Source organism: Methanoregula sp. UBA64, assembly GCF_002502735.1.
Taxonomy (GTDB): domain Archaea; phylum Halobacteriota; class Methanomicrobia; order Methanomicrobiales; family Methanospirillaceae; genus Methanoregula.
On the sequence record NZ_DAQC01000005.1, the window covers coordinates 1 to 115343 of the forward strand.

A 115343-nucleotide genomic window follows, 5' to 3' on the forward strand; every position below is an offset into this window, starting at 1 on the left:
ATCATCCGCACATTGTAGCCCACCTGGTCGAAAGGCATGTGCCCCGGGCCCTCGATCATCCGCTGGACGCCGGCGGCCTGTGCCCGGCGGGCAAGCGTCCCGAGCGTCACGTACTCCACCGACTTTGCGAGTTTTTCCGCATCCTGCTGGCAGCCGGGCCGCATCCCGTCGCCAAGGCTCACCGTGACATCGTATTCCGCGAGAATTTCGAGAAGGTAATCGAACTCCGCGTACAGCGGGTTCTCCTCATCGCGGAGCATCATCATCGCGCAGTGGAACGTCCCGCCCCGGCTCACGACCCCCATCAGGCGCGGGTCGAGTTTCAGCGCGTCAAGCACCTGCCGGTTCACCCCGCAGTGGAGCGTTAAGAAATCCACGCCCTGTTTGCAGTGCTCGCGGATGACCGTAAAGAGCAGGTCGGCGTCCACGTCCGCAGCGTTTCCCGCCCGGCGCACCGCCTCGTACACCGGCACGGTCCCGACCGTAGTATCGAGGGCAAGCATCTTCTTCCTTATCGCAACCAGATCCCCGCCGGTCGAGAGGTCCATGATCGCGTCGGCGCCGCTCTTTAGCGCCGCCTTTGCCTTCTTCTCTTCGAGTTTGTAATCGCACCGGCTCCCCGAGGTCCCGACATTCACGTTCACCTTGACCGTGCACCCTTCGCCGATCGCACATGCGCGGTGCTTCCGGTTCGGGTTATGCGGGATAACGATCCGGCCGTCGGCAATGGCCCGGGCCATGGCCACGGGGTCCATGCCCTCTGCCCGGGCAGCGGCCTTTACGGCAGCGGGGACCGACCGCGAGCAGCTGCGGATGAGCAAATCCATAAAAAACATCTGTCGGGATGCCTTATTAGTGTGCATGCAGGTCAGGTGGATCCCCGAACAGGGAGCTCTTGCGAATTCCTATATCTACGGGGCGGTCCTCGTGGACGCCGGCGTTTTCCCGATGGCAATCGAGCCGTACAAGGACGAGATCGACACGATTGTCCTTTCCCACTGCCACTTCGACCACACCTGGCACGTAAAGGAGATCGCCCGCATGTGCCAGGCGAAGATCGCGATCCACCGCGATGACGCGGGGGGCCTCATCGACGATGCAAAGAGCCTCTCGATGCAGTTTGGCTCCCGCTCGCCCGGGATCGTGCCGGACATCGTGCTCTCGGACGGCGACACCATCGGCGGGCTTACGGTTCTCCATACCCCCGGCCATACCCCGGGCTGTATCTGCCTCTGGTCGGAGAAGGATAAGGTGCTCATCAGCGGCGACACCGTTTTTACGGACGGCGCATTCGGGCGGTACGATTTCCCGGGAGGGAGCAGGCAGGCGCTTGAGAAATCCCTTGAACGACTCGCACCGCTCGATGTGGAAGGACTCTATCCCGGCCACGGCGAACCCGTTGACTGCGGGGGCAAACGCCACATCGCGGCAGCAAACCAGCTCATGAAGGGCGGCTATGGATAAGGGCATCTACTGTCTTGTCCTGAAAAACTTCGCCTGCACCGCGAAGGTGGGGGCGCTCGGGAACATCCCGTTCTCTGCCGGCTGGCACTGCTACATCGGGTCGGCTCTCGGGCCCGGCGGCCTTGTCAGGCTCGAACGCCACCTGAAGCTTGCGGCAAACAAGGACAAGAGGCCGAAATGGCATATCGACTACCTGCTCACCAGCCCCCAGTTCGCGGTCGCGTACGCGGTCTCTGCGCCGACAACCGATCCGCTCGAATGCCGGCTCGCAGAAATTCTCGCGGGCGGCGGTGCCGGCGTTCCACGGTTCGGGTGCAGCGACTGCACCTGCCCCTCGCACCTCCTGTACCGGCCCCGGGAGCCAAAAGAGGAGATCGTTGCGGCATTTACCCGGCTCGGCCTTTCCCCCCGGATCCAAACTATGATTAGACCCTAACGACAGGGTAAGAGTATGAAAGTCCTCGGGTTATCGGGCAGCATGCGGAAAGACGGGAACACCGCACTGCTCGTAAAAGAGATCCTCAAACCGGGCGAGGCGGCGGGGATCGAGACGGAGTTTGTCTCGCTTGCAGGCAAAAAGATCCTCCCCTGCCTTGGCTGCGGAAAGTGCAAGGAGAAGAAGTGGTGCGTGATCGAAGGCGACGACTGGGGAGCGATCGCGCAGAAGATGATCGACTGCGAGGTGCTCGTGATCGGGTCGCCCGTGTATTACTACGATGTCTGCGGCCAGCTCAAGAACTTCATTGACCGGACCTACTCGCTCTACCATGACCGGAAACTTGCCGGCCGAAGAGGGATCGCGGTTGCCGTGAACGCCTCGGCCGGCGCGGACCGGGCGGTCAAGACCATCGAGGGGTTCCTCAACTCGCACGAGTTAGCATCGCTCGGTGCGGTCACCGGGAAGGGCTTTACTGAGGGCGAGGTCATGGACGATGACAATGCCATGGCCCATGCAAAAGTGGTCGGAGACAAGATCGTCCGGCTGCTCCGGCCCCGCCACGATTAATTTTATTCCACGATACGGTACAGCGTTGTCCGGCGCTTCAGCGGCCGACCGATGTCTTCTGCCACCCGCTGCATCTCGGCCGGGTCAAGGTAATCTGTATTTACTGCCCCGGCACCCTTGGAGATGCTCTCTTCGTACATCGTGCCCCCGAGGTCGTTTGCCCCGGCAAGAAGCCCGAGCTGCGCCATCTTGATCCCCTCTTTTACCCACGAGACCTGGATGTTTACAAAGTTGTCCAGAAAGAGCCGGGCCACCGCTACCATCAGGCCGTCTTCTCTCCCCGTTGCACCGGCCCGGGCAAGCCCCGCCCGGTAGATCGGCGTGTTCATGTGGACAAACGAGAGGGGGACGAATTCGGTAAACCCGTGCGTCTCGTCCTGGATCTCCCGGAGGATTGCCAGGTGCCGGGCCCGGTCCGCATCGCTCTCGCAGTGGCCGTACATGATCGTTGCCGTGGTCGGGATACCGAGATTGTGGGCCTCTTTGATGATCCGGATCCATTCTGCGGTCGGGATCTTCCGGGGGCAGATCTTCTCCCGCACGGAATCGACGAGGATCTCTGCTGCCGTCCCGCACATCGAGGCAAGGCCCGCGGCCTTCATCGCGGAGAGCACCTCCTTTGTGGATATCCCGCTCCTCCGCGCTGCGTACGCAACCTCCATTGGGTTGCTGGCATGGAGGTGGACGCCCGGCGCGGACTCACAGATCCAGCGGTACACATCGATATAACTCTGTGCGGTAAAGGCCGGGTGGAGGCCGCTTACCGTGCAGATCTCGGTGACGTTCCGGGACTTTGCAAGCGCAGCCTTCTCCCGGATCACGGTCTCGTCGTGGAAGTAGACCCCTTCATCCCCGGGTTTTTTGCAGAACCCGCAGAACCCGCAGGCGTTGACGCAGAGGTTGGTCACGTTGATATTCTGGTTGCGGACATAGGTGACCGCGTCCCCCGCGATAATTTCGCGTTTCTCATCGGCAGCCGCCACGACCTTCCAGAGGTCGCGGCCGCGTATCCCAAAAAGCATCCGGGCGTCTTCTTCGCTGATCCGGTGCCCGGCAACGGCGTCGGAGAGCAGTGCAGCAAGCGTTTCCATCCTGGCACATCCCTGTCCTGTGTGTCACACTGTGTCATGCAGGACAATAAAACCTGTCTGATGGGGGCAAATCCCGTCATAATTATTACACCGTGGCACCAATCTGCATCATACGAGGGTTTTATGCAAAGGGTCACGGTTCATCTCTCAAAGAAGGTTGCCGACGGGTATGTCATCCCGCTCGGGCCGGCAAACCTGGTCGCGATCATCACGGATACGGGCCTGGTCGGGTGCGGCGCATTCGATGTCGCAGCGCTCGATTCGTTCAGCTATCCGGCGGCAAAGGTCCGCCCGGTCCACGGGCCGTCTATCGTCAACACCGACGATATCCTGACCGGCATTGTCAAGGAGACCAACCGGAGCGCCATGAGCCGGGGGATCAAAAACGGCATGACCGGGCGTCAGGCGCTGGAACTCCTGTAAGGGACCGTATTTCCTTTTTTTGCCCCGGAGACGGGACAGTTTTGCCTGACAGCAACTCTTTATTTTCGTCCGGTCCATTCCCGTGTAGGAAAAGGGAGCACGACGGGAATGACCGTACAGAGCGCGATTGCCAGAGCCGCCGGGTTTGCAACCGAACCGGTCGCTATTGTCTGGACCGACACAAAACCCGAAGGGGCACTTGAATTCAGACCCGGGGTCTGGGGCTGCGTGATGTGGATGTACGCCCGGGTTGCAAAGGACAAAAAGACCGCGGTCTTTACCCGGGAAACGATCGGCTGCATCGGTGCAGCGCTGGGCCTCGGGTTTGGCCGGCCGTTCGAACGGCACTCTGCAAAATCAGAAGAGGGCTTCTGTAGTTTTCTCTCGAACGGGATCGAGGGCGCACAGGACAGGGCGGCGTATACAGCCGTTGTGGAGAGCGGCCGGGACGAAAGGAACAAAAAAGTCCTTGCACGCGGCGAGCGGCTCTTAAAAAACCCGGAGGTTGCAAAGGCGTTCCTTGCGGCACTGCCTGAATACGACATCAAAGAGCAGTATATCGTGATGATGCCCCTTTCGCAGGTCGGCGACGGTGAGGAGGTAAAGAGCGTGGTCTTCCTTGCCGATGCCGACCAGATCTCGGCCCTCTCGATCCTGGCAAACTACGGGACCGGGACCATCACGGAACGGGTCACGGTAGCGGCCGGGGCCTCCGGGTGCCAGGCGATCGGCGCCTGCGTGTACGCGGAGGGCGAGGGCGAGCGTCCCCGGGCAGTGATCGGCCTCACTGACATCACCGCACGGAGAAACGTGCGAAAGATGCTCGGGAAGGACAAGCTCACCTTCGCGGTTCCGTACAGCATGTTCCTCGAAATGGAAACGTACGTGCCCGGCAGTTTCCTCGAATCCGACGAGTGGAAGGAACTGATAGCGTCAGAGTAAAATAAAACAATAAAAAAAAAAAAGTCACGCGGGACTTTTGTCCCTGAGTCACACCAGCTCGTAGAGCGTTGTCCGCTGCCGGAGCGTGCGCCCGATATCCTGCGTGATGCGCTCCATGGTCTCGGGGGGGAGGTAACTTGCATCGCCCTCTCCTGCCCCGGCATCGACCGTGACCTCATCGGTAAACATTGTCCCCGCAAGGTCGTCCCCGCCGCAGAGGAGCGCGAGCTGCGTCATCTTGATGCCGAGCTTGCCCCACGAGACCTGCACATGGTCGAAGTTGTCGAGGTACAGGCGCGAGACCGCGATCATCAGCAGGTCTTCCCTGCCGGTTGCCCCGGGCCGCCCAATCCCCTGCGTGAAGAGCGGCGTGTTGGGGTGGATGTACGACATGGGGATGAACTCGGTAAATCCATGCGTCTCATCCTGGATCTGCCGGATGATCCCCAGGTGGTCCACCTGGTCTTTTGCCGACTCGTACGAGCCGTACATGATCGTGGCCGAGGTCCGGATGCCCATGTTGTGCGCCTCTTTGATGATCCGGGCCCACTCGGCGCCGGGGACTTTTTTCGGGCAGATAACGTCCCGGACCGGCTGGATCAAAATCTCCGCCGCGGTCCCCTGGAGCGAGCCGAGACCCCCCTCTTTGAATGCGGTAAGCACCTCGGCGGTCGTGCATTTGCTCCTTTTCGCCGCATGGGCCACCTCGTCCGGGCTGAAGGCATGGACGTGGATATCGGGCGCAACCTCGTGCACCGCAGCGATGAGGTCGAGGTAACTATCGAGATTGAAGGCGGGGTTGACGCCCGAGAGGAAACAGACCTCGGTGACCCTGCGTTCCTTTGCCTGCCGGACCCCTTTCTGGAGCGTGGCGCGGTCCAGGCAGTAGGCCCCGGGATCGGTTGCTTTTTTCCCGAATCCGCAGAACCCGCAGAGGTTCTTGCAGATGTTTGTTACGTGCAGGTTCTGGTTCCTGACGTAGGTGACGATGTTTCCCACTTTTTGTTCGCGCACTTCGTCGGCAGCGGCCGTGATCGAGAAGATGTCCCGGCCGGTCGTCTTCATTAAAACCGTGCCCTCTTCCGGGGTGAGCCGGTGGCCGGCCTTCACATCAGAAAGGAGCTTTGCAAGAGTTGGGGTCATGGTGACTGCACCGTCGCGTACCGCTTATTTTTTCTTCTTTGCCTTCCGCGATTTCTTAGTGGCGTCCTCTTCTTTTTTCCCGGCGTACCATTCCCAGCCGAGCATCGCGAGGATGATGACGATGGCGACCTCCCAGATGTGGAGCGGGAGCAGGCCCACGTACGGGATGGTAAAGAGGGCTTTCCCCACAACCCATTCCTTTTTGACCGGCTCTATTGTCCCGACATCGCCAACCGAGAGGTAGCCCTCGTCGCTGACCGGGTTGTTGTCGCCCTTGGTGATGTACCCGCCGTGGGTCGTGGCATTCCCGTATATGATGTACCCGGAGCCGTTCACCACGAACTGTGCGGGCATGAAGTAGGCCTCTCCCGTCGATGACCGGAAGCCCATGCCCTGTGCGTTCTGGGAAATGTTCTGCGGCAGGGTGGCGTTTGCCGGGTACAGGATATAATACCCGTATGCGGTGGACGCACTGGTCTGGAGCGGGATGTATCCCGACGGCGTCACCGAGCCCCGGTACGGGTTGAGATAGGTAGGCTCGGGCTCGCCCGCTTCTGTCCAGGTCATGGCCCGGTGGATGATCGGGTGCTGTTTTGCAAACGGCAAAAGCCCGACCTGCGTCCAGAAATCAGTCTCGCCGTTCGGCCGGTAGATGACCACGTCGCCGTAGTCGCCGAACTTCTGGTACCCGGTGGCATGGGCGGTATCCCATGTCTGCAAGGGACCGAATCGGTCGGCCTGAACAACCACGACGAGGTCGCCGATGTTCATGTGGGGCTCCATGCTCCCCGATTCCACGGTCACGACCGCAGGCCACGTCCCGCAGATCAAAAAGAGGGCAAAAGCAACGGCCACTACGACCCCGACCACCCAGAGGATATCGCGGGCAAGGGATACGGCCCAGTGCTCGCTTGTCCTGAAACGCTGGATCATCGTGCGGGGATCCTGCGACGGTTCTTTTATCGGTTCCTGTTCTGCCATTCCTTAGGGCTCCGGTATTGGCGTTGCGGGTTAATATAGCGTACCGCTGGCTACGGGATGATGACCCGGGCAAGGTAGTATGCGCCGAAGAGGACCAGGAAACAGCCGCAGGCCGCCATGATCCCGCGGTAGGTCCGGTCCGAGAGAAGCGTTTTTCCTTTTGCTATCCCGGTCGAGACTACGGTGTACCACCCGAGGTCCGCACACCAGTGGCCGGCCATGAACACGCAGGCAAGGATGAGGCCGCCGGCAAGGCCCGCGATCACCATCGCGCTCCCGACCGAGAGCCACCAGATCCAGAAGTAGGGGTTCGCTACGCTCGTCACAAAACCGGCAAGGTACGGGTTTGCAAATGCCTTCCCCGTGCCTGCCCCGGCCCCGGCGAGCGTGGCCGTCCGGCTGCCGGCAACGGTGAGGACCCCGAAGGCCACGAGCGCAAGGCCGCCGATAACCCCGATCGCGGTCGTGTACTGCAGGGCAACCGTGGCAAGCCCGGCAACGATCACAAGCAGGATGACCAGTTCGGTGAGCATGTGCCCGAGCGTTACCTTCGGGCCGGCCGTCCAGCCACCCGCAACCGAGGCATTGATGGTGGCGACAAGGGTCGGCCCCGGGGCAAGGGCGCCGGTCAGCCCGATGGCAAAGGCAAGGAGGAAGAACTGGAGCGTGTCGAACATACCGGTGATCCTGATAGGTCGGACAAGGTTGGGTACCGGATATTATGAAAGCATCCCTGCCATGCCGGATCAATGGCTCTTATTTCCTGTTGCTGCAATATACTCTGGTATGATCGATGCGGCAGCGATCGCCTCCCGGTTCCTCGATACCGGGCTCCAGGTCCATCCCGATGTGGTGCGTTACATCCAGGAGCAGGACAACCCGGAGCTGATCGACCGCATCATCGCCGGCGTGCCCACGGACACGATCGTGGTCTCGGCAAAACACATCCCCGGGATGACAACCACCCGCGACGGGATGCGGTTTTTGACCGACCCGACCGTGGAGATCGTCTCGGGAAGCCCGGGGACCTCGGGAAGCATCAACGGCACCGAGGACTACCTCCACTATTTCCGGGACCGGTTCTCCCGGCTCGGCACGATGATCCGGAACCGGTGCACCACGATGCCCATTGAAGGGCTCGTCCGCTCGCCGCGGTACCGGCAGGAGGAGTGTTCCGTGATCGGCATGGTCAGCGAGGTCAAGACCACCACAAATGGCCACCGGATCGCCGAAATCGAGGATACGACCGCGAACCTCTCGGTGCTCTTCCGGAAAGACCGCCCGGTCTTTTCCGATGCCGAGCGCCTGATCATGGACGAGGTCATCGGCGTCAGGGGCAAGCTCTCGCAGGACGGGAAGCTTTTCTTTGCCGAACAGATGTTCCGGCCCGACATCCGGATCGACAACAAACCGTTCCTGAGCGAGACGCCGGGAAAAGCAGTCCTCATCTCCGATGTGCACGTGGGAAGCGACACGTTTTTGGAAGATGCCTGGAACCGGTTCGTGGAATGGATCCCGGACTCGGGCGCATCCTACCTTTTGATCGCCGGCGACCTTGTGGACGGGATCGGCGTCTACCCGGGCCAGGATCAGGAGCTCACGATCAAAAACATCTACGAGCAGTACGATGCGTTCGGCGAACTCCTCTCGGGCATCCCAAAGAGGATCAAGATCATTGTTGCGCCGGGCAACCACGACGTGGTCCGGGGCGCCGAGCCCCAGCCGGTGATCCCGGCGCAGTTCACCAAAAAGTTCCCCGAGAACTGCATGCTCGTCGAGAACCCGGCGCTCGTGAACCTCCAGGGGGTCCGGGTGCTGATGTACCACGGCCGCTCGATCGATGACATGATCGGGCTTATCCCCGGTGCATCCTACGATCAGAGCGGGAAGATGATGGAGGAGATGCTCCAGCGCCGGCACCTAGCCCCGGCGTACGGCAGGCGCACCCCGATTGCGGCCGGAAAGTCCGACCGCTTGATCATCGACCCGCTGCCGGAGATCCTCCACACGGGCCACGTGCATATCCGGGGGATCACCCAGTACCGGGGCGTGCTCGGCATCAATGCCGGCACCTGGCAGTCCCAGACAGCGTTCCAGAAACAGATGAACGTGAACCCGACCCCGGCGCAGGCCGTCATGGTCGATCTCCAGACGCTCGTGCCCGAGACCTATACGTTTTTGTGAGCTAACCGGCGGGGACGGGAAATACCGCCCCTGTTTTAGTGTGTCGCAGGAGCAGGGCCGGCCGTCCGCCAGGCATCTTCCGGCACGGCCAGCTCGAATTGTGCGCCCGCGCCCGGCCCCCCGGTCTCCTTTATCGTGATCCCGGTGATATCGAGGATCTCCCGGGAGAGGGCAAGACCAAAGCCGGTGTTTTTGCCAAACCCCCGCGCGAAGATCCGTTCCTTCTCGTCCGGGGCAATGCCGTCGCCATCGTCTGCGCAGACAATGACCCGGCCCGTACCGCGTCCGGAGAGGAAAAACCGGATGGTCCGGATCCGGCCCCCGTGCCGCACGGCATTGTCGATCAGGTTGAAAAAGACCTTGACCACCAGCGGGTCGGCAAAGATCTCTGCATCGGCAGGGAGATCGTTTTCGAGGGTAATGTTCCCGAGCGTTATCCCATTTGCCGCGCTCGCGACCAGGGCGGGAAGGTTCTGCCAGACCGCGGAGCTGATCCCGACATCCTCGTATTCCTGCGTGAACCGGATCATGGAGGTGATCCTGCTGGTAGCATCGTGGATCCGGGAGAAATATGCCCGGTACTCCGGCAAGAGATCGGTTGTCCGGATCAGTTCGGTATAATTGTCGAGCACCTGGAGCTGGTTGCTGATATCGTGCCGGGTGATACGGGAGAGCAGGGTGAGTTTCTTGTTCGCATGCAGCACGGCCTGCTCCATCTGCTTGCGGCCGGTGATGTCCTTTACCGAGAGGATCAGGACGGGCACGTCCCGGTAGACCCACCGTTTGCCGACAACCTCGATCCAGATCGGCCGACCGGTGGCGGTAACTGCCAGGTACTCCCGGGGGTCCTCTCCGTCGCTTTCGGCGCTCCGGCAAAAGTTCTGCCGGGCCCGGTCGCGGTGGGCCGGGTGGAGGAAGTCCAGGGCATTTTTCGAGCCGGGTTCGTACTCCCCCCGTTCGATATCGAAGATCTGCGCATTGGCCTGGTTGCTGTACAGGACGTCGCCATTCAGGGCAGCAACCACGATGCCATCGAGCGTATTCTCGATCACCATCCGGAATTTCTCTTCGTTCTTGCGAAGTTCCATCTCCACGGCGCGATTCTTCTCCCGTTCGGCGAGCAGCCGTTCGCTCTGGCGGTAATACGCATTTAAGGGAAAGTAGGCGATGATCACGGCAAGTCCGCTCGTAAAGAAGCTGGTGACGAGGTTCGAACGCCAGTCGGGAGGGTACGGGTAGAGGTACTGGGCCGCAAACTCAAAAGTCGTCATACCGGCAAAGGTCACCATGAAGATCAAAAAGAGCCGCTGGTCGAACGGCGTCTGTCGGGCCTCTGCATCCATGGCTAGAGGATTATAGAACCTTTGTGGATAAAGTCATCGATATGAGCCGGAATTGCCGGTGATTTTTCCACCTGACAACGCAAGGGATCCGGATCCCTGATCCCTGCCGGGGAGAACGCTTATCCGGAGAATGCGGGTACTCCGGACACCCGATCCGACACCTCATTTTAACATGTCAGGGGGAAGAGTTATGATTTGGTATGCGATGCCACAGCGGCAGGAGACCCTGATTAGGCCTATGGATAGTTCAGACACGAGACAAGCGGAAGAACGGGTTGCGGCACTGGAGAGGAAGACCGGGGAGATGGAGGCGCTGCTCAAAGGACTGATGAATGAGATGCTCGATTTCAAGGCGATCGCCATGAATCTTGCCCGGCAGAGCGCGGAGCTGCCCCGGCAGGAATCCGTGCGGGAAACGGTATCCCCGGAGCCGGAGAGCAGGGAGGAACCTGCGCCTGCTGCCGCTGCACCGGAAAACCGCACGGTTATCCACGTAAAGAGCGTCCCAAAACCGGAAGCTGCCCCGGCACCGGCGGAGCCCGAGATGGTCCGGATCATGCAGTCCGACGGCACCATGAAAATGGAAGTCCGGCGCGGCGACAAGGGCCTGCACCGGTAACAAAGAGCCCGGGAAAAACGGCGGGAGAAGGTTCCCCGGCTTCTTTTTTTTAGCAGGGTGTCCTTTTTTTGTCCCTCACGGATTTCCGAACCGGTACGCTCCTTTTGGCACGTTCAGTTCGAACCGCGCCCCTTTCCCCGGTTCCCCGTTCTCCATGATCGTAATCCCGGTGATCGAGAGGATCTCCTGGGACAAAAAGAGCCCGAGGCCGGTATGCTTCCCGAACCCCTGCTCGAAGAGGTGCGCTCTGTCCGCCCCTAAAATCCCGGCGCCATCGTCCTCGCAGGTAAGGACGAGCCCCTCCTTTGTCTCGCGCGAAGAGACCGCGATCCTTGAAAGCGAATCCCCGCCATGCCGCAGGGCATTGTCGATCAGGTTATAGAAGACCTTCTCGAACAGGGGATCGGCATAGACCTCCACGTCCGGCCGGTCAACCTCTACCACAACGTCCCGCACGGGCAGGGCACCGGCCGCCCGGTGCACGCTCTCCCTGACATTCTGCCATGAGGGCGCGGTTGTCCCCATATCCTCGTACACCTTGGTGAAATCGATCTGGTGCCCCATTATTTCGGCAATCGCCATCTCCTTTGTGAGAAACCCTGATGCTACGGGATTGGTGCCGAGCTCTTCTTGTAAGAGCCCGATATAGGCCTGGAGGGCCGTGAGCTGGTTCTTGATATCGTGCCGGGTGATCGACGAGAGGATGGTGAGTTTCTTGTTTGCCCGGAACAGTGCATCCTCGCTGTGTTTAAGCTCCGCCTGGGTCCGGGCCATATTGAGGAGCAGGAAGAAGACCGTGGCTACGATATCCATGAGGATCGTGACGATGAAAAAGAGCGGGTTCTGGGGGTCCGGGCCCGAGAGCGAGTGGTCCCCGGGCGTGAGCAGCGCTACTGCGATGATTATGGTCCAGAGGAGTGCCATGACAAGGAGCGCCGCGGCAAAGCCGTACCGGAGCGGGCGGGTCCCGGGCTCCCGGGACCGTATCGCGATAACAGCAGCAGCAACAAAACAGGGGACGATAAAAAGCCCCATGATCAGCCCGCGGACAACCACCACATCGGCCATGATCGCAAACCAGAAGAGCAAAAACCCGGCAGGCAGCAGGCTGGCGTACAGGATCCGGGGAAGTGCCTGCGACCGGAAATACCTTCCGGTACCGTCAAGCCGGATCATGACGGCAAGCGCGATTACAAGGTTTGCCAGGGACGAGTAGATCCAGACGGGTACGGATTCTCCGGACAGGTACAGGAAATACCCGCAGACCGTGACCAGCAGGGAGAGCATCCAGGTCTCAAAGCCGTCGTAGGTCTTCTGGGTCTTCCAGAAGGTAAAGAGGACCAGCGTGAGGACGACGTTGATGAGGAAGAGAATCAGAAAAAGGGTACGGGTATCAGGTATCCACATGGTCTCACGCGCTGCCCGGGGTTACCCCACCAAGCATCCAGCCAATTTTTAGCGGCGAATATGATGAATATTCGCATGTGCGTACAATGAGACCTGCGGTGCGCAGGAACGATCACTTCCGTTCCAGAATCTTTTGTATCCTGTCCCATAACGAGACCCTCTGCTCCCGGCAGAACGGCACCTTCCCCCGTGCTGCCCGGAACGGCTCGCATTCATGGCAGAGCGTGTGGCGGCGGCATGCGGTGTTCGGGCAGGGGCAGTCGTCCCTGATGACGGGTGGCACGGGCATCTGTTCAACCCTGTACTATCAGGGGGCTTAATGGTTGGGGTTTTTTTGGCCCCCGCTAAAAAAAGGGCACCCCCGGGAAGGGAGAAAGATTATAGGATCATGATATAACCGGTGAACTATGAGAATACGCACGCTTTTTTCCCTTGCAATCCTTGCCATCACCGTTCTCCTTGCTGCGGGATGCACGGGTTCGTCCGGCCCGTCAGGTGCCTCCACGACTGTGCCCACAACATCTGCGCCCGCGGTCTCTGCACCGGTGACCACACCGGCTATGACCAACCCCGAAACAACCGTAACGGCAAGTTACACCCGGCTGATCACGACCACGGCAACCCCGGCACCCGATCCGATCCTCCACCGGTGGGTACGGGAGTATCCCACGTTTACCACGGACATGCCGTGGGCAGCGTACGATTTCGTCTTCCTCTCGGGAGGGAGCGTGACCTATACGTTTGGGGTACCGATAAAATCCGGATCGAACATCAGGATCGTCTCCCAGCAGAAGATGTCCGGCACCTGGGAGAAGATCGGGAATAACACCTACCGGGTTGTCATTCCGGCCACCTCTACGAGCTCCCAGATCTACCGGGTGTATACCCGGGTTCCCGCAACTGTTGAAGCAAAGACCGGGGTAGTGACCGTAAACGAGCATCTCGAGAGCTCGTATGAGACCGGGTCCCTGCCAACGGGGCGCGACAAGCAGGCCAATGAGATGTATTACCCCGAGCGGGCGGACAGTTAATCCTTTTTTTTCGTGATTGCTACCGGACCCTGTGGCGGAGCGCAGGTACCGGGGCAGGGTTCTTTTTTTAGGGGAGATTTTCCCGTAGGCAGATACGGGATCCCGATACCTATTTGGGAACGGTATCGAAACGGTACCCGGAGTATAAAAAAGAGGCGAATCACGGAATTCAATAAAACCGATCTCCTGATGCTCTGCATTGTGGCTTTCTTTTCCATGGCCGGCGGGGCGCTCCTTGCACCGGTACTGCCGGAGATGGTAGGTCCCCTGCACACGACAGCGCAGAACGTGGCGCTCTTAATGTCGGTGTTTACGATCTCGACCGCGGTTTTCACCCTGGTGATCGGGCATTTCACCGACCGGGTAAACCGGAAACGGATCCTGATCCCCTGCCTTGTGATCTACGGTATTACCGGGCTGGTGAGTTTTTTTGTCGCTGATTTCGCATCGCTTCTTGTCTTACGGTTCCTGCAGGGGATCGGCGTTGCGGGGATGACAACGCTTGCCATGCTCGTTATCGGGGATGTGTACTCCGGCCTTGACCGGGTGGCAGCGATGAGCAAGATCAGCATCACGTTTGCCCTTGGCTCGGTATTTGCCCCGGTGATCGGGGGAGGGCTTGCCATCTTTGGATGGAACTATGCCTTCCTCTTCTTTGCACTCTCCCTGCCGTTTGCGGTGCTTGTGATCCTGTATCTTCCCGAGACCCGGAACCAGGCCGCAGTCGTCCACCACGAGGGGATGGGCGGGGCGCTCAAATGCCTCAAAGACCTGCCGATCCTTGCAACGGTCTTCATGGGCTTTTCGATCTTTTTTTTGCTGTTTGCGATGATGATCTACGTGCCCTTCATGCTCAAGGGATCGTTCGGGTACGCGTCGGGGGCATCGGGCCTGATGCTTGCGGTCCCGGGGATCACCTGCATCCTCTGTGCACCGCAGGTACGGCCGCTGACCGGTAAGTATTCCCTGCCCCTTGTGATTGTTGCGGGTTTTATCTGCGTCGGGCTGTCGATGCTGTTTTTGGCATGTGCGCAGTCGGTTGCATCGGTTGTCCTGCTGCTGCTGCTCTTCGGCGTGGGGCTCATCTTTGCCCAGACGGCAATCGACGTGCAGCTCATCCAGCTCTCTCCCCCGGCAACCCGGGGCGGGGTGATCGCAATTCACAGCTGCATGAAATACGTGGGACAGAGCGCTGCCCCCATCGTCCTTGGGATCATCCTTGTGTTTTTCGGCCTCTCCGCGGTCTTTGTGGTCGCAGGTATCCTCGGGGTACTCGTTGCCCTGGTGACGTTTGCGATGAAGAGGCGGTTTTCTGGCCCGGCCGGGCAGCCGGCCTGATATACAAAAATCCCGGTTCTTTTTTTAGGATTCACGGGATCTTTTTTGAGATTCTGCCGGGCGATTATGGGAGTCTGAACCGTACGTGGTGCGACCATGTACCGGGGCTTGCCGCGCGAGAAAAATCCGCGATCTTCACGGTTCTCTGTTCACTAAGAGCTCCAAAAAACCCGGGCTTTCCGGATCTGCAGTAGCACTTCTTTTCAGGTGCTCTTACGCGGCTTTTTTACCGGTACTATCTCCTGCACGAATTTCCGGGACAGGTAGCCGGCGTACATATCGGGGCAGATGAAAATGCCCGTCACCCTGCCGCTTTCTTCCAGGATCGAGAGAGATTCGGTCCGGTCGGCCATCAGTACCAGTTTCACCGACAGCCCGCCTGCATCCTCCCCTTTCGGGTAAAAGAGTGCCGACCTGATATCGTTTCCACCCGTATAGCATTTGACCGGCGCAGACTCTGCGAGCTCCTCGTTTCCGATAACAAGGTACAAGGGGACCCGTTTTGCCGCACGTGCAATCTCGCTGCGGTATTTCCTGAGGAATCCTTCATCATTGCAGAGAAGGATGATCTCCGATTTTGCCCGGTGCAGCATCATCCGGATCTGGTTGTCCCGGGTCCATTCCGTGCAGAGTTTATACCCCTGCATATGCGGTTCGGGGGTCTCGGTCTCAAGGGCCTTGAGGCTCTGGTACAATCCGTCAAGGGAGTTCACCGATTCGCGTTTCAGCCGCTCGAACGTCTGGGTCACATCGACCGGCGAGTACCGCACCGGCGACTTCCCCGAAGAGACGATAAACCCGTTTTTTGCAAGAGCCGCAAGCGTCTCGTAGATCCTGCCCCGGGGGATTTGGGTCTGCTCGTGGACCTCCCGGGCGCTTGCCACCCGCAGGGCGGACAAAATCGCGTATACCTTCGCCTCGTACTCGCTCATCCCGATCCCTTTAAGCTGCGAGAGCAACGCGTCGTCGATCATACTTTAGCTACTATATTCAGGAGCACTTTCTTAATATTCTCTCTTTCGCGATGTAGTAGGTCATGAATCCAGCAGAATTCACACCATCGAAATGGACATTCCTTTTTCTCATGCTTGCCGCCATGATGATTCTCATGGGGGGAGCAGCGGTCGCACCGGCGCTGCCCCTGATCAGCGCAGCATTTCCCGATGCCTCGGAGACGAGCATCTCCTTAATTGTCACGCTCCCGGCGCTCGCCATTGCCATCACGGGCCTGTTCCTCGGGATGCTTTCCGATAAGATCGGTAAAATCCGGGTCCTTGCGATCTCCGTTGCGGTCTTTACCCTTGCAGGAAGCTCGGGATATTACCTCAACTCCATTCCCGCAATCCTCGCGGGCAGGTTCATCCTCGGGGTAGGCATTGCCGGCATCATCTGCACGACATCCGCCCTGATCGTCTGTTATTATGACGGCCTGACCCGGGCAAGGGTCCTCGGGTACCAGGCTGCGGCAATGGGTGTCGGGGTCCTCATCCTTGAGACCAGCGGGGGATTACTCGCCGGTATTTCCTGGCGTGCGGCGTTCCTCATCTACCTTCTGGGGATTGTCATTCTCGCAGGCGTTCTCTTAACGATGAGAGAGCCCGTCCGCAAATACGAAGAGATCCGGGCAGCACCCGGCACTACTGTGCCAGCGCCCGGTGAAAAATTCCCGGTCACTCCCCTGCTCCTCGCCTATATCACCCTGTTCATGGGGAACCTGTTGTTCTTTTTGATGCCGACAAAGTTCCCCTTCCTGATCGCCCACATGGATGCAGCACGGATCATGGGCGAAAACACTGCGCTCACTGCCGGGATATTCCTTGGGATCGGGGGCTGTGCCTCGGCAATCCTCGGAATCTTTTACGGGCGGATTGCCGAACGGTTCCACCGGTACACGATCCTCACGGTTACCCTTCTTGCCTTTGGCCTGGGCCTGTGCATTCTCGGGTTTGCCACGTCGCTTCTCCTGGTCGGGGTCGCTGTGGTCCTGGTCGGCATTGGCGAGGGGCTCCTGATGCCGACGATCTTAACCTGGATTGCCGCCGTCACGCCGCGTCAGTTTCTCGGGAGGGCGATGGGCGGGTTCTCGGTGTCCTTGAACATCGGGCAGTTCGCCTCCGCCCTTGCGGTCGTGCCCGTGATTGCAATTGCCGTAACCTACAACAACATGTTCCTTGCATTCGGCGGCATAGCGCTCGTGCTCGCGGTGCCGTATGCCCTTGCGATCATAAAAGAGAAGTATTACCCGGCAGTCCGGACCTCTGCTCCCCTGCCGTTTGCCACCCGGAAATAAGAGGATATTTCCGGGGCATTTTTTCTTTTTCACGCCGGCAGAGTTATTTATTAATAGGGTCTTTGGCCCCATTTTTAGCATATGAAAGAGCGCGATCCTCACTTGTTAAAGATCGAAAACATCGTGGTTTCGGGCTCTGTTGCAGATTCCTTTGACCTGAAATCCCTTTCCGGTACGGTACCCGGCTGCACCCTCGACCCGAAGAAATTTCCGGGTGCGGTGCTGCATATGCAGGATCCCAGGTCCGTTGCCCTCATCTTTGCATCGGGCAGGGTCGTTATCACCGGCCTTTTGACACCGGAAGATGTCCCGGTGGCGGTCAGGAACCTCGTTGCTGCACTCACCTGTGCAGATATCCCCTGCCACAATGAGCCGCAGGTGGGCATCAAAAATATGGTCTGTTCCTATAATCTCGGGAGCCCGTGCAACCTGACGCGGATCATGATCGCCTTAATGGACACCGAGAATATCGAGTACGAACCCGAAGTCTTTCCCGGCCTTGTCTGCCGGATCACGGACCCGAAGGTGGTATTTTTGCTCTTTTCCTCGGGAAAGACCATTATTACCGGGGGAAGGTGCCGGGAGGATGCCGTACGGGGCGTGGAGATCTTAAAGAAGAAACTCAGTATTGTTGACATAAAAGAGTGAACAGTTTTTAAAAATCCCGCCTTTTTCCCGGGCATTATCAGCCGGCCCGCACGGTTTTAAAAAAAAGTATGGGGGGGAGGGGGGATCACCCCCCTCCCCTCTTGTCCGCTTAAGCGGGGGGCACCCCCCCACCCTTGTGTCCGGGCAGGTGGGGGGTACCCCCTCCCCCCCTTTGGCCCGGTCCGGCCAGCGACCACGAACAAAAAACGACCGCAGGCAAAACCCTTTCGTCGGAGACTCCACACGAACAAACCTGCATTTCCTGTGCAAAAATGGCAGGCATCCAACATCCGGTGGTGGGGGGGTGGCCCCCACCCCCCTCCCCCTTTGTCCGCACACATGGGGGTACCCCCCCTCCCATGTGGCTGAGCGGGTGGGGGGTAGGGGGGTGTCTGATTTTTTTGGAGGAGGGGGTGACCTCTCTACCCTCGGGCTGTTCAAGAGAAAGATAGAGTGTGCTTATCTAAACGGTTCACAAAGGAACAAAACCCCTTAAAGAGACCAAATGATCTTATAATATAGATATATTAATTAGTTTACAATAGCCATCCATTTTATTATCCCCAGAAAAATTTGGTGAAAAAATGGAGACATCCAAGACAAGGGTTAACAGAATCTATGGTTATGATATCCTAATCAATAATTTTGAAACCATATTACGACAATTCATCGTGGAAAAAATTTTTCTGGTAAATTTTGGAGATAAATGGAAAGAGAATATTCCAAATGGAGTATGGCTTGATCTAAATGAGATCAAACAAGAGGATATTGAAGGTATTCAATCAATTAGTGATTTTTTTGAGGAATTAAATTTTCTTCATTTAAAGGATATTTTAGTTTATTCTAATAATTATAAATTAGCAAGGTCCTTTTTTGGAGAATTAAGCAAAGAAAAATTTACTGAAACAATGGATGAAGTAAACATTATTCGAAGAAAAATTGCTCATGCAAAATCTACTTTTAGTGATTATGATTTGATGAATTTAATTGAATATATAAAATTATTATCACAAGGTAATGATGCTAATGAGGTCACGGTGTATTTAAAAAATGAAGCATACAAAAATGCAACCGAGATTCCATTAGATTTTTTTGAAGAATTTGTGTGTCAAAATAATCTCCCCCCTGAAAATTATGATTTAGATGGCGGATTTGTAGGAAGGGAAAAAGAGATAAAAACGATTCGTAAGTTCATTAATTCTGAACAAGACCGCATTGTCACGATTACAGGTGCTGGAGGGGTAGGAAAAACTGCAATTGCATTAAAAATTGCATATACATATTTGGCAGATCCAGATAATCAATTTGAAGCAATAATTTGGTTTAGCGCAAAAACAGACAAACTTACTGAGCAAGGAATAATTCCTTTAACCTCTGAAATAAGGAGTGATGAACAGTTAATTTATGACATTTTAAAAATTGTTGATCCTCTAACACTTCAACAATTTAATGACGCAAAAGTTAACCTTGATGCATATAAAAATCATTTAAATAACATTTTTTCGTCTCAAAAATGTTTATTGATTATAGACAATTTGGAGACCATTTTAAAAAATGATGAAATTATTTCATTTATTAAAGAAATTAATAGACCATCACAGGTATTAATTACAAGCAGAAAAGGATTAGGTGAAATTGAAAGACGTTTTCCTATTACAGATATGCCTGTAAAAGAGGCAATAAAATTATTCAGATTGATTTCCAAGGAACGGAATCGCTTGGATTTAGTAAGACTATCTGATGAGTATATCTCGACATTAGTGACTAGAGTGAAATGTTACCCATTACTTATTAAATGGTCAATTGGACAGGTTTGTTTAGGAAAAGATCCGGAAAGCGCATTTGCGCAAATATTTGATGGTAGTAGTGAGATAGCAATATTTAGCTTTAATGACGTTTTCAAATTATTATCTTCTGATTCAAAAACCATGTTATTTAGCATGATAGTCTATGGAGATAAACCGATTTCTAAATATGTAGCTATGCATCTTTCGAATTTTGATGATGATCAGTTTGAAGATGCTGTGAAAGAATTGATACTTACTTCCTTCTTAATACCAGAAATCAAAGAGGCTGATACCGGCAGTGTTACTGAATTTTCAATGTTGGGATTAACTCGGGGATTTATAGAGAAAAAATTAGATGAGGATGAAAAGACTAGAGGGATTCTATCCACAAGATATTATCATTTATCGCAGGAATTACAGGAATTTGAAAAATCTCAATCAAGTTATTCTCAATCACTATTCTCATTGGGTATTAAAACACCTGAAGAAAAAGTTGCATTTAATTATGTAAAAACTGCTAAAAATTTTTTTAGACAAAATGATTTTGACAATGCGGAAAAATATTTCGAACAAGCCACTAAAGTAGCTCCACTATTCTCATATGTATTCTCTGAATTCTCAAAATTTGAATTTAAGAGAGGTCACTTTGAACGAGGTCTTGAACTCGCAAAGAAAGCTGTTGAGATCTCCCCAGAAAATTACCATGCATGGTTTAGCTATGGGATATTCCTTAGAAAAAATCAACAGTTAGAAGAATCTGTAAAAAGTTTAATTAAAGCAAAAGAATTAAACCCAAACCATTTGCCGATTTATAACGAGCTGGGGCGAGCATATACTTTTTTAGGAGAGTATGAAAAAGCAGAAAATGAGTTTGTCGCGGCGCTCAAAGAAGAAAAATATCCGAATTATCGTCATATAATAATGACCTTACAATTTAAAGCGGATAATTATCGAAGATGGTCTGAATCTTTTAGAGAACGAAAAGACCTAAAAAGAGAGATAGAATGTCTCGAAAAAGCATTTTCTACAGTTCTTAAAGCATTAGATGTCGATAAAAAAGACATTTACATATGGAATTTATATCGTGATATTTGTAAAAATTTGGGTATAGCCTTATGGAAAGACAAAAATTTTACAACTGGACGACCTTACTTAGAAAAATGCTTGCAAGTAATGCATATTGAAAATACCGATATTCATCCATCAAAGAAGATGATAAGCGAAGCTTGCTATTTCTTAGCAGCACTTAGTATTCATGATGATCAGCACGATCCAGAACAAGTTAAAAAATGGATTGAAATGGGATTAAAAAATTGTCTAATTGGATCGATGCAATATGAAAAACTTAAAGGATTGGAAAATCAGTTAATCGGAGAGAGAGCCCGAAATGAAACAAAAATACGGCAAATCGGAATTATACGATTTATCGATTTGAATCGAAAATTCGGAGTAATTGATTGCGAAGGAAACACATATATCTTTTTTAAATCGGGTTTTAGAAATAAAGAGATGAGTGATGATCCATTCTATTTTAAAGGGAAAGAGGTTTCATTCAAATTGCGAGAAAATGTAGAGACAACAGGGAAACCCATAGCGGTGGATATTATTTTTTTATGAAATAGCCAATTTTTTCAAAAAAATTATTCCTTCTTCTCTGCCGGCTTTGCCGCTCCCTCAACAGCAGCCACCGGTTCCTTCTTCTTCGGTCCTGCCACCGTCACCTTGTAAAGCCCGCCCCGGGCCGTTGTCGACTCCGGGTACTGCGGGTCCATTGCAAGGCACTTGGTCGGGCAGGCCTCGATGCAGGACGCACAGATAACGCAGCGGAACCGGTCGATCTCCCAGGTCTTCTCCTTGACGTCCACCACAATCGCCTGCGCCGGGCACTTGCGCTGGCAGGACCGGCAGGCAATGCACTTTGCGGGGTCAATCGTCACGTGGCCCCGGGAGAGGGCCATCTTCTTTGCCGGTTTTGCCGGGTACATCAGGGTTGAGGGCCGGGAGAACAGGCTTTTGAGGACGGTTTTTGCATTCTGGAAATAGGTCATCCCACAATCACCTCTCCGCACAACCCACGCAGGGGTCGATTGACAGAACAATGATCGGAACATCCGCAAGCTGGCAGCCTTTGAGGAGCGTCACCAGCGGCGGGATGTTCGTGAACGTCGGGGTCCGGACCCGGTGCCGCACCAGGTTCCGCTTCCCGTTCCCCTTGATGTAGTGGACAACCTCGCCCCGGGGCTGCTCGGCCCGGGCAAAGTACTCGCCATCCGGTGCGCCGGTGACTTTTACGTCCACCGGGCCATCGGGGATCTTTTTGATGCACTGCTCTATGATGTCGATCGAGGTATAGAGCTCCTTTGCCCGGACCGCACACCGGGCATAGCTGTCCCCCGAAGACTCCACCACGGGCGTAAAGTTGATCTTCCCGTACGCATTGTAGCCGGTCTGGCGGATATCGATCGGAACGCCGCTTGCCCGGGCCGTGGGCCCGACTGCGCCGAGATAGTACGCGTCCTCTGTTTTGAGCACGCCGGCGCCGCGGAGACGGTGGACGACCGAGGCGTCGTTCAAGAACACATCGGTGAGGTCGTGGAGCTCGCGTTCCATCCCCCTGAGCCCTTTGAGCATCTCGTCGAGCTTCTCGGGCGCGATATCCCTGCGAACCCCGCCGACCTTGCAGACGCCCTGGATCACCCGGCCGCCCGTGGTCGCTTCCATATCGTCGAGGATGTGCTCGCGGAGCCGCCATGCATTCATGAACACGCTCTCAAAGCCCATCCCGTCCGCAAAGAGCCCGAGCCAGAGCAGGTGCGAGTGCAGACGGGAGTACTCCGACCAGATGGTCCGGAGGTATTTCGCCCGTTCCGGCACCTCGATGTGCATGATCTCCTCGATGCACTCCGCGTAGGTGTTGCTGTGGATGTAGCTGCAGATCCCGCAGATCCGTTCCGCCACGTAGATGTACTCGGGATACTCGCGTTTCTCCACGAGTTTCTCAAGACCTCTGTGGACGTAGCCGATGGAAGGGATCGCGTCAACGACCGTCTCGTCTTCCAGGACGAGGTCGAGGTGGATCGGCTCCGGGAGCACCGGGTGCTGTGGCCCGAACGGGACTGTCACCTGTTTTCCCATGATCAGCTCCCCTCCTTCGTGACCGTGACCGAGAACGGCGATTTGATCGTTGTCCGGTAGAAGTGGCCGCCGAAATCGATGTTCATGCCCTCGACCGTGATCCCGTACAGGTCGTGGATCTCGTTCTCGTATACGAATGCGCCAAAGTACACGCTGCTCACGCTCGGGACAACCGTATTCTGTTTTACCGTGATGCGGAGGTTGGTGAGCGCGAACTCCTTGTCGAACACGTAGTTGATCTCAAAGTCGTCGCCGATCTTCGTGCATCCGATCTGGACAAGGCGGCAGCCGTTCTCCTTCATCTGCCCGACCCGTCCCAGGAGCTCCCCGAAGGGAATCGGGATCGTGATCTGTTCCTCGCGTCCCATGGTATTACACACCTCCCGCGGGCTTTTCCGTGGCAGCAGCAGGCACCGGCTGTTCCCGGGAAACCCCCATCACCGCGGCGGTCCTCTTCTCTTCGAGGATCCCGAGCGCCTTTACGATCCCGTCGATGATCGATTCCGGCCGGGCAGCGCACCCGGGCACGTACACGTCGACCGGGATTACCATGTCCACGCCGCCCGAAACATTGTAGCACTCGCGGAAGACCCCGCCCGAGGTGGCGCAGACGCCAATCGCGACAACGACTTTGGGGTCCGGCATCTGGTCGTAGATGTTTTTGATCACGTACTTGTTCTGTTCGTTCACCGAGCCGGTCACGACAAAGATATCGGCGTGCTTGGGGTTGCCGGTATTGATGATCCCAAACCGCTCCACGTCATACATCGGCGTTAAGCACGCAAGGATCTCGATATCGCAGCCATTGCAGCTCGATGCATCGTAATGGATGATCCACGGGGATTTCTGTAAGTATGCCATTTTAGACCACCACCACATAGGCAAGGACAACGAGGTTTACGATCGCAACCACGAGCGTGATCGCCCACGTGCTCTTCACCGCGAGCTGCCACTTCACCCTCGCGTTCGTGTTATCGATAAAGAGTTCGAGCAGGAAGACGATAATGACCGCGATGATACCAAGGATCCAGTTCGCCGCAAAGAACAGGAAGACAAAGCCGAGTAAAAAGACGAGCTCGTACCAGTGCGTGACCTCGATCAGGCCCAGGTTCGGGCCCGAGAACTCGGTAGTGACGCCTTTTACTATCTCCTGGTGGGCATGGTGCGAGGTCGAGATATCGAAGGGCGATTTGCGCAGCTTGATGGTGAGCGCGTAGAGGAAGCCAAGGAAGATCCCCGGTAAGAGGACCACAAGAAGCATCGGGTACTTCAGGATCTCGCTGACCGCAAAGGAGCCGGTGACCATGTAGATGCCGACCGCCGAGAGGATCATGATCGGCTCGTAGGCCATCACCTGGAGCAGCTCGCGTTCCGCGCCCACGTGGCTGTACGGGGAGTAGGCCGCATAGGCCCCGAGCACCAGGAAGACCTCGGCGAGCGTGAGGGCAAAGACCACCAAAAGGAGGTCGCCGCCGGCAAAGAAGAGCGCTCCCGTGAAAACAGCAAAGATGAAGTAGCTGATCACGTAGAAGCGCTGCGTCCCGTTGACCTCCGCGTTCTCTTTTTCAAAGAGCTTGCCCACATCGTAGAAGGGCTGGAAGATTGAGGGGCCGACCCGGCCCTGCATGTGGGCCGTGACCTTGCGGTCGATTCCCGAGAGGAGCCCGCCGATGAGCGGTGCGAGCAGGACGAAGATGAGGGCGGGGAAGAACGAGATCATAATGCCATCCCCCCAAAGAGCGCCGTTACCAGCATGGCCGCGATGAACACCCCGCAGACATAGACACCGGCCATCTTGAGTTTTGCTTCGCCGAACCACCCGTCAAGGTAGTAGTTCCCGAGCGTGACGCTGGTCCTTCCCCCCAGGGCGTTTGTGAAGTGCATGTCGGAGCTGGTCACGACACCCCCCATATAGGGAGGCAGCTGCCGGTTCCTGCGGTGCGGCAGGAGGATCGAGAGCGGCAGGATGACGATCAAGAAGAGCATCATCATCATGATCAGGATATTGTCCTGCGAGAGCCGGGCAATGCTGCCATAGTAGGTGGATAAGAACGGCTCGATGAGGATCTTCGAGATCACCGGGTAGATGAAACAGGTGACCGTGGTAAGCCCGGCAAGGCAGACGAGCGCAATCCACTCGTTCCGGTCAACCGGTCCCTCGACGTTCTTGGTGTCCGGCGTAACCGTGATCAGTTTTCCCATCCATTTGGCCCAGAAGAAGACCGTGAACGCACTCCCGAAGGCAAGGATGATCACGAGCACGAAGCCGAGCGGTGCGCTGATGAACGCCTGGATCGCCGCCCACTTGGAGATCAGCATACCAAACGGCGCCAAAAACATGCCGGCAATGCCTATTACCATCATGGCGGCAAGCCGCGGGGTCCGGGTGATGAGGCCGTTCATGTCCTCGATCTCCCGGCTCCGGATCCGGTGCTCGACCGTTCCCACCGAGAGGAACAGGAGCGACTTCGCAATCGCGTGGAAGATGATCAGGAGTACTGCTGCCCAGATCGCCTCGTAGGTGCCGATACCCGCACAGGCCACGACAAGGCCGAGGTTCGAGATGGTGGAATAGGCAAGCACCCGTTTTGCATTGGTCTGGGAAATGGCAAGCGCCGAGGCCACGAGGAATGTGATGGCGCCGACAAGGGAGAGGGCAAAGCCGGTGGTGGTAAACGCGTACACCGGGGCGAGCCGGACCAGGATATAGACACCGGCTTTTACCATCGTGCTTGAATGGAGCAGGGCGGAGACCGGGGTCGGGGCGACCATGGCACCAAGGAGCCACGACGAGAACGGCATCTGGGCGGCTTTGGTGAGGCCCGCAAACCCGATTAACGCCGCCGGGATCAGGACGAGCGCCTTTCCTGCGGTCAGCACCTGGTCGAGTCCGAGCATCGGCACGGGCTGGGCTGCAAGCCAGATGAGGGCAGCGATAAATGCGATCCCGCCCAGCACGTTCATCCAGAGTGCGGTAAACGCGTTATTGGTGGCCTCTTCGGTCTTCGTAAACCCGATCAACAGGAACGAACAGAGCGTGGTCACTTCCCAGAAGAAGTATACCCAGATGAGGCTGTTGGAGAACACGAGCCCGAACATCGCGGAGATGAAGACAAAGATGATCAAAAAAAACGTATTGGTCCGGTTGGGGATCTCCACGTGGTGCTCGTAGAAATGCCGCATGTACCCGAGCGAGTACACGCAGATCAGGCTCCCGATGATCCCGATGATAAGCGCCATGATAAGCGAGAACGGATCGCAGAAGAGCGGGTTTGCAATATCTGATGCACGGGAACAGGTAAGCTCGAACCAGACAATGAGCGCGGTCTGGACAAGCACCAGGCAGAGGGCAAGGGACTTGCGGTATTTTACCGCATACCAGAGCAGGAGCGCTGCCATGGCCATTTCAAGAATAAACATCAGGAGGTTAACCGGCGCTGCATCGAACCCGAAATAGACGACGCCTTTGTCATACAGGGTTACCAGGGCAAGGGCGGTTACCACGCCTATTGCCAGTGCCGATAGTTTTACGATCCAGCCCCGCTCCGTATCGCGGCGCACTGCGAGCATGAAGAGCGCCGTAATGAGCGGGAACAGGATGAGAAAGAGAAGATACTGCACGCTAACATCCACCCTGCTGAACTGTTCGCATTTTTCATTATTAATCATATTGAACTGAGCCCGTATCCCGTCCCGCCACGCGGGTTTTTCTGCGAATTTTCCCTGACTTCCGGCCATTTTTTTTTAAATCGTGCAGGTTTTCGTATAAATCCGGCAAAGACCGGTGATTTGCAGCGCGAAAGCTGCCGGAAGAAGGCGGGATTTCGCGCCGGTTTGGTGCAGATCTCCCCGAAAACCGAGATGATAAAAGATTAATGTAACAAAAATGCAGTAATACTGTTCCTGAGGACTGGCGGGCGGCGGGGGGACTATCCGGTCCCTTTTTGTCACGCCGGCGGTCCTTTGGGGTGGATCAGTAACGGGCAGGCATACCTGCCCCGAATTTCAGTAATCCTGATGTGACGGGGATCTCGGGTACTACCGGCTGTTCTGTCATGTGCGTTTTTCACGTCATGATGTGCATGGCTCCTGTACGCGGGACGAGACCCGGTATCCTCAGGGAGGTCATGGAATGATCGAAACAGCATTAGTCGTTGTCATTGTGATTTGTCTTATCGCACTGGCCCTTGCTGCAATCTTAGCGCGTAATCTCCTCTCGCAGGACGAGGGGACGCCCAAGATGCGCGAGGTCTCCGATGCGATCAAGGTGGGTGCGGAAGCATTCATCAAGCGCCAGTACTCGACCATCGCCATCATCGCGATAATCCTCGCCGTGGTGATCTTTGTTGTCTATTACTTTACCGGACAGCAGTCGCTTGCCGTGGACACGGCATTCTCCTACATCATCGGTGCCACGTGCAGTGCGGTCGCCGGTGTAGTGGCCATGTCCATCGCAGTCCGGACCAACATCCGCACGGCAGCGGCAGCCCAGCACAGCGATGGGAAGGCACTTGACTTCTCGTTCCGCGGCGGGGCAATCTCGGGCCTGATCATCACCTCGATGTCCCTCCTCGGCGTCTCCCTGACGTATATCGCGCTCGGGGCAAACCCGCAGACCACGCCCTTTGTCATCATCGGCTTTGGCTTTGGTGCCTCGTTTGTCGCACTCTTCGCCCAGCTCGGCGGCGGTATCTACACCAAAGCCGCCGATGTCGGTGCAGACCTTGTCGGTAAGGTCGAAAAGGGTATTCCCGAAGACGATGTCCGGAACCCGGCCACCATCGCTGACCTTGTCGGCGACAATGTCGGGGACTGTGCCGGCCGTGGTGCCGACCTCTTCGAGTCCACCGCTGCCGAGAACATCGGTGCGATGATTCTCGGTGTCGCGCTCTTCCCGATCTTCGGTGTCAACGGTATCCTCTTCCCCATCGTCATGTGCGCCCTTGGTCTCTTCGCGAGCATGATCGGTATTCTCACCGTCAAGGGTAAGGACGGCGCAGACCCGATGGACGCCATGAACCGCGGGTACTACATCACCGCAATCATCTCCGCAGTCTTCCTCTTCTTCGGGGTCCAGTGGCTCCTCGGGTCGACCGCGGGCTGGATGTACTTCTTCTACGCGGGCCTCGTGGGTATCGTCCTCTCGGTCTGTTTCCTCCGGGTCACCCTCTACTACACCGACCACCACTACCGGCCGGTCAAGGAGATCGCCGACGCCTCTGAGACCGGAGCCGCGACCAACATCATCACCGGGTTCTCGGTCGGTCTCGAGACCACCGCAGTCCCCGCCCTCCTCATCGGCGCCTCCCTCATACTCTCCTACTGGTTCGGTTCCATGACCGGTATCCCGAACGGCGGCCTCTACGGCACTGCCGTTGCAACCGTGGGTATGCTCATGGTCTGCGCCTACGTCCTTGCCATGGACACCTTCGGGCCCATTGCCGACAATGCCGGAGGTATCGTCGAGATGAGCGGCGCACCCGAAGAGGTCAGGAAGCGCATGGACTCTCTCGATGCAGCCGGGAACACCACCAAAGCACTCACCAAGGGCTATGCCATTGGCAGTGCCTCCCTCGCGGTATTCCTGCTCTTCAACGCCTACATGGCAGACATAGCGAAGCTCACCGGCAAGGCATTCGATGTCGTCAACCTTGCAAGCGTCCCGGTCTTTGTCGGGGCACTGCTCGGGGCAATGCTCGTCTTCCTCTTTGCGAGCCTCGCCATCCGCGCAGTCTCCAAGACCGCACAGTCGGTTATCGAAGCAGTCCGCATCCAGTTCAAGAACCCGGCCATCATGGCAGGGACCCAGAAGCCTGACTATGCAGCCGTCATCGATATCACGACCCAGGGTGCCCTCAGAAACATGGTCCTCCCCGGTATCCTGGTGATCGGGTTCCCGATCTTCATCGGCGTTACCATGCGGCACGAGGCCCTCGCCGGCTTCCTCATGGTAGCAACCATCACCGGCATTCTCCTTGCCCTGATCCTCAACAACAGCGGCGGGGCATGGGACAATGCCAAGAAATTCGTGGAAAGCGGTGCCCACGGCGGCAAGGGCAGCGAGGCCCACAAGGCAGCAGTCATCGGCGACACGCTCGGCGATCCGTTCAAGGACACGGCCGGCCCGTCGCTCCACGTGCTCATCAAGCTCCTTGCTACCTTAACGCTCGTGCTTGCTCCGCTCTTTATCTAAATACCATCCTTTTTTTACCGCCGTTTCCGTTACGGGAGCGCCAGCTGTCCTCTTATTAAAAAAACCGTCCCGGGACCGCAAGGTAAGGATTTACAAAACAGGGATGAAAAACCGTTGCCGCACTGCCGGAAAAGACCGGGCGGCCGGCAGGCGTTTATGGATTAAACAGGCTCTTTACGGACCATACCGACCGGCACCTGGATCGTAAACCGGGCACCCGCACCGGGCTCCCCGTCTTCCCGGATGGAGATGGTCGTGATCGAGAGGATCTCCCGGACCAGGTACAGGCCAAGGCCGGTATGCGTACCATAGCCTTTCTGGAAGATCTTCTCTTTCTCCTGCAGCGGGACGCCCCGCCCGGTATCGGAGACAACGATCTCGGCGCCGTTCTCCGTCATTGTCCCGCTCACCCGGACCTTCACGTCGCGGCCCGCGTGCATCCAGGAGTTCTCGAACAGGTTGTAGAAGATCAGTTTTAGGAGCGGATCGGCATAGATCTCGATGCCTTTGAGGGCCGGATCCACAGTCACCAGCCGGAATCCGCCGTCCCGGCTCACGCCCGCGGCGGTCTCGTACACGTTCTGCCATACCGGCATCTGGGTGCCGATGCTCTCGTACTGCCGGGTAAACGAGATCTGGTCGTGGATGATCTCTCCCGTGTGGAGCGCCTGTTTGGCAAGGCCCTTTACGGCAGGATCGGCGGCCGTTGTCTGGATGAGCCCGAGATATCCCTGCAATGCCGTGAGCTGGTTGAGGATATCGTGCCGGGTGATGCCCGAGAGCAGGGTGAGCTTCCGGTTCGCCTCGGAGAGCGCCTGTTCCGTGCACTTGCGGTCGGTGATATCCCGGCCCACCGACTGATATTCCGCCACCTTCCCGTCCGGGCCAAAGATTGCCCGGTCCGACCACTGCTGCCACCGCACCTCGCCGTTTGGCATCAGGATCCGGTGCTCGACCGTGTGAACCGGGTTCTCCGGGGTGACTGCGGCAAAATGGGCGGCAAGGAGCGTGCGGTCGTCTTTGGGAATATCCGGCACGAACCGGTGGCCGACGATCTCCTCCCGGGTCTTCCCGAAATACCGGCAGTACGCCTCGTTCACGAAGAGGTGCGTGCCGTCGGGCCGGAACCGGCTGATGAACTCCGTCTGGTCCTCCACGATGTTCCGGTACCGCTCCTGGCTCTCCCGGAGATCCCGCTGGCTCTTTGCCAGCTCATCGTAGTTCTGGCGCAGCTCCTCCTCGGTTGCCGCCAGCTGCTCGTAGGCCGCGGAGAGCTCCGTGTTGGTCCTCGTGAGCTGCTCGATCATCCCGTGCTGATCGGTCGTGTCCCGGCCTACCGACTGGTACTCGACGATCCTGCCCTCCTTGTCAAAGACCGCACGGTCGCTCCACCGCTGCCACCGCACCTTCCCGTCCGGCATCACGATCCGGTGCTCGATGGTATGCACCGGGCTCTCCGGGGTGAACTCCGCCAGGTGCGCCTTCATGGTTTTCTGGTCTTCTGCCGGGATCTTCACCGGGTGGGGCTTTCCGATACATGCGGCAGGATCGAGGCCGAAATACCGGCAGTACGCCCCGTTCACGAACGTAAGCAGGCCGGCGGGGGAGAACCGGCAGATGAACTCCGTCTGGTCCTCTACGATGTTCCGGTACCGCTCCTGGCTTTCGTGGAGATCGTGCTGGCTCTTGGAGAGCTCGTCGTAGTTCTGGCGCAGTTCCTCCTCGGTCGCCGCCAGCTGCTCGTAAGCCGCGGAGAGCTCCGTGTTGGTCCTCGTGAGCTTGTCGAACGCCTCGTGCTGATCGCTCGTGTCCCGGCCCACCGACTGGTACTCGACGATCCTGCCATTCTCGTCAAAGACCGCACGGTCGCTCCACCGCTGCCACCGCACCTTCCCGTCCGGCATCACGATCCGGTGCTCGATCGCCGCAACGGGCTGCTCCCGGGAGAATGCTGCAAAGTGCTCTTCCATGCACGTCTTGTCCTCTTTTGGGATCCTGACCGGGTGCAGCTTCCCGATGCATTTTGCGGGATCGAGGCCGAAATACCGGCAGTACGCCCCGTTCACGAACGTGAGCAGGCCGGCAGGAGAGAACCGGCAGATGAGCTCGGTCTGGTCCTCGACAATGTTCCGGTACCGCTCCTCGCTTTTGTGGATCTTCTCCTCGCTTTTTGCCAGTTCATTATAATTCTGGCGCAGCTCCTCTTCGGTTGCCGCCAGCTGCTCGTAGGCTGCGTTGAGCTCCACATGCGTCTTCTGGAGGTTCTTTTCGGCCTCCATCCTTTTTGAGACGTCCCGGATGGACTCGATCGCCCCGATGGCGTTTCCCCCGGCATCGTACAGGGGCGAGGCGATCAGCCAGAGGTAGGCACCCTTCCCGCCGTACGCGCCCGGGCTGTAAAACTCCGAGATGATGGCATTCCCGTCCCGGATCAGCTGGATCCCCGGGACATCCCGGCCGGGATCGAGGACGATATCGATCAGCGGGATGCGCTGCTCGTTGAACCGGGCAAGCGCTTCGCGGTAGGTGGCCCTGCCCATAATATCCCCGGCAGAAATCCCGGTGATCTTCTCCATCATCCGGTTCCACGAGATCACGACGTTCTCCCGGTTGATGGCAAAGGTCGCGTCCGGGAGAAAATCGATGAGGTTTGCCATCAGCTGCCGGGATTCCCGCAGCTCTTCCTGCGCTTTCCTGCGTTCTATTGCATGTAAAAGATTGTATTCCAGCTCGGCAAACTGGGGCTTGGGGTTGCCGCCTTTCTGGAGGTAGAAATCGGCACCGGAATTGAGCGCCTCGATCGCGATCTCTTCCCGGCTCCGGCCCGTAAACAGGACGACCGGCAGGTCGCGGTAGTGCTCGCGGATATACCGGAGGAACGCAATGCCGTTGATGTGGGGCATCTCGTAATCGGTGATAACGCCATCATAGTCCCGGCGCTTGATCTCTTCGAGTGCCTCGCTCACGGAACTGACGGTGTGGATCTGTATCCTGCCCGAAAGCTCAAGAAACGTCTTCCCGATATCGAGAAGGGCAGGATCGTCATCGACGTACAGAACCAGAACCATGCGAAAGGCCACACCGAAAATGTACTAGGTGTTGGCCGGAATACGTTTAAATGACAACTGATCTGTTGCGTAAATAATTATTGTTTAATATATCCCTGAAAATGATGCCGGGAACCTGCCGGTCAGCTGCACCCGGACCAGCCGCAGTGCTTGCAGATCCCCTGGTTGCAGCCCTCGCCGAAATCGAGGGGCTCGTGGCACTCGGGGCAGAGCCGCTGCTCCCCGGTCTTTTTGATGCTCCAGTCGTTTAAGGTTGCAATGCTCTGGTTTTTCGCCGAAAGCTCGATGCAGCGCCCGACCACGTCCGCACAGGAGTGACCTTCGGAGGTGGGGTTCTTGATCGCCGAGATACAGTTTACCTTCGCGAACTGCTTGACGAACTTCCCGTAGGGAACCCCGTTCTGGAGGCCGGTGCTGATCGCCCTGCCAAGGGCGCTGCTGTTTGCATCGCAGCCGCCGCTCCCCACGGTCCGGATAAATACCTCCATGGGTTTGCTGTCGAGCAGATTCACCGTTACGTAGAGCCGGCAGCAGCCCGACTGGCAGAGGTAGGTCCGGCCGGCCAGTTCCTTTGGCCGGTCAATGGAGAGGCTCGGGATCTTCTCCGGCACCGCCCGCATGGCCGAGACCGCCGTGGCGGCAGGGGCCGGGAGAGCGGCTGGCGCCTTCTCCGTCTCCTTTAACGCAAGGACCACGTCCTCGCGGCTTCCCGTCCGGTAGATGGTGATCCCCTTGAGGCCGAGTTTCCAGGCCATCATGAGCGCCTCCCCGCAGTCGTCCCGGGTGGCGGAGCCGGGCATATTGATCGTCTTACTGATCGAGGCATGGACATATTTCTGGAAACAGGCCTGCATCCGGATGTGTTCCCGCCACGGGATGTCAAGGGCCGTCTTGAAGAGCGCCCGGAACTCCGCCGGCAGCCAGGCCACGTCCTGCACGGACCCCTTCTCGTGCACGTGCGCAATCACCTCGCCCGCCTTCTTCTCCCGCTCGTCCCCGGCATATCCCATGGTGGTCAGGGTAGCAAGGAGCGCCTCCTTGAAGACCGGGTTCACGATCACAAAGATCTTGCCGACGGTATTCTTCCGGGTATAGGCAAACGAGAAGACCGGTTCGATCCCGCTCGAACACCCGGCGAGAAGTGAGATCGTCCCTGTCGGGGCGACCGTGGTCATTGCGGCATTCCTGACTTTGAAGTCCTTCCAGATGCTGCCCTGCCATGCCGGGAAGGTCCCCTTCTCTTCTGCAAGCCGGTGGGACTCCGCGATAGCAGTATCGGTGATCGTCTTCATCACCTGCTCGCACCAGGCCCGGCCCTTCTCCGTATCGTAGGCAATGCCGAGCATGAGCATTGCATCGTGCACACCCATGACCCCGAGGCCGATCTTCCGCGTCCTTCTCGTAGCCTCGGCAATCTGCGGGATGGGAAAGACGTTCTTTTCTATCACAAGGTCGAGGAACCGGGTAGCCATCCGTGCCGTATCCCGCAGGAGGTCCTCGTCGAATACACCGTCGCGGACGCAGGCGGCCAGGTTGATGCTCCCAAGCACGCAGCTCTCGTAGGGCAGCAGGGGCTGTTCCCCGCAGGGGTTCGTGGTGTCGATCTCGCCGAGCAAAGGAGTGGGGTTGTGCCGGTTGATCTCATCGTAAAAGAGGATGCCGGGCTCGCCGTTCTTCCAGATCCCCTCGACGATCCCGTTCCAGATCTCCCCGACCGTAACCTTCTGGCCGGAGTGGGGATTTGTCAGCCAGAGATCGGAGTACTTCTGCTTCTCCACGAGGTCCATGAACTTGTCGTTGACCATCACCGAGATGTTGAAGTTCGAGAAGTCGCCCTCCTTTTTCTTTGCCGCAATAAAGGAGAGGATGTCCGGGTGCCAGACATTGAGGATCCCCATGTTCGCCCCGCGCCGGCGCCCGCCCTGCTTGATCACGTCGGTTGCGGCGTTAAAGACCCGCATGAACGAGATAGGTCCCGAGGCAACGCCGTCGGTGGACTGGACGGGCGAGCCCTCGGGGCGGATATGCGAGAAGTTGTACCCCGTTCCCCCGCCGGTCTTGTGGATGATCGCCCCTTCCTTCATTGCATCGAAGATCCCGTCGATGGAGTCCGGGACGGGAAGCGTAAAGCAGGCAGAGAGCTGCCCGATCTCGGTTCCCGCGTTCATGAGGGTAGGGGAGTTCGGGAGGAAGCGGAGCGAGAGCATTGCCTCGAAAAACCGGGCCTTGTCGTTCTCGTCCTCCGCCAGGGCCGATGCGACCCTGCGGCAGATGTCTTCGTAGGTCTTCTCTCCTTTACGGAGGTAGCGTGCAGAGAGGATACTGTCAACGACGGATGGTGCATTCATGGCGGGACCTTTAAGCTGTTTTATGGAAGCGTTAAAAAGGATTATTCAACGGATGAAATATTGCTCATGTTCGGCATTATAGGTTGTTGTCTGCTGTGCGCGAAAGACCGGCGGCAGCGCCGTCATATGCCGGCACCGGGGCCGGGCCGTACCGGACGGGGAAGTCCGCGCGAAACCTCCGGGCGGGTTTCCGGGATCGTGCATCAGCACCCGGTTAAGTCCACATTCACATCGGCGAGGATCCGGCTGTACCTCTTCGGGTCTGCGTCGAACTGCTTCTTGCAGTAATTGCAGCAGAAATAATAGTCGGTTCCTTTGTAGGTGCTCACAAACGGGTTGTTCTCCTCATCAACGATCATAAAGCAGACCGGGTCGGTGGCCATGGCATGTTACTCCTGTATCGTAATGTTCCATCTCTTGCCGCAGTTAGATAAAGGTGCGGAAATGGTACGCTGGCACGTGACAAAGAAGGATTTTCTTATCCAACATCCTTGTGCTTTTCATGGACCGGCAGGAGCACATCCATATCATCGGCGCGGGGGAGCAGATCGAAGCGGCCTGTGCGGCGGCCATGAATGAGAAATTCACCCGGATGGAACAGACGCTGGACAACATTGAGCGTATCCTTGAAAAGGTGGAGGAATAACCGGGCTTCACCCGGGATCCTGGTACAACAGTGTATTACCTGACCCATGTCACCTTCGCGGGGTGCTTGTCGTGCGCCTCCGGCGTCTCGTCCGGGTACCCGAACACAATCGTTCCCACCGGGCTGTACCCCTCAGGGATACGGAAACCCGCCATGAGCTCCCGGTTCTCATAGGCAACCTCGGTCGAGCCGATCCAGCAGCTGCCGATGCCAAGCGCATGGGCGGCAAGCATCATGTTCTGTGCGCAGAGCGAGCAGTCGATCTCCTTAAACCGGCTCGCGGTCTTCCCGGCGATCAGAATAACGGTCGGGGCATGGTAGTAGATCGAGTACCCGGGGCTTTCGAGCATTGCCCGGAACGCATCGGACATCCCGTCGTGCGCATCCTTCATGTGCGCAATCATGATGGGTTTGGCGTATTCGGAGACCTTGTTTAGGAATTCCTGATCCTGCACCACCACAAATGCCCACGGCTGGAGGGCGAGGGCAGACGGTGCGTACGTCCCCGCTTTGAGGATCTCTGCAAGAACTGCGTCCGGTATCTGCTCCTTTTTGTATTTCCTGACACTGCGGCGTGTCATGAGTGCTTCGCGTGCTTCCATAACGGGATACCTCCTTTTAGGTACTGGTCTTCTTGCTGTACGGGGAGATGTGCTTTTTGGGCGTGCGGGTGCCTTTGGAGAGGAGATGTTACCTTACCCACCGGACCTTCTGCACAAGGTCTGGATCGATCCGGGCCGGCGCCGGGGGCACCTCTGCCGGGTACCCGAGCGGCGTGACTGCTACGAGCTCTTTTGTATCGGGAATGGAAAGGATCCGGCGCAATGCCTTCCCGTCCTGCAGCGGCCCGGTCATCCAGCAGGTGCCAAGCCCGAGCGCAGTAGCGGCCAAAAGGAGGTTTTCCATCGCAGCGCTCGCACTCTCCAGGTTTGCCCTGCGGAAATCTTCGGTATCCACCCTGTCGGTCAGGACCACGATCGCCACCGGGGCACCGCCATAGGTCTCGGCAAACCGGATAAACTCCTCCCGGGACAGGGAGCCGTGGCCGGAAGAAGCGGGGAGGTTCCGGGTCAGCTCTTCAATAACTGCCCCGAAGGAGATTCCCAGCTCCCGGATCGTCTCCGTTTTGGTCACCACGATAAACTCCCACTGCTGGCGGTTCATGGCAGACGGGGCCTGGTTCGCCGCATCGAGGATCTTTTTGATCTCCGTTTCCGGCACCGGGTCCGGCCGGTACTTCCGCACCGCCCGGCGGGCATGGACCGCTTCGAAGAGTTCCAGGCCCGGTCACTCCTTCTTACGGGGCTGTTCCCGGGATTCAGCGGCCTGCACCAGCCGGACGCCGAGATCGAAGGCCCGCCTGCAGTCCTGCGGGAAGATCTCCCTGTGGCGCTTCCGCCGTTCCTCCGGATCCGCGTAGGAATAGACCACCTTGTCGAAATCCGCAAACTGGAGCGTCTCGTTGCAGAAGAGGGTCTCTGACGTCTGCCCGAAGATCATCTTCAAGACGGCCGCATTTGCCCCGATGGGCCAGCAGTACTGATCCTTCATGATCTGTTCGGAGACGTTCATCGTATACACAAACGCCGTCGGGATCTTCTTCGGGAAGAGGCAGGAGTGATGCTGGTCGTAGACCAGGTACGGGAACATCAGCCGTTCCATAAAGGAGCGCATCTCGCCGGTCACTATCCCGAAGTAGATCGGGGAGCCGAGGATCAACACGTCCGTGTTGCGGATCCGGTCGAGGACCGGGGCGAGATCGTCTTTTACCGCGCACTTCCCGTAGCTCTTCCCGCCTTTTGTCTTGCAGGCAAAACAGCTGATGCATCCTTTGTAGTCGAGGTCGTACAGGTGCACGAGTTCGGTCCCTGCACCCGCGGACTTCGCGCCTTCGAGCGCGTGTTCGAGGAGCGTTGCCGTATTCCACTTCTTGCGCGGGCTTCCGTTGACTGCGATAACGTTTGTCATGGGTTGTACCGTTCCGGTGAGATTTTGTGCAGAATTTTTGCGGGTCTGCTCAGGATTTCCGGGCCTTCTCCGTTGCCTTGATCAGCCATGCCATGTTCTTCCCGGCGTCCCGGGCGCGGCCGATCCCTTCCTCATCCCTGTTCACGTCCCCGATCTCCCGTCCCACCCCGATGACGGGGAAACCCGGGACAACCATACCCCCGACGAGCAGGAAGTGGAGCATGGTATCGATTGTACGCGATGCCCCGGACCGGCGCACTGCGGTCACGGCCATACCTGCCCGGCGCTGGTACAGGCCGCCGTTTGCCATGGACACGAAACCCGCCCGGTCGATCAGGGCCTTCATCTCCGGTGTCACATCAAGGAAGTACACGGGCGATCCAAGGATGATGCCGTCCGCTTCTACCATTTTGTCGATGCAGCCGTTGACAATATCATCGTCAAAGACACAGTGCCCGTCCTTGTTCTCAAAGCACTTCATGCAGGCGGTGCAGGGCCGGATCTTCTTTTTCCCGACCTGCACGAGCTCGGTTGCGATCCCTTCGTTCTCCAGCTCCTCAAAGATATGCCCGATAAGAATGGACGTGTTCCCGTCCTTTCTCGGGCTTCCGTTGAATGCAACGACTTTTGCCATCCGATCACCTGAATTTTTGTTCTCCTTTTGCTAGCGTTGTTCGTCCTTTATGGCCTCTGCCACCTCGCGGGTGGCAAGGATGCCGTTCAATGCTGCCGGGAACCCGGCATAAATTGAGACAAGCAGCATGATCTCCACGATCTCCGCTTCAGTAAGGCCGGCCCGGAGCCCGCCGCCGATATGGAACCGGAGCTGCGAGGGGGCCGTGCCTTTTGCGGCAAGGGCCGCGATCGTTGCCACCTGCCGGATCCGGATCGGGAGGACGCCCCGGGCATAGATATCCCCGTACCCGAACTCGACAACGTACCGGGTGATATCCGGGTTGATGGGATCGAAGGTCTCCTTTAACACCCGTTCCTGGTCGGGAGCGATCTGTGCAAGCAGCCCTTTTCCCCGTTCGTACCGTCCCGCCGGGCCGGCATGGACGGACTCTGGTGAGAGGGTCTGCCCGGTCTCTGAAAGGACCTCCATGAGCGTTCCCATGGCATTGAGGGTCGCCGGGAACCCGGCGTACCCGACCATCTGGATGATGATCTCCCGGATCTCCTCCGGGGTGCAGCCCACGTGGAGCGCCGCATGGATATGGACTTTGAGCTGGGGGGCGGCGGTGCCCATCGCGGTAAGGGCCGCGACAACCGCCTGTTCTTTGGTCTTGTTGTCGAGCCCTTCGCGGGCATAGATCTCGCCAAACGGGTACTCGATGAGGTACCGGGCAAGGTCCGGGCAGATGGCGTTGAGCCGAGCTTCAACGGCAACGCCTGCCTCGCCGTCGATCTCAAGCAGTTTTTTCCTTCCGATTGTTGCGTAATCTGTCATCATGTCACCGTAACCGGCATGTGCTTTCCGGCTATACTATCCTTCCTGGAACGGGCAGGAGATCCCTTCCTTAAGGAGATGCTCCTTTCGGATCCCCTATCCCCACGTCACCTTCAGCGGGTTCCGGCGCGGGATCCCGCGGGTCCTGTACTTCGGGGTGCCGAAGAACAGGCTGTAGGAGTACTCGCGGCCCGCAGGCAGGTCGAGCGCCTCAAGGAGCGGCCCGTACGACGACCGGGCAGCCATCGAGAGGAACCCGGCCCAGCAGGCCCCGATGCCAAATGCCGGTGCGGCGATGTCGAAATGGGTAAGCGCGATGAATGCATCTACCGAGGCAACCGGGTTATGTTCCGGGATGTGGGCAACGACAAGGTGAGGCGCCCCGCGGCAGATGGGATCGATACCGGCGTCCCATGCAGCAATCAGGCCCGGGACATAGCCGCTCATCGGGTGGCTGCTGTTCTTTATTGTCCGCATCCAGTCCACGGTCAGGCCGGCGAGCCGGCGGACGTTCTCTTTATTATGGACCACCAGCCACTGCACCTGCTGGCCGTTCCCTCCCGATGCAGCGTACCGGGCAACATCGAGCACCTGCAGGATCTTCTCTTTTGGGACCGGTTTTTTTGCATAGCAGCGGACGGACCGGCGGCTCTTCAGGTAGAGGGCAAGGGTCTCGGCCGGGATCTCCCCGGCACCGGCCGGGAGAGGTTCCTTCTCGGCGGGCCGGTCGTTTACGGTAATCGCCCCGGCCGGGCAGAACACCTCGCAGTGCCCGCAGCGGATGCAGGCATCCGCGCTGGTCTCCGGGACGGCTTCGGGGTTCTCTTCTTTTGCCGGGACGATTATTCCCATCGGGCAGACTTCCGAACAGATCCCGCACCGGGTGCAGAGATCCTTTTCAACGATAATTGCAGACATGACAGATTTCCTTAACAGGTTGGTTTCTGAGATTTCGCAAAGGCTTTTCCGGCACTCCATGCATCGCCGGCATGGTCGCCGAGTCTCCAGTACCGGTTGTCGGGCATGGTCAGGACGAGCGGATCGATAGCCGGGAAATCCGGTTTGTCGTCTTTTACGATCTTTTTATCCGCCCAGGCCCCGACAATCTCGCCGATAAAGAGCGTGTGGGTGGGGAGGGATACAGCCTGCACAAGGCTGCATTCGAGCGTTACCGGGCACTCCCGGATCATGGGTGCCGTCTTTGTGGTGCCATAGAATACGTCGAACACACCGGATTTGTCCACGGTTTTACCGGACACGATCCCGCAGTAATCGGTCTTTACCAGAAGTGCCGATGACGGGACATTGACCGAGAAGGTCTTTGCCGCCTTAATCCCCCCGGTTGTGGCATGGTTGTTGTGGAGCCCGCAGGCAATCATCGGCGGGTTGCCGTTTACCCGGGCACACCAGCCCACCGCCATGAAATTCGCACGTCCGTTTACCTGGGTCCCGACGAGGACCACCGGCATCGGGATAAAGAAATTTTTTTGGATCTCGATCTTTTCCATAGGATAGCTCCTTATACCCCGCTCCTGGCAGGATCTCCGGGCCGGACACCGTATGCAGGAGAGGATACATTCCGATTTTCTCTAACGGCAGTCTGAACCATTAAGATAGAATCTGCCCCAACTGAATATATAGGGGATACGGTCAATATTGTAATGGACTTTCCTTGGTGTAACTATGACCTATGTGAAAAATGGCAAGACCTACCACTGCACCGTGGAGGCAACGCTTGATGTGATTGGCGGCAAATGGAAACCTCTTATCCTCTGGCACCTCGGCGATTCCGTGATGCGCTTCGGGGAACTCCAGAAAAGCCTGCACGGCGTGAACGCGAAGATGCTCACCAAGCAGCTCCGCGAGCTCGAAGAGGACGGGGTGATCCGGCGCACGGTCTACCCGGAGGTCCCGCCCCGGGTCGAGTACGCGATCACCGAGTTCGGCAAGACCCTTATTCCCATCCTCGAAGCCCTCTGCACGTGGGGGGCGCAGTACCTCGGCACCCAGAACGGCAAGGGAAAAGCGGCGGAGTACCAGTGCCCGGCAAAGGCCGGGAAGATCAAGAGCGAATAGGTGCCGCCGGAAGCTGCACTTTTTTTTAGATATGGCCCGCCCTGCCGGCCGGGAAAAACTGAATTTTAAGAGGGAGTGTCGTTACGAATGGAGGTTCATCCATTCGAGATAGGCGCTTTTGTCCACAATGGTTCCGGGCTTCTCCGCCACGGCCCCGGACTCGTGCAGAGAGTCCTCACCTTCCATCTGTCGGCCTGTTCCGGGCGGGGCCTGCCGGCGCTGCTCCATCAGTACCGCTATCATATCGCGGTCAAGGGAGATATCGTCAGGCACAAGGATCCTCCTTAGCGAGTACAGCTCGGAGACATATTCGTCGGCGCTGATGGTGTGGGAGGTACCAAGATCTTCCGGTATAAGGCGCACGATACCAAGGATCTCCTCTTTGGAATTTACGGGGAGATGCCCCATGACCCGGTAGGATTCGAGCAGAATCTCCAGCCGGTCCTGCCCGTATTTTTTTACCGCCTTGTCGGTCCAGGAGAATAACCGGAATACCTTCTGGAGGCCGGGTTTCTCCGGTTCGGATCGCCGGGAGGCTTTGAGCGCCAGAACGAGATCCGCCCGGGACACGGGAGGGGCGATCGAAGCATCCTTGTTCTTTACCGGGGCCTCCTCAGTTCCCGACCGGGCCGCAGTATCCGGTTCCTTCGTACCGGGAGGACCCGCCGGGTCGCCTCCGGCATCTTCTGCTGCGTCCAGCTGCGTTTTGCGGGCCTCAAGCGCAACCTCCCGGGCATCGAGGGCAGCTTTCCCGGCCTCTTTTGCCGCGGTTTCCGCGGAGGATACGGAATTTTGCGGGAAGGCGGCCAGGTCTCCCGCGCTCTGGAACTCGTTCATACGTTCCCTGATATCGATCAGGAGACGCTTGATGGAGGTTTTAATGAGATCGACTTCCTGCTCCAGGTTTTTGAGTTTGAGATCCGGGTCGTCCGCGGACGCGGCACTCGCTATGGTATCGACCTGGGTTTGATCCATCGCCATCCACACTCCATGCTTAGTTTTCAGTTACAATTAATAAAATTTTCTCTTTGATTTTAACAATAATCTAAGGTTATTTTTGGAATATGATCGTAATTTTCCGGTTTTTATTTATTTTTCCACATGATCTATCATGTGGGAATTTGCCTTTCGTTTCCCTTATCACCTTGCTCACCAATAAAAAAAGAGAATGGACCAGGTCGTCAGGCAGATACGGCAGGATCTCAACGGGATGGCAGACCCCGGGATCCAGAAATCATCGAAGCGGTTTTTCAAGGAAGAGATCCGGTGTTACGGGATCAGGACCACAGCGGTCGTTGCCCTCGCAAAAAAGTACTATAAGGAGATCAAAGGCCGGGACAAGCAGGAGATCTTCGCCCTCTGCGAAGAGCTGTACAGATCCGGATACATGGAGGAGTCCTTTATCGTCTCGCAATGGGCGCACTCCCTCTCCGGCCGGTACGAACCGGAGGATCTTGCAGTCTTTGCCCGCTGGATCGATACCTACATCACGAACTGGGCCTCCTGCGACGGCTTCTGCAACCATACCCTGGGGGACTTCTTCGAACAGTACCCTGAATATATCGCCGAATTACAACAGTGGACGCAGTCAAAGAACCGCTGGATGCGGCGGGCGGCGGCGGTCTCCCTGATTGTCCCGGCAAAGCACGGAAAATTCCTTGACGAATCCCTCGCGATTGCCGGTCTTCTCCTGACCGATACCGACGACATGGTACAGAAAGGGTACGGCTGGCTCTTAAAAGAAGCGAGCCGGAAACACACCGAAGAAGTGTTCGGTTTTGTCATGCGCAACAAAAAGGCCATGCCCCGGACGGCTCTCCGGTATGCAATCGAGCTGATGCCAAAGGAGCTCAAAGCGGAGGCAATGAAAAAGGACTGAGATCGGAGACTTCGTGCACGGTCCGGTGCATAACTGCGAAAATACCCGCAATTATCGCCAGATTTAATGGAACGGCCCTCCCACATTCCGGTATGAAACGTGGTTTCCTGTACTGCCTGATCCTTATCTCATCCCTTGTCCTTCTCCTGCTTGCAGCGGGGTGTACCTCGACCCCTTCGGCCCCGGCCGGACAGGAAAGTAAGAATGTATCGCCCTCGGAGACATCCTCGCCGGCCGGGAGCTCCGCTGCCAGCGTTGTCGATGCAAACAACCTCTTCTCCGCGAGCCTGTACCGCGAGCTTGCCGCAGGAGATGCCACGGGGAACATCTTCTTCTCGCCGTTCTCCATCTCGTCTGCCTTTGCCATCACGTACGAAGGGGCACGCGGGACGACCGCCGACCAGATCCGGTCCGTATTTTACTTCCCGGCAAACCAGATCGCAATGCGGGAAGGATATGCCGCAGAGAATGGAGCGATCAACGCGAAGAACGCCGGTTACACGTTGAGCACGGCAAATGCCCTCTGGGCGGAGAAGACCTACGTCTTCCTCCCCGCGTACACCGCCACGGCGGAACAGTACTACGGCGCCAATACCACGAACCTCGACTTCGTCAACCAGCCCGAGGCTTCGCGCCAGACCATCAACACCTGGGTAGCGGACCAGACCAATAACAAGATCCTCGACCTGCTGCCTGCCGGGTCCATCACCGCCATGACGAGGCTCGTGATCACCAACGCCGTCTATTTCAAGGGTACCTGGGAGAAGCAGTTCGACGCCGGCCAGACTGCCGATGCCCCGTTTACCACCCCGGACGGCTCGAACATCACAGTAAAGATGATGCAGCAGACCGGCGACGGTGCCACCTTCCCGTACGCAGCTACCAGAGATATCCAGATGCTCTCCCTGCCTTACACGGCAAAGGACAATAACGGGCTCTCGATGGTGATCCTCCTGCCCCGCCACAACGATATTTCAGCTGCCGTCCCGTACCTTGACCCGGCCAACCTCTCGGCGCTGGAGCAGAACGCATCCACCCGGCAGGTAAAGGTGTACATCCCGAAGTTCAAGATCGAGGCACAGTACTCCCTTGCCGGGACGCTCTCTTCTATGGGAATGCCCACGGCATTCTCTGACAGTGCCGACTTCTCCGGGATGGACGGGAAAAAGGACCTCTTTATCAGCGATGCCGTCCACAAGGCCTGTATCGAGGTAAACGAGGAAGGCACGGAAGCGGCTGCGGCAACGGGTGTTGTCCTCGCAACCAAAGCAGTGGTGGTCGGGAACGAAGAGCCGGTCCCGGTCTTTAAGGCCGATCACCCGTTCCTCTTCGTGATACAGGACAACGATACGGGTACCGTCCTCTTTACCGGGCGGATCACGAACCCGAACGGCTCGTAAAAGGCCGGCGGGACCGGAAAAAAACTACAATTTTTAGAAAAGGGCCGGATCAGAGCCCGTTTGCCCTCAGGAACCGCTCGTGGAGCCGGAGGTCGCCGCCGAGCTCGGGGTGGAAGGCAAGGGCTATGTGCTTTCCCTTCCCGACTGCAACAATGCCCTGGTCTATCCGGCTCAGTACCTTCACGCCGTCCCGGGCCTCTTTTATCACCGGGCCGCGGATGAAGACCGCGTGGAACGGCCCCCCGGCAAGGCCCTCGACCGGGATATCGGCTTCAAACGACTCCCGCTGCCGGCCAAACGCGTTCCGGTCCACCGTCATGTCCATAAGACCCAGGCTGTGGACCCGTGCGTCGCCGACCTCGGTTGCCATGAGGATCAGCCCGGCACAGGTAGCAAAGATACCGCCCTTGAAATTTTTTATCGGTTCATACAGGCCGTTCTTGTCGATCAGCCGCGAGATGGTAGTCGATTCCCCGCCGGGGATAGCAAGCGCGTCGCAGCCGGCAAGATCCGCCGGGCTCCTCACCTCGATTACTGCCGAACCCTCTGCATATCCGAGCGAGAGAAGAGCCTTCAAAAAAGCGTCGATGTGCTCGCTCACGTCTCCCTGAAGGGCGAGCACGCCGACTTTTATTCCTTTACTTCCCACGGGTCTGCAACACCTCATCGGGACGGAGGGTGTGAACGTCGAGGCCCGGCATTGCATCGCCAAGGCCCGTGCTGACTTTTGCGATTACGGCGGGATCCTTGTAGTGGTTGACCGCTTCCACGATCGCCTTTGCCATCTTCTCGGGGTTCGAAGACTTAAAAATCCCCGACCCGACAAAGACCCCGTCGGCCCCGAGCTGCATCATGAGCGCCGCGTCCGAGGGGGTGGCAATACCGCCTGCCGAGAAGTTCACGACCGGGAGCCGGCCGCGGGTGGCGCATTCGATCACGAGCTCAGCCGGGGCCTCGATGCTCCGTGCATAGGCAATCCGCTCCTGGATATCCATGCCCTGGACCTTCCGGATCTCGCCCATGATCGCCCGCATGTGGCGCACGGCTTCGACAACATTGCCGGTACCTGCCTCGCCTTTTGTACGGATCATGGCCGCGCCCTCGTTTACCCGGCGGAGCGCCTCGCCGAGGTTCCGCGCACCGCAGACGAACGGAACCTTGAACTGCTTCTTGTCGATATGGAATTCCTCGTCTGCCGGGGTCAGGACCTCGCTCTCGTCGATCATGTCGACGCCGAGCACCTCGAGCACCTGTGCCTCGACAAAGTGGCCGATCCTGACCTTGCCCATCACCGGGATCGAGACCGCATCGATGATCTCCTGGACCTTTTGGGGGTCTGCCATCCGGGCGACGCCGCCCATCTTACGGATATCGGACGGCACCCGCTCAAGAGACATGACTGCGACGGCACCGGCGCTCTCGGCGATCTTCGCCTGCTCGGCATTGACGACATCCATGATCACGCCCCCTTTCTGCATGGATGCAAAGCCGCGCTTGATAAGCTCGGTGCCAAATCTCAGTTCTTCAAGTTTCATATACCGGTACTATTGTACCAGCCAAGCCAATAAAATAAGTGTCCCGGCAGCAGTTGCCGCAAATGCGATGGTGACCACCCGGACCGCCCGCAGCACGTCGGTACCGCCTTCTGTGAGCGGCCGGGTCCCGCTGCCGATCGTGTATACCCCCGGCTTTTCAAACCGGATCCCGCAGCCCCCGGCCATTGCTGCCATGATGATGCCACCGTTAAAGCCCGGCCGTTTTTTGCCGTCGCTCTTCAGGGTCCGCCACGCGGCCCGAAACGTCCCCTGCGCTGCAAACCAGACCAGAAGGTAAAACGTGGTGATCCGGGCGGGGATGTACCCGAGAACATCGTCGATCCGGGCCGGACACCAGCCCAGACGGATCCGCTCGTCTTTGTACCCGAGCATGGCATCCATGGTGTTTGCCGCCCGGAACACCGCGGCTGCCGCAAGGCCGAGGGCCCATAACGAGAAGACCGCATAGTAAAAAAGGGGCGCGACGATGCTGTCGTTGAGGTTCTCGGTCATGGACTCGTACGCCGCGGAGCGGATATGCTCCGGGTCGAGCGCCGCCGTGTCCCGGGAGACCATCATCTTAACCTGTTCGCGGCCGGCACCCACGCCGTCTTCGAGGGCCGCTGCTACGCCGAGCGTATGCTCTTCAAGCGAGCGCCAGGCAAAACAGCATTTCAAAAAGAACGGGGCACCGATGAGAAACACGAGCAACGGCGCGTACTTCCCGAAGAGGTAGAACGGGAGTGCGAACAGGACTGCGGTGATCAGCCAGAAGAGGACTCCCGCTGCCCGCTGGAGCCACGGCGGATACCTCCCCGGCTGTCCCCACCACCCGATAAACCGGCCAATGAGCGCGACTGGGTGAAGGGCAGAGTGCGGGTCCCCGGTGAGCCGGTCGATGAAGAGCGCGAGAAGAAGAACAGCGCCGGCAAGGATCAGGTCTGTCGGTACCATACGAACAACGCACCGACGATTAAGACGATAAAGGCAAGGATGTTGAGAACTTCAATTTTCGTATAATACCACGTGCTGTACAACACCAGGCCAATCCCCATGGCGATCATCAGCAGGTGGGGCCGGCCGTGGGCGACCGGCTGGACCGCTGGTTCCTTTTTCTGTTCCTCTTCTCCCCGCGTGGGCCGGACATTGACCTCGATGCGAAGGGTGGCTTTCGAGGCGCCGTACCCGGCAAGGATATCGATATCGAAAAAGCCTGGCGAGCAGTCCTTTCTGGTCTGTATCCCGAGGGTAACTTCGTCGATCACATACATGTTCTCGTGGAAAAAGTCTGAAAACATGCCTGCGTTCGACGAACTCGCCGTGATATGGACCGGGGCGCCCCGGTTCACGAACCGGACCCGGAGCATCCTGCCGCATTCGACATGGACATTATCGGGGGAAACTTCGATCGTGTTGATGCCGGACCGGTTGAGGTAGATCTCGGTCTTCGATCCCTCCTCCGGGGGGATTTCCGTAACCGCCAGAAGTTCGAATGGCAGCAGGGAGGACATGACGGCACCGGTTATTTCTGGGGAAGAAGGTTGGGGATACCCTCATGGATCGGATAATCCACCCGGCACGCGGCGCAGTGCAGGCTGCCTTCGAGGATCTCTTTTTCATCCTCTTTCCCAACAGAAAGGGCGAGATCGCCTTTGCAGACCGGGCAGCAGAGGATGTCCATGAGCGAACGCTTCATTGGTATTCTTTCCTGATATCGATGATCTGGGTGAGCTCGGGGCCGGTGGAGATGAGCGTGATGGGGCAGCCGATATCGTCTTCGGCGGTCTTTAAGAAGTCCTTTGCCTTTTTGGTGAGCTTGCCATAATCGCTGATGCCATAGCAGTCCGGGTCCACCCGGTCGATACCGGTGATCGCTGCCTGCGTGCAGCCGTTGATCATAGCGGAGTACCGGGCCATATCCCCGTCCCAGCCGCCGATCCGGCGCTTCCGGTGGGTGACCGTGCCGAACTCCTGGATGCCCATCGCATCGGACTTCTCCGAGGTCATCTCGGTGGAGAACGGGCCTTCGCCCACTCTGGTGGGGTATGCCTTGAAGACCACGATGACATCGTCGATCTTGGTCGGGCCGACACCGTTATCGGCGGCGATCTGCGAGGCCGAGGTGTCCTTGCTTGTCACAAACGGGTAGGTGCCGTAATACAGCGAGATCCCGAATCCCTGTGTGCCTTCGAGAAGGACTTCCTTTCCGTCCTTTAAGGCGTCGTCGATGGCCTTCGGGACGTCCATTAAATATTCCTTGAGCTCCGGCACGTCCTTTGCCTGCGGGGATATCCGCATGACACGATCCGCATTTGCCGGACCGCAGCCGGAACCCGTGCTCCCGATCTTCTTGGAGAGATAGTCATTGCCCTTGTCCCGGGCGATATGATCCTCGGTGATGATACCGCAGCGCTTGTCCACAAAGACCCGGCCCCGGACACCAAGCCGGTTGACCTCGTCTTCGAGAACCTTCGGGTTCACGAGCACGCCGCTCCCGATACAGAGTTTTGCTTTGGGGTACACGAATCCGGACGGAACCATCCGGACGCCGTATTCCTTCTCCCCGACCTTGACCGTGTGGCCGGCATTGGGGCCGACACCGCCGCGGGAGATGATAACGGGTTCATCCGCGTGAGCGATGTGGGCAACAACCTTGCCCTTCCCCTCATCCCCGAAAAATCCACCAACGATAATAGTACAACTCATTTTAAGTTCATGTAGTGTATGCCGGGTTTGGCAATAAAGTCTGCCATGAGGAAAAAAGGACGGGCAAGGGGATCGTTTGCCGGTGGAATGTGAAAACAAAAAGGGGTGGGGAAGATATCGGCGGTTCTTTTTTTTATAGGCCGTTCACAAAGGTCTCCATCCGGCCCAGTGCCTCGCTTAACTCCTTGCGCGAGACCGCATAGGCACACCGGAGGTGGTAGTCCCCGCCCCTGCCAAAGACACTGCCGGGCACAACCGCAACCCGCTGTTCCTTTAAGAGTTTCTCCGCAAACTCCACATCGGAGAGACCGGTCCCCTTAACCGAGGGGAAGGCATAGAACGCACCTTCGGGCACATGGCAGGAGAGGCCGATCTTGTTGAGGCCGGCCACAAACATGTTCCTCCGGAGCCGGTACTCGTTGACCATGCTCGTCTTCTCGTCTTCGGCAGAACGGAGCGCCTCGACCGCACCCACCTGTCCCATAACGGGGGCGCAGAGCATCACGTACTGGTGGATCTTGAGCGCAGCATCGCAGATCTCCTTGGGCGCACAGAGGAATCCCACCCGCCAGCCGGTCATTGCATAGGCTTTCGAGAACCCGTTTAAGGTGATCGTCCGCTCCCAGAGATCCTTTACCGTTGCCGATGCCACATGGGAGGATTCGTAGGTGAGTTCCGAGTAGACTTCGTCGCTGATAAGGAGGAGATCCTTATCGGTCACGATATCCGCGATCGGCCCGAGATCCTCCTTTTTCATGACCGCGCCGGTCGGGTTGTTGGGGAAGTTGATGATCAGGGCTTTTGTCTTGTCCGTGATCTTCTCCTGGAGCTTGTCGGGGTTGAGCCGGAAATGATCCTGTTCGGTACACTCGATCGGGACGGGTGTACCCCCGGCGAGCGTGACGCAGGGCGCATACGAGACGTAACTGGGCTCGGCAATCAGCACTTCATCCCTGGGATTTACAACCGCCCGGATAGCGATGTCGAGGGCTTCGGAGACCCCGGTGGTGATGATCATCTCGTCGTTTGCCGTGTAGTTGAGCTGGTACCGGCTTGCAAGGTGGGCCGAGAGTGCGTCGCGGAGCGTCTGGAGGCCCCGGTTCGAGGTATACGAGGTCACGCCCTGCTCGACCGAGTAGATCCCCGATTCGCAGATGTTCCACGGGGTCCTGAAGTCCGGCTCCCCGACCCCGAGCGAGATCACATCGTCCATGGTGAGGACGAGATCGAAGAACTTCCTGATGCCCGACGGAGGGATCTCCCGGGCCCGTTCAGAGACAAAATTCCGCATCCGTTCTCACCCCTAGAAGGAATACGGGAGGCGTTCAGCTTCCTGCTGCTCGAAAAGCGTGTTGCCATTCTCCTTATAGGATTTCATGACAATGTGGGTCGCCGTCTCGCGGATCCGGTCCATCGGGGCAACGTGTTCCGAGACAAACCGGGAAACCTCCTGCATGTTCTTGCCGCTTACCATCAGCTGCAGGTCGTAGGTACCGGTAATGAGGCGGAGCGTCCGCACCTCCCTGAACCGGGAGAGCCGTTCTGCGATCCGGTCGTACCCGAAGTCGCGCTCGGGGCTCACCTTGAGCTCGATGATGGAGGAGACTTCGCTGTTCCCCGCCTTCTCCCAGTCAATGACGGTCGTATACTTGCGGATGATCCTGTTCTCTTCAAGTGCGTGGATCCGTGCCTCGACTTCCGACGGGATAAGATTGGTCATCGATCCGATTTCCTGTACAGACAGCCGGCTGTTCTCCTCAAGAATCCTGAGGAGTTCGAGATCCTTGTCATCCATCACATCTCACCTGAACCACGTTTTTAACCATTTGGCTTCCATCTGATTTATATCAAGATCTTTTAATCCGTTCAGCCGTGGATCCGTCAGCACGACCTCGCGGATCTTGTTCGTGTTGGCATCGAACCACATCTCTTTTGTACGCCCGTACCGTCCCCTGCTGACCACCCGGGTGTTGATCACGCCCAGCATGTTGAGTTCCGAGATGAGATCGGTGATCCGCCGGTGGGTGAGGATATCGAGCTGGAGGGGTGGGGCAAGGTCCTGGTACACGCGCGAGACCTCCCCGCTGGTAAAGATGTTCTGGCCCAGCTGTTCGAGCGTCAGCATGGAGAAAAGGATCAGCTTGCTCTGGCTGGGGAGCGTTGCAATGCACTCGATCATGCTGTCCGTCTCGATCTTTGCCTGGGCCTGCTTTACATGCTCTTCGCCCAGCTGTTTTGACTCGTCCCGGTCGGCGAGCTCCCCGGAGATCCTGAGGAGATCGAGCGCCCGGCGTGCATCGCCATGCTCCTGGGCCGCAAGGGCAGCGCACAGCGGGATCACACCGTCGGCAACCGCGCCCTCGACAAATGCCCCGGCCGCACGCTGGGTCAGGATATCCACGAGCTGCGGCGCATTGTACGGCGGAAAGACGATCTCCTCTTCCGATAACGAAGAGAGGACCCGGGGGTCAAGGAAGTCCTTGAAACTGAGATCGTTTGAGATCCCGATGATGCTGACCTTGGAATTTTTGAGATCGGAATTGATCCTGGTCAGGTTGTAGAGCGTGTCGTCGCCGCTCTTTTTGACGAGCTTGTCGATCTCGTCAAGTACAATGACAAGAACGCCGCCGCCGGCTTCGAGCTGGTTCTTGAGTTCTGCATACACCTGGTCGGTGGGCCACCCGGTCATCGGGATGTGACTCTTGGTCTTGTCGCTTGCAGTCTCGTCAACCCCGTCGATGCACTTTGCTATCTGGGCGAGCACCCGGTACTGGGTGTCGATCACTTCGCAGTTGAGGTGAACGATCCGGCAGAGGGTTCCCATCTTGCTGCTCGCTTTCTCCAGCTCGGAACCAACGTACCGCACGCTGGCTGTCTTTCCTGTCCCGGTCTTGCCATAGATCAGGATATTGGAGGGGGTTTCGTTCCTGAGGGAGGGGGCAAGGATCGAGGCGACCGTATCGATCTGCGGCTGGCGGTGAGGTAGAATCTGGGGACGGTACGAGTGCCTGAGCACCTCCCGGTCGCGGAATATCCGGTTATTGGAAAGGTATTTCTTGAACAGACTGGTTGAGGGGTCTTCAGGTTCGGGCATAATGGGACACGTGGAGCTGAGAGTAGGTGGGATGAGATAAAAAAGTACGCGGTTTTTTGTTCTTTATATACCCCCCTGCTTCCTGTGGAAAAACCTCTAAAAACGCTTTTTTTTGCTTTCTAAAAGAAATTCTTGCGATTAGCAGACTATTATTTTAGTGTCGTTTAAAAAGCCCTGCGGCAAAACCTCCGTCGTGAGTTGTGCGGTAATTCCAGCCCTTTTCCAAAAACAGGGACCCACCCCATTGTTTCCTGTGGAACCTGAGAGAATTATAACCCTGATAATTCAAGAAAAAAAGAAGAATAGTCATTGAAGATCTCCCCGTAAAACTATAAAAACACATCGTTTTTGATGTGACAATGTAAAGAACATACAACAACCGGAAGGAAACGCTGAAACCGGCCATGCAACAACCACGAAACAGGGAGAGTCCTACAAAACAACGGGAAGCAGCTCTTGGCATTTGAGAACTCCACTGGAAATAAAGGGGTAGCCCCTGCAGGAATATCAGCGGGAATACCAGTCGGACATTTGCATGTTTTGTGTTGTTCTGGTATCAGCGTTACAAACGTCTTTTAATGCGAGTTCAGCGCTAAACCTATGATCATGAAGCCGGAGCATCTTTCAGAGCTGGCGATCAGCTGTGCGGTAATTACGGTGTCCACCTCCCGGACAAAGGAGACCGATACCAGTGGAAAAACCATCCAGGAGATCCTTACCCAGGCACATCTGGAAGTCCGGCATTATGCAGTAATTCCCGATGATATCGGAGCAATCAGGTTCGAGGTGCTTCTTGCTGCAAAGACCTGCAACTGCATCATTGTCAACGGCGGCACCGGGCTGACCCACGATGACTGCACCATCGAAGCTGTCTCTCCCCTGCTTGAGAAAAAGATCGACGGGTTTGGCGAGCTCTTCCGGCTCAAAAGTTTCGAGGAGATTGGGACTTCCACCATGCTCTCCCGGGCCATTGCAGGGACTATGAAGGGAAACGTTATATTCTGTATCCCGGGATCCACGCCTGCAGTAACCCTTGCTGCAAAGACCCTGATCGTCCCGGAGATCCGGCACATCCTCTCCCACGCGAACAAGTAACGGGATCGGCCTCCCTTTTTTCATCTGCTGCATTCCCGACACCCCCATTTTGAACGGTGGCGCGGATTTTTGTTGTGTCTTTCCTGCACCTTATGCACGCTGGTATTCAAGAATTCCCCATGAGGTACCCGGGTCACTCCGGTTGCAGGATTCCCTGTCCGGACCCCCGTCCCGGGCGGAGATCTAACCCGATCCTGCCTGACCCCCCCTTTGCTGCGCTGCAGGTTTTATTTAAAAAGCACCAGGAATCTTACATCGTAGAATTTTTAGCACGGATCTGGAAAGATCACAATCCGGGAGGGGGGGGTCGCGCCTGGTCCGGATCACCGGTTCACGCAGCTGTCGGGCAAGATCCTGGGGAGGTGCGGATCCTTGCACACACCTGCCGGGACCGTCGGATAAAAAACCCTGTACCTGCCTTTGTCCGACCCGGCCGGATGCCGGATCGATGTCTTTTGAGGAACTTTTGGACCCATCAAAAAGGGGGGGTCATGCCGTTTTTGGTGCGACCCCCCGCATTGCACGATGGCAGCAGGTGTGGAAGAGATCGGGCTCCCGTCGGTGTGCCGAATCTTCCCGGCGCATGTCCCTCCCGGGACAGGTCCGGGAAAATCGATCCCGGAAACCACGCACGTCTCGTACGAATGAAAGTGTACCGGTCTTCCCCATTGACATAAAAAAAAGAATGTTAGGGAGCTACTTGCTCACGTCCAGCAGCGCCACCCGCTCCAGCACCAGGTCGGTCAGGCACCCCGCACCCCCGGCTGCTGCAATCTCGTCCGGGGTAATATCGAAAAGCCGGGCAAGCCGGGCTGCCTTTTCCGGGGAGAGCTCCTGCGGGGGTTCCGGGACAAACGCCATACAGGCTGCAAGGTCCTGCCACGCTGCCGGGACATCCGGGCAGCAGCAGACATACAGCCGGTTCTCCTTCTCATGGATACCAAAGGGCACCGCCATACTGCACTGCCGGGTGCCGGCAGCATAGAGGAGCGCTTCCATCTCGAACGAGTTGGCAATCATCGTGCCTTCTGCCTCGGCCCGGCAGGCAAGCCTGAGGGCCTTTTCTGCGTGAAGGCGGCCGGCGATCCTGTCTGCATCGAAACAGACGATCCGGGTCCTGTGCCGGCCGGCTACGGCATGCACGCCGGAGAGGAACTCCTTCTTGTCCGTGATGGTTATAGTCGCATACCGGATCCCTGCAGAAAATTCCTGTTTTTCCATTGTAAACGTCACCCGAACCGGAACAGGGTTGCCTGTCCGCCACCAGGCCGCTCTTTCTCCTCTGCGGCCGGGCCAGTACTCCTGTTCTTTGGCAGTATCTGGTCAAAAATCTGATCCGCGATCCCCTGCCCGAGGATCTTCACCACCTCTTCTTTCGGGTGTTTCCTGATCTCTTCGGGCGAGGTCAGGCCGTTATTGAAGAGCCTGCGGGCACGGACGCGCCCGATGCCCCGGAGCCGGACAAGGGGCAGGAGCTCGCGGCGGATCCCGTTCTTCATGCAGATCTCGCATTCTGCAATCTGAGGGTAGAATTTCGGGGCAAACATCCTTGCCAGCTGGCTCGTTGCATGCAGCAGCCAGTTGATGCTCTCGACCATCCCGAACACGTCCCCCGGGCCCACACCGTACCGCTCGCAGATCTTCTCTTCAGGGAGCTCGTCGGTCCAGTCCGAGAGGAGCATCGCGGTCTTTACGGCCCGGTAATAGCCCTCCGCCTCATCATCGTCAAGGGGTGGCGGGAGCCAGAGGTCGCCTCCCCGGACCTCGAGCATCCGGGAGAGTGCCGGGAGATCGGCGTTCCTTGCGTACAGGGTCGGCATATCCGGGGTAGTGCAGATGAGCTGGACCAGACCGAGATCGGCGTACGTCTCCTGTTCCCGCAGGGTCGTGACAATCGCGGACGCGCTCCGCGGGTCGATATACCTCCGGGAGACCAGGGTCCCGAGCTCCGTTGAACCAATGTGCTCGCCGACCTCCACTACCATCTCTGCGGTGATCAGGAACTGGAGCGCCTCGTCGACAGCCCGGTGGATGAGCCGGCCCTGCTTGTGCTCGTGGACATAAAACGAGCGGTTCATAAAGTCCGAGAGCTCGCCCCGGGTTGCTGCAAAGCCCGAAGCGATCAGGGAGAGGACATGGGTATAGAGCGCGGTCGGTTCTGCGATCCGCGAGTGGACGTCCTCTGCCTCTGCCTCGATATAGACCTCGAAGAGCTCCGGCACCTGCTCGGCCTCTTTTGCGATCAGCACCGCCTCGCCGTACGGGTCGAGCCGGGGCCGGCCGGCCCGTCCTGCCATCTGCCGGTATTCACTCACCGGGATCGGCTGCATCCCCTCGCCGGCCGAGAACCGGAGATAGTCCCGGACGATCACCCGGCGGGCAGGCAGGTTGAGGCCGGCAGCAAGGGTGGGTGTCGATGAGATACTTTTGAGCAGATTTTTGCGGAATGCCTCTTCCACAATGGAGCGCTCCTTCCGGCTTAAGCCCGCATGGTGGAAAGCGGCCCCTTTTGCCACGCAGGCGGCAAGCGTCTTTACCATCTCGGTCGGGGTGCCTTCAAGGAGCTTTTCCGCACAGGCGGCAAGTGCGGGGTCCTCGCTTTTGATCGCACCGGCCGCCCGTTTCGCAAAGGCCTCCGCGTTCCTCCGCGAGGAGACAAAGACCAGGCACTGCCCGCCTTCTGCTATCGTGTCGAGGCAGAGGTTGAGGTCGTCGTAGTTCTTCGAGACCTGTTTTATGGGCCGCGTGCCTTCCGCAAACTGGATCCGGTTGTCGTAAAACACGCCCTGGCGGAGGTCCACCGGCCGCCACGTACTCGTAACGAGTTCCGCGTCCAGCCACCCGGCCAGCACCTTCGGGTTTCCTATCGTTGCCGAGAGCCCGATCAGCTGCATGCCCGGGTTCCGGGAACGCATCTTTGCGATCACCATCTCGAGCGTTGGCCCCCGGTCCGGGGAGTCGATCAGGTGGATCTCGTCTACGACAACAAGCGTGATCTCCGGGATCCAGCGGGCGCCGTTCCGCAGCAGCGAGTCCACCTTCTCGCTCGTGGCAACAATGATGTCGTTTTTCCCGAGCGCATCGTCACGCCGGTCCAGGTCGCCGGTCGAGATGCCCACCCGCACGCCCTTGTTGCCGAACTCATCGTATTTCTCCGAGGCAAGTGCCTTTAAGGGGACGATATAGAGGCATTTTCCCCCGGCGGCGATGTGCCGGTGCATCGCCATCTCGGCAATAAGCGTCTTCCCGCTCGCGGTAGGGATGGCGACCAGGAGGCTCTTCCCGTCCAGGAGCCCTTTTTCCACGCAGGCTGCCTGCGGCGGGTAGAGCTCGCGGATCCCAAGGCCCAGGTACTGTTGCTTGAGGGTATCGGGTATGGCAAGATCCGCTGTCTGCATCGGGATTACTCCGGAATTTTTTTCCTGTTCAATGAACCGTTTCCTGCCCGGGGCGATGAGGTTTGCCCTTTTTTTGTGGGCTGCATAAAAAAGCGAAAGGAGGGCGGGCCGATCAGTAATAGTAACTGATCATGTCCTGCTTGGCCTCTTTCTTCTTCTTGTCTAAAAACGCAAAGACGTTCTCGTGGGGGACACCCTCGATGAGCATGTCGATAGCCGCCCGGGCGACTTTCATCTGCTCGGGATACCCGATCAGGGCCACCGTGTGGCCGAAGACCGAGAGGTCGACGTCCGTCATGTTCTCGATCTGCTCCCGGGCCCGGCCGTCTTTCCCGATGATCCGGCCCCGGAGCCGGTCGAGCTGCTTGGGGTTGTCGGCTGCCCGTGAGAGGTCGATAATATCGAGGAGAAGGTCCTCGTCCTCGATCATCTCGAAGGCGCGCTGGGGGGAGAAGCCGGCATTGAGGGCGTTTATGATCTCAACGGCCCGCAGCAGCGGGATGGCGTTCTCCTCTGGTGCCTCCACCTTGACAAGGCCCTCCTTGCTGTCGATGGAGATGGTGGTGTGGGTCTTTGTTTCGAGCTCCTTTTTTGTCGCCCCGCCCTTGCCTATCAGGACGCCAACCCTGCTTGTTGCAATTTTAAGTTCCTGTATCATGGGTAAATCACCGTTCCGGCGGGCCGTTGTGCAGTCTTATTGCATGATGGAGGTAAATTCCTGGAGATGATGTTTGTGCGTGTCATGGCTGTGAAACATTCAGGCCGGTCACCGCGTTGAAGATCTCGTATTCCGTTTTTACGTCGCAGCCCTTCTTTTTGAAGAACCTGTTGATGTTGCGGATGTCCCGCATCAGGAACTGGAGGGCACGCGGGTGGTCGCGGGTGACCGACTGGCCCATATCGATGAGATATGGTTGGTCATGGTACAATATATTGAACTCGCTTAAGTCACCATGCACGAGTTCTGCTTTCTTGTACAGCGTATCGATCATGCCGGTGATCGATGCATAGACTGCTGCCGGGTCCTCAAGCTCCACATTCCTCAGCTGGGGATACGGGCGCTCGTTTTCGCCGAGAAACGACATGATAAGGATATTCCTGTCCCAGACCAGCGGCTCCGGCACGGGAAGCCCGGCCTCTTGTGCCCGGGCAAGGTTCGAGAACTCTTTTTTGGTCCAGGCAAAGACGAGTTCTTTTCTGGATTTCTTGACATTGGTGAACCGGCGGTCTCCCTGGATATACGAGCTCATGGTGGTGAAGTTTGCCGACTGGATCCGGTAGATCTTGATGGCAACGGTCTCCTCGCCGCGATCGGCTAAAAAAACGTTTGCCTCTTTGCCGGTGCTGATGGAGCCCCCCAGGGCAGAGAACCATTTCTTGTGGATAAGTTTGTAGAGGGCAAGGAGGGTGACCTCGTCAAAGACATTTTCGCTTACCTTGACGGTGTCTGCGTCCTTGATCCGGATCCCCATCTCGGCGAGCCGCTGGTCAAAGGACTCCTCTTTTTTCTCGATCTTCACGGGCGGTTCCCTTAAAAATTATGTACCGGTATCCTTGTACCGTCAGCTGATATAGTCGCGCACCGGTGCAAGGATCTCGACCAGGCCCTCGCCGCAGGCTTTCTTGAGGTCGAGGGGGTGGATCTCCTTTTTCTCGTACGCGGCTTCGAGCTCCGTGTACGATGCGAAGGTCCGGTCGCCGCCGAACTTCTCGGGCCGCTTTATCGTGATCTCCGGGAGCCGGGGGAAGATGTGGTGCTGGAAGATCTGGAGGACCGGGTTCTCTGCTATCTCCGGCGGGCAGAATGCCTTCTGGCACTTCTTTCTTATCTCATCTTCGCTGTCGGCGACCGAGATGTAGTTGCCCTGCGAGGAGGACATCTTCTTCCCGTCAAGGCCGTTTAAGATCGGCGTGTGGATGCAGACCGGGGAGGGGTAGTTGAAGTTCGGGAGGTGCTCGCGGGCGAGCATGTGGATCTTTCTCTGGTCGATCCCGCCGACCGCGGCATCCACGCCGAGCATGGCGATATCGGCCATCTGCATGATCGGGTACACCATCTGCGAGACGGTCGGGTGGTCCATCTGCCGGCCCACCTCGTCCATGCTCCGGGTTGCCCGGGCAAGGGTGATCTGCTGGGAGAGCTGGTGGACAAGGAGTTCGTAGTCCCGGTTGAGCTGGAGATCGGAGCCGAGCACGTATCGTACGTTTTTCAGGCCGAGTCCCTCGAAACAGCGGCGGTTGTAATCGGCAAGCTCCCCGACTTTCTCAAGCGTCCCTTTCCGGTTCAAAAAGGCGTGGAGGTCGGCCAATAGCACCGTGACCTCGAAGCCCGCAGCCTGGAGGTCGACTAACTTATTGACGGTAACAAGGTGGCCAAGGTGGATCTCCCCGCTCGGCTCGTACCCTGCATACACTTTTTTTTCGGGCCGGGCGAGGAGGGCGCGGAGCTCGTCTTCGGTGACGATCTCGACGGCGTTTCTCGTGGCCCGTTCAAACGCGTCCATTAAAAAGAATGGGATATGGAGGGAGTTAATGGTTGTTCTGGATGGGAACAAAGTGCAGGGCGTCGTTGGTGAGTTTTATGGATGCAGCGCCGTCTTTTGCAAGACCTGCCATCGCGCGGATCGCGTCCACGTTCTCGACTACCACATCGGCCTCCTGGTGGATGGCCTGGAAGAAGCAGAGCTCGTTCTTCTCGGCATAGATCGAGTCCTCGAAGATGCAGTTCTCGTACAGGTCGGCCCGCTGCCGCCCGAGGTCCATGGCAAACTCCTTGAGTTCCGCGGTGCTTTTTATCCCGGCGGTCTTCTTGACGAGGCCCATCCGTGGGTGGTTTTTGATAAGCTCGATCACGTTCTCGCGGTTCACCGGTTTTTTCGTGGTGATCCGGATCGCGTGCATGTGCATCATCGTGGTCGGGACGATCATTGCCATCGTGGTGATCGAGATGTGGGGGAGCACGGTCTGGACATCGGGGCCGTGGTGGCTCGGGACCGTTACCGGGTCGAGGACCACGGCATCGATCGGTCCCTTCTTGATCTCGCCGGGGTCCGATCCGCGCCGGACCATGATCGCGTGGACGTGCTCGACGCCGAATGCCTTGTCTACTTCGTTGATGATCCGGCACAGGCCGGTGGTGTTGCAGGAGACCACCCGGACGAACTGCCGGCCGATGGCGTCCTTGAAATTGCAGGACGAGTTAAAGGAGAACCCGGCTACTTCGTGGTCCTCGCCGCCCTGCCAGAGCGCCTTTTTCCCCAGTTTCTCGTAGAGCGGTTTGTTGGTCGCCCCGACATCCCCGGGTGTCGCGTCCACGATCACATCGGCCGCTTTGCACATGTCCTCGACCGAACCGGCAACCGTGAGGCCTGCTTTCTCGAACGCCGCCTTCTTTGAAATATCCGCAATGTAGAGGGGATACCCGCGCTGCTTTGCAATAAAAGCCTCAGCATTCGGGCGGGTCTTGGAGACGCCGATCACTTTCATGTCCTTCTGGGCTGCAACCGCATCGGCGACACGCTTCCCGATGGTACCGTACCCGTTGATGGCAACCTTGATCATATACCGAATCTGTAGGAACGATATGAGATAAAGATTGCTTGTTTTTAGTGAAGGGAACCGTACGGTCCGGTTTTTTAAAGAGATGAGAGCTCATTTGCGCTCTATGGAAATCTCATAAACGAGATATGCAGCCCCCCCTCTTGCGCCACCAGTCCCCCGAAGGGGGACGGGGCGCACATGCGATGCCTCCATATTACCTGAACATGAAAACGATCCACTGGACGGGCAGTAGCGGGTTGCGATTCAGGCGCTGATCCGGGATTTGATGGGGATGGATTAGGACTTTTTGTGGCAAGATCCTGTTCCTATCCTGCCAGTCCATGTATCCAACGCAAATTAAAATTTATAAATTATAACAATATAATCAAGGCTTATGCTTACTGTGACAATTGGTAATAAAATTACAAAATGGCATTTTCTCCCGTTTTTCCTAATTTGGGTAATTGTTTTCTCAATATTCGCCTTTGTTATTTGTCACTTCATTCTGTTTATTCTAATTTCTCTGTTTTTCATAGTTAATAAAAACATAAATTTAATTCCCAATTATCCATTATGGTGGAACCTGGTGGCCGGATTTTTTATTTGGTGTATATCCCAGATTATTACTGTGAATGACGATTTAAAAATCGAGAATAATGCATCTTTAGAGGATTGGAAAAAACCTAAAAATACATTTACAAAAAAAACTATAACATCTCATTTTCCCGTATGGATAAAAAATATCTGGCACTATATTGATATTGTCCGCTTTTTTATCTCTTGGAAACATTACAACGATGCCTTAAATGGTTGGAATTCCATATGTGAAAAACCAGAATATGAGGCACAAAAATCGCATGACGCAATAGTAGTGATTATTTATTCTTTCATTCGTCCAGATCCTGTGTTTGTGGGAGTGGATTTACTAATCAATCACATGTTCAATAATGTTCACTATAAGGTATATTGTTGTGAAAACTCAAAAGATTTTTTTGATGTTGTAAATAATCCAAATGTTAAGAATTTATGGATTTTTGGACATGGGTCTCGTGAATTACTCAGATGTTCTGATAAGAAATGTGAATACGAAAAATTGGTTCGTATTTTAATTCCAGAAGCATTAAACAAAGATTATGTATATCAATTTACTTGTAACAATAGCGATGAAAAGTCTTTAGCGGATTATTTATCTAATGGGAATGGTTTTGCAAATTATAAAATTAATAATGTATATGAAATAAAGAAATGGATTGAAAATATTGTAATGGATGATAGTTGGAAGACGCATTAAGAAATTTTTTAAGTTTTTTCCATGCAGAACACTACATCCATCCTATTTTTCCGAGAATTACCCCGCAACAAAAAATTGCCATTGGCGATAGTTTGGCTTGTGGGTAACCCTTACCCCTCAGCCCCATATTAGAGCCCACCCCGCCCGCTAAAAAAAATGGTACCCCCCTACCCCCCACCGTTCACTCAGCAGAAAAAATGATCGGACCGATCATTTCCGGAAATGGTCGGGGTGCCCGTACTTTTTCCAGTACCGTGACATGTGTTTCCACTGGAGCTTCAGGAGAGAACGGGTGGTCGCCCCGACCGTACTCGATCCATGGCCGGACCGATCATTTTCAAAAAAGATCGGACCGGCCATGGATCCACGCGGATCTGAGGTGACCCCCCCTCCCCCCTACCCCCCGCACCGCAAAAATATTGGTCGGGGCGGCCGATCATCCCAGGAGGCCACCCCGACCCTCCGGCCACATAGCGGAGGAGGGTACCCTCACTTACCTGGACAAAAGGAAAAGATCCAAAAATAACCGATCCACAAATCCTTACAAAAACAGCGCCTGGAACTTTACGACCTCGGTGCTGTCCTTTGCCGTGACATAGAGCTCCAGCGGCTCCTTGTTGACTTCTAAAAACCGGATGCCCCAGCTGACACAGCCGAGGATCTGTGCCGCCCGCTCCTGTTCGCCAAGGATGTAGAGGGCTGCGGCAATCGCTTCTACCGAGGTCAGCTTGCAGGGTTTGCCGAAGTTCACGGGATTTGCCGCCATCAAAAACGGCAGCGCCCGCCGGATCCGCCAGGAGCTCACCGCCCCGGTATCGAGCACCTCCCACGAGCAGTCGAGGGCGGTGATCGATTTCACGTTTTTGTCTTCGGGTGAGAGGGCCTTTTCCGCGGTCGGGTCTAAAAGCAGGGTATTTCGCGGGATCTGCGAGATCGTTTTTACGATCCGCAGGTGTCCTGCCCGCTCCAGTTTCTTTACCGTGCACTTCCGGGGATCGCAGCTGTTGTCCCGGTAGGCAACAAGCGGAATCATTGATTATTCTGTGCGTGCCAAGATAGTATAATGTACGTGCTCTGCGCTCCCTGTATCCTCTCCCCGGCACTTCGGGCAAAGGGGATTACGCACCCCTCCGATATCGCCCTTTTTGCAAAGTCGATCGGACGGTGCAAAAAGTTCGGGATCGAGGTCGTGCCTCTCCCCTGCCCCGAGACCCGGTACCTGGGTGCGGACCGCGAGCCCGGCACCTTCCTCGAACGCCTCAACACCCCGGAGTTTGCCACCCTCCTTGACGAACTTGTCGGGAAGGTAAACGATATCGTAAAAGAACGCGGCCCGCCGCTCTGTATCCTCGGCGTCAACTCCTCGCCGACCTGCGGGGTCACGAGCACGTATTACGGTACTGAAAACGGGAGGCCGCCAAAAAGAGAGGGACGGGGCGTCTTTTACGCAAAATTCCCGGAGATCCCGGCGCTCGACGTTACTGAGTTCTCGCAGTACCGGGTCTATCTCGCCGCCCCGCTCTTCTCCGAGGCCGAACGCTCGTACAATGCCCGTGTTGCAGCCGTGCTCAAAGAACACTGTTTCGAGGTCTTCCTCCCGCAGGAGAGCGGAGACAACCATGCAATACGGGGCCGGGACGAGCACCGCCGGATTTTTGCCAAAAACAAACGGGCGATCCACGACGCAGACATCGTGATAGCCATCATCGACGGGGCCGATGCAGATTCGGGGACCGCGTGGGAGATGGGCTATGCGGCAGCGCTCAAAAAGAACGTGATCGCTCTCCGGACCGATTTCAGGATGGCCGGCAGCCACGAGCGGGTCAACCTCATGCTCGAAGAGGGTGCGACCGTGGTATCAGATACCGGCGGGATGCTTGCGGCGCTGGGGATGCCGGTAGTATCCCGGCCCGAAAAAGAACCGGCCGTTGAATAAGATAATCGGGGCTCTCGTTTTGTTACGGGTAGATATATCTGAATATTGACAAATAGAATAGTGAGCGCGATGGCAAAGAAAAAAGACGGAGATAAACGAGGGTCCCGGCAGGATGCAGCCGGGGAATGCGATCTGGATGATGGCTATGTGTCCCCGGTTGCATCGTTCCGGGACATTACTTTTGAAAATATCCGGTCGCTTGTCACGAAAAGCCGGTATGTCCAGGCCCTGATACTTCTTACCATCGCCGGGTTTATCCTGCGGTTCTATAATCTCGGGTACAACTCCCTCTGGCTGGATGAAGCCACTACGTATAGCTATTCGTCACACTCCATTTTTGGCATCTGGGGGTTGACCACTGGAGGGGAATTCAACCCGCCGCTCTTCTACTGGATCGAGCATGTCCTGCTGATGTTCGGAAACAGTGAGGCCATCCTGCGTTTTGTCCCGGCACTGCTCGGTGTTCTTTCCATACCTGTCTTTTATCTTGTCGGGAAGGAATTCCTTGACCGGAACACCGGGATTATTGCCGCCGCTGCCTGTGCGGTCTCGCCCTTTTTGATCTACTACTCCCAGGAAGCCCGGGCATATGCGGTGATGCTCTTTTTTGTCGCCCTCGCAACGCTCTTCTTCTTAAAAGCCATGAAAACCGGTTCATGGACAGAATGGGTGCTGTTCGGTGTCTTTTCAGCCCTCGCGTTCTGGACCCATTTCTATGCATTCGTGATGATCGCAGCGCTGGTCCTGTATGCGCTCATCATCTGGGCACCGAAGATCCGTACCGAGCTCAATAACCTGAAGCTGCTCGCGGCGGGGGTCGTTGTATTTGTGGTCCTCACACTCCCCCTGATCCTGGTTACGATCGGCCTCTTTGCAACACGAACGGCCTCAGCACCGACCTACGGGATCCAGGGACTGACCCTGATTCCCGAAACCTTCAGCCAGATCTCCGGGTTCAACGAGCTGGTCATGGTCCTGTTTATCGTGCTCTTTGCCATTGGAATCATCCAGGCATTTCTTATCGACAAAAACAAGGGAATTTTCCTGGTACTGGTTACTATCCTGACCTTTGTCATCAGCTTTATCCTCTCGTTTAAAATGCCGATGCTGCCCCGCTACCTGATCTTTTTGACCCTTGTCTTTTTCATCGGGATTGCTCTGTGTTACCGTACCCTGTATTCCCTGTGGAGGAGCCGGGCTGTTGTGTATTGCTTTATCGCGATGTTCTGCATTATCAGCGGTGCATCCCTTGCTGCAAGCGGGTATTATACCGGGTATTCCAAGGAGGACTGGCGGGGTTTCTCTCAGGCACTGGCAGAACGGACGAGTCCCGGAGATATCGTGGTCGCAGTTCCCGGGTATATGACCCAGCCGCTCGATTACTATTATTCGGCCGGTAAGGACAATACCCGTGAATCTGGTGCAACAACCGGTAAAGATCTTGAAAACGTCTATGCCGGGCGGGGCAACAGTACGATCTTCTTTGTTGTCACCTCGGATATCAGTGCAGCTGATCCCAACGGGGATGCTGTTCTCTGGCTCAAGAACAATACGAAATTTGCCGGACAGGATACCGGAATTTACCTCTTTACCTCACAATAATCCCTGCGTGCTGCCATGTACGACCTGACTGTCATCATCCCCACATTTAAGGAAGAAGCAAACATCGCTGCAATCATCCGTGAAGTGGACACCGTCTTCTCCCGGAATGCCATTAATGGCGAGATCCTTGTGGTGGATGACAATTCACCGGACCGAACAATTCCCATTGTCAGGGACATACAACAGACCAAATCCAATGTCAGCCTTGTTGTCAGGAAAAACGATCCGGGACTTTCCCAGTCCGTTGTGGAGGGGTTCCATACAGCGCAGTCGGATATCTTTCTGGTAATCGATGCAGACCTCTCCCATCCCCCTGCACACATCCCGGAGATGCTCGCTGAGATCAGGGCCGGCAGCGATATCGTCATCGGCAGCAGGTACATGCAGGGAGGGGGGATCCAGAAATGGCCACTCAAGCGCCGGGTAATCTCCCTTGGGGCCACCTTCCTTGGCCGGCTGCTCTTCCCGGAGATTCATGACCCGGTCAGCGGTTTTTTTGCGGTTAAAAAGGGTGTTGTCGAAGATGCCCCCCTTAAACCGCGGGGATATAAGATACTCCTCGAGGTGCTCGGGAAAGGTCACTGGAAGACAGCAAAGGAGATCCCGTTTGAATTTGTGGACCGGGCGGTCGGCTCAAGCAAGCTGGGCCTAAAAACCATCGTTGATTACGCAGCCCAGGTAACCGATAATGCCCGATATTCCTGGAACCACCACGACAGCGCGGTCTGGCAGGAGTGGAAAAAGCTCTTCAAGTTCGGGATGGTAGGGCTTTCCGGGATTGTGGTAAATGAGGGGTTGCTCATCTATCTTAAGGAATTTGTTCATCTTGTCCTCCCGGTAGCGAGTATCATCGCCATCGAACTGTCTATTATCAGCAATTTTATCTTAAACGATCTCTGGACGTTCCGTGCAGATCGGGAAGAACACGCACTCGGGCATCGGTGGCAGCGGTTTATCTCGTTCCAGGTGGTCTCTGTCGGAGGGGCAGCGATCAATTTTGCCATCTTAAACGTGCTTGCAACGTGGGCCGGTGTCGATTACCGGATCGCAAATATTCTGGGGATTCTGGTGGCATTTATTTGGAATTTCTTGGTGAACCGGCGGGTGACGTGGCAACGAAAGTAGACTTTCTGATTTGTTGTTAATCGAAATATACTTCAATTGTACATAGAATTTATTTATAATTAATATGTGTAAATGAATATTGTTCGGTGAAGAAAGATGGGTAATAAAAATAAGAGTCTTGGGGAAGAATTTGAAAAAAAAGGGAAAAAAACAAACAAATCGTGGATATTCCTTGACAATCCTTTTAAAAAAACTGATGTTGGGATAATAAAGCATCATCTTTTTTTGCTCATAGTGTGCTCCCTTCTGACAAAAGTTGCCGTTTTTTTTGCCACTCCTCTGATTTTTCATTCGTTTATTGATTATTATGATTTGGGGTATTATCTCCAGCACGGAGTTTATCTGATGCAGGGTCAACTACCGTACTTAAATTATAATTTTGAATATCCGGTCCTGTTGTTTGTCCCTATTATTCTCTCCTTGATTCCCGCGCTTCTTTTGCAAAATGCATGGGGGTTTATATATACATTTCAAATTTTAATGATAATTTGCGATATCATTACCCTTTTATGCGTCTATTTAATTGTTTTAAAACTTCGTAACGAGCGTACAGCGTTTATCGCCGGATTGATTTATGCAACAGCATTTTCAACAGCATATTTTGTCATCACAAAATATGATGCATTTCCGACGTGTTTCTTAATGATTGCTGTCCTCTTTACCATTTATGAAAAGAATATGAGAAGCTACCTTGCTGCAGCACTTGGATTCTTTGCCAAGATTTTTCCCGCAATAACGTTCCCTTTTATTATCCTTTATCACGCTAAGAAAACTTCTTTAAAGCAAGAAATAATTGACGTCTGTAAAGTGATAGTTCCTTTTGCACTAGTATTCATTTTACCCCTTATCATTATACGGCCGGATGCACTCAAATCCTATTTGTTTGCCACTGGGGCGAGTGTTGGTGTCTATGTTAATACTGTTACTTATACGATCTATTCTTGGCTGAACGGACTCTGGCATATCGGTATAACTACAGGGGAAATTTCCGTTTGTATGTACCTGCTCATGGCTGCAGTACTTTTCTATCTGATCTATAAATCTTATAAATCAACGGAAAATCGCCAGGAAACTCTGATAAAATGCCTTCTGTGCGCGCTTATCGCGGTAATTTATCTCACAAAATTTCACAGCCCTCAGTATATTGTCTGGTTTACACCGCTCCTGTGCATACTCGTAGCTGACGATCTCTATAAAATAATCCTATTTTATCTGTTTCAAATATTTGCATTTATTGAATTTCCACTAATGTTTGGTGGATTCTATACAAATAATCAGTATACAAACCCGACCGGGTCATTAGGATGGTACGTCACCCTTGTGTTTTTCACTCTGCAGTACTGTATTCTCCTCCTCCTCATGTACGTAACCATCAGGCCATCAGGAGCTTTTTTTCAGAATTTGAAAAGAATTCTATTTAAGGGTAAATAAAAAATACAGTATTAATTGAATCAACTTCTACCTTTTTCCTCGTTTATATTTCTGAACAGATTGAATGAAGTATCTTATCCCCCGCATTCCCGTCACCGAACGGATTCTCCCAGGAGTCCTGTTTTTCAAGCATGGTTCCCGCAGCTTTGATAATGTTCTCGGGCGACACCCCTGCCACGATATTTGCCCCGACTGCAACGGTCTCCGGTCGTTCTGTAGAATCCCGTATTGTTACGCAAGGCACGCCGAGGATGCAGGTTTCTTCCTGCACTCCCCCGGAATCGGTCAGTGCCATACGGGCATTCGATTCGAGCTGCAGGAAATCCAGAAATCCCTGCGGGGGGATGAGGGAGATACCTTTGAGGTCAAGTCCGAACGATTTGATCATTTTTTCCGTCCGCGGATGGACCGGGAATACCATGGGTATCCCGGTTGCGGCATGGAGCCGGGCGAGGGCGGAAAAGATCCCTTCAAGGCGCGTTTTGTCATCCACATTTTCCTGACGGTGGAGTGTCACCAGGAAATACCCTTTCTCTGAAAGTCCCAGATTTTTCAGGGTATTTCCGGATTCGTTTGAAAGGACGACATTCTGCCGGACAGCATCGACGATCGTATTGCCGGTCACGACAATCTTCTTTTCGTCGATCCCTTCGTGCAGGAGGTTTTTCTTAGCCACCTCCGTTGGTGCAAAACAGTAATCCGCTACATGATCTGCGATTATCCGGTTGATCTCTTCCGGCATGGTACGGTCAAAGCTCCGCAGACCAGCCTCCACGTGGCCCACCTCCACCGGCAGTTTCTGCGGCCCCCGTACATAGCATTTGGAAGCGGCCAGCGTTCCTGCAAGTACGGTGTTGGTATCTCCCTGGACAAGGACTACCTCCGGTTTTTCTTCGGCGAGGATCTTTTCCACACCAGCCATGATGGCCCCTGTCTGAACGGCATGGCTTCCGGAACCGACATCGAGATTATACCGGGGCGCGGGAAGGCGGAGATCCTCAAAAAAGACCCGGTCCATCTCGTAAGAATAGTGCTGGCCGGTATGGAGGACAAAATAATCAATACCCTGTTTTTCGCACGACCGGATAAGGGGGGACATCTTGATGATCTCCGGCCGTGTTCCAAGGATGATGGCAAACATCGTTATGTGGTGTTCTCACGAATCGTATTTTAAGTTAAGGAAGATCGTGGTACACGCCCGGGCGGTCTTTTACCGGGGGGAGTTATATTCAGGACACGTACCTTGACAATTCCTGCGAAAAAGAGAACCGGGGGTATTCCCCGGCCGGGAGAAAAAACATCACCCCAAGGAATTTATAAAATCTTCAGGTCCATTCTCGGTGAAGGTATTTGGTCTTAAAAATCTTGTAAAGCATCACCAGGTTGTTTTTGATCTCTTTTTTCACATTGATCTTCGAATACCCGTATTTCCGCCTCAGCAGCGGGACCGGGATCTCCACGACGTTTTTACCGGCGATGAGCAGTTTGGATATGATCTCCGCATTGATCTCGAAATTGCTGCTGGAAATAGTCAGTTTTGCCAGTTCTTCGCGCTTGTAGAGCCGGAAGATCGGGCTGACGCTGGTAATCTTTTTCCCGAGAAGGCAGCGGTACATGAAGTTCACCGAGGCGCTTAAAAATAACCGGAAGGGTGTAACCTCCTCCATCAGCCCCTCCCCCATGTACGGGGACCCGGAGACGCAGTCTGCACCGGTCTCCCGGTACTTTTCAATGAGTTTTTCGATATCTTCCGGCCGGAACGTCAGATCGGAATCCATGGTAACGACGAGTTCTGATGTGCAGGCACCAAGGCCGGTCTTAATCGCATTTCCCATGCCCCGGTTTATCCCATGCTCGAGGAGGGTGATATCCGACCGGCCCTGTGCGACAGCCTTTATCTGCGCTACCGTATCGTCTTTGCTCCCATCGTCGACAAAAATATAGGAAAACGTCTCCCCGGTCTTACGGGAAAGATCCTCGACAACCGGGAAAAAATCCTCAGGGTAATGCAGTACGTTCTCTCTCTCGTTATACAGCGGGACAATAATCGAGATCATGATGCAGCCTCAGCCTCGTTGAGCCGGTCATAGGAAAATTTGGAAAATACAAATCCCAGTACAAGGGCGTAATACATAGAGATGATACGATCGGTCAGGACAATCGACATCGCACTTACCGGAGGAACTCCGACCTGCTGGAAGAGGAAACTCAAGGATCCTTCCGTCACACCGATGCCGAGCGGGATCTGGGAGATCAGACCGGCAACGATAGCGAGGCTGAAGAAGATCGATACCTGCAGCGGGTTGAGCCAGTACCCGAATGCGAGGGCGATCACCCACAGCCGGGCGAATTCAAAGACCAGCGATACTCCCGTGATTACAAACACGGCAAAGATGTCGGGCAGCGGGAGTTTTTTGATGTGGAATTTTACCTCTCCGGTGTTAATTACCGGCACACGGACGAGCAGCCTCTCCAGCAGCCCCATGAAATAATCGGATTTGAAATAGAACAGGGCGAGGATAATCAGGATTACCGCGGTAAGCTCGAGGACAATTACCGAAACCCCTTTCATATTGATAAAAATAATTGCCCCCGCGGTCAGGGCGAGGATCAGCAGTTCGAAGAACCGCTCGTAAAAGATCATCGAAACGCCGTCAAAAAAGTCCATCAGGTGTTTTTTCTGCATATAATATGCCTTGAAGAGGTCGCCTACTTTTCCCGGCGTGATATTGGCGAAATACAGGCTCGACACCGTGACAATGGATGCTTCGCGCATTGAAATAGGCTGGTTGTATTTTTCGCTGAGGAACTTCCACCGGTAAATTTTTACCAGGATATTGATGTTGGAGAGGACAAAGGCTAGTATGAGCAGCGGGATGCTGATGGTAAGAAGGTAAGGGATGTTTTCAAGAATTCCGGAGCCGCGGAGGATATAGACCAGGATCAGGAGTCCTATGAGTAACAGAACAATCTGGATTATCGTCTTTTTATTTTTTGAAAGATCCATGGATCACCTGAAGCGCGGAATTATAGTATCGCTGAAACACTACACTGGTACATAAGCTAAAGAACATTATATTTCCCGCACCTTCTCTGATCCGTTGGGCCCGTTACTTTTCCGGATTGGACCCAGTCTGATAAAATCCCGCCCCTCATCAGGGTCTGTAAAAGATATTACAGGACAAAACCCAATACACTTACCATCATGTCCAATATCACCGTCGCCGTCCTTGCCCCGAACGGCTATGCAGATACCCTGGGAAAAAAAGGTACAACCAGCGATATCACCTTCTATAACCTCAAGAAAGGCCCTGCGACCGTCACCTTCATCGAACCGACCCGGTACCCGGAGAAACTCTCCTCGCTCTTTTATGCGATCTCCCTCGCCGACCGGGTCCTCCTCGTAGTCAGCGAGGTCAACGCCACTTTCGGCGAGATGGTGCTGATGCTCCAGTGCGCCGGGAAGGCAAACGGCTCTCTTGTCCTCAAAAACTACCTCTCCCCCGACCAGATCGCGCCGCTCATCAAGGGCACCGTGCTCGAACACTACGATGTCGTCGAGGACGAACCCATCGGCATCCGGGAAAAGCTGCTCGATGCCGCGGCAAAGCTCTCGGCCCACCAGAAGACCAAGGAGGGCGCATCCATCGGGTCCATGCCCATCGACCACCACTTCAATGTCAAGGGTGTCGGGAGCGTAGTTCTCGGCTGCGTTGCTCATGGCGTGATCAAAAAACACGATTCGCTCAAGGTGCTCCCGACCACGAAAACCGCACAGGTCCGCTCGATCCAGAAGCACGACGAGGACGCCGAGATTGCAGTGATCGGCGACCGGGCAGGTCTTGCCCTCAAGGGGATCGAAGCCGAGGATCTCGACCGCGGGTATGTCCTGACAAACGACCCCGCGGTAAAGACCGCGTCCACCATCACCGGGCAGGCCCAGCTTGTCAAGTACTGGCCCGCCCCCATCAAGGAGGATATGGTCGTGTACGTGGGCCACTGGATGCAGTTTTTGCCCGCCCGGGTCACCAGGGTCGTTGCCGGCAGCGACTGGCGGATGCCCGAACTGACTATCACGCTCGATAAGGATCTGGTCTTTCCCCCGGGCGCAAAAGTCGTGCTCAACTATCTCGAAGGCGGCAAGCTCCGGGTTGTCGGGACGCTGGCGATTGCATAAATCTCTTTTTTTCTGCCGTACTATTCAGGGGCCCGGTTTTTCCCGGTACACCGGATCAAGAAAGAATCCCGATCCCGTACCGGGCGTTTTTTAAAAGTCCGGCCCCCTCAACCTCTCATTTTTCGATCCCCTCTCCGGCGTAACGCAGTCTGTAATGTTACAGCCGGTCTGTAACTTTACAGTTCAACTGTAAGGTTAAGTACTCCAGCGATCCGGGCCCCTTCGGATTTTTTCCGTCCCTGCCCTCCGCCCTCAGCCTTATCTTCTTGCGGGTGTACCGGTATGGTGATACACCATGCTCGGAGATATCATTGGCTGGATCATCCTGATTGTCATCATCCTTGTTATCATCGGCCTCATCATCTGGGCCGTCGGGATCTACAACCGGTTTTTCTCGCTCAAGAACTCCTCGGAAGCGACCCTCGGGCAGATCCGGGTGGCAATGAAGAAACGGCTCGACATGATCGAGCAGCTGCTCGGTGCGGTCAAGAGCTATGCAAAGTTCGAACAGGACACGCTCACGAAAGTCACCGCCATGCGTGCAGCGGTTGCTACCGCCGGGCCCGGGGACTTGAACAAGGTCGAGGCCGAGTCCCGCTCGATCTTCGGCCGGCTCCTTGCCGTTGCAGAGAACTATCCCGATCTCAAGACCGCGAGCACGGTCACGAACCTCATGGGCTCGGTCAAAGACCTGGAAAACGAGATCTCCCGGCAGCGGTACACCTACAACAACATCTCCCAGGAGTTCAACACGATGATGGACACCATCCCTTCGAACTTCATCGGGCACATGATACACCTCAACAAGCTTGAGTATCTCCAGTTCGAAGAAGCCATAGCGACTGCCCCCAAGATCGAGTTCTGATGGGGAATCGATCGTGAGCGAAACCCGGCAGATCACCCTTATTTTTGCCATCACGCTGCTCCTTGGGATCGCAGCGTTCGTCCTTGCCGTTGTCGTCCCGCCCCTCGTCCACGGGGACCTCGTGGTGGACTCGTACCGGGCTACCCTCTCGGATACCGGGACCCTGCAGGAGCAGTACGTGTACAATGTGGAGTCCTCCGGCGAGTACCGGATGCTATACCGCTCGTGGGAAGCCCCGCTCGTCTTTGACAGCCGCAACAGCTCGTCGATCCAGTTTGTCTCGATCGATGCGCCCGCCGGTTCCGTGGGATATGCCAAAGACGCGTCCGCCGCCGTGCGGGTCACCGGTTCAGCGGACAGCGCGGTCTCCGACAGGATCGCGCGTCTCGCGGACAAGAACGAAGTGGGGATCTACAATCCCGGGTATTTCTCCGAAGGAACCTATACGGTAACGACCGCGTACGTGGTCCATCCGCCGCTCGAAACTGACGGCACCCATACGCACCTCAACCTGAAATTTGCCGGCACCAGCCACATCCCCTACCAGTATGTCATGATCACGGTGCCGGCGGACAATATCGAACAGGTCTATGCGTACCCGCCGACCCTGTCCGCCGATAAATCCGGGGACACCTACACCATCACGGGCAGCGTTGCCAAAAACGAGATCATCGCGGTAGAGATGGTGGGGAACAAGGACGCATTCGCGGCAATGCCCGGGGTCTGGAGCACGACAACGGATGTAGCAGCGAAAGCAGCATCCGCGAGTTTCTGGTACGATCTCCCGTACACCCTGGCCCTCGTTGTCAGTTACCTGGCAAAGGCGCTTGTGATCCTCGCACCGTTCCTCCTGCTCCTTATCTATTACCGGTACGGGCGCGAGCGGCAGTTCACGGTCACGACCTTTTTGAGCACCATCCCGAACCCGGAGCTCAAACCCTGGCAGGTGAACCTGCTCTTCAAAGGCGATGCCCTGGACTTCGACCAGGACGGCTACTATGCCACGCTCCTTGACCTGCACCGGAGAAAACTCGTCGAGATAACGACAAAGGGGGACGGAAAAGAGGTCTCAATCCGCGTCCTTTCCACGGCAACATCTGACCCGTACGAGCAGCGGGTCCTGGCATTTTTAAAAGCCGTGGGGAAGAACGATACGCTCGATTCCGACGCTATCAAGACGCTGGTGAGCGATGCCCGCACGAGTATGCCCGCAATGGAACAGGCGCTCCGGTTCCAGAAGAATCTCACCGATGTGACGCGCCGGGTGGATACCGCCATCTCCTACCAGTATATGGTGGACGGCCGCGACCACCTCACCCCGTTTGTTGCGGTAAGCGCCGTGCTCTGCGTAGTCACGTTCATGGCAGCATTCGTGATGCCGGTGCAGGGGTCGCTCCTGTTCCCGGCAGCAGCCCTCCTGCTCGTGGTGACGATCCAGTTCGTGATCGCATGGGCGGCTCCTTCGACCCTCTTTGGGCACTGGAAGGACGACCATTACAAGGACAAACTGGAATGGGACGCCTTTGCCCACTTCCTCTCAGACATGGCCATGATCCGGAAGTATCCCCCCGAGGACCTCCCGATGTGGGGCGAGTGGCTGGTCTACGGCACTGCCCTTGGCGTGGGCGACAAGGTGGAAGCGGCCATGAAGTCGCTCGATATCCCGGTCCCCGAGACCGGTGTCCCGACAGGAGTTATGGGGATGAATATGGTCTTTGTGCCGCTCATGACCTTTGTTCCTCCCGGCCAGGGCGGGAGCGGGGGAGGAATGGGCGGTTTTGGCGGAGGAGGTTTCGGGGGCGGCGGGGGCTTTGGCGGCGGCGGAGCCGGCGGGCGGTAGGACACCCGCCCGACCCGTTTTTCGCCATCTCTGCGCCTTATTCTCCAAACCGTGCAGGAGAAAGGGAGCAATCCGTTTTTTTGTAAGAGAAAAGAGATATAAATCCGCGTCATTCTAATCACTACAAAAATCTAAAAAAAGGGCCCCGGTATGCAGTACTCTGAAGGCAGGATCGGCAGGGTATTTGTCCTGCGGATTGACGACGGCGAGGATTTTTTAGGCGTTACGCGCGAGTTTGTAAAAACGCACGCTGTTACGGCCGGCACGATCCTGTATCTTGGGGCATTGCGCCAGGCCAAGATGGTCACCGGGCCGGAAGAAGCGGTCTTTCCCCCCGATCCGCATTTTGTCATGTTCGAAGGCGGGTGGGAGATGGTGGGTATCGGGACCATCACCATGGAGGACGGCAGTCCTGCCATCCATTTCCACACGTCCGTGGGCCGGGCCGGGCACGCCTTAACCGGCTGCCTGCGGGAGAAGGCGGTGACCTATATCGTGGCAGAGGCCGTTATTCTGGAATTCTCCGGCATCTCGATCGTGCGGCAGTTCGATGAGAAGACCCAGGTGAACCTGCCGGTCCACGGGCAGGACGGGGAGGCCCAAGAGAAGTCGGCGAAGAGCGGACCGACACCCCCGGAGCCGGAACCGGCCGAAGAGGAAGAAGATGCACCGGGCGGGCTTGCGGACATCATCCGGGACCTGACCCGGCGGCCCCCGGTTAAATAGTCATGACCGATCAGCCCGCGTTTCTCCCCCTCACCAAAAAAGAGGGTGCCGCCCTTGGCATCGGACAGTTCGATATCATCCTTGTCACGGGCGATGCGTACGTAGATCACCCGTCGTTTGGCACGGCACTTATCGGCCGGGTCCTCTGGGATGCAGGATTCTCGGTCGGGATCATCGCCCAGCCGGACTGGAAGAGCACAACAGATATTACGGCGCTCGGGAAGCCCCGGCTCTTCTTCGGGATCTCGTCCGGCAATGTCGATTCGATGGTGAACAACCTCACCCCGAACCTCAAGCGCCGGAGCTCGGACGTGTACTCGCCCGGGGGAGAGCTGCGCCGGCCGGACCGGGCGACGGTCGTGTACGCGAACCTCGTCCACGCCGCATACCCCGACGTCCCGATCGTTCTTGGCGGGATCGAGGCGAGCCTGCGTCGCTTCGCGCACTACGATTACTGGCAGGACAAGGTCCGGCAGGCGATCCTTGCCGATGCCCCGGCAACGCTCCTTGTCTATGGCATGGGAGAGCGGCAGGTTGTGGAGATCGCACAGCGTCTCGCTGCCGGAGAACCGGCCCGGTCGCTTCGGGATATCCGGGGAACCACATACACAAGGGAAGTCGCCGAATGGCGTGCGGTCCCGCACGATGGCATCGTGGAGATCCCCTCGTTTACCGAAGTCTCGTCCGACAAAATCGCATATGCAAAGGCATTCGCGCTCCACTACCGGGAACAGGATCCGGTCCGGGGAAGGCCCGTTGCCCAGCCGCACCCGAAAACGGTAATCATCCAGAATCCTCCGGCCCGGCCGCTCACGACCGTCGAACTCGATCATGTCTACGAGCTGCCCTTCTCCCGCCGGGCTCACCCTTCGTACAAAAAACCGGTCCCGGCGCTCGAACCCGTCCGGTTCTCGGTCGTCTCCCACCGGGGCTGTTTCGGGGGCTGTTCGTTCTGTGCTCTCACCCACCACCAGGGCCGGATCATCCAGAGCCGGAGCATAGATTCGGTTGTCCGCGAGGTGACCCGGATGGCGAAGATGCCGGAGTTCAAAGGCATCGTGCAGGACATTGGCGGGCCGACGGCAAACATGTACGCCATGGCCTGCCCGAAGTGGGAGAAGGCCGGGGCTTGCCCGAAGAAGTCCTGCTCGCCGGCCTGCCCGTCCCTCGATGTGAACCATACCAAAATCCGTGAGCTTCTCCGTCGCGTAAGCGAAATACCCGGTGTAAAACGGGTCTTCGTCGGTTCCGGGATCCGCTACGATCTCGTGCTTGCCGGCGATCCGGATTCAGGCTACCTCCGGCAGCTTGCGGAGCACCACGTCTCGGGTCACTTAAAAGTTGCCCCGGAGCATGTGAGCGCAGAAGTCACGGCGGCCATGAACAAGCCCGGAAAAGAGGTCTTCGACCGGTTCCGCGAACGCTTCGATGCGTTCCAGCAGGGAAAACCAAAACGCCAGTACATTGTACCCTATTTCATGTCCGGCCACCCGGGCTGCACGATGCGGGACATGGTCGAGCTCGCGGAGTATATCCGGGACAACCGTCTCTACACCGAGCAGGTACAGGACTTCACGCCAACGCCCATGAGCGTCTCGACCTGCATGTATTACACAGGACTTGACCCGTTCGCGCTCAAACCGGTGTACGTGCCCAGGGGCCGGGAGAAGAAGGTCCAGCGGGCGATGATGCAGTACCGCGAACCGGCCAACCGGGCCTTTGTGCTCGAAGGTCTCCGTCAGGCGGGACGGGAAGACCTGATCGGGAACGGGCCGGAGTGCCTTGTCTCGGGCAGCGGTTGCCGGGAACATGAGGCCATGAAAGCGTTCCGGCCCTACCAACGAAAAAAATAGATCTTCTTATTTCCTGCCGTACTCATCCTCGAACCGGACAATATCGTCCTCTTCGAGGTATTCCCCGAGCTGGACCTCGATGATCTCCAGGGGGATGACGCCGGGATTTTCCAGTCGGTGCCGGACACCGCTCTTCACAAAGGTGCTCTCTCCCTGCCGGAGGAGTTTTGTTTCGCCGTTGAGCTCGACCTCGGCTGTACCGCTCACAACCACCCAGTGCTCGCTCCGGTGGTGGTGGAGCTGGAGGGAGAGTTTCCGGCCCGGTTTTACCGTGAGGCGCTTGATCTTATAGTGTTCCGAATCTTCGAGCACGGTATAGGCGCCCCAGGGCCGGTGCACCTGCCGGTGGAACAGGGTTACGGGATCGTTTTGCTTGTTGTACCGCCCCACGAGCTCCTTGACCTGCTCGGTGTGTCGGTTATCGCAGATAAGGAGGGCATCAGCCGTGTCCACCACGACCAGGTTGTCCACGCCGATAAGACCGACCCGTTTTCCCGGGGCGTTGACGTAGTTGTCCTTTGCCGAGAGGTACTCCGCTTCCCCGGCATTTCCCTCTGCATCGTGCGGGCGGACCTCGTATATCGCCTTGAACGTCCCCAGATCGTTCCATTCTGTATCGAGAGGGACGACGGCAACTTTTTTCGAGGGTTCGAGCAGGCCGTAATCGATCGAGATCGAATCGAGTTTTGGGTACTCGGGAACGGCGGTCCCGGCAAACGCGGCGGCGAGCCGGGGCTGGTATTTTTTGAGTTCCTCAAAGAAGACCGGGACGGAGAGGAGGAAGATCCCGCTGTTCCAGAGATATCCTTTCTTCACGTACTCTGTGGCAGTCTTCTCGTCTGGCTTCTCCTTGAACTCCTCGACCGCACATCCCCCGGCAACGGCCTTCCCCGGCCGGATGTATCCGTATCCCGTGTGGGGCGAGGTCGGCCTGACACCGAAGGTCACCAGGTACTTTTGGGCAAGGGGTTCTGCCGCGGAAATCTGGCCAACTGCTTTTTCCCCGAGCAGGTGGTCGCTGGGGAAGACCACGGCGGTCGCGTTCTTGTCCGCCTTTTTTATCTGCTGCATTGCCCATGCAATAGCAGGCAGGGTGTTTTTCTGTTCCGGTTCTGCAAGGATATGGTCGGCCGGGACGGTACACCCCAGATCGTCCATCTGGTTTGCCACGAGATACCGGTGGATCTCGTTCGTCACTACATAGATCTCGTTGTTTTTCGAGAATTTCTGTGCCCGTTTGCAGGTCCGCTGGAAGAGGGACTCTCCCTCCATCGGGATGAACTGCTTGGGATAGTATTCCCGGGAGAGCGGCCAGAGCCGGGTCCCCACGCCGCCGGCAAGGATGATGGTCTTCATTGATATGCCCTATGTTTTTTTTCATTGTCCCGTGACAGAATTCGCCCCGGGAATATTCACATACTGATCTTTACCGGCTTTAAAGCTAAAAAAGGCGTTCATAAGAATCTATCCCGGACGTATCCCGTTGGGTCTGTCGATAAAGGTCCGGAGCCAGAGTTCTGTGCAGGCAATCCGCCATATCTCGGGGGAGTAGGCTGATGTCCCGTTAAGGAAGGCATCGTAGTCTTCCTTTACGGCTTTTGCATCCCAGTAGGGCCGGAAACAGAAACTCTCTGAAGAAAAGATTCCCTGCATGAAATCCCTGAGCTCGTTCTTCATCCAGCATTCCTCGGGAGTGACAAATCCCATCTTGTCACGCCGGCACCGGATGGAATCAGGGACAAGCCCCACTATCGCGGCACGCAGCGACCACTTGGTGACCCCGTTACGGATCTTCTGGTTAAGCGGGAGTCCTGCCAGGTACTCCACGAGGCGCACATCAAGGTACGGCACCCGGGACTCGATAGAGAAAGCCATGGAGTTACGGTCCTCGTAATGGAGGAGGGCCGGGAGATTTGTGGAAATAAGTTCGCGGTGCAGAACCTCATCTAGTGTGCCGGCGTACCGGTCAACCGGCTGAGCGGTTCCCAAAATGAGTGTCCTGCGCCCGCGCCGTGCCCGCAGCTGCGCCCGGGCTGTGACAAAGAATCCCCGGTGCTCTTTTAGACTCCCAAGGGCTTCAGAAAATGCTGCCGGAATATTAAACCTCTTTAAAAGGCCCCTGATGTAACTTGCCTGGTACCCGAGGTAACCGGCCAAAAGCTCATCTGCCCCCTGCCCGTCCAGTACCACTTTTACCTTGGTCTGTGCCAGGCGCATCACGCAGTACTGGGCATAGATCGAAAGGGATCCGAACGGCTCGTCCTGCATGTACACGAGCCTTTTAATGTCTGTTTCGAGGTCCGCCGGGGCCGGCTCCGTCATAGTCGCATCCACCCTGGTCGCGGCTACAATCTCGTCAATGTACCTGCTCTCGTCGTATTGTGTTTTCGGGAAGACAACGGAGAAGGTCTTCTGCAGGGCACCCACGCTCTCCGGAGCGTCCTCTTTTATGATTCCGCTGATGATGGCGGTAAGCGTGGAGGAGTCAATCCCGCCCGAGAGGCAGGTCCCTACTGCCACATCGCTTCTTAAGTGGATCCTTGTTGCATCGTGTAAAAGCCCGCGGAGCCGGGTGGCAACCTCATCGTCAGTCCTTGTATCGGACAGGGCAGGGTTAACGGTAACATCCCAGTACCGGAACGGTTCGGCTTTTCCATCCCGGCCGACCACCATCGCGTGGCCCGGCCCGATCTGGGAAATTCCCTCGAACATGGTTCTCCCGCAGTGATCCTGCACGCCCCAGGTAAGGTACACCCGAAGCATCCCGTCATCGGGCGTTCTTCCCACATCCGGGTGAACAAGGAGTGCCTTGATCTCGGAGGCAAACAAAAACGAGCCGCTGATCTTGGTATAATAAAACGGTTTTATCCCGAACCGGTCCCGGGCGCAGAAGAGCTCCTGTTTTTTTTCGTCCCAGAGGGCGAACGCCCACATTCCGTTAAATCTCGCAAGGCAGCCGTGTCCCCACTCTTCGTATGCGTGGAGGATTACTTCAGTATCTGATTTTGAAGAAAAGACATGACCTTTCGCCATCAGTTCTTCGCGGAGCTCGACAAAATTATAGATCTCACCGTTGAAGACCAGCCAGAGCGAGCAATCCTCGTTTGTCATCGGCTGGAGTCCATCCGGGGAGAGGTCAATGATGGCAAGTCTCCGGTGGACAAGGCCGACAAGCTCATCGGTATGCAGGCCCTCTCCGTCAGGTCCCCGGTGGGCAAGCCGTTCAGACATGGATGCGAGAAGCCTGCGGTCCGGCCGTCCACTCGCATAACAGTACTGCCCCGCGATCCCGCACATTCAGATCAGATCTTGGATCGCCCGGGGAAATAAACGATAGTATACTTCAGATGATGTTGAGCACGGTCTCGCGGTCGTCAGATACTTCCAAAAGAAAAAACATTTACTCCGTTACGCTCGGGATTTACGGGTCCGCTTTTTATTACCGGCTTTCTCTTTCTGATCGCTTCCTACCCCCTTGACCTGGCAGGGAACGCACTTCTCCAGTTTGTCATCCACGATCCGGTACGCATTCGCAAGCACCGAGGAGTTCGAGATCATCCCCGACAGGAGAATCGTTTCAAGGACTTCTTCCCGGGTCGCCCCCATCTTGATTGCGGCCTGCATGTGGTAGCTCGTACAGTGCGGGCATTTCAAGGCCGCACCGACCGCCATGCTGATCAGCTCCACGTACTTGGGGTCGAGCGGGCTTGTCTCTGCTACTGTAGTCTTGTAGAGCAGGTGGGAGATGAGCGCCTCGGGCCGCTCGCCCATGTGTTTGAAGATGAGCGGCACCTTGCCGTACTCTTTTTCAATGATCCCCAGCCACTCGTCTGCGGTTGCCGCCGTGCCCTTCTCGACAATATACCGGAGCCGGTCCTCGAACTCGATCTCGCGCTTGCGTCCCATATCTCATCCTCACACAACGATGTTTGTCTCCGAGAACGGTTTTACCCGCACAATGATATAGTCCCGCATCCGCGAAGGTTCGACGTCGGCGATCTCGCCGATGGTGATCCCGTCCTCAATCTCTGCCCTGCGCACGGCATCCGCGTACGTGTCGTACGGCAGCTTCACCCGGAGCCCTGCCATCTGGACCGTGAGCGGCGTCGGGGAGGTCACGTACTGGATCTCGGGCACCTTCTCCCGGATGACATCCATGAGCCGGGCCGGGGCAACCGAGAGGGGGTCTTTTGCGATCTCTTCACGGCGCTTTGAAAGGACTCTGGTGATCTCCGCAATGATCTCGTCGAGTTTCTCCAGCTCCTCCGATTCCTTGGTGCGGTGCATGAACCTGCCGACGTTTCCCACGTAGCCGTCAACCTTCGGCTGGACAATACGTTCGAGCACCTCCTTGTCCGGGCCGCCGCAGATAACGACCGGCACCTCGATCCCCCGGAGGATTACCGGCATCTTTTTCTCGATACAGTGCTCGAAGTTCCCGAGCAGGTATACCGCGATGTCGTGCTCGTTTATGACATCGCGTTCCTCATCGTTGATCCCCGCGATCCGTTTCCCCACGCCCCGGGCCATCCCTACCATGTTGCTCTTTGCCCCGAGCCGGCGCACGTACTCCGCGATATCGCAGGACGGGTGGGGCAGGTGGTGGATCTCGAGGCTCATACTTACGACCGCGATCTCGGTCCCCACGAGCGGGGAGTCCGTAACCTCGCCGGCAAGCGGTTTTCCTATCGCCCGGATCAGCTCCACGTCCTCTTTGGGGACAAAGCACTGGAGCACGACTTCCTGGGCTATCATGTGCTTCTGGACAATGTAGCCGCCGAGGTCTTCGATGAGGTCGATGATCTCGTTGTGCCGGTACACTCCGCCCTTGTAGGTGATCGGGACAAGGATCATGGCGTCTCCCCCATAAGCGCGAACTTCTCATTTACGAGCCCAAGGCTGGCATCGGTGAGTGTATCCTCGCTGGCAACAAACGAGAACTTCTCTTTCCCGAAGTCCTCGCTCCTGACCCGGAACCCCTCCGGGCAGATGCATTTCATGGCATAGACGAGATCCTTGTAGAGCGACTGGCTCGGGTCGGCGATCTGGATCTCCTCGATCTCCGCTGCGGTTGCCGGGACATTATAGAGGATCACCGTGAACCGGTCCGGCTGCTCGACATGGTCTTTGCCGAACCGGTCCCAGAAAACTTTGAGCATCTGGGAGAGGTAGGTCTCGTCAGAGATAGAAAGCGTGATCTTTCCTTCGAGGGGATTCACGTTTGCGATATCCCCGACTTTTACGATAGTCGTGACTTTTTTTAAGATCCCGACTGCGACGAAGATGGGGACCTTGGGGTCGATGTAGATGTGGATCTTGTGGACCACCCTGAGCAGGTTATGGTCGAGCAGCACGTCGTTAGCTATCTGCTTATAGTTCTCGCCGCCCGCCTTCTCGGTACATTCGACCTCGAAATACTCAATGGCCTGCATCTGTCCCGTCCTTTTTGATAAACCCTGATGCAAGCAGCGCCGAGCCGACCGCACCGATGTACTGGGAGTGCGGCGGGACGACCACGTTGATCTTTAAGAGTTCGCCCATTGCATGCACTAGTCCCTCGATGAGCGAGGTGCCGCCGACCATGAGCACGGGTTCCTTGATGTCCACTTCCTGGAGCTGCTGCTCGAAGACCTGTTCGGCAACGCTGTGGCAGGCGGCCGCGGCCACGTCTTCCCGGGTGCTGCCGGCAGCGAGGGCGTTCACGAGGCTCTGGGTGCCAAAGACGATACAGTAACTGTTCATGGGAACCCTGCCACCCATGCCTTTCATCGCAAGCGGCCCGAGTTCGGTGATGTCGACCCCGAGGCGCTTCGCGGTCATCTCCAGGAACCGGCCGCTTGCACCGGCGCAGATGCCACCCATCGTGAAGGTACCGGGGATGCCGTCCATCACCGTGATCGCCTTGTTGTCCATGCCCCCGATATCAATCACGGTAGCCGGCCCGTGCTGCGTATTGGCGAGGTAGACCGCGCCTTTCGAGTTCACGGTCAGCTCTTCCTGAATAAGATCGGCGTTGAACTCTTTCCCCACCAAAAAGCGCCCGTAACCGGTCGTACCGATAGCCTGGACATCGGAAAGTTTTATTCCCGCTTCGGCAAGGGCAGTGTCAACAACGCCATGGGCGCTCTTGAGCACCTCTCCGGTTGGCATCCAGCCTTTGCCGATGATCTTGTTGTCCTTCATCAGGATGGCCTTGGTTGTCGAGGATCCGGAATCGATCCCGAGCGTGATGCCCTCCTGAACCTCGCGGGCAAGAAGTGCCCGGCGCCGGGCTATGGTCGTTAAGGCCTCCATCCGGGTAAGGAGCGTTCCCGAAGTCGTGCGCTCGGTAAACGAGTAGCTGACGACCGGGAGTTTCGAGTGTTCGAGGATATAGCGCCTGAGCTCGTTTCGTACAATTGCGGCTTCGGCACACCGGAAACAGGTTGCGATAAAGACCGCGTCCGCGTCCACCCGGCCTTCGACAAGCGCAATTGCCCGGGCAATAGCGAGCTTTAGATCTGGACTCCTGACCTCGAGGCCGAATGCATCGAAGTCCCGCACAATGTCTTTTAAGGCAATGTCCGGGAAGAAGATCTCGCCGTTTACCGATCTCGCTGCCGCATTGATCTCTTCCTGCACGCCCGAGTAATCCGCACCGCAGGAGAGCTGGGCGATCCGTACCGGGGCGGTCATGGTTTCCCCCCGAGTTCGGAAAGGAACTTTTTGACCGCGCTTACGAACTGCACGCCTTCTGCCTCGTTTTTCGGGTATTCGAGTTCGAGCCGGGGCATCTTTTTCTGCCGGAGCAGGAATTTTACGAGCTCGTTTGTCCGGGCGCAGCCCATGCAGCCGAACGCGAGATCGGCGTTGTTGATGATGATCGCGGCATCGCACGCTTCGATCATGGGGCCGTAGAGCGACATGCGCCCGCGAACCCCGGCCGGGACCTCGACTGCCGCCCAGGCAAGCCCTTTTTTCGGTTCTTCGGGCGTGATCTGGAGCGGCGGGGATTCGAGGCCCGGTGTCTGGATACGTTCGCGGATCGCGATCGCCGATCCGAGCGGCTTATGCCCGAACCGGGTCACCATATCAGAGAGGATCAGGCTCGTTGCGGGATAGATGAAGACTTTTGCCATGGTCAGGGCTCCTGTGCATCGATCATTTTCTTTAAGGTGTAGACATCGAGACGGCGGTCCGGGGCGGGCGGCTGTGGCGCGGGTACCGCGGAGAGGTCGAGGTTTTCTGTCTTTTCAAGGCCGTGCGAGATGTAGGGGAGGATCCCCATCTCGAACTCGATCCCGTGGAAGCCGGGCCGTGCGCCGCCAAGTGTTGCCCGGCACCTCCGGGCATCGCCGGGCGGGAAGCCCCGGTCCTTGACAAAGATATGGGCCGGGTCCATCTTGCGGACTTCGGCGATGATACGGTCAACCTCCTCCTCCTTTCCCATGATGACAAGGCCAAAACAGTTCTCCTTTACCATCACGCCTTTTGCTACCTCGTACGCCCGGATGGCGACATCCGACGGGGTAACATTGTAGGACTCCACCACCACGTACCGGGTCACGGTCCCGACATTTGCCGGGGTGTATTCGGTCATCTCTTCACCTCGCGGATGTACACCGTCTGCCGCTCCTTTACTTTTTTGAGTTTCTCCGTATCGATCACGTGCCCGATAATATTTGTGCCTTCGAACGGCTCCGAGGTCGGCCCGAACTCGCGGCTCGCCGTGAGCCGGACGCCCACGAGACCGGCGCCTTTCCGGGAATCGTTGGTGATCGCAAGCGCCGCTGCCGGTGCTTCCTCCACGGGACAGTTCTCGGGATAGATCTTTACCGTGGTCGGGACCCTGGGCTTAAAGAGGAAGACATCGTCGAAGACAAAGAAGGCCGGCATCATGCCGGCGTCGTGTTCGGCAAGGCCGGTGATGCGCCGGAAGACCTCGCAGCTCTGGGGAGCATGCGCATCGTCGAGCACGATATCGATCACGTTTGCGACCGGTGCGGTCTTAATCGTCGCAGTCCGGCCGGCAAGGACATCGAGCGTGGTTCCCGGTTCCTGGGAGACCACGATCCGGTCGGGGCTGTCGGTGTCGATGGCAAGGGTAATTCCCCGCTCTTCTGCCACCTTCTTTGCCTCGGGAACCGGCATTCCGAGGAGATCGATCCGGGCCGGGACAACCGCGGTACAGAGCAGGTCGCCCTCTTTTGCGAGTTTTACCAGTTCGATCCCGTGGACAACCTGCCCGACCACGCTGTGTGCCGGGCCGCTCGGGACATCTGCCCGGTAGATATAGATCCCGCCGACCGAGGGGCCTCCCGTGCGTACGGTAACAGAGCCCTCCCGCCGCGGGTGCACGTACTGGGACGGGACTTCTGTCCCGAGCAGTTTCTGGTCGAGAATATGGGTGCTCGTTGCCCGACCGACGTTAAACCGGCCCCCTTCGAGGGCGATGAGCAGGTGTTCGACGCTTTCTGCTGCCCCGGTCGCCACCTCTTTTTCTGTGTATCCCTGCGCTACGATCCTGACCCGGGTCACCACGAGCATCCCGTCTTCGAGCACGAGCGAGGGATCGGTCGTGGTAAACGAGCGGCTCGTGTCTGCCCAGGAAATGACCTGCTCGATCTTTGTCACCCGGTCGCCGGTTGCCCAGCGGTCGAGCACGCCCCGGCCGCTCACCACCCGGGCAACAACGCCACCGGTTGTGTCGGCGCCGTGGTCGGCAAGGTGGCGGCTCTTTGCAAAGATGAGGTACGAACGCTTCGGGTCGTATCCCCCGCAGCCGAGGATCACGTCGCCCCGCTCGTAGAGGTGCGGTTTCCTGTCCGGCCCAATCCCGGAGGCAAACGGCCCGAACGCGGCCGCGTACCGGTCCTCCCAGTGGAGAACCAGGCTGTCTGCGATCCCGGCGCGATCGAAGATGTCCTCGCCGGCCCCGGTGAGTTCGAGCGTGATCTCGCCCGCAGTGGTCGTGACCGCGATGCTCCCGGTCTTCTCCTGCTCTTTTGTGGCCGGCCGGATCACGGCAACGCTGCAACCGGCGGGAAATCCTCCCGTGAGATCGCCAAGCGTGCTCCCCTCTTCAACTTCGCGAAGTTCCCCGTCGAGGTGAACGCGGATCATAAAAACCCTTTTTATGCCTGCGGGGCCTGGCTCATGACCTTGCGCTCGTCATCGGTCAGGTGTGCAAGCACATCGGCGGTCTTTCCCATCTCGACGATCTTGCCGCCCCGCATGAGCGCGATCCGGTCGCAGATGTCGCGGACGAACTCCATGTCGTGCGAGACCACGATGAACGTCTCGTCGATATCGTCCCGGGAGTGCATGATCGAGTGCTTCACGTCGATCTTCGTGATCGGGTCCATGGTCCCGGTCGGCTCGTCGAGGATCACGATCTTGGGTTCCCGGATCAGGACCTGTGCGAGCGCGACCCGGTGCCGCTCACCCTCCGAGAGCTGCCCCGGCATCCGGTCGAGAATATCCTTACTCTTTTCCTCCGAGAACCCCGCCATCTTTAAGGTAATGATCGCTTTTCTCATTGCGAGCTCCTTGGGGAACTCTAACCCGATCGCATCGGTTAAGTTGTCGAGCACGGTCCGGTGGGGATAGAGGTCGTACTCCTGGTGCAGCAGGCCGATGTACTCCTTTGCCCGGCCCCGCTGATCGATCCCGGGTTTGGTCATATCGATCCATTCGTCGCCGATCCTGACATTGATCTCGCCGCTTGTCGGCTCGATCAGGCCGGCGATGATCCGCGAGAGCGTGGTCTTGCCGGCGCCGCTTTTCCCTATGATCCCGAAGATCTCCTTGGTGTAGACATCGAAGGTCACGCCGTTAACCGCACGCACGACCCCGCGGTCGACCGAGATATAGCGCTTGGTGAGATCGCGGGCGGCAACGATCTTCTCGCCCGTCTCGGTATGTTCGAAGGTCTCGGTGTCGTCGCAGCCTTTCATGAACTCGCCGATGACATCGTTTGGCGTCCCGATCTTTGCGATCGAACCGTCCACGAGGAGGAGGGCTCGGCTTGCCACGTCTTCGATCACCTGCGAGAAGTGGGAGGTTACGACCATGCCCATATTGTTTGCCGCTGCCGCATCCTTGAGCATCGAGTGGACGATCTTTGCGGTACCCGGGTCGAGTGTCCCGGTCGGCTCGTCGGCAAAGAGTAAAAAAGGCTCCTTTGCGAGCTGCCGGGCGAGAACCACCCGCTGTTTTTCCCCGCCCGAAAGATCGCGGGCGATATGCATCATCCGGTGGGAGAGCCGGACCTGGTCGATGAGGTCGGCTGCCCGGTTGATCGCCTTGTCCTGCGGGTAGTTGATATCGTCGAGCGAGTGCAGGACGTTCTCGATGACCCGGTCGTCGCCGTACAGGGCGAACGTCCGCTGGAACATGATCGCGGTCCGGCGCATCACCCGGCGCTTGAGCGCCTCGTCTTTTTCGTTCCAGAGGTCCACATCGATGGGTTCGAGTTTTGCACCGCAGTGCGGGCAGGGTTTCCCGGCGGAACTTGCAACATCCATGTAGTCGCATGAAGGACAGGCCGATACATGGTAGACGATCTTCCCGCTGGTCGGGGGCTGTTCCACGCCCCGCATCAGGTGCATGAGGACTGTCTTCCCGGCCCCGCTCCGTCCGATGATCCCGAGGATCTCGCCTTCGTGGATCTCAAAGGATATGTTTCTTAGGGCATGTGTGCCGTCGAAATCCATGCAGATGTTCTCGACCGTGATCAGTGGAGCCTTCATAATTCCCTTGTATCTAATGTAGAACAGGTGGCATATTACTTTTTATATGCTGCCGGTCATCGTCACGATCGGGAAGTAGCGGGCCGCTGTACAAGGTTCCGGACAATCGGCAAAACTTCCCCGACTTCCTTGACCACGAAATCCGCCGCACGGAAGAGTTTTTCGGGGCGTTCGCCGGCCTGCTGGACGGTGAGGATCGCGGTGTCTGCTGCCTTAAACGCACAGATATCGTTGATCCCGTCGCCGACCATCACGACATGGTCGTATTCGTCTTTGAGGTCGGTGACGATCTGGGCCTTGACGGTCGGTGTCGCGACCCCGTACACCCGGTCCCGCGGGATGCCGAGGTGGTCGGCCATGATCTCCAGTTTTGTCGAGCGGTCTCCGGAGGCGATGAACGTGGGCACACCCATGGTATGAAGGGCGGTAATCGTCTCCTTTGCGCCGTCAAAAGGCCAGCCCCCGGCAGTGATGGCAAACTCGATCGACCGGCTTGCCATGTTGAGGATGGCACCGGAGTTGAGCGTGAGCGTGGACTCGTCCTTGCAGATCCGCCAGACGTCCCGGATGCATTCCTGGAGATCGCCGACTTTCGTGACCCGGTCCGAATAGAGCATCCGGCTGATCTCGTCGGCGGTGGTGATCTTCCGCGTGCAGCTGATCCCAAAACCGATCTCGTTTTTTGTGAGGTACTCCGAGAGAAGTTCGTCTTTTTCTGTGGATATCAGGTGCTTTGAGTGGACAGGGAGCACGATGAGCACCCGGTCGGGGCTTGCAAACGTGAGCGTGGTCGTCTCGACTCCCGGCATAAGTACCTGGCGTGCAACATCCTTTGCTACCCGGTAGGTGGAAAGGAGCGTACCGGCACTGTCAAAGACCACAGCGACTGTCATGAATTATCCCCGGGAAGAAGGTCTATGTAGCATCCCCGCGGTACTGGATAAGTAGAGGCGGCGTTCACTCATGATCGTATCTGAAACGGCAGACAAGATAAAGCGCATGGAAATCCGGGGAGCGGGCCGGATCGCCCGGGCGGCAGCAGAAGCCCTGCGGGACGGTGCCCTTGCATCCCGGGCAGTAACCACCGAAGCGTTCCGGCAGGAGATGGACATGGCGGCGGCAACGCTCCTTTCCACCCGCCCGACCGCGGTCTCGCTCCCGAATGCCGTCCACATGGTGATGGCCGGGATCGAAAAGCACCTGACCGTGGACGAGGCAAAGGCCGGCCTTGTGACCCGGGCCGACGAGTTTATCCGGTCCTCGCAGCATGCGGTGGAACGGATCGCCGGGTTTGGTTCCCGCCATATCCGTGACGGCGATACGATCCTGACGCACTGCAATTCCGAGGTCGCCCTTGGCTGCATCATTGCGGCGCATAAGGAAGGAAAGGAGATCGAGGTCTTTGCCACTGAAGTCCGGCCGCGGAACCAGGGGCTCATCACGATAAAAACCTTAAACGACGCCGGGATCAAGACAAACTTCATCGTGGACTCGGCGGTCCGGTCGTTCATCCACGATGTCGATCTCGTGGTGGTCGGGGCTGATGCAGTGACCGTGAACGGTGCGGTGGTCAACAAGATCGGAACCTCGCAGGTGGCCCATGCGGCTGTGGAAGCACGGGTGAACGTGATGGTCGCGGCCGAGACCTACAAGTTTGCGCCCCGCACGATCCTTGGCGAGCTCATCAAAATCGAGGAGCGGGCGGGCAGCGAAGTCCTGCCGGACGAGATCGCAAAAACCCTCCCAAATGTCACGGTCCGGAACCCGGCATTCGATGTGACGCCGGCGGAGTATATCGACCTGATCGTGACCGAGAAGGGTGCGATCCCGCCGCAGATGGCGTACGTGATCATCCGGGATTACCTGGGCTGGGAGATCGGGGAGTTTGGCGATCCGCTCATGACCGGCGGGCTCAACAACGAATAACCCCGCCTTTTGTACCGTGCCGATGCGTTTATTGAATACGAATATCAGATGAGTACGGGAGAATCCGGGCCGGCATGTTACCGCGGCCGGAGGAACTATCCATGGAAATACCTTTTACCAAACTGCACGGGAACGGCAACGATTTCGTGCTGATCGATGAATATAACGGAACGGTCATTCCCGACGAGATGAAAGGGCAGTTTGCGGCCCTGTACTGCGACCGCCGCTTCGGGATTGGCGCGGACGGCATTCTCTTCCTTTCAAAGCCGACAAAGACCGCCGATATCCGGATGCGGATCTTCCAGCCCGACGAGAGCGAGGCCGAGATGTGCGGGAACGGGATCCGCTGCCTTGCAAAGTACGCGTACGATGCGGGGTACGTCAGGGAAACCTGTACGGTCCAGACAGAGACCGGGGTACTCCCGGTCACCCTGCGGTACGCAAAGGAGGAATTTTTTGCAACGATCGGGATGGGCGAGCCGAAGTTTATCCGAAACGAGATCCCGGCGACCGGCAACGGCGAGTACTGCGAGAAGATCGGGGAATTTACGGTCTTTGCAGCAAACACCGGCGTACCGCACGCGGTGGTCCTTGTCGATGTTGTGGACGGCGTCGACATAGCCGTGGCAGCGCCGCCGATCCGGCATCACAGGACGTTCCTGCACGGGGCAAACGTGAACTTCGTGCAGAAGACCGGTGACGACTCGATCCGGATCCGCACGTTCGAGCGCGGGGTCGAAGACGAGACGCTCTCCTGCGGTACCGGGGCAACGGCATCCGCGGCTATCGTGCACCACCTCGGGTACATGAAGGGCCCGGTCAAAGTCGATACCAAGGGCGGGCCCCTGACGATCTCTTTTGGCCCGGACGGGGCAAAGATGGAAGGGCCGGCGGCAACGGTGTTCTCCGGTTCCATCCCGTTTTGATCTTTTTACCCGATTTACCTGTGGCACCTTTTCCGGGAGCTCTCCCGTACCAAAGCGACGGTATGTCATGAGGTGTCGGCTCTCCGACGGAGAGCCGGAAAAGGGTGGTACCTTAAAACCGGGTTCCAGTGGAAATTGTGTCCATGCCCATAGAAATTACTGATTTAATCGCATATTTTCAAAAAATAACCGTTTTAATCAGGATTAGACCGTGCAATTTAGCGGGCTTCCTGTGGCCGGGTTTTTGGGATCGATGGAATGGTCATCTGAGCCTGAGATCGGCCGTCCGGTGGCCTCTGTGGGCCGTTTTCCGGATCCACGTCGGAGAAATTGTTTTGAGAGGGGGATCCTGGTAGTGGGAGACGCTCCTGGGGGCTGTCGCCCCCGCCGCTATGGCATCCCCCGCTTAGCGATAGCTCTGTATTACCTGTATTCTTGGCAGCTCCCCGTACAGGTACGTCAGAGTGTATCGCTCGCGCCGTGAGTCCCCTCGGGGGCAGGGATAGCGCGAAGGAGGCCGGATGTTTTTGGAAATATGCGGCAGCGTCAACAACTATTTTGCAAAAGACTAAAAATCCCAACAAATTTTTTCCGGATAAGGCCGGTAAACTTTTTTGAAAAGTCCCGCAACGCTGCCGGCCTTTTTCACGAAAACCCGGCAAGCGTTGCCTGCCGGATCGTCCCGTGTGCAAACGCAAGGTAGGGCATGGCCCGCCTCAGGTACGCCGGGGGGATGCCGAGATCCTGCGGCTGCCGGATCGGATGGCGTTCCCGTACTTCGACGATCGCCCGGGCGGTGACCGGGCCGATGCCCGGCACCCGGATGAGCTCTTCGTACGGGGCAGAAGCCGGGTCGACCGGGCCGAGGTCCCGTGCAAGGAGGGCTTTGGGGTCGGCATTCGCGAGCATCCCCTCTTCCACGAGCGGGGCGAGTTCTTTTTTCGTGTACCCGTATTCCCGAAAGAGCGTATCTACCTGGTACCAGCGGTGCGCCCGCCACGGCGGCGTGCCGGCCTTTTCTGCAAACCGGGTGCCGGGCAGGGGCTGGAACGCGGAATAGTAGACCCGGGCCGGCTGCACGGTATCGTAGAGATCCGTCATGCAGGAGAAGATCTCTGCATCGGTCTCGCCCGCAGCCCCGACCACAAGCTGGGTCGTGTGCCGGCCGGGAGCCTCGGCGGCGATCCAGTCCAGGCGTTTTTTAATGTCCTCGTGATAGTCCTTGATCCCCGAGATCGCTCGGAGCCGGCTGGCCCCTGTCGATTCCGCGTTCAGGCTGATCCGGTTTGCGTACCGGGCAGCTTCGGCAATATCGGACCGCCCGGCCCCGGGCAGGATCTTGAGGTGGAGGTAGCCGTCGTACCCTTCCGCCCGGAGGATCCGGGCCGTCCCGACCATATCCGCCATCGTCCCTTCGGCATCCTCCGGGATGCCGGAGGAGAGAAAGAGGCCGTTTACCGTGTCGGCCCGGTACAGGTCAAGGAAGATCCCGGCAAGTTCCCGCGGGGCAAAACCTACCCGCTCGCGGCAGGTCCGGACCGAGCAGTAGGCGCAGTCGTACGAGCAGTTCCCGTGGAGCAGGACCTTGAGCATCCGGCTGCACCCGTACGCCCGCGGGTTGTACGTAATACAGGCCCGGGAATCGAGCACCTGCAGGCACTCGCCGGGCATACAGATATCGTGCCGGCTCTGCGCTGAAAGGAGGGCCAGTTTTTCGGGAGCGCCGGGCATAGGATCCGGTCAGGACCCGGCAGGGTATTAAACGGGGGGCAGAGGGGGTGAAAGTGATGCAGGGCCCGGTCAGTTCTCCTGGCCTGTCCCGGACATCTCTTGTCCCGGGATCTCTTCGACAAGCCCGAGGGTGGAGGTGATCTTCCCTGTCCCGTCCCTGAGCGGGCTGACGGTAAGCGAAGCCAGGATCACCGAACCGTCCTTTTTAATATAGCGCTTTTTCGTGCGGTACTGCGTGGATTTTCCTTCGTAGATCTTCTGCATCTCAACAGCATCGTCGCCCTGCTGCTCCGGGAGGGTTACGTCATCGATGGTTTTCTTGAGCAGCTCCTCTTCCGTGTAGCCGAAGATCTCCTGGCACCGGCGGTTCACCGATACGAACCGGTGCTCCGGGCTCACGATGGCCATCCCGAGCGGCCCGTCCTCGAAGACCCGCCGGAATTTCTCCTCACTCTCTTTGAGCAGATCCTCGGTGCGCCGCCGGCCGGTAATGTCCCGCGCCTCGGCGATAATGAGCCTTACGTCCCCGTCCGGCCCCCGGACCGGTGTGAGGGAGAAGTCCACGATCAGGTCGTCCCAGCCGGCTCCTTTCAGGGTCTCCTCGTACCGGACAAACGAGCCGGCCGCTGCCCGCCCCATGGCGTCCCGGAGCCGCCGAATCCGCCCGTGGTCGTCCTGCCACCACCCGGTCTCCCAGAACGGGCGGCCGGTACACTCCTCCCGTTTTTTCCCGATGAACGCTAAGGCAGTCCGGTTCACTTCAAGGACCGTCCCGTCCGGCGCCAGCAGCGCGGTGAACTGGAACGTGGAGTCGAAGATCGCCTGGAACTTTGCGCCCGTCTCCCGGAGCGCCTCTTCTGCCTGCCGCTCCTTTGTCAGATCGATCCCGATCCCCCGCATCCCCTCAATCCGGTCCCCGCGGACGACCGGGGAGAGGTAGATCCGGATCGGGAAGGTGCTCCCGTCTCCCCGCAGCGCCGTGTACTCCACCATGGACGGGAACTGCTCCCGGGGTTTTGTTACGGCATCCTTCACGAGGGCGAGGAGCCACGGGCGGTCGGCGGGGCTCATCATCTGCCAGATCGACAGGCCCTTTTCCATATCGGCCGGCGCGTACCGGTACATGCCAAAACTGCTCTGGTTGACGAAGGTGAGGTTCCCGGCGCTGTCGCATTCCCAGACCGATTGTGGGAGGAGATCGGCAAAGTCGCGGAACCGGCGCTCGCTCTCCACGAGCTGTGCCTCGGCCTTTTTGCGCTCCCCGATATCCTCCACGATCGAGATCGTGGAGATGACCTGTCCGCGGCTGTCCCGTAACGGGGTGACCGTGACGGAGACCCAGAGCGGCGCCCGGTCTTTTCGCAGGTACTGTTTTTCCTCGTGGACAAAGGGAATTTTCCCGGCATAGATCCGGTCGATATTTTCCCGGTTGGTGCTGACCCAGGACGGATGGGTCACGTCGGTAAACGATCGTCCGAGCAACTCCTCTTTTGTATAGCCCAGCATGTCGCAGAGCCGCCGGTTAACCAGGGTAAAGCGCGTATCCGGCCCGATAATCGACATCCCGAGCGGCCCGTCCTCGAAGATCCGCCGGAATTTCTCCTCGCTGATCATCAGGGCCTCATGCGCCTGCCTGCTTTTGGTGATGTCACGCGAGACGCCAAAGACCGACCGGACCCCGCCTTCGCGGTCAAAGACCGGCATGAGGCAGTGGTCGTACCACCGGAGCTCCCCGTGCAGGGGCAGCGGGCTCTCGTCCGATGACGGCGTGCCGGTCAGAAAGACCCGGTCCAGCATCTCCTTTTGCCGGGAAGCGACCGGCTCCGGGAAGAGCTCGCCGCGTACGCGGCCGATCAGTTCTTCCGGCTTTTTATTGAGGGTCCCGGCTGCAAACGTGTTGACGTACTCGACCCGATCGTCGCTCCCGATCATGAAGATAAGATCGTTTGAGTTCTCCGCGAGGATCCGGTACCGCTGCTCGCTCTCGAGGAGGCGCTCGTCCGCCTGCTTTTTTTCCGTGATGTCTTCGAGGATCACCGAGACGCCTTTCTGGCCGTTGTCAAGGGCGGTCGGGGCGATACGGCCCGAAAAGATCCGGTTGAGGTGCGCCGGGGCGAACTCGCCGCTCCATTCCGTGCCTTCGAGTCCGTCCTTTACGTGACCGATGAACCGGTCAAACGTATCGTCGAAGACCATGACAAACGGCGTGTACTCGATGTTTTTTCCCGTGAGTTCGGCGGCCGGGGTACCGAGGAGCTGGGCGAACGCCTCGTTCGCAAAAACGATCCGCAGGCTGCCCGAGAGCTGCATGATATATTCGGAGGAGATGGAGAGCACCGCGGAGACCGGGACCCGGTGGGCGAGCGCATAGATCTTTGCCATGCCGAAATGGCGCATCTCCACCTGGCCCGAGACGAGCAGCTTGTCCAGGTACCTCCCTGCGGTATTCCGGTTGATCTTTGTCTTCTGGACAATGTCGGTGATGCTCAAGCCCTGCGGGTTTGCCGCAAGTGCATCCTTGATCTTTGCAGGGATTTCGAGGCCCGGTGCCATTTGGGGACTAATATTAGGACACGTGGATATTAATATGTCAGCATATGCACGGCACTGGGAGTAACAAAATCAGGCCTTCTCCCTGATGCCGTCCTGCACGATCCCGTACTCGAAGCTCTGGCCCTCGGGCCGGGAGCGGTGCTTTGTGAGCGTTGCCTTTCTCCACGGGGTTCCTTCGAGCCGGTCGAGCCGGATAATGGCTTTTGAGATATGTTCGAGCGAAGTGCCGCCCAGGCCGGCGTAGGTGTTCCTCGTGGTGTCCATGTACACCTGGTTTGTCACCAGCACCGAGAGCTCGTAGCGTTTCGCATAGCCGAGGAGCTGGAGCATCTGCCGGGTGAGCTGCTGCATGGCGTACTGGCCCTTTTCGAGATCGGTACGGTAGAGCGCGGTGGCCGAGTCGAGGATGAAAAGTGCCGGGGCATGGAGTTTTAGGACCTTGTCCGCCTCGGTGATCATGCTGCCCTGCTGCTCGAAGTCGATGGGTTCGAAGAGGTAGAGCCGGTCGGCGATTGCATCGGCCTCGGCGCCGGCCACCTGCCGGAACCGCTCGATGGAGAATCCCTCCGAATCGATGAAGACCACGGAGCCCCCGGCCTTAAGGCAGGAGACGGCCGCAACCATACAGAACGTGCTTTTCCCCGTGGCCGGGCCGCCGAAGATCTGCGTGAGGGTCCGGGGCTCAAAGCCCCCGCCGAGGAGTTTGTCGAGAGCCGCATTCCCGCTCGTGAGCCGTTCGGTCTTCATGGCTGCCCCATGCCGGTTTTGCCGATGGCCGTGGCGATGGCCCGCAGGACTTCGCGGACGGGCATGCCGAGCTCCTTTGCCCACACGTTTGCGGCATCGAACTCGGGCTTTGCGGTGTAGACCTTTCCGCGGATGAGGCCGTACTTGACCGGGATATGTTTCGTGTGGCCGGCAATAGTGACCTCAACGGTCCCGGTGGTCCGGCCGGCCACGAACCGGTGCACGGCCGGGAGGCAGCGGACCCCGAGCGTCCCGAGTTCTTCCGCCATCTTTTCTGCAAGCGCCGGGCTGTCTTTTTGCATGGCGATCACAGAGACCAGGTACCCGGGCCGGCCCTTCTTCATGAGGATCGGGGCGGCGCTCGCGTCCCGTGCGCCGGCGGCAATGAGCCGGTTCAAGACCTCACCGATCACTTCCCCGCTCACATCGTCCACGTTCGTTTCGAGGATATCGACCGTGTCCTCTGCTGCCGTTGTGGTCTCGGCGAGCATGACCCGGAGCACGTTCGGGGAATCTTTGGGATCCCGCGTTCCGGCGCCGTAGCCGGTGGCGAGGATCGTGTACGCCCCGAGGTCTTTTGGGGAGATGGTGGAAAATTCCGCGAGCAGGGCCGCGCCGGTGGGGGTGCAGAGCTCGCCGTCCCCGGTGCCGGCGAGGACCGCAAGGCCGGAATTTTTGAGGATCTCCGCGGTTGCCGGGGCAGGGACGGGCATGGTCCCGTGGGCACTGGTCACCGTGCCGGAGCCGACCGCGACCGGCAGGATCGCAACGCCGTCCACCTTCATGGTTTCAAGCGCCGTGCAGGCCCCGATCACGTCCGCGATGGCGTCATCGGCCCCGACCTCGTGGAAGTGGACATGGGCCCCGTGCACGGTCTCTTCTGCGGCATTCATCCGGGCAAAGACCCGGCGGGACATTGCAAGCGCACCGGCCGGCACGCGGGGTGCAGCCTCATCGAGCCGGCGTTCCACGTCCGCGAGCGTGCGGTGGGCCGGCGTGGCCTTCGTGTGGACCTGTACCGCCCGGATCCCGGCCCGGGTCACGGTCCCGATCCCCGGGTCCGCGACTGCCGCCCCCATTGCGGCCGCGACGGTTTTTTCATCGGCACCGCAGGCGAGCAGGGCCCCTGTGATCATGTCTCCTGCCGCGCCGTGGAACGGGTCGAAAATGAGGATGCGCATTTACAGTACTTATAAATCCCGGCGTATATGACTTTTAAGGTAATGGCTGAAGTGCAACTGCGGGTCGATTCCGCATACCCCGGCGATCAGGGCGGGGGCAAGGCGCGGCTCGATCCTGAAACCATGCTTCATTTAAAGATCTCCCCGGGGGATCTCGTGGTTATCGAAGGAAAGCGCCGGACGGTTGCAAAGGTCTGGCGGTCCCTTGTCGAGGACTGGAACCAGCACAAGATCCGGATCGATAATTTTACCCGGACGAACGCCGGCGTTGCCATCGGCGAGCCGGTCAAAGTCTCCACGATCACCGATGAGGTCGAGGCAAAACGGGTAGTCCTTGCCCCGCCCGAGGACCTCCCGAAAAAGATCCCGATCGCGAACAATCCGCACGTGGTCAACGGCCTGATCGATTTTCCCGTGGTGAAAAACGACTCGATCCCGATCATGCTCGGCCTGCCGTTTGTCCAGCCGCAGATCGTGGCCTTCAAGGTGGTGGAGATCGAGCCCGAAGAGGCCGTGATCATCACGAAAAACACCACGGTCGAGTTCTCCGACAAGCCGGCCGCGGGATTCGAGGGAGTGAAACGCTTCTCGTACGAGGATATCGGCGGCTTAAAGGACGAGCTCCAGCGGCTCCGCGAGACGATCGAGCTCCCGCTCCGGCACCCCGAACTCTTCCAGAAGCTCGGGATCGAACCGCCCAAGGGCGTACTCCTCTACGGCCCGCCCGGGACAGGAAAGACGCTGATTGCAAAGGCCGTTGCAAGCGAGAGCGGTGCGCACTTCATCTCGATTGCCGGCCCCGAGGTTATCTCGAAATATTACGGCGAGAGCGAACAGCGCCTCAGGGAGGTCTTTGAGGAGGCCCGCGAGAACGCGCCCTCGATCGTCTTTATCGACGAGCTCGACTCGATTGCGCCCCGGCGCGAGGAAGTGACAGGAGAAGTCGAGCGCCGGGTCGTAGCCCAGCTGTTGACCATGATGGACGGCCTCGAAGAGAGGGGACAGGTCGTTGTGATCGGCGCCACGAACCGGGTGGACGCGATCGATGCCGCCCTGCGCCGGCCCGGCCGGTTCGACCGGGAGATCGAGATCGGCGTGCCCGGCGAACCGGACCGGATCGAGATTTTGAAGATCCACACCCGGGGGATGCCGCTTGCCGATGATGTGAGCCTCGATATCCTCTCCCAGCAGACCCACGGGTTCGTGGGCGCAGACCTTGCGGCCCTTGCCCGCGAGGCAGCTATCCGCGCCCTGCGCCGGTACCTGCCCGAGCTCGACCTGGACAAGGCCGAGATCGACCAGGAGACGCTCGACAAGCTCAAGGTCTTTGCCGCGGACTTCCGGAGCGCCCAGCGCGACGTTGGCCCGAGCGCGATGCGGGAAGTGATGCTCGAGGTCTCGCACGTGAAATGGGAAACGGTCGGCGGCCTCGAATCGGCAAAGGTCGAGGTCAAGGAGGCCGTCGAGTACCCGCTGACCCAGCGGGAGCGCTTCGAGAACCTGGGGATAGAACCGCCTAAGGGCGTGCTCCTCTACGGCCCGCCCGGGACAGGAAAGACGCTGATTGCAAAGGCTGTTGCAAGCGAGAGCGGCGCAAACTTCATCCCGGTCCGGGGCCCGCAGCTCCTCTCGAAGTGGGTCGGGGAGAGCGAGCGGGCGGTCCGCGAGATCTTCCGCAAGGCCCGGCAGGTCTCGCCGTCGATCATCTTCTTTGACGAGATCGATGCGCTCGCCCCTGCCCGGGGAAGCAGCAACGATTCGCACGTGATCGACAATGTGCTCAACCAGATCCTCACCGAGATGGACGGCCTCGAAGAGCTAAAAGATGTCGTGGTGATGGGCGCAACAAACCGCCCCGATATCGTTGACCCGGCGCTTCTGCGGGCCGGCCGGTTCGACCGGCTGGTGTACATCGGGGAGCCGACCGCAGCGGACCGGAAAAAGATCATCGGCATCCACACGCAGTACATGCCGCTCGAAGGCTCGAGTCTCGAAGAGATCGTGGACCTGACAGAAGGCTATACCGAGGACATGCTTGCCGAGCTCACCGAAAAGCTCGGGAAGGACAAAGCAGTCTCTGCCGAAGAGATCCGGGCCGCGATTCCGCCGGCAAAGGATAAGGGCGCGGGGATCGCGAAAGGCGCCCGGCGCCGGCGCATCGTCGACATCCTGCACGACAAGAACCTGACCTTCACCGACCCGGCCCGGGAAAAGATCCATACCGTCCTCTCGGATATGACCGCCGGGTTTGTCGGGGCCGATCTCGAATCCCTCTGCCGCGAAGCGGGCATGCTCGCCCTTCGCGAGGGAGCGGCATTTGTGGGCGAGAAGCATTTCCTCGATGCCCAGAAGAAGGTCCACCCGACCATGAACGACAATCTCCGGGATTACTACGGCAAGATCCAGCAGCACTTCAAGGGCGGCCTGCCGCAGAAAGTGCAGCCGCCGGAGTACCAGTAATTTTTTTTCATTTTTTATCTCCGTTTTTTGTAATTATTCCCCGGGCATCCGGTGCGTGATGGCCTGAGGTTTTTTCCTGCGGTTCTGGTTGCCGGTGTGCGTTGTTAGTGATGACAACGACCGCAGGTCTCTCCCGGGCGGGCAGCGGGAATCATTGCCGTGTCTCCTTTTGGTATGTGAATACCTGCCGCTTACCGTCAAGATATTTTTTCAGTTTTCCCTTTCCTTCCAGAAGGATGAGATCGGATCTCGCCGTAGGTAACGATACTTTGTACTTCCCGGCAATCTCACTGATCGTATACGGTCGTGACGGGTGACGGATAAAATCCCGGAGGATCTCAGCCTGGCGGAACGAGAGATCGGGAATCCGTTCGACCAGCTGGAGCGATTCTGCCTCCTCCTCCTTCTTGCGGATGAGATACTGCCGGAGGTCTTCCAGCGCCCTGCTGATGATATGGATATTGAAATCGATGAAGTAGGTCATATCGTTGCCATCGGTCTCCGTCAGCTGGTACGCATGGGAATACTGCGCCGGGGCATGAACGAAGATGCGCGAGATCGAGATGTACTCCAGCAGATCGTAGTGGTGCTTGAGGGCGTACCAATAAAAAAGCGCTCTTGCGGTTCTCCCATTGCCATCAACGAATGGGTGGATATACCCGATGAGGAAGTGAAGGATGATCGCCTTTACGATAGGATGGATGAACTCGTCATCCTCGTTTGCAAATGTGCAGAGATCTTCGATCATTGCCGGAATTTTTTCACAATCCGGCGGATAATGAAAGATCTTTGTCGGATCGGCCCTGCTTCCCACCACGATATCGTTGCAGGTACGGAACAATACTTCGTCCCTTTCGCTCTCCAGGGTTCCCAGGGTAATTGCCATATGGATTTCGATGAGGAGCTCAGGTGACAGGGGTTTATCCCGCAACTCTTTGAGCCGGAGTATCGTCATATAGTTGTTGACGATCATCCGTTCCGAGGTATCCTTCGGTTTCCTGCCTTCCCGAAGAATCTTCTTGGCTACTGGCCGGGTCGTGGCTGCCCCTTCAAGCTGACTGGATGCGATGGCCTCCTCCATCAGGGAGTTGATGAGGTACTGCTGCTTGTTTGCGTCGCTGGGGAACTCCCCGAAGAGCCGGTCGAACGACGCGGGGGATGCCTTGTCGATGAGGTGAAGTTGTTTATGGAAGTTTTCCGGAATATAGAACGGGAATTTCTCGTCATCGATCTGGATTTCGCGGTACTTCGTGCTGCGGATGGTGCGTAGGACAAACCAGAATGCGATAGGGTCGAACGGGATTTTCTTCCGGCGCAGATCGTCCCAGTGAATGTACTCAAGCTCGTTATATTTCCGGATCAGTTTCCGGATTTCCGCGGATTCTTCGTTTTTCTGGTTTACTCTGGCGGCCAGATCATTGTACTTTTCAAGATAATCCGACCACATCCTGCCAACATCCGGTGGCTTCTGAGGTTTTTTCATCCCGCACCCGAACTACCACGTATCTGTCAGAACCTGTAAATTTTTGTAAAATTTTCAGGTATTTACAGATTGATTGGTGCGGGGGAACAAAAAGGTTCTGTCACGATGAACGACAATCTCCGGGACTACTACGGCAAGATCCAGCAGCACTTCAAGGGCGGTCTGCCGCAGAAAGTGCAGCCGCCGGAGTATCAGTAATTTTTTTCTTTTTTGTAAAATCCGAAATTACCTGATAGTCCGGGGCCTGACGCTCTGCACGGGTCTCATCTCATGCTCCGGGTTGCACCATGCAAAATGCCGGCAGCCTATGCAGGAGGATCGGACGGACCGGGTACAGTTGTCGGGGAACGGGTCCGGGGTTGCGGCCGGATCGTAGCGCTCGTTTTTCCGGCGCACAAAGGAACCGTCGGGTTTCATCTCGTAATTATACCGGCTGCTGCACATGCCGTATTCCATATTGAGCATGCAGTAGCCTTCGACCGTGATGTAGTTCCAGGAATGGACCGACGGGTAATTGTCCCGGGAACGGTTCCGCGTTTTCATTGCCGGATCATTTTTTAAAAGAAGGGTCAAGGGGTTTGTGGTTGAACGCAAGACCCGGCTCCCTTACAATAGCCTGCACAACAAGGAATGAATGAAAGGAGGGTTTCCCGGCATCTCCCGGACCACATCATACCGGCCTGTTTTGTCTCATTTTTCAACGGACTCTCATTTCACGTCGGAGAAGTGCCGGTTTTGGGCGGATGCATTTAGCCGCGTTCTTTTGGCCGATCCAGGGGTCGCAAGGGTGATTGGATGTGGCAAAAATACCCCCTGCTGCAGGGGCATGGTGACCCGTTATCGGGCATCGAAAGCGGGCGGATTTCGGCAAACCGGGCTCAAATCGGAGGTATTTTTCCACGCGAACCGAAACGGGGCAGTTTTGTGGGGTTTCCCGGACAGGGGCGGAACCGGAAAATAGGAATCCGAGGCCGATTCGGGCGTATTTCAGATACGGTTTTTCAAGCAGCAGTACGATCCGGATGTTGTGCACCCCGGTAAAAGCGTCCTGCAAAAACCCCGGCCTCGTTCCACGGCTAAAAAATTTCCCGTCCCATTGATCTAACCTCCGCCATCCCCCCAATATAAATACGGACCTCCCCCCACAGAAGATCAGGGAAAAGAAGGTCCGGGAACATCCGTACGAAACCTGCACGGAAACGCCGGCGGATCGGGTACGCGAGGAAAAATCCCGCGTCCCGCATCGCCGCTTCCCCTCACCCCATGATGCCAGCCTTCGTGCGGGTCCCCGGGCCTCTTTTTTTATTCCCGAAAAAAACGCATTTGCACTGTCCGGTGCCGGGATGAGAGAGGGCTTCCCGGCCCGGTACCCTTACGCCCGTTCAATTTTGCCACACACCGGTGACCGCAGGCCCGGGCATCGCCGCTTACCGCTACCTGCATAGCCTGGCAGAGAATGTGCCGGAAACATCCGGCAAAAAAAAAGATCCGGGATTTACTCCGGCTGTTTCGCGTTGATCTTTGCCGCCATGATGAAATCGTTTAACGTGAGCCCGCCGGCCGGGTAGGTATAGAGGCCGACTTCCACGAACTTTCCTTCGCGCAGCGCAAGGTCCGGGATATGTCCTTCCTCGGTCGACATCACGATCAGGTCGTTGATAAACGCAATCGACGCCTCGCTGTCGTCAAACTCGAACGTGCGTTTCAGGTGGCCGTCAAAAAGCGCCCAGCCGGGCACTTCCTTTATGAGCTCGACCGTGTCTTTCCGGGTAATCGGCGGCGTACCGGGCTTGTAGGTCGAGCACTTCTTTTGCGCGAGTTCCATACTAATGCGTCGGCCCCGTAACCAAAAAAGGTTTCTTATAAAAGGGGGTTACCCGGCCGGTGCCGCAGCCTCAGGTACTCCGCAGTTCCCGTAATACTTCTGGAGCACCACCATCACCACGAGCGAGACGGGCAGCGCAATCACGAGCGGGTCGATCACCGACCAGGGCAGCGGCAGGAGCGACGGCACGCCAAAGAGCGCCTGGCAGATCCCGAGCGGCTTTGCCTCTGCCGTGTGGACAAACGCGGTCCACAAGAACCAGACCGCAGCTCCCGAGACCATGCTTGCGATTGCAGCTCTTGTTGACGGGACTTTCGCATAGATCCCGACCGCAAACGCCGGCAGGAACGCGGCGGCGCACAGGCCCATGAACATCGCGGTGGCCCGGGCGATAATCGAGACCGGGAGCGCAAACGCGAGCGCCGTCGAGACCGCCATCATCAGGACGATCCCGATCTGGTTGTTTTTGAGCGAGAGGGCGCAGGCTTTTCCCCGGCCCCAGATATCGCAGATAAGCGCCGTGCCCATCGCATGGTAGAGCGAGGAGAGCGTTGACATCGCCGCGGCAAGGAGCGTGAGCATGAAGATCGCCACGAAAATATCGGGCATTGCCTCGTTGATAAACAGCGGCATGATCGCGTCCACGTTCCCGCCGGCCGCCGTGATCGCGATCTGGCCCGAGTGCTCGTAGAAGTACACGTTCGTGAGCGCCCCGACCGTGAAGGCAACGCCGGTCATCATCAGGATAAAGATCCCGCCGATCAGCACCGCCCGGTTGAGCGAGCGGTCGTCTTTGGCGGTCATGAACCGGACCACGAGCTGCGGCTGGGCGAGCACCCCGATACCGACCCCGAGCACGATCGTGGTCACGAGCGTGTACCAGATAGGCGACCCAAGCGCCGGCATCGCGGTCCAGCCGGTCATTCCCTGCGCCCCGAGGGCCGCGGGTACGAGATCGGCCATGTTCGTGAGCGCCGCATTTCCCGCGGTCACGCCCCCGACCACGAGGTATGTCAGCACGAGCAGCACCGTCATCCCGATAAACATGATCGTGCCCTGGAATGCGTCGGTGTACATCACGGCAATGAGCCCGCCGAAGATCACGTACACGGCCGTGATGAGCGCAAAGATCAGGAGGGCCGAGGTGTAGCTGATACCGATCGTGGGCTCGATGAACCGGGCCCCCCCGATCAAAATCGCCGCGGTATAGAGCGGCATCGAGATCACGATGATAAACCCGCTGATATACTGGAGGAGCGGGGAGCGGTAGATCTTGCACATCAGGTCCGGGAAAGTCACGGCAGAGAGGCGCTGGCCGATCTCCCGGGTCTTTTTCCCGAAGAAGACAAACGCGAGCAGGATGCCGATGCCGATGTTTAAGACGGTGAGCCAGATGAGCCCCATCCCGAGGTTGGCCGCCTGGCCGCCAAAACCGATGATAGCAGAGGTCGAGATGAAGGTCGCCCCGTACGAGAGCGCGATTACCGCCGGGTGGCTGCACCTTCCCGCCACGAGATAATCCTCGGGGCTCTTTGTCTTCCGGTACGCATAGTAGGCAATGACAAACGTAATGGCAAGGTAGACGACCACGAGCGCGGTCATCGTGACCGGGTCAACTGCCACCGGTTTCCCCTCCCTTGTTCCAGTTTACTATTCCGTACACGATACACGCCAGCGTAAAACCGATGGCAAGCCCATAGCCAATCCATATCTGAGGATCAGGAATCCCAAGAACGAGCATAGAATAAACCTCGGGTAACCTCTATGCAGGATACGATACGCGGGGAACCACGACTAAAACGGGTCCCCTACCTAAAACCGAAGAAAGCGATAAACCGGGCCGAGAATCTTTTGAACATGTCCCGTTGCACCGGCATAGTGTTACCGTCCGGTTTTATGGGAATGATCGTATATAACGATTATCATATCGATCTGCTGCCCTCCCGCCATTTCCCGGAAAAGGCCATAACGCGCTGAGTGCAACAGGGAAGTACTACGACGCCCTCGGTTTTTCCCGGTCTCCACGAGTCGCTCAAATCCGTGCTTGCAGAGCGGCTGGGCTGGACCGAGCTCCGCGAGGTACAGGAGCGGGCGTACCGGGCAATCGCCCAAAAAAACGATGTGCTCGTGCTCGCCCCGACCGCGGGGGGCAAGTCCGAGGCCGCGCTTATTCCGGTGGTCGACGATATTTTGAAATCCGGCGCACCGGGCGTTGCCTGCATCTACCTCTCGCCCTTAAAGGCGCTCATCAACGATCAGGAAGAGCGGATCGCGGCATTTGCCCGGCCCACCGGCCTCTCGCTTGCAAAATGGCACGGCGATGTCCCGAAAGGCGGCCGGGGCTGGAAGGAGAGCGAGGCCCCGCAGTTCCTGCTCATCACGCCCGAATCGCTCGAAGTGCTCCTGCACGAAAAGGATCTCCGTGCCGATCTCGCGAACCTGAGGTACGTGATCGCGGACGAGCTCCACGCGTTTGTCGAATCGGAGCGGGGCGTGCAGATGAAAGTCCTCCTTGACCGGCTCGACCGGATCGCACGACAACCGGTGCAGAGGATCGGCCTCTCGGCAACGGTAGGTAACCCGGAGGAAGTCCTTGCCTGGTTCTCGCCCGGCGCCAAAAAAAAGCAGGTGGTCGCGGTCCCGGCGCTGCCGGCAGAGAAACGGTTCCGGTTTGTGGTCGAGCCGGACCCGGCCCGGAGGATAGATGCCCTTGCCCGGCTCGTTGCCAAAAAAAAGGCGCTCGTCTTTGTCAACAGCCGGGCCGGTGCAGAGGAGATCGTGCAGCAGGCGGCGGGAATTATCCCCAACCTCTCCATCCACCACTCCTCGGTCTCTGCAGCCAAAAAAAAGGAGGCGGAGGCGGCCTTCCACAGCGACGACGGCGCCTGTATAGTCTGCACGAGCACGCTCGAACTGGGGATCGATATCGGGGACCTCGACATCGTGGTGCAGGCCGGGCCGCCGGACTCGGTCTCATCGTTTTTGCAGAGGATGGGCCGGGCGGGCCGGAGGGACCGGCCGGCGAATGTCGCGTGGCTCCTCTCGGATCCAAGGGAACTGCTCACCAGCTGCGCCATCCTCGAATGCGCGAGAGAAAAACAGGTCGAGCCGCTCGTTCCCTTACAAAAACCGTATGCCGTGCTCGTCCAGCAGCTCTTCCTGTATGTGGCCGCTGCAAAGCGGGCGGGCCGGGGAACGCTCGCCCGCGACCTCCTCGCGCTCCCCGCGTTTGCCGGGATTACCGGAGACGAGTTCGACCGGATCCTCGCGTACCTCACGGAGGGGGGATACCTCGACGCCGATGGCGACATCATCCTTCCCGGCCCGGCCCTGGAGCGGGAGTTCGGCCGCTCGAATTACCGGGACCTGTACTCGGTGATCGCCGGCGGGGGCGAGTACCGGGCGGTGACGCCCGAGGGCGAGCCGGTCGGGATGGTGGACGCCCGGTTTGCCCGCCGGGAGAACCCGGGGGACTTTGCCCTTGGCGGCTCGACCTGGTCGGTGGTCAAGTGCGACGAGAGCCACGGCCTTGTGGTCGTGGTCCCGGGCGGTGGCGGCACCCGGTCGGGGAGGATCTTTACTTCCCCGGGCGAAGAGGCATCGCTCTCGCCGGTGATTGCCGGAGCCGTCCAGCGGATTGCCGCCCGCGGTGCGAGCACGCTCCCGCTCGGGGAGGCAGAGCAGGAGATCCTTGCCGCGGCGCTCCATAACTTCCCGGAAGGTCTCCCAGCCGCCGGCCTTGCCCTCCGCGAGGAGAAAGGAACTGCCGGCAAAGCCGTGGTCGTGTACTCGTTCCACGGCAGCCGGTTCAACCGGGTGCTCGCGTATCTCCTCCGGGGCCGGCTAAAAAAAACCGAGGTGCGGTACGATGACGAGCGGGTCAGGGTCTTCCGGGCCGGAAAAGAGGGAGCCACCGGACGGGTGGCAGACGCGATCCGGGAGATTGCGGCCGCCCCGCCCGGAGAGGCCGGCGCATTCCTGCCCCTGCCGGCCCCTGCGGCATCCAAGTTTGCCCGCTGCCTGCCCGAGGACCTTATCCGCAGGCAGGCGCTCGCGGACTACTACCGGCTCGATGGCTGCCTTGCGATCCTTGGATCCGGGCCGGTGACCGTGCTTCCCGGCCCGGATCAGTTTAAGAGGACCGATCGCGTAACATAAAAACAACAACCGTTACAAAGAGGAACTGTATCATGAAGGCATATCCCGTTCTTGCACTTCTTGCTGCCTGCCTCATCCTCGTTGCAGGATGCACGCAGAGCGCAGCGCCGGCACAGCCGGCCACGGCCACTGCCACGCCCGCGGACCAGGTCACGGCAACCTACACCTACACGCTGGCAAAGACCCCGACAACCACGCCGGTCTCGGTCTCCGATAACACGATCATCATAAAGGACATGGCATTTACCCCGGACACGATTACCGTAAAGGCCGGTTCGATCGTCCGCTGGGTCAACAAGGACAGCATTACGCATTCTGTCGTGTTCTCCAAGGAATCCAAGATCAACCCGTCGGGAGTCCTGAGGAATGGCGAAGGGTTCTCGGTCCGGTTCTATGACGCCGGTACCTTCCCCTACAATTGCGGCCTCCACCCGGAGATGACCGGCACGGTGATCGTGACGCAATAATGTTAGCGGAGATCACGTTTTATCCCGTTTTCGGGAAACCCCTCATCATGTACCTGGGGATCCTGACGCTTACCGGGTTCCTCTGCACCGCAGGCATTGCCGTTGCGAACCGGCACGGCATCCGCACCATCCCCTTTGCCTGGCATCCCCGGCTCGCCGTCTTCTCCATTGCGTGTGCGGTGATCCACGGGACGCTCGGCATCCTGTTATTTTTCTAAAAACGGGCGTTTTTATTGAGGGAGATCCCGGGGAACAGCCGGCTAAAAAAGGTATGGGCCGATCAGTACCCGGCAATCCGGAGCAGCGCACCGACAAGGATCCCGAACATCGAAGAGGATGCCGAGATCATGCCGAGCAGGATGTAGCCTGCGACAATGCCGATCTTGAGCGGTGTGTAGGTCCGGTTGATATTGAGGCGCCGTACCGTACGGAACGATTTGACCTCTCCCGAGATCGCAGGCTTGTTCTTCTTGATCCTCAGCATCGTCCGATCACCCCAAAAAATGGTGGGGAACACTATCCAGTTACGATATACTACGTACAGGTGATATTTAGGATTTTGTATAATGGAAGGATAGATACCGAAAGTTTCCCGGACGGTATGCGATTTCCTGCGGTCTCCCCCGCATAACCCGTTTTTACCCGCCGTGCCGGCGCCCGGAACTGGCCCGGGCTATCGGGCAGAAATCATTTGAAAAACGACCGGTCGTTTGCCGGCTGATAACGCCGAGGGGGAGATTTGAACTCCCGAGGCGCAGGGCGCCAGTAGCTTTCGAGGCTACCGCCTTCCCGGGCTAGACTACCTCGGCACTCGCTCAATCATGTTCTTTTCGATCCCACTAAAAGTTACCTATCAAAAATGCCGGGATCGCTCCGGGTAAAAAAAAGGACTATGGTATTTTTTGTTATGCCATCGGCGGCATGCCGGCCGGGGCCTTGGACTGGGTGATCATCATGTCGTCGACCCGGATCAGCATGATCGCGGTCTCGGAAGCGCTCTCGATCGACTGGCGCTTGGAGCGGAGCGGCTCGAGCACGCCCTCGGCGTGCATGTCGATGACCTGGCCGTTATAGACATTGAGGCCGGCGGTCTTCTTGCCCTTGGCGTGGGCGTTCTTGAGCTCGACGAGCTTGTCGATCGGGTTGTAGCCCGAGTTCTCGGCAAGCGTGCGGGGGATGACTTCGAATGCCGTTGCATATCCCTCGATGGCGAGCTGGACCCGGCCTCCGACCGTCTCGGCATAGTTGCGGATCTTCATTAAGAGCTCGGTCTCGACCGCACCGCCGCCGACCACGTACGTGCCGTCCTCAATGGCGTCCATAATCACGCTGGTGCCGTCCACTACTGCCCGTTCGAGTTCGTCGAGCAGGTAGTCGCTCGTGCCGCGGAGCAGGATGGTGGTTGCCTTCGGGTTCTTGCAGCCGGAGATTCTCGTGATGTCGATATCGTTGTCTTCCTCAACGGTTTCCGCGGTGCCGAGGTCCTTTGCCGTAAGGTCCTCGGGCTTGTTCACGATATTTGCGTGGAGTGCCCGGGCCGCGTACTTCATGTCCTTCTCGGGAACATCCTCGACAGCGTAGATCCCGTTCTTTGCAAGGAAGAACTGGACTGCATCCGAGATACCCTTCTGGCAGAGCACCACGTTTGCACCGGCGGCCACGATGGCGTCGGCGAGCCGCTTTAAGGTCTCGCGCTCCTGTTCGGAGAATGCAGCGATCTGGTCGGCGGTGGTGATCTTGATCTTGGCCTTTACCTGGGTCTTGGTGATTTCAAGCGGCGTTGCAATCAGGGCGACCTTTGCCTTCGTGACCTTCTTTGGCATGCCCTCGTTCACGCGCTTCTTGTCAAGGACAATGCCCCTGATGAGCTCTGCATCGTCCATGGCCTGGCCCTTCTGCTTCTTGATGAGAACATCGTCCTCGTCCGCGAGGTACTTGCCGTTCTGCTTCTCTGCAATCGTCATGACCGCATCGACAATGATGCCGTCGAGTTTCTTCTTGACGGACTCAATGGACTTGCCGGTGATCGAGGTGTCGGCGATCTTGAGCATGGTCTTGCGGTCCGTGGGGTCGACCTTGAACGAGAGTGACTTCGTGATCTCGAGCGCTTTTTCCATGCCGAGCCGGTAGCCCTGGGCGATCACGGTCGGGTGGATACCCTGTTCGAGCAGCTTCTCGGCCTGCTCCATGAGCGAGCCGGCAATGACGACCGCGGTCGTGGTGCCGTCGCCGACTTCATCGTCCTGGGTCTTTGCGACCTCGATGACCATCTTCGCACCGGGGTGCTGGACCGAGATCTCCTGTAAAATCGTCGCGCCGTCGTTCGTGATCACAATGTCGCCGGTGGATCCCACGAGCATCTTGTCCATGCCCCGGGGGCCAAGCGTTGTCCGCACGGCACCTGCAATTGCCTTTGCGGCCATAATGTTCGAGCGCTGGGCTTCCTTGCCGGTGTTGCGCTCCACATTGTCTTTTAGGATGATAATCGGTTGACCAGATAACATAGATGATCCTCTAATGCTGTAAAAGGTGGAATTGAACTTCTATATAAAAATGATCTAGTGAAGTTCCGGTAAAAAAGGAATGTTTCAGTCTATACGGGATATCTTGAAGAGCGAGTACAAGGGCACGCCATCAATGTCCCGGATGCCGCGCTTGTCGAAGATCACCCAGATGGCAACGGGCGTTGCCCCGTGTTTCTTTAAGTACTTCACGACTTCCCGCATCGTGTTCCCCGAGGTGATCACATCGTCTACGATAATGCAGCGCTCGTCTGCAATCTGCGCAAAGTTCCCGCTGATCGAGCCGACCGGGTGCTCGCTTGCGTTCTGTTTTGCCGGGTGGTAGATCGCGAGTTTTGCCGCCTCCTGTACGGAGATCACGGTTGCGAGCGGGATTCCCGAGAGGGCGATCCCCACGATCACGTCCGCTGCCGGGGACTCGTCCGTTTTCTGTGCCGAATAGTACCGGTTGAGGAGCATCTGGGCGATGCCATCGAGGAGCGGCGCCTGGCTGCTCACCGCGGTCCAGTCGATGTGGACATCCTTTGTGGGAGCGGCGGCCCCTCCCTTTGCCTGGGTCAAAAGCCAGGTCACCGTCTCCATGGAGAGCGATAGTTCGTCTGCAATCTGGCCGGGGCTGTGCCCTTCGGATAACAGCACTTTGGCCCGGGCAATCAGATCGTCAAGGGAAGACATAGAAAAGAAGATTTGTGGTAATCTATTTAAGTTTTCGTCTGATGGCCGCGCCGCAGACCGGGCATTCCCCGCCGGGCATCTCCGTCTTGTAGTACCGCCCGCACCCGCTGCACCGGTACTTCCATGCCACCGGTTTTGCGGCCCGCTGCCGGAGCGGCTGCACCGGGATTTTTAGGGCCGCAGCCACGTTCTGGATCGCAAAGTCGTCGGTGAAGATCGTAGCGCCAAGGCCGAGCGCCAGCGCGAGCAGATCGCAGTCGGTGGCAGAGATCACGGAAACGTCGCCGGTCTTTTGTGCCGCCTCTTTTACCCGGGCAAGGTCGCCCTTCTCCGGCGCCTGCACCGCAAGGCCGGCGGAAACGAGCAGGTCGAACCGGCACTTGCTTTTCAGGTCAACAAGTTCGTCCACGACCGATGGCGTGGTGTAGCACTCCCCGTCCGCCGGGTAATCCAGAAAAAAGACTGAGGAATCAAGCACGCATTTCATTGAGGTGACCGTTCTTGCCCGGGCAGGGAAAAATCCCCCGCTCTTTTAGTGTTTCAGTGCCGCTGCAATGCAGGGAGCCGCCGAGATCCGGCTGCACCCCCGCTCGATCGTGTCGCTGCAGAAGATCTCGCGGATGCCGCTCACCTTTAAGTGGGAGTACGCCCCGCCGATCAGGACGCCGTGCACGCAGGCCGCGTACACGTCCGTTGCCCCCTGCTCGTACAGCATGCCCGCGGCGGTCGCGATCGTGCCGCCGGTCGAGATGATATCGTCAACGATCACGACCGGCCGGGACTTCGACGAGATCTCCTTTGGTGCCATCTTCACCTCGGTACCCGAGATCCGGGTCTTGTCCAGGTAATCGCAGTCCCACCCGCCGGCCGAGGCCACGCCCTGTGCAAACGAAAGAGCCCCGTCGTCGGGAGAGAGGATCAGCGGATTGTCGAGGCCGAGGGTCTTTATGTATGCCCCGACCTCCTTTCCCACCGAGATGTTTCTGGTCGGCACGCCGAAATATTTCAGCACGTCCGGCTCGTGGATGTTGACCGTGGTGCAGTCCGCAAGGTTGTGCTTAAAGAGCCGGGCAATGGCACGGGCGCTGATCGGTTCCCCGTCCTTAAACTTCTTGTCCTGCCGGGCATAGGCCATATAGGGCAGCACAAGGTGGTTCTTCGATCCCTCGCAGGCATCGATTAACAGGAGCAGCTGGACCAGCGCATTGTTATCGGTCACGCTCCCGACAATCACCATCTCGTCATCGGGCGTGGCCGCTGCAAGGTAGAGCTCCCCGTCGGGGAACTGGGAAAATTTCACATCCACGATACCGGTGCCGAGGGCCCCGGCAATGCGCGAAGCAAGAACCTGGGATCTTTCCGTGCTGATGACTTTCATGGTACCATTACCCGAACCGGAAGCCGTTAGTGGGGCTGCTGACCGTTTCCTGCCGTACTATTGTTCCCTGCTTGATAGTAGAATTTTTGCATGAAAAAACCGGCCGTTCCTCCCGGCTTTGCATACGCTACAAACTACTTAAACTATCATGCGTCAAAATATATGGAAAATCCACGTATACAGACACTCCACGGGTTGTAGTGAGGAAAATTTCCAATGGAAAACACGGATCAAACAGTACCGGTGCAGGATGAAAAGGCTCATGTGAGCCCGGCGCCGGAGCCTGCAGCAGGGCAGGCAGCCGCAGCACCTGAAGCGGCACAGCCGGCAGTGCCGGTGGTTGAGGGAGCGTCCTCACAGATCGAGGTCCCGGCAAAACTGATCGATCAGGTCATCGGCCAGGAACGTGCGGTCGAAGTCATCAAGAAGGCCGCCACCCAGCGCCGGCATGTCATGATGATCGGAAGCCCGGGCACGGGCAAGTCGATGCTCGCAAAAGCCATGGCCCAGCTCCTGCCAAAAGAGGAGCTCCAGGACATCCTGGTCTATCCGAACTCCGACGACCCCAACAACCCGATCATCCGGACCGTTGCTGCGGGCCGGGGCAAGCAGATCGTTGCCGCCCACAAGGCCGAGGCGAAAAAGAAGATCCAGTTCCGCAACACGCTGCTGTTGATCCTCATCATCGGTATCATCGGGTACGCGTTCATCACCTACCAGTGGCTGATGGGTGTTATCGCCGCAGCATTCGTTTTCCTCGCCCTGCGCTATACCACGCCCCGCGAAGAGGCGATGGTCCCCAAGCTCCTCGTGTCGAACGATACGAAAAGCGCCGCACCCTTTATCGATGCAACCGGTTCGCACGCGGGAGCGCTCCTCGGCGATGTCCGGCACGACCCGTTCCAGAGCGGCGGCCTTGAGACCCCCGCCCACGACCGGGTAGAAGGCGGCGCCATCCACCGTTCGAACGGCGGCGTCCTCTTCATCGACGAGATCAATACGCTCGACCCGCACTCCCAGCAGAACCTGCTCACCGCTCTCCAGGAAGGGGAGTTCCCCATCACCGGCCAGAGCGAGCGTTCGAGCGGCGCCATGGTCCGGACCGAGCCGGTTCCCTGCAAGTTCGTGATGGTCGCGGCCGGCAACCTCGATGCGATCCAGGGCATGCACCCGGCGCTCCGGTCCCGTATCCGCGGGTACGGGTACGAGGTCTACATGGCCGACAGCATGGAGGACACGCCCGAGAACCGGGAGAAGTACGTCCGCTTCATTGCCCAGGAAGTAAAAAACGACGGCAAGATCCCGCACTTCGACAAGACGGCAATCGACGAGATCATCCGCGAAGCCCGCCGGCGCTCGAACCGGAAAGGCCACCTTACCTTAAAGCTCCGCGACATGGGCGGGCTCATCCGTGTCGCGGGCGATATCGCCCGGCAGGAAGGGGCAACGCTCACCACCGCCGCCCACGTGATCACCGCAAAGAAGACCGCCCGTTCGATCGAGGACCAGGTCTCCGATGAAGTGACCCGGCACCTCCGCGAGTACGAGATGACCGTGGTCGAAGGCACCCGGGTCGGCCGGGTCAACGGCCTTGCGGTCACCGGCAGCGATGCCGGCTCGGTCCTCCCCATCATGGCGGAAGTGACCCCGGCAATCGGGAAGGCCGGCGGCGAAGTGATCGCAACCGGTCTCTTAAAGGAGATCGCCCAGGAATCGATCAAGAACGTCAGTGCGATCTTAAAGAAATTCACCGGCCGCGATGTCAAGAACATCGATATCCACATCCAGTTCATCGGCACCTACATGGGTGTCGAGGGAGATTCGGCATCGGTCAGTGTCGCGACGGCGGTTATCAGCGCCATCGAAGGGATCCCGGTCCGGCAGGACCTTGCCATGACCGGCTCCCTCTCGGTCCGGGGCGACGTGCTCCCGGTCGGCGGCGTGACCTACAAGATCGAGGCCGCGGTAAAAGCCGGCATCAGGACCGTGCTCATCCCGCGGATGAACCTCAACGATGTCTTAATCGAGGAGCAGTACAAGCCCCTTGTCACCATCGTCCCGGTCGATACCATCGACGAGGTGCTCAAGTACGCCCTTGTCCCGGAGAACATGGACGGGTTCCTCGCCAAGCTCAAGCAGATGGCGGCCCGGTCAACGGCGATGTTTGCCGAACCGGCGTCGGTCAATAAGACGGCAGCATGACCGAGATACCCGGGATCCGGTATTACGATGTCCGGCAGGTAACGGGCGAGACCACCCACATCGATATCGACAAGGGTGTGATCGAGTCCGCCGGCGTCTCCTTTTTTAAAAAAGCCGTTGTCCGGGTTCTCGGGCCACACGGCTGGGGAATCGTCGAGACCGACAAGCCCGAAGAGCTTACCGGGAAAAAATTCGAGACGCTCCTTGCATCCGGCCTGCGCCTTGCGCAGCTGACCGGGGATCCTGTCAGCCTTGCGGACGTTTCCCGCACGATCCTTCCCGTTCCCAAAGTAAAGGAGGACTGCCGGGAGATCGGCCTCGAAGAGAAGGCCGCACTGCTCGGCAAAATCGAGAAGGCGGCAGACCTTCCGCAGATATCGAGCCGGCGGGCGAACTATCTCGAACGGATCGAGACCGTCCGCTTTTTTGACAGCTCCGGCAGCGGGTATTCGTTTGAGTCCTGCCGCTCGGGGTTTGCGGTTGTTGCCGTTGCATCGAGAAACGGCGACAGCCAGATGGCCTACGAGCCCGACCGGACCATCCACGGGTTCAACCTCCGGCACAAGGAAGAGGCCGGGCGCAAAGCAGCCGGGCTGGCGCTCTCCCTGCTCGATGCAAAAGCAGCCAAAGGCGGGATCATGCATGCGATCCTCGACCCGGAGCTTGCCGGCGTCCTTGCCCACGAGGCGGTCGGCCATGCCTGCGAAGGAGATCTCGTTGAAGAGGGCAATTCCGTCCTGAAAGGCCGGACTGGCGAACAAATCGGGGATTCGCGGCTCACCATCGTGGACGACCCGTCGCTGTATGAGTTCGGCTTCGAACCGATCGATGCCGAAGGCGTTGCCGTGGGCCGGACCGAGCTCATCAAAAACGGCCGGGTAAACGCATTCCTCCACAACCGGGAGACGCTTGCCGCAGTGGGGCACGGACTGGCCGGCCATGCCCGGGCCATGCCCGGCGAACCGCCGCTCGTGCGGATGAGCAACACGTTTGTCGAGGCCGGCGATGCCTCGGACGATGAGATCTTTGCCGAATGCAGGAACGGGATCTTCCTTGCCGGAAGCCGGGGCGGCCAGGTAGACACGGGCCGGGGAGTATTCCAGTTCAACGCGGAGTACGGCTACCTGATAGAGAACGGCGAGAAGACACAGATGGTGCGTGACGTCTCCCTCTCGGGCGAAATCCTCAAAACGCTCCACGGGGTTGCCCTGTGCGGGAAGAAGCGGGAGATGCATGCGGGATACTGCGGGAAAGGCGGGCAGAGCGTGCCGGTGAGCGACGGGGCGCCGCTCGTTTTCCTGCACAATGCGGTGGTGGGCGGCAGTGGCGTGGATTGAAGAGCTCTTACAGGCAGGAAAAACAAAAGCGGACGAGGTGGAGGTGTTCCTGGCAGGCGGCACGTCCGTATCGGCGGATCTCAAAAAAACCCGCATCAGCCTCTGCACCTCGGCAATTGAGAGCGGCATTGGCATCCGCACGATAAAGGACGGCAGGATCGGGATATCGAGCACGAACGATCCCGGCCAGTGGAAGGCCTGCCTCGATGCAGCGATCGCGAGCGGCCGGCTCGCAACAAAGAGCGAATGGCACGGCCTCCCGGATCCGGCCGATCTTTCCCGGGCCGACCTGACCTTCGATCCCGGGCTGGAAGTCGGTCCCGGGATCGCAGAACGCCTTGTTCGGGAGATGCTCGAAGGGGCGGCAGAACACCCGCGGGCAGCGGTCACCTCCGGCGGCGCCGGGGTCATGTACAGCGAGGTCACGATCGCAAACAGCCGCGGCGTCCGGTACACCTCGCGCCAGACCGAGGTTTCGGCAGCGCTCGATGCAGTCTGCGGCCAGTCAACGGGCTACGAGTTCGATGCGGCCGGATCGGCCGGCGCGATCGATGCCCGCCGGGTCGGGGAGCGGGCCGCAGCGCTTGCCGAGCGGTCAAAAGACGGGAAGAAGATCGCAACCGGCACCTACGATGTCGTCCTCTCGCCCATGGCGTTTGCCGATCTGCTCTCGGGCATCCTCGTCCCGTCGCTCTCGGGGCGGAACGTGCTCCAGGGCCGCTCGAAGCTGGCAGGAAAGATCGGAGAAGAGGTCGCATCCCCGCTCGTCTCCCTGTACGACGACCCGCACCGGGCCGGTGCTCTGGGGAGCACGTGGTTCGATGCCGAGGGTACGCCCACGCACCGGCTCGATTTTGTAAAAGACGGCGTCCTTGCCGGGTTTGCCTACGATTGCCGGACCGCGTACCGGGCCGGGACGGCTTCTACCGGCAGCGCAGTCCGCGGCGGCCCGGGCGGTTCGCCTGCCA

General features: G+C 57.7%; 107 protein-coding genes and 1 tRNA gene (1 of these 108 running past the window's edge). 37 read left to right on the top strand and 71 right to left on the bottom strand.

The genetic code is table 11. The features are described 5' to 3' along the window. A partial coding sequence (locus BP758_RS07660; protein ID WP_394339197.1) for a phosphomethylpyrimidine synthase ThiC occupies positions 1–836 on the bottom strand: 836 nt, incomplete at its 3' end. A gap of 25 nt (positions 837–861) precedes the next feature. Between BP758_RS07660 and BP758_RS07665 the strand changes: the two genes are divergently transcribed. From BP758_RS07665 to BP758_RS07675, 3 genes are read left to right on the top strand one after another with little or no spacing between them, the layout of a single operon-like run. Continuing rightward, complete coding sequence (locus BP758_RS07665) at positions 862–1464, top strand: MBL fold metallo-hydrolase (protein WP_292370281.1); 603 nt, start codon at positions 862–864, stop codon at positions 1462–1464. Beyond that, a complete protein-coding gene (locus tag BP758_RS07670; protein WP_292370282.1) occupies positions 1457–1900 on the top strand; it encodes a GIY-YIG nuclease family protein in 444 nt (147 codons plus the stop codon). The genes BP758_RS07665 and BP758_RS07670 overlap by 8 nt, the downstream gene beginning before the upstream one ends. 15 nt (positions 1901–1915) lie before the next feature. Next, positions 1916–2470, top strand: a complete 555-nt coding sequence (locus tag BP758_RS07675) for a flavodoxin family protein (protein ID WP_292370283.1) — start codon at positions 1916–1918, stop codon at positions 2468–2470. 2 nt (positions 2471–2472) lie between these two features. On the opposite strand, the gene cofH (BP758_RS07680) is transcribed toward BP758_RS07675, so the two are convergent. After that, the gene (gene cofH / locus BP758_RS07680) at positions 2473–3561 is read right to left on the bottom strand and encodes a 5-amino-6-(D-ribitylamino)uracil--L-tyrosine 4-hydroxyphenyl transferase CofH (RefSeq protein WP_292370284.1); all 1089 of its coding nucleotides are present in this window, start codon (positions 3559–3561) and stop codon (positions 2473–2475) included. A 123-nt stretch (positions 3562–3684) separates the two neighbouring features. Here cofH (BP758_RS07680) and BP758_RS07685 point away from each other — a divergent pair, with 123 nt between their 5' ends. Both BP758_RS07685 and BP758_RS07690 read left to right on the top strand, forming a co-directional pair. Further along, positions 3685–3984 carry a YunC family protein gene (locus tag BP758_RS07685; protein WP_292370285.1) on the top strand — a complete coding sequence of 100 codons (300 nt, stop codon included), beginning with the start codon at positions 3685–3687 and terminating at the stop codon, positions 3982–3984. 108 nt (positions 3985–4092) lie between these two features. Then, positions 4093–4926, top strand: coding sequence for a DUF169 domain-containing protein (locus BP758_RS07690; protein WP_292370286.1), 834 nt, complete (start codon positions 4093–4095; stop codon positions 4924–4926). A gap of 48 nt (positions 4927–4974) precedes the next feature. On the opposite strand, the gene cofH (BP758_RS07695) is transcribed toward BP758_RS07690, so the two are convergent. From cofH (BP758_RS07695) to BP758_RS07705, 3 genes are read right to left on the bottom strand one after another with little or no spacing between them, the layout of a single operon-like run. Continuing rightward, on the bottom strand, positions 4975–6069 hold the full coding sequence (cofH, locus tag BP758_RS07695) for a 5-amino-6-(D-ribitylamino)uracil--L-tyrosine 4-hydroxyphenyl transferase CofH (RefSeq protein WP_292370287.1): 1095 nt from the start codon (positions 6067–6069) through the stop codon (positions 4975–4977). A gap of 24 nt (positions 6070–6093) precedes the next feature. Beyond that, the gene (locus tag BP758_RS07700) at positions 6094–7050 is read right to left on the bottom strand and encodes a S26 family signal peptidase (protein WP_292370288.1); all 957 of its coding nucleotides are present in this window, start codon (positions 7048–7050) and stop codon (positions 6094–6096) included. Between the two features lie 50 nt (positions 7051–7100). Further along, on the bottom strand, positions 7101–7727 hold the full coding sequence (locus tag BP758_RS07705) for a LysE family transporter (protein WP_292370289.1): 627 nt from the start codon (positions 7725–7727) through the stop codon (positions 7101–7103). A gap of 109 nt (positions 7728–7836) precedes the next feature. On the opposite strand from BP758_RS07705, the gene BP758_RS07710 reads away from it, so the two are divergent. Next, positions 7837–9234, top strand: coding sequence for a DNA-directed DNA polymerase II small subunit (locus BP758_RS07710; RefSeq protein ID WP_292370290.1), 1398 nt, complete (start codon positions 7837–7839; stop codon positions 9232–9234). Positions 9235–9269: 35 nt separating this feature from the next. Here the strand turns inward: BP758_RS07710 and BP758_RS07715 are convergent, their stop codons facing one another. Next, a complete protein-coding gene (locus BP758_RS07715; protein WP_292370291.1) occupies positions 9270–10577 on the bottom strand; it encodes a sensor histidine kinase in 1308 nt (435 codons plus the stop codon). Positions 10578–10815: 238 nt separating this feature from the next. Between BP758_RS07715 and BP758_RS07720 the strand changes: the two genes are divergently transcribed. Beyond that, a complete protein-coding gene (locus BP758_RS07720; RefSeq protein WP_292370292.1) occupies positions 10816–11196 on the top strand; it encodes a hypothetical protein in 381 nt (126 codons plus the stop codon). Between the two features lie 75 nt (positions 11197–11271). On the opposite strand, the gene BP758_RS07725 is transcribed toward BP758_RS07720, so the two are convergent. Next, entirely contained in the window at positions 11272–12603 is a 1332-nt protein-coding gene (locus BP758_RS07725; protein ID WP_292370293.1) for a sensor histidine kinase, read from the bottom strand. 112 nt (positions 12604–12715) lie between these two features. Then, positions 12716–12892 carry a hypothetical protein gene (locus BP758_RS07730; RefSeq protein WP_292370294.1) on the bottom strand — a complete coding sequence of 59 codons (177 nt, stop codon included), beginning with the start codon at positions 12890–12892 and terminating at the stop codon, positions 12716–12718. A 118-nt stretch (positions 12893–13010) separates the two neighbouring features. On the opposite strand from BP758_RS07730, the gene BP758_RS07735 reads away from it, so the two are divergent. Both BP758_RS07735 and BP758_RS07740 read left to right on the top strand, forming a co-directional pair. Then, positions 13011–13634 carry a hypothetical protein gene (locus tag BP758_RS07735; RefSeq protein WP_292370295.1) on the top strand — a complete coding sequence of 208 codons (624 nt, stop codon included), beginning with the start codon at positions 13011–13013 and terminating at the stop codon, positions 13632–13634. A 189-nt stretch (positions 13635–13823) separates the two neighbouring features. After that, positions 13824–14972, top strand: a complete 1149-nt coding sequence (locus tag BP758_RS07740) for an MFS transporter (protein ID WP_292370296.1) — start codon at positions 13824–13826, stop codon at positions 14970–14972. Between the two features lie 203 nt (positions 14973–15175). Here BP758_RS07740 and BP758_RS07745 read toward each other — a convergent pair whose 3' ends face one another. After that, positions 15176–15946: a TrmB family transcriptional regulator gene (locus tag BP758_RS07745; protein WP_292370297.1), complete on the bottom strand. Its 771-nt coding sequence runs from the start codon at positions 15944–15946 to the stop codon at positions 15176–15178. 62 nt (positions 15947–16008) lie between these two features. Between BP758_RS07745 and BP758_RS07750 the strand changes: the two genes are divergently transcribed. The 3 genes from BP758_RS07750 (at position 16009) to BP758_RS07760 (ending at position 21314) form a co-directional block, all read left to right on the top strand. Further along, the gene (locus BP758_RS07750) at positions 16009–17262 is read left to right on the top strand and encodes an MFS transporter (RefSeq protein ID WP_292370298.1); all 1254 of its coding nucleotides are present in this window, start codon (positions 16009–16011) and stop codon (positions 17260–17262) included. An 81-nt stretch (positions 17263–17343) separates the two neighbouring features. Further along, on the top strand, positions 17344–17910 hold the full coding sequence (locus BP758_RS07755; protein WP_292370299.1) for a TATA-box-binding protein: 567 nt from the start codon (positions 17344–17346) through the stop codon (positions 17908–17910). Positions 17911–18494: 584 nt separating this feature from the next. Further along, positions 18495–21314 carry a tetratricopeptide repeat protein gene (locus tag BP758_RS07760; protein WP_292370300.1) on the top strand — a complete coding sequence of 940 codons (2820 nt, stop codon included), beginning with the start codon at positions 18495–18497 and terminating at the stop codon, positions 21312–21314. A gap of 23 nt (positions 21315–21337) precedes the next feature. Here BP758_RS07760 and BP758_RS07765 read toward each other — a convergent pair whose 3' ends face one another. Genes BP758_RS07765 through BP758_RS07790 form a run of 6 tightly spaced genes read right to left on the bottom strand, consistent with a single transcriptional unit; the run spans position 21338 to position 26570 of the window. Next, positions 21338–21745: a 4Fe-4S dicluster domain-containing protein gene (locus tag BP758_RS07765; RefSeq protein ID WP_292370301.1), complete on the bottom strand. Its 408-nt coding sequence runs from the start codon at positions 21743–21745 to the stop codon at positions 21338–21340. Positions 21746–21752: 7 nt separating this feature from the next. Then, positions 21753–22832 carry a nickel-dependent hydrogenase large subunit gene (locus tag BP758_RS07770; RefSeq protein ID WP_292370302.1) on the bottom strand — a complete coding sequence of 360 codons (1080 nt, stop codon included), beginning with the start codon at positions 22830–22832 and terminating at the stop codon, positions 21753–21755. A gap of 2 nt (positions 22833–22834) precedes the next feature. Further along, positions 22835–23200 (bottom strand): NADH-quinone oxidoreductase subunit C, encoded by a 366-nt coding sequence (locus tag BP758_RS07775; protein ID WP_292370303.1) that lies wholly within the window; start codon positions 23198–23200, stop codon positions 22835–22837. 4 nt (positions 23201–23204) lie between these two features. Then, the gene (locus BP758_RS07780) at positions 23205–23693 is read right to left on the bottom strand and encodes an NADH-quinone oxidoreductase subunit B family protein (protein ID WP_292370304.1); all 489 of its coding nucleotides are present in this window, start codon (positions 23691–23693) and stop codon (positions 23205–23207) included. A 1-nt stretch (position 23694) separates the two neighbouring features. Continuing rightward, positions 23695–24552: a respiratory chain complex I subunit 1 family protein gene (locus tag BP758_RS07785; protein ID WP_292370305.1), complete on the bottom strand. Its 858-nt coding sequence runs from the start codon at positions 24550–24552 to the stop codon at positions 23695–23697. After that, positions 24549–26570 (bottom strand): NADH-quinone oxidoreductase subunit L, encoded by a 2022-nt coding sequence (locus tag BP758_RS07790; RefSeq protein ID WP_292370306.1) that lies wholly within the window; start codon positions 26568–26570, stop codon positions 24549–24551. The genes BP758_RS07785 and BP758_RS07790 overlap by 4 nt, the downstream gene beginning before the upstream one ends. Positions 26571–26964: 394 nt before the next feature. On the opposite strand from BP758_RS07790, the gene BP758_RS07795 reads away from it, so the two are divergent. After that, complete coding sequence (locus tag BP758_RS07795; protein WP_292370307.1) at positions 26965–29025, top strand: sodium-translocating pyrophosphatase; 2061 nt, start codon at positions 26965–26967, stop codon at positions 29023–29025. 161 nt (positions 29026–29186) lie between these two features. Here BP758_RS07795 and BP758_RS07800 read toward each other — a convergent pair whose 3' ends face one another. The 3 genes from BP758_RS07800 to BP758_RS07810 form a co-directional block, all read right to left on the bottom strand. Beyond that, on the bottom strand, positions 29187–32093 hold the full coding sequence (locus tag BP758_RS07800) for a PAS domain S-box protein (RefSeq protein WP_292370308.1): 2907 nt from the start codon (positions 32091–32093) through the stop codon (positions 29187–29189). Positions 32094–32215: 122 nt separating this feature from the next. Beyond that, on the bottom strand, positions 32216–34441 hold the full coding sequence (locus BP758_RS07805; RefSeq protein ID WP_292370309.1) for an adenosylcobalamin-dependent ribonucleoside-diphosphate reductase: 2226 nt from the start codon (positions 34439–34441) through the stop codon (positions 32216–32218). Positions 34442–34644: 203 nt separating this feature from the next. Further along, positions 34645–34824, bottom strand: a complete 180-nt coding sequence (locus BP758_RS07810; protein WP_292370310.1) for a YHS domain-containing protein — start codon at positions 34822–34824, stop codon at positions 34645–34647. 119 nt (positions 34825–34943) lie between these two features. On the opposite strand from BP758_RS07810, the gene BP758_RS07815 reads away from it, so the two are divergent. After that, complete coding sequence (locus BP758_RS07815; protein WP_292370311.1) at positions 34944–35087, top strand: hypothetical protein; 144 nt, start codon at positions 34944–34946, stop codon at positions 35085–35087. A 35-nt stretch (positions 35088–35122) separates the two neighbouring features. Here BP758_RS07815 and BP758_RS07820 read toward each other — a convergent pair whose 3' ends face one another. The 7 genes from BP758_RS07820 to BP758_RS07850 form a co-directional block, all read right to left on the bottom strand. After that, on the bottom strand, positions 35123–35689 hold the full coding sequence (locus tag BP758_RS07820) for a nitroreductase family protein (RefSeq protein WP_292370312.1): 567 nt from the start codon (positions 35687–35689) through the stop codon (positions 35123–35125). An 88-nt stretch (positions 35690–35777) separates the two neighbouring features. Then, on the bottom strand, positions 35778–36332 hold the full coding sequence (locus tag BP758_RS07825) for a nitroreductase family protein (RefSeq protein WP_292370313.1): 555 nt from the start codon (positions 36330–36332) through the stop codon (positions 35778–35780). A gap of 42 nt (positions 36333–36374) precedes the next feature. Beyond that, complete coding sequence (locus BP758_RS07830) at positions 36375–37055, bottom strand: flavodoxin family protein (protein ID WP_292370314.1); 681 nt, start codon at positions 37053–37055, stop codon at positions 36375–36377. Between the two features lie 49 nt (positions 37056–37104). After that, positions 37105–37689: a flavodoxin family protein gene (locus BP758_RS07835; protein WP_292370315.1), complete on the bottom strand. Its 585-nt coding sequence runs from the start codon at positions 37687–37689 to the stop codon at positions 37105–37107. Positions 37690–37719: 30 nt separating this feature from the next. After that, on the bottom strand, positions 37720–38508 hold the full coding sequence (locus BP758_RS07840) for a carboxymuconolactone decarboxylase family protein (protein ID WP_292370316.1): 789 nt from the start codon (positions 38506–38508) through the stop codon (positions 37720–37722). 93 nt (positions 38509–38601) lie between these two features. Then, positions 38602–39423: a nitroreductase family protein gene (locus BP758_RS07845; protein WP_292370317.1), complete on the bottom strand. Its 822-nt coding sequence runs from the start codon at positions 39421–39423 to the stop codon at positions 38602–38604. Positions 39424–39434: 11 nt separating this feature from the next. Beyond that, positions 39435–40013, bottom strand: coding sequence for a flavin reductase family protein (locus tag BP758_RS07850; protein WP_292370318.1), 579 nt, complete (start codon positions 40011–40013; stop codon positions 39435–39437). Positions 40014–40188: 175 nt separating this feature from the next. Between BP758_RS07850 and BP758_RS07855 the strand changes: the two genes are divergently transcribed. Then, on the top strand, positions 40189–40581 hold the full coding sequence (locus BP758_RS07855) for a winged helix-turn-helix transcriptional regulator (RefSeq protein WP_292370319.1): 393 nt from the start codon (positions 40189–40191) through the stop codon (positions 40579–40581). A gap of 81 nt (positions 40582–40662) precedes the next feature. Here the strand turns inward: BP758_RS07855 and BP758_RS07860 are convergent, their stop codons facing one another. Next, a complete protein-coding gene (locus BP758_RS07860; RefSeq protein ID WP_292370320.1) occupies positions 40663–41556 on the bottom strand; it encodes a hypothetical protein in 894 nt (297 codons plus the stop codon). A gap of 193 nt (positions 41557–41749) precedes the next feature. Between BP758_RS07860 and BP758_RS07865 the strand changes: the two genes are divergently transcribed. Together BP758_RS07865 and BP758_RS07870 are read left to right on the top strand one after the other, a co-directional pair. Continuing rightward, complete coding sequence (locus tag BP758_RS07865) at positions 41750–42460, top strand: DNA alkylation repair protein (RefSeq protein ID WP_292370321.1); 711 nt, start codon at positions 41750–41752, stop codon at positions 42458–42460. A 92-nt stretch (positions 42461–42552) separates the two neighbouring features. Then, complete coding sequence (locus BP758_RS07870) at positions 42553–43860, top strand: serpin family protein (protein WP_292370322.1); 1308 nt, start codon at positions 42553–42555, stop codon at positions 43858–43860. Positions 43861–43909: 49 nt separating this feature from the next. On the opposite strand, the gene pdxT is transcribed toward BP758_RS07870, so the two are convergent. The 9 genes from pdxT to BP758_RS07915 all read right to left on the bottom strand — a co-directional run bounded on the left by pdxT (position 43910) and on the right by BP758_RS07915 (position 51195). Then, positions 43910–44509, bottom strand: coding sequence for a pyridoxal 5'-phosphate synthase glutaminase subunit PdxT (gene pdxT / locus BP758_RS07875; RefSeq protein WP_292370323.1), 600 nt, complete (start codon positions 44507–44509; stop codon positions 43910–43912). Further along, positions 44499–45395, bottom strand: a complete 897-nt coding sequence (gene pdxS, locus BP758_RS07880; protein WP_292370324.1) for a pyridoxal 5'-phosphate synthase lyase subunit PdxS — start codon at positions 45393–45395, stop codon at positions 44499–44501. Before pdxS ends, pdxT begins: the two co-directional genes overlap by 11 nt. Positions 45396–45404: 9 nt before the next feature. After that, a complete protein-coding gene (gene cbiB, locus BP758_RS07885; protein WP_292370325.1) occupies positions 45405–46349 on the bottom strand; it encodes an adenosylcobinamide-phosphate synthase CbiB in 945 nt (314 codons plus the stop codon). Continuing rightward, a complete protein-coding gene (locus tag BP758_RS07890) occupies positions 46331–46906 on the bottom strand; it encodes a hypothetical protein (protein ID WP_292370326.1) in 576 nt (191 codons plus the stop codon). Before BP758_RS07890 ends, cbiB begins: the two co-directional genes overlap by 19 nt. An 11-nt stretch (positions 46907–46917) precedes the next feature. Next, the gene (locus BP758_RS07895; RefSeq protein ID WP_292370327.1) at positions 46918–47091 is read right to left on the bottom strand and encodes a methytransferase partner Trm112; all 174 of its coding nucleotides are present in this window, start codon (positions 47089–47091) and stop codon (positions 46918–46920) included. After that, the gene (locus tag BP758_RS07900; RefSeq protein WP_292370328.1) at positions 47088–48101 is read right to left on the bottom strand and encodes an adenylosuccinate synthetase; all 1014 of its coding nucleotides are present in this window, start codon (positions 48099–48101) and stop codon (positions 47088–47090) included. The genes BP758_RS07895 and BP758_RS07900 overlap by 4 nt, the downstream gene beginning before the upstream one ends. 133 nt (positions 48102–48234) lie before the next feature. Beyond that, on the bottom strand, positions 48235–49392 hold the full coding sequence (locus tag BP758_RS07905) for an aminotransferase class I/II-fold pyridoxal phosphate-dependent enzyme (protein WP_292370329.1): 1158 nt from the start codon (positions 49390–49392) through the stop codon (positions 48235–48237). 12 nt (positions 49393–49404) lie between these two features. Next, positions 49405–49896 carry an Lrp/AsnC family transcriptional regulator gene (locus BP758_RS07910; protein WP_292370330.1) on the bottom strand — a complete coding sequence of 164 codons (492 nt, stop codon included), beginning with the start codon at positions 49894–49896 and terminating at the stop codon, positions 49405–49407. 6 nt (positions 49897–49902) lie between these two features. Further along, the gene (locus BP758_RS07915) at positions 49903–51195 is read right to left on the bottom strand and encodes an ORC1-type DNA replication protein (RefSeq protein ID WP_292370331.1); all 1293 of its coding nucleotides are present in this window, start codon (positions 51193–51195) and stop codon (positions 49903–49905) included. A 606-nt stretch (positions 51196–51801) separates the two neighbouring features. On the opposite strand from BP758_RS07915, the gene BP758_RS07920 reads away from it, so the two are divergent. Continuing rightward, a complete protein-coding gene (locus BP758_RS07920) occupies positions 51802–52290 on the top strand; it encodes a MogA/MoaB family molybdenum cofactor biosynthesis protein (protein WP_292370332.1) in 489 nt (162 codons plus the stop codon). A gap of 696 nt (positions 52291–52986) precedes the next feature. Here the strand turns inward: BP758_RS07920 and cgi121 are convergent. The 6 genes from cgi121 to BP758_RS07950 all read right to left on the bottom strand — a co-directional run bounded on the left by cgi121 (position 52987) and on the right by BP758_RS07950 (position 59249). Beyond that, entirely contained in the window at positions 52987–53511 is a 525-nt protein-coding gene (gene cgi121, locus BP758_RS07925) for a KEOPS complex subunit Cgi121 (protein WP_292370333.1), read from the bottom strand. A gap of 8 nt (positions 53512–53519) precedes the next feature. Further along, positions 53520–55688, bottom strand: coding sequence for an ATP-dependent DNA helicase (locus BP758_RS07930; RefSeq protein ID WP_292370334.1), 2169 nt, complete (start codon positions 55686–55688; stop codon positions 53520–53522). 112 nt (positions 55689–55800) lie between these two features. Next, a complete protein-coding gene (locus BP758_RS07935; RefSeq protein ID WP_292370335.1) occupies positions 55801–56346 on the bottom strand; it encodes a KH domain-containing protein in 546 nt (181 codons plus the stop codon). Positions 56347–56428: 82 nt separating this feature from the next. After that, complete coding sequence (locus tag BP758_RS07940; protein WP_292370336.1) at positions 56429–57208, bottom strand: serine protein kinase RIO; 780 nt, start codon at positions 57206–57208, stop codon at positions 56429–56431. Between the two features lie 42 nt (positions 57209–57250). Further along, positions 57251–58192 carry a tyrosine--tRNA ligase gene (locus tag BP758_RS07945; RefSeq protein ID WP_292370337.1) on the bottom strand — a complete coding sequence of 314 codons (942 nt, stop codon included), beginning with the start codon at positions 58190–58192 and terminating at the stop codon, positions 57251–57253. 25 nt (positions 58193–58217) lie between these two features. Continuing rightward, positions 58218–59249 (bottom strand): type II glyceraldehyde-3-phosphate dehydrogenase, encoded by a 1032-nt coding sequence (locus BP758_RS07950; protein ID WP_292370338.1) that lies wholly within the window; start codon positions 59247–59249, stop codon positions 58218–58220. Positions 59250–59856: 607 nt separating this feature from the next. Here BP758_RS07950 and BP758_RS07955 point away from each other — a divergent pair. Next, positions 59857–60519, top strand: a complete 663-nt coding sequence (locus BP758_RS07955) for a hypothetical protein (protein WP_292370339.1) — start codon at positions 59857–59859, stop codon at positions 60517–60519. A 541-nt stretch (positions 60520–61060) separates the two neighbouring features. Here BP758_RS07955 and BP758_RS07960 read toward each other — a convergent pair. Beyond that, positions 61061–61552, bottom strand: a complete 492-nt coding sequence (locus tag BP758_RS07960; RefSeq protein ID WP_292370340.1) for a DUF367 family protein — start codon at positions 61550–61552, stop codon at positions 61061–61063. Positions 61553–61582: 30 nt separating this feature from the next. Between BP758_RS07960 and BP758_RS07965 the strand changes: the two genes are divergently transcribed. The 4 genes from BP758_RS07965 (at position 61583) to BP758_RS07980 (ending at position 66613) form a co-directional block, all read left to right on the top strand. Further along, positions 61583–62455, top strand: a complete 873-nt coding sequence (locus BP758_RS07965) for a nucleoside 2-deoxyribosyltransferase (protein WP_292370341.1) — start codon at positions 61583–61585, stop codon at positions 62453–62455. A 45-nt stretch (positions 62456–62500) separates the two neighbouring features. After that, on the top strand, positions 62501–64057 hold the full coding sequence (locus BP758_RS07970; protein ID WP_292370342.1) for a glycosyltransferase family 39 protein: 1557 nt from the start codon (positions 62501–62503) through the stop codon (positions 64055–64057). Between the two features lie 15 nt (positions 64058–64072). Then, positions 64073–65182, top strand: a complete 1110-nt coding sequence (locus BP758_RS07975) for a GtrA family protein (RefSeq protein WP_292370343.1) — start codon at positions 64073–64075, stop codon at positions 65180–65182. 96 nt (positions 65183–65278) lie between these two features. Then, positions 65279–66613: a hypothetical protein gene (locus BP758_RS07980; protein WP_292370344.1), complete on the top strand. Its 1335-nt coding sequence runs from the start codon at positions 65279–65281 to the stop codon at positions 66611–66613. Positions 66614–66656: 43 nt separating this feature from the next. Here BP758_RS07980 and wecB read toward each other — a convergent pair whose 3' ends face one another. The 3 genes from wecB to BP758_RS07995 form a co-directional block, all read right to left on the bottom strand. After that, positions 66657–67754 carry a non-hydrolyzing UDP-N-acetylglucosamine 2-epimerase gene (wecB, locus tag BP758_RS07985; protein ID WP_292370345.1) on the bottom strand — a complete coding sequence of 366 codons (1098 nt, stop codon included), beginning with the start codon at positions 67752–67754 and terminating at the stop codon, positions 66657–66659. Positions 67755–67938: 184 nt separating this feature from the next. Continuing rightward, complete coding sequence (locus BP758_RS07990; RefSeq protein ID WP_292370346.1) at positions 67939–68670, bottom strand: glycosyltransferase family 2 protein; 732 nt, start codon at positions 68668–68670, stop codon at positions 67939–67941. After that, entirely contained in the window at positions 68667–69620 is a 954-nt protein-coding gene (locus BP758_RS07995; RefSeq protein WP_292370347.1) for a lysylphosphatidylglycerol synthase transmembrane domain-containing protein, read from the bottom strand. Before BP758_RS07995 ends, BP758_RS07990 begins: the two co-directional genes overlap by 4 nt. Before the next feature lie 198 nt (positions 69621–69818). Here BP758_RS07995 and BP758_RS08000 point away from each other — a divergent pair, with 198 nt between their 5' ends. From BP758_RS08000 to BP758_RS08020, 5 genes are all read left to right on the top strand, one after another. Continuing rightward, positions 69819–70790 (top strand): EF-Tu/IF-2/RF-3 family GTPase, encoded by a 972-nt coding sequence (locus tag BP758_RS08000; RefSeq protein WP_292370348.1) that lies wholly within the window; start codon positions 69819–69821, stop codon positions 70788–70790. A 295-nt stretch (positions 70791–71085) separates the two neighbouring features. Next, a complete protein-coding gene (locus tag BP758_RS08005) occupies positions 71086–71655 on the top strand; it encodes a LemA family protein (RefSeq protein WP_292370349.1) in 570 nt (189 codons plus the stop codon). A gap of 13 nt (positions 71656–71668) precedes the next feature. After that, the gene (locus BP758_RS08010) at positions 71669–73495 is read left to right on the top strand and encodes a DUF2207 domain-containing protein (RefSeq protein ID WP_292370350.1); all 1827 of its coding nucleotides are present in this window, start codon (positions 71669–71671) and stop codon (positions 73493–73495) included. Positions 73496–73645: 150 nt separating this feature from the next. Then, positions 73646–74221, top strand: a complete 576-nt coding sequence (locus BP758_RS08015) for a PPC domain-containing DNA-binding protein (protein WP_292370351.1) — start codon at positions 73646–73648, stop codon at positions 74219–74221. Between the two features lie 2 nt (positions 74222–74223). Next, positions 74224–76074 carry a YgiQ family radical SAM protein gene (locus BP758_RS08020; RefSeq protein WP_292370352.1) on the top strand — a complete coding sequence of 617 codons (1851 nt, stop codon included), beginning with the start codon at positions 74224–74226 and terminating at the stop codon, positions 76072–76074. A 6-nt stretch (positions 76075–76080) separates the two neighbouring features. Here BP758_RS08020 and BP758_RS08025 read toward each other — a convergent pair whose 3' ends face one another. The 11 genes from BP758_RS08025 to BP758_RS08075 all read right to left on the bottom strand — a co-directional run bounded on the left by BP758_RS08025 (position 76081) and on the right by BP758_RS08075 (position 87697). Then, positions 76081–77430, bottom strand: coding sequence for a mannose-1-phosphate guanylyltransferase/mannose-6-phosphate isomerase (locus BP758_RS08025; RefSeq protein ID WP_292370353.1), 1350 nt, complete (start codon positions 77428–77430; stop codon positions 76081–76083). Between the two features lie 108 nt (positions 77431–77538). Beyond that, positions 77539–79371 carry an asparagine synthase (glutamine-hydrolyzing) gene (asnB, locus tag BP758_RS08030; RefSeq protein WP_292370354.1) on the bottom strand — a complete coding sequence of 611 codons (1833 nt, stop codon included), beginning with the start codon at positions 79369–79371 and terminating at the stop codon, positions 77539–77541. Positions 79372–79482: 111 nt separating this feature from the next. Further along, positions 79483–79980: a carboxymuconolactone decarboxylase family protein gene (locus BP758_RS08035; RefSeq protein ID WP_292370355.1), complete on the bottom strand. Its 498-nt coding sequence runs from the start codon at positions 79978–79980 to the stop codon at positions 79483–79485. 9 nt (positions 79981–79989) lie between these two features. Then, the gene (locus tag BP758_RS08040) at positions 79990–80928 is read right to left on the bottom strand and encodes a methanogenesis marker 7 protein (RefSeq protein WP_292370356.1); all 939 of its coding nucleotides are present in this window, start codon (positions 80926–80928) and stop codon (positions 79990–79992) included. Continuing rightward, positions 80925–81506, bottom strand: coding sequence for a methanogenesis marker 17 protein (locus tag BP758_RS08045; RefSeq protein WP_292370357.1), 582 nt, complete (start codon positions 81504–81506; stop codon positions 80925–80927). Before BP758_RS08045 ends, BP758_RS08040 begins: the two co-directional genes overlap by 4 nt. Beyond that, the gene (locus BP758_RS08050) at positions 81493–82749 is read right to left on the bottom strand and encodes a methanogenesis marker 15 protein (RefSeq protein WP_292370358.1); all 1257 of its coding nucleotides are present in this window, start codon (positions 82747–82749) and stop codon (positions 81493–81495) included. Before BP758_RS08050 ends, BP758_RS08045 begins: the two co-directional genes overlap by 14 nt. Then, on the bottom strand, positions 82746–83192 hold the full coding sequence (locus BP758_RS08055; protein WP_292370359.1) for a methanogenesis marker 5 protein: 447 nt from the start codon (positions 83190–83192) through the stop codon (positions 82746–82748). Before BP758_RS08055 ends, BP758_RS08050 begins: the two co-directional genes overlap by 4 nt. Before the next feature lie 2 nt (positions 83193–83194). Beyond that, positions 83195–83653: a methanogenesis marker 6 protein gene (locus BP758_RS08060; RefSeq protein ID WP_292370360.1), complete on the bottom strand. Its 459-nt coding sequence runs from the start codon at positions 83651–83653 to the stop codon at positions 83195–83197. Further along, positions 83650–85176, bottom strand: a complete 1527-nt coding sequence (gene mmp3, locus BP758_RS08065; protein WP_292370361.1) for a methyl-coenzyme M reductase-associated protein Mmp3 — start codon at positions 85174–85176, stop codon at positions 83650–83652. The genes BP758_RS08060 and mmp3 overlap by 4 nt, the downstream gene beginning before the upstream one ends. Before the next feature lie 11 nt (positions 85177–85187). Beyond that, entirely contained in the window at positions 85188–86804 is a 1617-nt protein-coding gene (gene atwA / locus BP758_RS08070) for a methyl coenzyme M reductase system, component A2 (RefSeq protein ID WP_292370362.1), read from the bottom strand. A gap of 62 nt (positions 86805–86866) precedes the next feature. Then, positions 86867–87697 carry an HAD family hydrolase gene (locus tag BP758_RS08075; RefSeq protein WP_292370363.1) on the bottom strand — a complete coding sequence of 277 codons (831 nt, stop codon included), beginning with the start codon at positions 87695–87697 and terminating at the stop codon, positions 86867–86869. A 70-nt stretch (positions 87698–87767) separates the two neighbouring features. On the opposite strand from BP758_RS08075, the gene BP758_RS08080 reads away from it, so the two are divergent. Further along, complete coding sequence (locus BP758_RS08080; RefSeq protein WP_292370364.1) at positions 87768–88730, top strand: ribose 1,5-bisphosphate isomerase; 963 nt, start codon at positions 87768–87770, stop codon at positions 88728–88730. A 101-nt stretch (positions 88731–88831) separates the two neighbouring features. Continuing rightward, positions 88832–89656 (top strand): diaminopimelate epimerase, encoded by an 825-nt coding sequence (dapF, locus tag BP758_RS08085; protein ID WP_292370365.1) that lies wholly within the window; start codon positions 88832–88834, stop codon positions 89654–89656. A gap of 645 nt (positions 89657–90301) precedes the next feature. Here the strand turns inward: dapF and BP758_RS08090 are convergent. The 4 genes from BP758_RS08090 to larC all read right to left on the bottom strand — a co-directional run bounded on the left by BP758_RS08090 (position 90302) and on the right by larC (position 95868). Continuing rightward, positions 90302–91387 (bottom strand): radical SAM protein, encoded by a 1086-nt coding sequence (locus BP758_RS08090; RefSeq protein ID WP_292370366.1) that lies wholly within the window; start codon positions 91385–91387, stop codon positions 90302–90304. Between the two features lie 69 nt (positions 91388–91456). Next, complete coding sequence (locus tag BP758_RS08095) at positions 91457–93940, bottom strand: PAS domain S-box protein (protein WP_292370367.1); 2484 nt, start codon at positions 93938–93940, stop codon at positions 91457–91459. Positions 93941–94009: 69 nt separating this feature from the next. Further along, positions 94010–94687: a DNA repair and recombination protein RadB gene (radB, locus tag BP758_RS08100; protein WP_292370368.1), complete on the bottom strand. Its 678-nt coding sequence runs from the start codon at positions 94685–94687 to the stop codon at positions 94010–94012. Beyond that, positions 94684–95868 (bottom strand): nickel pincer cofactor biosynthesis protein LarC, encoded by a 1185-nt coding sequence (larC, locus tag BP758_RS08105; RefSeq protein ID WP_292370369.1) that lies wholly within the window; start codon positions 95866–95868, stop codon positions 94684–94686. Before larC ends, radB begins: the two co-directional genes overlap by 4 nt. Positions 95869–95910: 42 nt before the next feature. Between larC and BP758_RS08110 the strand changes: the two genes are divergently transcribed. After that, on the top strand, positions 95911–98328 hold the full coding sequence (locus BP758_RS08110; RefSeq protein WP_292370370.1) for a CDC48 family AAA ATPase: 2418 nt from the start codon (positions 95911–95913) through the stop codon (positions 98326–98328). Between the two features lie 151 nt (positions 98329–98479). On the opposite strand, the gene BP758_RS08115 is transcribed toward BP758_RS08110, so the two are convergent. From BP758_RS08115 to BP758_RS12320, 5 genes are all read right to left on the bottom strand, one after another. Next, entirely contained in the window at positions 98480–99811 is a 1332-nt protein-coding gene (locus BP758_RS08115) for a Fic family protein (RefSeq protein WP_292370371.1), read from the bottom strand. Positions 99812–100036: 225 nt separating this feature from the next. Then, positions 100037–100354: a hypothetical protein gene (locus BP758_RS08120; protein WP_292370372.1), complete on the bottom strand. Its 318-nt coding sequence runs from the start codon at positions 100352–100354 to the stop codon at positions 100037–100039. 952 nt (positions 100355–101306) lie between these two features. Beyond that, positions 101307–101636 (bottom strand): 4a-hydroxytetrahydrobiopterin dehydratase, encoded by a 330-nt coding sequence (locus BP758_RS08125; RefSeq protein ID WP_292370373.1) that lies wholly within the window; start codon positions 101634–101636, stop codon positions 101307–101309. A gap of 48 nt (positions 101637–101684) precedes the next feature. Next, positions 101685–103259: a sodium:solute symporter family protein gene (locus BP758_RS08130; protein WP_292370374.1), complete on the bottom strand. Its 1575-nt coding sequence runs from the start codon at positions 103257–103259 to the stop codon at positions 101685–101687. Beyond that, positions 103249–103377, bottom strand: a complete 129-nt coding sequence (locus BP758_RS12320; RefSeq protein ID WP_349680504.1) for a symporter small accessory protein — start codon at positions 103375–103377, stop codon at positions 103249–103251. The genes BP758_RS08130 and BP758_RS12320 overlap by 11 nt, the downstream gene beginning before the upstream one ends. Positions 103378–103613: 236 nt before the next feature. Between BP758_RS12320 and BP758_RS08135 the strand changes: the two genes are divergently transcribed. The 3 genes from BP758_RS08135 to BP758_RS08145 are packed head-to-tail and all read left to right on the top strand — an operon-like array spanning position 103614 to position 106479. Continuing rightward, positions 103614–105794 carry a DEAD/DEAH box helicase gene (locus BP758_RS08135; RefSeq protein ID WP_292370375.1) on the top strand — a complete coding sequence of 727 codons (2181 nt, stop codon included), beginning with the start codon at positions 103614–103616 and terminating at the stop codon, positions 105792–105794. A 32-nt stretch (positions 105795–105826) separates the two neighbouring features. Next, positions 105827–106261, top strand: coding sequence for a cupredoxin domain-containing protein (locus tag BP758_RS08140; protein ID WP_292370376.1), 435 nt, complete (start codon positions 105827–105829; stop codon positions 106259–106261). A gap of 47 nt (positions 106262–106308) precedes the next feature. Continuing rightward, a complete protein-coding gene (locus tag BP758_RS08145; RefSeq protein WP_292370377.1) occupies positions 106309–106479 on the top strand; it encodes a hypothetical protein in 171 nt (56 codons plus the stop codon). A 62-nt stretch (positions 106480–106541) separates the two neighbouring features. Here the strand turns inward: BP758_RS08145 and BP758_RS08150 are convergent, their stop codons facing one another. From BP758_RS08150 to BP758_RS08175, 6 genes are all read right to left on the bottom strand, one after another. After that, positions 106542–106745: a hypothetical protein gene (locus BP758_RS08150; RefSeq protein ID WP_292370378.1), complete on the bottom strand. Its 204-nt coding sequence runs from the start codon at positions 106743–106745 to the stop codon at positions 106542–106544. A gap of 240 nt (positions 106746–106985) precedes the next feature. After that, a tRNA-Ser gene (locus tag BP758_RS08155) sits at positions 106986–107070 on the bottom strand. 96 nt (positions 107071–107166) lie between these two features. Next, positions 107167–108765 carry a thermosome subunit alpha gene (thsA, locus tag BP758_RS08160; protein WP_292370379.1) on the bottom strand — a complete coding sequence of 533 codons (1599 nt, stop codon included), beginning with the start codon at positions 108763–108765 and terminating at the stop codon, positions 107167–107169. A gap of 84 nt (positions 108766–108849) precedes the next feature. After that, positions 108850–109458 (bottom strand): orotate phosphoribosyltransferase-like protein, encoded by a 609-nt coding sequence (locus tag BP758_RS08165; RefSeq protein ID WP_292370380.1) that lies wholly within the window; start codon positions 109456–109458, stop codon positions 108850–108852. 22 nt (positions 109459–109480) lie between these two features. Next, the gene (locus BP758_RS08170; protein ID WP_292370381.1) at positions 109481–109945 is read right to left on the bottom strand and encodes an NOB1 family endonuclease; all 465 of its coding nucleotides are present in this window, start codon (positions 109943–109945) and stop codon (positions 109481–109483) included. Positions 109946–109990: 45 nt separating this feature from the next. Further along, positions 109991–110836: a ribose-phosphate diphosphokinase gene (locus tag BP758_RS08175; RefSeq protein ID WP_292370382.1), complete on the bottom strand. Its 846-nt coding sequence runs from the start codon at positions 110834–110836 to the stop codon at positions 109991–109993. A 216-nt stretch (positions 110837–111052) separates the two neighbouring features. On the opposite strand from BP758_RS08175, the gene lonB reads away from it, so the two are divergent. The 3 genes in view from lonB to BP758_RS08190 are tightly spaced (each overlapping or abutting the next) and all read left to right on the top strand, a layout consistent with a single transcriptional unit that may run on beyond the window. Beyond that, positions 111053–113038, top strand: coding sequence for an ATP-dependent protease LonB (gene lonB / locus BP758_RS08180; protein WP_292370383.1), 1986 nt, complete (start codon positions 111053–111055; stop codon positions 113036–113038). After that, complete coding sequence (locus BP758_RS08185; protein ID WP_292370384.1) at positions 113035–114375, top strand: TldD/PmbA family protein; 1341 nt, start codon at positions 113035–113037, stop codon at positions 114373–114375. Before lonB ends, BP758_RS08185 begins: the two co-directional genes overlap by 4 nt. Further along, positions 114362–115343, top strand: partial view of a TldD/PmbA family protein gene (locus BP758_RS08190; RefSeq protein WP_292370385.1) — the 5' portion only. The gene runs 308 nt beyond the window's last position; 982 of the gene's 1290 nt are visible here — the first part of the coding sequence; the start codon lies at positions 114362–114364; the stop codon falls past the right edge of the window. The genes BP758_RS08185 and BP758_RS08190 overlap by 14 nt, the downstream gene beginning before the upstream one ends.

Excerpts from the sequence above, each read along its gene's own strand:
- BP758_RS07665 (WP_292370281.1), top strand. The coding sequence starts at position 862 with ATGCAGGTCAGGTGGATCCCCGAACAGGGAGCTCTTGCGAATTCCTAT.
- BP758_RS07670 (WP_292370282.1), top strand. The coding sequence starts at position 1,457 with ATGGATAAGGGCATCTACTGTCTTGTCCTGAAAAACTTCGCCTGCACC.
- BP758_RS07675 (WP_292370283.1), top strand. The coding sequence starts at position 1,916 with ATGAAAGTCCTCGGGTTATCGGGCAGCATGCGGAAAGACGGGAACACC.
- cofH (WP_292370284.1), bottom strand. The coding sequence starts at position 3,561 with ATGGAAACGCTTGCTGCACTGCTCTCCGACGCCGTTGCCGGGCACCGG.
- BP758_RS07685 (WP_292370285.1), top strand. The coding sequence starts at position 3,685 with ATGCAAAGGGTCACGGTTCATCTCTCAAAGAAGGTTGCCGACGGGTAT.
- BP758_RS07690 (WP_292370286.1), top strand. The coding sequence starts at position 4,093 with ATGACCGTACAGAGCGCGATTGCCAGAGCCGCCGGGTTTGCAACCGAA.
- cofH (WP_292370287.1), bottom strand. The coding sequence starts at position 6,069 with ATGACCCCAACTCTTGCAAAGCTCCTTTCTGATGTGAAGGCCGGCCAC.
- BP758_RS07700 (WP_292370288.1), bottom strand. The coding sequence starts at position 7,050 with ATGGCAGAACAGGAACCGATAAAAGAACCGTCGCAGGATCCCCGCACG.
- BP758_RS07705 (WP_292370289.1), bottom strand. The coding sequence starts at position 7,727 with ATGTTCGACACGCTCCAGTTCTTCCTCCTTGCCTTTGCCATCGGGCTG.
- BP758_RS07710 (WP_292370290.1), top strand. The coding sequence starts at position 7,837 with ATGATCGATGCGGCAGCGATCGCCTCCCGGTTCCTCGATACCGGGCTC.
- BP758_RS07715 (WP_292370291.1), bottom strand. The coding sequence starts at position 10,577 with ATGGATGCAGAGGCCCGACAGACGCCGTTCGACCAGCGGCTCTTTTTG.
- BP758_RS07720 (WP_292370292.1), top strand. The coding sequence starts at position 10,816 with ATGGATAGTTCAGACACGAGACAAGCGGAAGAACGGGTTGCGGCACTG.
- BP758_RS07725 (WP_292370293.1), bottom strand. The coding sequence starts at position 12,603 with ATGTGGATACCTGATACCCGTACCCTTTTTCTGATTCTCTTCCTCATC.
- BP758_RS07730 (WP_292370294.1), bottom strand. The coding sequence starts at position 12,892 with ATGCCCGTGCCACCCGTCATCAGGGACGACTGCCCCTGCCCGAACACC.
- BP758_RS07735 (WP_292370295.1), top strand. The coding sequence starts at position 13,011 with ATGAGAATACGCACGCTTTTTTCCCTTGCAATCCTTGCCATCACCGTT.
- BP758_RS07740 (WP_292370296.1), top strand. The coding sequence starts at position 13,824 with ATGCTCTGCATTGTGGCTTTCTTTTCCATGGCCGGCGGGGCGCTCCTT.
- BP758_RS07745 (WP_292370297.1), bottom strand. The coding sequence starts at position 15,946 with ATGATCGACGACGCGTTGCTCTCGCAGCTTAAAGGGATCGGGATGAGC.
- BP758_RS07750 (WP_292370298.1), top strand. The coding sequence starts at position 16,009 with ATGAATCCAGCAGAATTCACACCATCGAAATGGACATTCCTTTTTCTC.
- BP758_RS07755 (WP_292370299.1), top strand. The coding sequence starts at position 17,344 with ATGAAAGAGCGCGATCCTCACTTGTTAAAGATCGAAAACATCGTGGTT.
- BP758_RS07760 (WP_292370300.1), top strand. The coding sequence starts at position 18,495 with ATGGAGACATCCAAGACAAGGGTTAACAGAATCTATGGTTATGATATC.
- BP758_RS07765 (WP_292370301.1), bottom strand. The coding sequence starts at position 21,745 with ATGACCTATTTCCAGAATGCAAAAACCGTCCTCAAAAGCCTGTTCTCC.
- BP758_RS07770 (WP_292370302.1), bottom strand. The coding sequence starts at position 22,832 with ATGGGAAAACAGGTGACAGTCCCGTTCGGGCCACAGCACCCGGTGCTC.
- BP758_RS07775 (WP_292370303.1), bottom strand. The coding sequence starts at position 23,200 with ATGGGACGCGAGGAACAGATCACGATCCCGATTCCCTTCGGGGAGCTC.
- BP758_RS07780 (WP_292370304.1), bottom strand. The coding sequence starts at position 23,693 with ATGGCATACTTACAGAAATCCCCGTGGATCATCCATTACGATGCATCG.
- BP758_RS07785 (WP_292370305.1), bottom strand. The coding sequence starts at position 24,552 with ATGATCTCGTTCTTCCCCGCCCTCATCTTCGTCCTGCTCGCACCGCTC.
- BP758_RS07790 (WP_292370306.1), bottom strand. The coding sequence starts at position 26,570 with ATGGCCGGAAGTCAGGGAAAATTCGCAGAAAAACCCGCGTGGCGGGAC.
- BP758_RS07795 (WP_292370307.1), top strand. The coding sequence starts at position 26,965 with ATGATCGAAACAGCATTAGTCGTTGTCATTGTGATTTGTCTTATCGCA.
- BP758_RS07800 (WP_292370308.1), bottom strand. The coding sequence starts at position 32,093 with ATGGTTCTGGTTCTGTACGTCGATGACGATCCTGCCCTTCTCGATATC.
- BP758_RS07805 (WP_292370309.1), bottom strand. The coding sequence starts at position 34,441 with ATGAATGCACCATCCGTCGTTGACAGTATCCTCTCTGCACGCTACCTC.
- BP758_RS07810 (WP_292370310.1), bottom strand. The coding sequence starts at position 34,824 with ATGGCCACCGACCCGGTCTGCTTTATGATCGTTGATGAGGAGAACAAC.
- BP758_RS07815 (WP_292370311.1), top strand. The coding sequence starts at position 34,944 with ATGGACCGGCAGGAGCACATCCATATCATCGGCGCGGGGGAGCAGATC.
- BP758_RS07820 (WP_292370312.1), bottom strand. The coding sequence starts at position 35,689 with ATGGAAGCACGCGAAGCACTCATGACACGCCGCAGTGTCAGGAAATAC.
- BP758_RS07830 (WP_292370314.1), bottom strand. The coding sequence starts at position 37,055 with ATGACAAACGTTATCGCAGTCAACGGAAGCCCGCGCAAGAAGTGGAAT.
- BP758_RS07835 (WP_292370315.1), bottom strand. The coding sequence starts at position 37,689 with ATGGCAAAAGTCGTTGCATTCAACGGAAGCCCGAGAAAGGACGGGAAC.
- BP758_RS07840 (WP_292370316.1), bottom strand. The coding sequence starts at position 38,508 with ATGATGACAGATTACGCAACAATCGGAAGGAAAAAACTGCTTGAGATC.
- BP758_RS07845 (WP_292370317.1), bottom strand. The coding sequence starts at position 39,423 with ATGTCTGCAATTATCGTTGAAAAGGATCTCTGCACCCGGTGCGGGATC.
- BP758_RS07850 (WP_292370318.1), bottom strand. The coding sequence starts at position 40,013 with ATGGAAAAGATCGAGATCCAAAAAAATTTCTTTATCCCGATGCCGGTG.
- BP758_RS07855 (WP_292370319.1), top strand. The coding sequence starts at position 40,189 with ATGACCTATGTGAAAAATGGCAAGACCTACCACTGCACCGTGGAGGCA.
- BP758_RS07860 (WP_292370320.1), bottom strand. The coding sequence starts at position 41,556 with ATGGATCAAACCCAGGTCGATACCATAGCGAGTGCCGCGTCCGCGGAC.
- BP758_RS07865 (WP_292370321.1), top strand. The coding sequence starts at position 41,750 with ATGGACCAGGTCGTCAGGCAGATACGGCAGGATCTCAACGGGATGGCA.
- BP758_RS07870 (WP_292370322.1), top strand. The coding sequence starts at position 42,553 with ATGAAACGTGGTTTCCTGTACTGCCTGATCCTTATCTCATCCCTTGTC.
- pdxS (WP_292370324.1), bottom strand. The coding sequence starts at position 45,395 with ATGAAACTTGAAGAACTGAGATTTGGCACCGAGCTTATCAAGCGCGGC.
- cbiB (WP_292370325.1), bottom strand. The coding sequence starts at position 46,349 with ATGGTACCGACAGACCTGATCCTTGCCGGCGCTGTTCTTCTTCTCGCG.
- BP758_RS07890 (WP_292370326.1), bottom strand. The coding sequence starts at position 46,906 with ATGTCCTCCCTGCTGCCATTCGAACTTCTGGCGGTTACGGAAATCCCC.
- BP758_RS07895 (WP_292370327.1), bottom strand. The coding sequence starts at position 47,091 with ATGAAGCGTTCGCTCATGGACATCCTCTGCTGCCCGGTCTGCAAAGGC.
- BP758_RS07900 (WP_292370328.1), bottom strand. The coding sequence starts at position 48,101 with ATGAGTTGTACTATTATCGTTGGTGGATTTTTCGGGGATGAGGGGAAG.
- BP758_RS07905 (WP_292370329.1), bottom strand. The coding sequence starts at position 49,392 with ATGCGGAATTTTGTCTCTGAACGGGCCCGGGAGATCCCTCCGTCGGGC.
- BP758_RS07910 (WP_292370330.1), bottom strand. The coding sequence starts at position 49,896 with ATGGATGACAAGGATCTCGAACTCCTCAGGATTCTTGAGGAGAACAGC.
- BP758_RS07915 (WP_292370331.1), bottom strand. The coding sequence starts at position 51,195 with ATGCCCGAACCTGAAGACCCCTCAACCAGTCTGTTCAAGAAATACCTT.
- BP758_RS07920 (WP_292370332.1), top strand. The coding sequence starts at position 51,802 with ATGAAGCCGGAGCATCTTTCAGAGCTGGCGATCAGCTGTGCGGTAATT.
- cgi121 (WP_292370333.1), bottom strand. The coding sequence starts at position 53,511 with ATGGAAAAACAGGAATTTTCTGCAGGGATCCGGTATGCGACTATAACC.
- BP758_RS07930 (WP_292370334.1), bottom strand. The coding sequence starts at position 55,688 with ATGCAGACAGCGGATCTTGCCATACCCGATACCCTCAAGCAACAGTAC.
- BP758_RS07935 (WP_292370335.1), bottom strand. The coding sequence starts at position 56,346 with ATGATACAGGAACTTAAAATTGCAACAAGCAGGGTTGGCGTCCTGATA.
- BP758_RS07945 (WP_292370337.1), bottom strand. The coding sequence starts at position 58,192 with ATGGACGCGTTTGAACGGGCCACGAGAAACGCCGTCGAGATCGTCACC.
- BP758_RS07950 (WP_292370338.1), bottom strand. The coding sequence starts at position 59,249 with ATGATCAAGGTTGCCATCAACGGGTACGGTACCATCGGGAAGCGTGTC.
- BP758_RS07960 (WP_292370340.1), bottom strand. The coding sequence starts at position 61,552 with ATGATTCCGCTTGTTGCCTACCGGGACAACAGCTGCGATCCCCGGAAG.
- BP758_RS07965 (WP_292370341.1), top strand. The coding sequence starts at position 61,583 with ATGTACGTGCTCTGCGCTCCCTGTATCCTCTCCCCGGCACTTCGGGCA.
- BP758_RS07975 (WP_292370343.1), top strand. The coding sequence starts at position 64,073 with ATGTACGACCTGACTGTCATCATCCCCACATTTAAGGAAGAAGCAAAC.
- BP758_RS07980 (WP_292370344.1), top strand. The coding sequence starts at position 65,279 with ATGGGTAATAAAAATAAGAGTCTTGGGGAAGAATTTGAAAAAAAAGGG.
- wecB (WP_292370345.1), bottom strand. The coding sequence starts at position 67,754 with ATGTTTGCCATCATCCTTGGAACACGGCCGGAGATCATCAAGATGTCC.
- BP758_RS07990 (WP_292370346.1), bottom strand. The coding sequence starts at position 68,670 with ATGATCTCGATTATTGTCCCGCTGTATAACGAGAGAGAGAACGTACTG.
- BP758_RS07995 (WP_292370347.1), bottom strand. The coding sequence starts at position 69,620 with ATGGATCTTTCAAAAAATAAAAAGACGATAATCCAGATTGTTCTGTTA.
- BP758_RS08000 (WP_292370348.1), top strand. The coding sequence starts at position 69,819 with ATGTCCAATATCACCGTCGCCGTCCTTGCCCCGAACGGCTATGCAGAT.
- BP758_RS08005 (WP_292370349.1), top strand. The coding sequence starts at position 71,086 with ATGCTCGGAGATATCATTGGCTGGATCATCCTGATTGTCATCATCCTT.
- BP758_RS08015 (WP_292370351.1), top strand. The coding sequence starts at position 73,646 with ATGCAGTACTCTGAAGGCAGGATCGGCAGGGTATTTGTCCTGCGGATT.
- BP758_RS08020 (WP_292370352.1), top strand. The coding sequence starts at position 74,224 with ATGACCGATCAGCCCGCGTTTCTCCCCCTCACCAAAAAAGAGGGTGCC.
- BP758_RS08025 (WP_292370353.1), bottom strand. The coding sequence starts at position 77,430 with ATGAAGACCATCATCCTTGCCGGCGGCGTGGGGACCCGGCTCTGGCCG.
- asnB (WP_292370354.1), bottom strand. The coding sequence starts at position 79,371 with ATGTGCGGGATCGCGGGGCAGTACTGTTATGCGAGTGGACGGCCGGAC.
- BP758_RS08035 (WP_292370355.1), bottom strand. The coding sequence starts at position 79,980 with ATGGGACGCAAGCGCGAGATCGAGTTCGAGGACCGGCTCCGGTATATT.
- BP758_RS08040 (WP_292370356.1), bottom strand. The coding sequence starts at position 80,928 with ATGATCCTTGTCCCGATCACCTACAAGGGCGGAGTGTACCGGCACAAC.
- BP758_RS08045 (WP_292370357.1), bottom strand. The coding sequence starts at position 81,506 with ATGCAGGCCATTGAGTATTTCGAGGTCGAATGTACCGAGAAGGCGGGC.
- BP758_RS08050 (WP_292370358.1), bottom strand. The coding sequence starts at position 82,749 with ATGACCGCCCCGGTACGGATCGCCCAGCTCTCCTGCGGTGCGGATTAC.
- BP758_RS08055 (WP_292370359.1), bottom strand. The coding sequence starts at position 83,192 with ATGGCAAAAGTCTTCATCTATCCCGCAACGAGCCTGATCCTCTCTGAT.
- BP758_RS08060 (WP_292370360.1), bottom strand. The coding sequence starts at position 83,653 with ATGACCGAATACACCCCGGCAAATGTCGGGACCGTGACCCGGTACGTG.
- mmp3 (WP_292370361.1), bottom strand. The coding sequence starts at position 85,176 with ATGATCCGCGTTCACCTCGACGGGGAACTTCGCGAAGTTGAAGAGGGG.
- atwA (WP_292370362.1), bottom strand. The coding sequence starts at position 86,804 with ATGAAGGCTCCACTGATCACGGTCGAGAACATCTGCATGGATTTCGAC.
- BP758_RS08075 (WP_292370363.1), bottom strand. The coding sequence starts at position 87,697 with ATGACAGTCGCTGTGGTCTTTGACAGTGCCGGTACGCTCCTTTCCACC.
- BP758_RS08080 (WP_292370364.1), top strand. The coding sequence starts at position 87,768 with ATGATCGTATCTGAAACGGCAGACAAGATAAAGCGCATGGAAATCCGG.
- dapF (WP_292370365.1), top strand. The coding sequence starts at position 88,832 with ATGGAAATACCTTTTACCAAACTGCACGGGAACGGCAACGATTTCGTG.
- BP758_RS08090 (WP_292370366.1), bottom strand. The coding sequence starts at position 91,387 with ATGCCCGGCGCTCCCGAAAAACTGGCCCTCCTTTCAGCGCAGAGCCGG.
- BP758_RS08095 (WP_292370367.1), bottom strand. The coding sequence starts at position 93,940 with ATGGCACCGGGCCTCGAAATCCCTGCAAAGATCAAGGATGCACTTGCG.
- radB (WP_292370368.1), bottom strand. The coding sequence starts at position 94,687 with ATGAAGACCGAACGGCTCACGAGCGGGAATGCGGCTCTCGACAAACTC.
- larC (WP_292370369.1), bottom strand. The coding sequence starts at position 95,868 with ATGCGCATCCTCATTTTCGACCCGTTCCACGGCGCGGCAGGAGACATG.
- BP758_RS08110 (WP_292370370.1), top strand. The coding sequence starts at position 95,911 with ATGGCTGAAGTGCAACTGCGGGTCGATTCCGCATACCCCGGCGATCAG.
- BP758_RS08115 (WP_292370371.1), bottom strand. The coding sequence starts at position 99,811 with ATGAAAAAACCTCAGAAGCCACCGGATGTTGGCAGGATGTGGTCGGAT.
- BP758_RS08120 (WP_292370372.1), bottom strand. The coding sequence starts at position 100,354 with ATGAAAACGCGGAACCGTTCCCGGGACAATTACCCGTCGGTCCATTCC.
- BP758_RS08125 (WP_292370373.1), bottom strand. The coding sequence starts at position 101,636 with ATGGAACTCGCGCAAAAGAAGTGCTCGACCTACAAGCCCGGTACGCCG.
- BP758_RS12320 (WP_349680504.1), bottom strand. The coding sequence starts at position 103,377 with ATGCTCGTTCTTGGGATTCCTGATCCTCAGATATGGATTGGCTATGGG.
- BP758_RS08140 (WP_292370376.1), top strand. The coding sequence starts at position 105,827 with ATGAAGGCATATCCCGTTCTTGCACTTCTTGCTGCCTGCCTCATCCTC.
- BP758_RS08145 (WP_292370377.1), top strand. The coding sequence starts at position 106,309 with ATGTACCTGGGGATCCTGACGCTTACCGGGTTCCTCTGCACCGCAGGC.
- BP758_RS08150 (WP_292370378.1), bottom strand. The coding sequence starts at position 106,745 with ATGCTGAGGATCAAGAAGAACAAGCCTGCGATCTCGGGAGAGGTCAAA.
- thsA (WP_292370379.1), bottom strand. The coding sequence starts at position 108,765 with ATGTTATCTGGTCAACCGATTATCATCCTAAAAGACAATGTGGAGCGC.
- BP758_RS08165 (WP_292370380.1), bottom strand. The coding sequence starts at position 109,458 with ATGTCTTCCCTTGACGATCTGATTGCCCGGGCCAAAGTGCTGTTATCC.
- BP758_RS08170 (WP_292370381.1), bottom strand. The coding sequence starts at position 109,945 with ATGAAATGCGTGCTTGATTCCTCAGTCTTTTTTCTGGATTACCCGGCG.
- BP758_RS08175 (WP_292370382.1), bottom strand. The coding sequence starts at position 110,836 with ATGAAAGTCATCAGCACGGAAAGATCCCAGGTTCTTGCTTCGCGCATT.
- lonB (WP_292370383.1), top strand. The coding sequence starts at position 111,053 with ATGGAAAACACGGATCAAACAGTACCGGTGCAGGATGAAAAGGCTCAT.
- BP758_RS08185 (WP_292370384.1), top strand. The coding sequence starts at position 113,035 with ATGACCGAGATACCCGGGATCCGGTATTACGATGTCCGGCAGGTAACG.